Below are 112362 nucleotides of genomic sequence, written 5' to 3' on the forward strand. Positions count from 1 at the left end.
CAACCTGAACGCGCCCTGGGCCAGCTTCTCGGCCAGCGAACAGGCCGACCTGGCGGCCGTGGGGCGCGAGGCGGGTTACCGCTTTGCGCTGGGGCCGGTCAGCGTCACCGCCCTGTCGGCCACCACGGTGCAGCTGCAGCTGCGGGTGGACAACACCGGCAACGCGCCGCTGTATGCGCCCTGGCAGCTGCAGGCCCAGCTGCGCAATGCCTCAGGCCAGGTGATGGACCAGCAGGTGCTGCTGAGCGCGGCCCAGGCGCGCGGCGTGCTGCCGGGCCAGCCCGCCCAGATCAGCACCCCCTGGACCCCGCCCAGTCTTCCCGCGGGCGACTACACCGTGCACCTGGCCTGGGTGCGCCAGCCCACGCTCGCGGCGCTGCCGCAGACGCTGCGCTGGAACATGGCCGGCATTGAAGCCGATGGCAGCGCGCGGCTGGTGACGCTGAGAAGGTAGCGGGAGGACGGCCGTCGAGCTGCCCTGCCTCAGCCGTGCTGCGTCAGCTGCGCTTGAGCAGGTGCGCGTGCACCGCACCAGCCTTGAGGTGCCGGTACAGCACCAGGCCACTCGGGGCCAGTTCTTCGTCGGTCCAGGCGCGGGGGGCTTCGAGGTAGATAAAACCCTCTGCGGCCACGGCCTTGGCGGCGGCCTGCAGGGCGGGGGCAAACAGGTCGCCGTCAAACGGCGGGTCGAGCAGCACCAGATCCACACTGGCGGGCGCGGCCTGCTTCAGCGCGGCCACGCCGTCGCCGCGCTGCACGCGCACGGCGCTGGCCTGCAGCTTGGCCTGCAGCACCTGCAGCTGGGCCACCAGCGCGGCATCACTTTCCACCAGCTGCACCGCCGCAGCGCCGCGCGATGCGGCTTCGAGCCCCAGCGCGCCCGTGCCCGCAAAGGCGTCCAGGCAGCGCCAGCCACTCAGGTCCTGGCCCAGCCAGTTGAACAGGGTTTCGCGCACGCGGTCGGGCGTGGGGCGCAGGCCGGGGCGCTGGGCCACGGGCAGGCGGGTGCGCTTCCACTGCCCGCCGATGATGCGGATTTCGCCCGCGCCCTTGGGGGCAGCAGCGGCGGCAGCGGGTTTGTCTTTGGCGCCTTTTTTGGGGGCCACGGGGGCCGCAGCGGCTGCGGCCTGGGCCTTGCGGATTTCAGCGGTGATGGCGCTGCCGCGCAGGGTCGATCGGCTCATGGCTGCTTACCTCCCACCACCACGGTGACCATGCGCTCGGGCTGCAGCTTTTTGGCCATGGCGGTGCGCACATCGGCCACCGTCAGGGCTTCGACCTTCTTCGTCCACTGGTCCAGGTAGTCGAGCGGCAGGTCGTTCCAGGCGATGTTGGCCACGTTGCCCAGCAGCTTTTTGTTGCTGTCGATGCGCAGCGCAAAGCCGCCGATGAGGTTGTCCTTGGCGGCGCGCAGCTCGGCCTCGGTGGGGCCTTCGGCCACAAAGCGGGCGATCACGTCGCGCGAGACCTGCACGGCCTGCGCCGCCTGGTCAGGCCGCGTCTGCAGGCCCACGGTGAAGGCGCCCGCGTGCAGGCCAGAGGCGAAGTAGCTGTAGACGCTGTACGAGAGCCCGCGTTTTTCGCGCACCTCGTTGGTCAGGCGCGAGACGAAACCGCCGCCACCCAGGATGTGGTTGCCCACCAGCAGCGGCACAAAGTCCGGGTCGCGGCGCTGAAAGCCGGGCTGGCCGATCAGCACATGGGCCTGGGCCGAGGTGAAGGGAATATTCTGTTCAACCGGCGCCGAGAGTGCGGCGATCTCGCCCACCGGTGGCAACGGCGCGCATCCTGTGCTGGCGGGCAGGCGTGACAGCAGCGTCGCCACCAGCGTCTGGGCCTGCGCGCGTGACACGGCGCCCACGATGCTGACCTTGGCGCGGCAGGGGGCGATGTGCTGGGCATGGAAGGCCTGCATGTCGGCCACGTTGATGCGCGCCAGGGTCTCCTCGCTGGTGCGCACGCCATACGGGTGGCTGCCGTACACGGCCGAGCCAAACGCATGGGCGGCCACGGTGGAGGGGCGGGTGAGCGACTCCTTGAGGCTGGCGCTCCAGCGTGCGCGGTCGCGCGGCCACACATCGGCCGGGAAGCTGGGTTCGCCGATCTGGCGCGCGGCCAGGCGGGCGGCCTTGTCGAGCAACGGCGGATCGGTGAGCGAGCGCAGCGTGTAGTGCAATGCGTCGTTGTCCGCAGAGGCCTCGAAGTTGGCGCCCAGGTCGGCCCAGGCTTCACCCAGGCCGTTTTCGTCCAGCGCGGGGGCACTGCCCTGCGCCTTCACGCCCTTGCTGGCCATCATGGCCACGGCGCTGGCCAGGCCCGACTGGCCCGCCGGGTCGCGGCGCGTGCCGGCGTCAAAGTCGATCTGCACGTCCACCATGGGGATGACGGGGCTTTCGACCAGGTACACCTTGGCGCCGTTCCCCTCCGTCCAGTGCTGGATGGGCAGCAGCGCCCAGGCAGAATTTGAGTAAAAAACGGCTCCTGCGCCCGCCAGCAAAGCGTGAGCCGCTATCTTTTTAATAGTAATCATGGGTGAGTGCGCAAATCGGTTTCAGTGGCGGGCAGCACCGGGCGCGGGCGACGCGCGGGGGCGGGGGGCGTCCAGTGGCTGGGGCAGCAGCGTGGCCACGGTGAGCTGGTCGTCACCAAAATATCTGGCGGCCACGGCCTGCACCTGGGCCGGCGTCACGGTGCGCAGCAGGGCCAACAGGCGCTCGTTGGCATCCAGCGGAAAACCCTGCACCCAGTTGCCGCCCAGCTCCTGCGCCTGGCTCATCACCGAGTCGCGCTCGTACACGGTGGAGGCAATCCACTGCGTTTTCACGCGGGTCAGCTCGGCCTCGCTCACACCATCGCGGGCCACACGGGCCACCTCGGCGCGCAGCGCGTCTTCCACCTGCTGGGCGGTCTTGCCTGCGGCGGGCACACCGCTGAGCATGAACAGGCTGGGCCCACGCCCCGTCACCATCGCGCTGCTGCTGGCGCTGTCGGCCACGCGGTTGTCGCCCTGGGTCAAGGCGCGGTCCAGCCGCGCGCCGTCGTAGCCGTTGAACACGGCCGACAGCACCATCAGCGCGAGCGCGTCGCGGTCGGCATCGGTGAGGTTGTCCACCCGGCGCAGGCTGGGCGCACGAAAGGCCAGCGCCACATAGGCCTGCTCGGCGGGAGCCTTGACGGCAATGCGGCGCAGGCCTTTTTGCTCGGGCTCCATGCGTGGCTTGCGCGCGGGCAGCGCGTGGGTGGGCAGGCTGCCGTAATACTTCTCGGCCAGCGCACGCACCTGGGCCACGTCCACATCACCCGCCACCACCACGGCGGCGTTGGTGGGGGTGTACCACTGGCGGTAGAAGGCACGCACGTCCTCGGGGGTCATCGCGTCCAGGTCGCTCATCCAGCCCACGATGGGGCGGCGGTAGGGCGCGGCGATGAAGGTGGTGGCAAACAGCTGCTCGGCCAGCATGGCGCGGGGCTGGTCTTCGGTGCGCAGGCGGCGCTCTTCCTTGACGACCTCGATCTCTTTCTTGAACTCGTCATCCGGCCACTGGTTGTTGGCAAACCGGTCGGATTCAAGCTTCATCACGTCTTCGAGCCGGTTGGACGGGATCTGCTGGTAGTAGCCCGTGTAGTCGCGGCTGGTGAAGGCGTTTTCGCGCCCGCCCAGGGCCGCCACGCGGCGCGAGAACTCGCCCGGCTGCAGCGTCTTGGTGCCCTTGAAGAGCATGTGCTCCAGCACATGGGCCACGCCGGTCACGCCGTCCACCTCGTCCATGGAGCCGACCCGCAGCCAGACCATGTGCACCGCCGTGGGGGCGCGCCGGTCGGGCTGCACGATGAGCTGCATGCCGTTTTTCAGCGTGAACTGCTGCGCACCTGACGCCGTGGCTGGGGCTGTCGCGGGTGCCACGGCAGGCGCTGCAGCGGGGGTTGTAGGCACCGGTGGCGTTGCCGCAAAGGCAGCCCCGCACGAGAGGCAGGCCATGAGGCCCAGGAGGTTGAAAGCGCGTTTCATAGAATGGAGTGATTCTAAGAACCCTCCAATGTTCAGTTTCTTCAAGAAAAAACCCGCCCCCACCGACGCGCCCGCCCCGGCCTCGCCGGTAGACGCCCAGGCGCCCGTTGCACCCGCACCCGTACCTGCCCCCACGCCTGCACCCGCCACACCCCCTGCCGCACAGCCCGCCCCGCCGGTGGCTGCGCCCGCCCCCTCGGGCTTTGGCTGGCTGCGCAACCCCTTTGCGGCCAAAACGCACGAGGCCGAGGCCCCACTGCCCGCAGCACCTGCCGCTGCGCCAGTGGCGGCACCCGTTGCAGAGCCCGTTGTGGTGCCCGTGGCGGTCCCCGCCGCCGCTGTGCCAGCAGTACCCTTTGCAGCGCCCACCGCGACACCAGCCATTGCCCCGGTGGCGCCAGTTGCGCCAACCCCTGCGCCCATCGCGCCCCCTGCCCCCCTGCCCCCTGTGGCTCCACCACCCGCCCCCGTGCCCCCGCCTGCAGCCGCAGTGCCCGCACCAGCCCCCGTGGCGGCCGAGCGCAAGGGCTGGCTCGATCGCCTGAAGGCCGGGCTGCGCAAGACCGGCAGCAGCATTGCCACCGTGTTCACCGGCACGCAGATCGACGATGCGCTGTATGAAGAGCTGGAAGAGGCCCTGCTGATGGCTGACACCGGCGTCAAGGCCACAGCCCACCTGCTGGCGGACCTCAAGCGCCGCGTGAAGGAGGCCAAGGCCACCGACCCCGCCGCCGTCAAGGGCTTGCTGGCCGACGCGCTGGCCGACCTGTTGCGCCCGCTCGAAAAAAGCCTGGTGATTGGCGAGCACACGCCCACCGTGATCATGGTGGCGGGCGTGAACGGCGCGGGCAAGACCACGTCGATCGGCAAACTCACCAAACATCTGGCAGACGAAGGCGCCGCCGTGCTGCTGGCCGCTGCAGACACCTTCCGCGCCGCTGCGCGCGAGCAGCTCGGTGTGTGGGCCGACCGCAACACGGTCGAGATCGTGAGCCAGGAAGGCGGCGACCCGGCTGCCGTGAGCTTTGATGCCGTCACGGCAGGCAAGGCGCGCGGCAAGGATGTGGTGCTGGTGGACACCGCCGGCCGCCTGCCCACGCAGCTGCACCTGATGGAAGAGCTGAAAAAGATCCGCCGCGTGGTGACCAAGGCCGACGCCACGGCACCCCACGAGGTGCTGCTGGTGATCGACGGCAACACGGGCCAGAACGCGCTGGCGCAGGTGCGCGCATTTGACGACGCGCTGCAGCTTACCGGCCTCGTCGTGACCAAGCTCGACGGCACAGCCAAGGGCGGCGTGCTGGCCGCGATTGCGCAGGAGCGCCCCATCCCCGTGTACTTCATCGGCGTGGGCGAAAAACTCGAAGACCTGGAAACCTTCAACGCCCGCGAGTTTGCGCAGGCTTTGTTGGCCTGAAGCCGCCTTCAACTGCCCCCCGGCGGGTCGCCCAACCGGGCCTGGTTCGACATCAAATGGCCCCATCCGGGGCCATTTTCAGTTTACGGATCGCAACAATTCCCCCATGATGGGCCTTCCCCAGGAAAAGCACGGAGGCCCATGTTCATTGAGCTGGTCAAAGGCGTTGCCTTGCTGTTGGCGCTGTGTTTTCTGCACGGCTTCAACATCCGCCTTTGGCGCCACCGCCCCCTGGTGGGCCAGTTTTTTTCGGGGCTGATTTTTGGCGGCATCTGCGTGGTGGGCATGCTCACCCCGGTGGTGCTCATGCCTGGCGTGATCTTTGATGCGCGCTCGGTCGTGCTCAGCATGGCGGGGCTGTTTGGCGGCCCCCTGGTGGCCTGCATTGCAGCGGCCATGGCCGCCACGGGGCGCCTGTGGCTGGGTGGCGCGGGGGCCGAGGTGGGCCTGATGGTGATTGCGCTGTGCACGGTGATGGGCCTGCTCTACCGCGAAGCGCGCGCACGCGCCAAGGTGGGTGTGCGGCCGGTGCCGCTGGCCGTGTTCGGGCTGCTGCTGCACCTGGCGGTGATCGCGGTGTTCCAGCTGCTGCCCGCTGTGGTGCTCCAGCGCGTCAACCAGACCCTGGCCCTGCCCTTCCTGCTCACCTTCACCCCCGCCACCGTGGTCCTGGGGCTGCTGCTGCGCGATGTGGAAGACCGCATGGCTACCGAACACGCACTGGCGGGCACCGCCGCGCGCCTGAAAGCCATCGCCCAGGCCATCCCCGACGTGCTGCTGGTGCTGGACGCACAGGGGCGCTATGTGGAAGTGCTTTCGCCAGACGATTCGGCGCTGTCGGCCAGCGCCCCCCAGCTCCTCGGCAAGCGCCTGCACGAGGTGCTGCCCGCCCCGCAGGCGGATCGTTTCATGGCGCTGATCCGCGACACCCTGCAATCGGGCCAGACCCACACCATCGAGTACGAGATGCAGACGCAGGCGGGACGGCGCGAGTTCGAGGGACGCGCGCAGCCCCTGGGCGTGAAGGTGGGTGGCCAGGCCGCCGTGGTGTTCCTGGCCCGCGACATCACGAAACGCAAGCAAGCCGAAAGCGCGCTGCGCGAGTCCGAGCTTCGCTTTCGTTCGCTGCTGCGCAATATCCCGTCCATCTCGGTGCAGGGCTATCTGGAAGACGGCACCACCAGCTACTGGAACAAGGCTTCCGAACACCTCTACGGCTACACCGCCGAAGAGGCGCTGGGCGCCAACCTGCTCGACCTCATCATCCCGCCGCCCATGCGCGAGGCCGTGCGCGCCCATGTGGCGCACATGTTCAAGACGGGAGAGGTCATCCCGGCGGGCGAGCTGCAGCTGCAGCGCAAGGACGGCTCGCCGGTGGATGTGTTCTCCAGCCACGCCTACATCCAGGTGCCCGGCCACCCACCGGAGATGTTCTGCATCGACATCGACATCTCGGGCCGCAAGGCCGCCGAAGACGAAGCACGCTACCTGGCGTTCTACGACGCGCTCACCCAGCTGCCCAACCGCCGCCTGCTGGTGGACCGGCTGCAGCAGGTGCTGGTCAACGGCGCGCGCTCGGGCCTGACCACGGCCGTGCTGTTTGTGGACCTGGACAACTTCAAGACCCTGAACGACACCCGGGGCCACGAGGTGGGCGACCTGCTGCTCAAGGAGGTGGCCCAGCGCCTGCGCGGTTGCGTGCGCGAGCAGGACACCGTGGCCCGCCTGGGCGGCGACGAGTTTGTGGTGGTGCTGCAGAACCTGAGCAGCGACCCCACCGAAGCCGCCGCCCAGACCCGCACCCTGGGCGAGCTGATCCTGGCCCAGCTGCGCCAGCCGTATGACCTGGCCGGGCACGAGCACCATTTTTCGGCCAGCATCGGCGCCACCTTGCTGCGCCACCACCGCGACTCGGTGGACGAAGTGCTCAAGCAGGCCGACATGGCCATGTACCGCGCCAAGGACGCGGGGCGCAACACCCTGCGCTTTTTTGACCCCGACATGCAGCAGGCCGTGAACCGCCGCGCACTGCTGGAGACCGAGCTGCACAACGGCCTGCGCCAGGCGCAGTTTCTGCTGCTGTACCAGCCGCAGGTGGACAGCCGGGGCCACATCACCGGCGCCGAGGCCCTGGTGCGCTGGCGCCACCCGGTGCACGGCATGGTGTCGCCCGCCGAATTCATACCGCTGGCCGAAGAATCGGGCCTGATCCTGCCGCTGGGCCACTGGGTCATGGAAACCGCCCTGCGCCAGCAGGCCCGCTGGCGGCACGAGCCGCACTTCGCCCACCTCAGCCTCGCCATCAACGTGAGTGCGCGCCAGTTCCTGCAGGAAGACTTTGTGGCCCAGGTGCTGGCACTGCTGCAGAGCACGGGGGCCGACCCTGCTCAGATCAAGCTGGAGCTGACCGAAAGCCTGCTGCTGGACAACGTGGACAACGTCATCGCCACCATGCAAGCCCTCAAGGCCCATGGCCTGGGTTTCTCCCTGGACGACTTTGGCACCGGCTACTCGTCGCTGAGCTACCTCAAGCGCCTGCCGCTGGACCAGATCAAGATCGACCAGGGTTTTGTGCGCGACGTGCTGCTGGACCCGAGCGATGCCGCCATTGCGCGATCCATCATCGGGCTGGCGGGCAGCCTGGGCCTGGACGTGATCGCCGAGGGCGTGGAAACCACCGAGCACCACCAGTTCCTGCTATCGCACGGCTGCCAGGCTTTCCAGGGCTACCTGTTCGGCCGCCCGCTGGCGCTGGAGGACTTCGAGCGCCAGGTGCTGCAGGCTAGATAGCCCCCGAGTCTTCGCGCGCCCCGCGGCCCTGCCCGCACCAGGGTCAATCAAGTTCTTGCCCCCGCTGGCCGATATCTCCTTGTGGCAACCGCGGAGGTGTCCCATGAAGATCGAATCATCCGCCCTGCAGATGCAGGCCCAGCACGCCGCGACACGCGTGCACACCCAAAGCAGCCGCTTTGAAGCATGGGTGGGCGACCGCCGCCCCGCCAACGCATCCAACACCGCCCGAGCGGCCCCGGCGGTCCAGATCTCCAGCGCCGCCCGCCTGGCCCAGGCTGCGCAGGCCCGCCAGGCCACCCAGATGGCCACCACCACGGCCACCGAGGCCACCACCGCCCCCAGTGAAACCGACGCCGATGAAGGCCTCACACCCCAGCTCGCCCTGATGCGCGACCTCATCGCACTCATGACCGGCGTGCGGGTGCGCGTCTATACCGGACAGGGCTCCTCGGCCGAAGCGCCCACCCCGCCCCAGCGCCCCGCGCAAGCCCAGGCAGACTCCGCCCCCGGGCGCCAACGCGCCGGATTTGGCCTGGTCTATGAACAGCGCGAGGTCATCGAAGAAACCGAACGCACCCAGTTCAGCGCCCAGGGCGTGGTGCGCACCGCCGACGGGCGCGAGATCCGATTCACCCTGCAGCTCGATATGCAGCGCAGCTACCGCCAGGAATCCTCGTTCAGCCTGCGCCTGGGCGACGCCACCGCCATCGATCCCCTGGTGATCAACTTCGACGGCACCGCCGCCCAGCTGCAAGACCAACGTTTTTCTTTCGACCTGAACGGCGACGGCGAAGCCGAAAACGTGCCCCTGCTGGCAGGCAACCGGGGCTATCTGGCGCTGGACACCAACCAGAACGCGCTCATCGACAACGGCCTGGAACTCTTCGGCCCCGGCACCGGCAATGGCTTTGCCGAGCTGGCCCGGCACGACACCGACGGCAACGGCTGGATCGACGAAGCCGACCCTGTCTACCAACAACTGCGCGTGTGGACCCCGAGTGCCGACGGCACCGGCCGCCTGCAAACCCTGGCCGAACTCGGCGTGGGCGCCGTGCAGACCGCCGCATCGGCCACCACCCCGTTTGCCCTGCGCACCGCTGACAACACCTCCCTGGGCGCCGTGCGCTCCACGAGCGTGTACCTGCGCGAGGACGGAGGGGTGGGGACGGTGCAGCAGATTGACTTGAGTGTGTAAATCAGCCAAGGGGTTGGCGGGCGCACGCCCCCAACCCCGGGCCCGAACAACTGGGCGATGCCCAACCCGCCGTCAGGCCGACACCACGGGGTGGGCCACTTGCGCGTCCACCCAGTCGGCATACTCCGCCGAACCCTGCAGCGTCTGCACCACCAGCTGCGGAAGCACGTAAGGATGGTGCGCTCGCACGAGAGCCAGCAAGGGATGAAGGGCCCGGGGTGCGGTTTTGCACACCAACCGAAACTCGCGGTCCTCCTGCTGCGCGCCCTGCCAGCGGAAATAGGCTGTGATCGGCTCCACCTGCACACAGGCAGCCAGCCGGGCCTGCAGAACCTGCTGCACCAACTGCCGCGCCTCGGCCTCGCTGGCCACGGTGGTGGTGAGAACTGTGATATCGCAAAGTGCAGTCGGCTCGGTCATGCGCGTCTCCCAAAGGCGTTGGGCGGTGCAGTCTGCCATGGCGGCAGGGGCAATGCCAGCGCCGAAACCAACCACACCGAAAGCATGAAAAGACAGCTCCGTTTGTCGCAACAATCGACAGAATTTGGCGCGACGGTGCGCGGAACCATGAGTTTTCTGCCTGCTCAGATACCGGGCAGATGTCTGAAGTTGGATGACCTCACTGATAAAAACCTTTTTGAATCAACAATTTACATAACAACCCGGTGTTTGCGCGCCTGTCACCCAAAACAAACGCTCCGGCTGTCGGTATGCGCTGAGTGTTGTACTGCCGAATTCGAGAAATCAACGACTTGGAACAACACGGGGGGCCTACCTTTGTACTTTTTATTCCTTCAGTGCTGTACTTTCCCGGGCGTTTCTCACTGAGTCTTGTATTTTTTTCCAGCCGGGCTGCTTGGCGCGCCATCAGCTCAGGATCTTTCTACTCAGGGCCGCACTTAAACGCTTGACGCAAAGAACAGCGTTTTGGCCAAGCGGCGCCCACAGGCTTGTTCCAGTCAGTCGCAGCCGACGTTATGAACGGTCAGCATGATCGCTACCGGCCTTCACAGGGTAGTTGCAGTTTGACGGCTGGCCATCAACCCGTCGTGCTCACAGTTGAAACACAGGGGCCGGTATGTGACCCGTGATTGCGCAAGGGGCTATCGACTCTGTGCATACGCGTGGAGCGCGTTCTTCACTTCATCTCAACGGTTTGCTGGTTGCCCGGACCGCGCGTACTGCCTGGGCGACTGCCCCACATGCCGACTGAAGGCCGTACTGAACGTACTGGTGGACGCATAACCGACCCGCTCGGCAACCTGGGCGATGCCCAGACCCTTGCGACGCAAGAGGTCCCGTGCAATCTCCATGCGCCAGGCAAGCAAGTACTCCATGGGAGCCACGCCGACTATTCGGGTGAACCGATCAAAGAACGCTGAGCGAGACAGCGCAGCCAAGGGTGCAAGCTGCGCCACGGTCCAGGTGTGATCGATCCGGGCATGCATCTGCTTCAGGGCCGGCGCCAACCGCTCGTCACCCAGGCCCCGCAGCATGCCCGAGGGCGCATTGCGCGAGGTTGTCGAACGCATGGCTTCGATCAGCATCATCTCGACCAGCCGCGACAGCATGAACTCATGCCCGGGACTCTGCTCGGTGTACTCTTCGCCAACCATCTGAACCAGTTGAGCCAGACGCATGGAACCCTGGACATGGACAAGCTCCGGCAGCAGAGACACCAAGAGTTTGGGGTCAGCAGCGTCGAACAGGAATGCCCCACCCAGTGAACGCATGTCCGCTTCCCCGGTCCTGTCGCCATACCGAACCTCGCCCTGTTTCCCGACTGCATTCGGGTCGAGGTGAACAGGGGCCGCTGGGCTTAGGCTGGAGATCGTGAATGCGGGGGTCGTCGGCAGAAGGACGAAGTCCCCAGCGCAAAGGGTGACCGCCTCGTGCCCATCCACGGCAAGCATGCAGCTGCCCGCCAGCATGATGCAGAAGCTGGACTGACCGTAAGCAGCAAATCGGACGGCCCAGTCCCCCTTGCCACTGATGGGGTTGGCAAATACGGCGCGCGGCTGCAACAGCTTCACGACTTCAGTCAGCGGATCACTCATCGGCGAAATGGATGTTTGCCAAACACCTGGCAATTCTGATGCATAGGGAGTCCGGCAAGCCAATTCACGATTCGTTGTCCTGGCTGGAACTCGATGCCAGGCAAAGCAGCCCGCACCGGCGCATGGCCGGCCAGGGCACGCAATTGGCGAAGGACTCGCGGGTCAATGCCGTTTTGCGTTGGCGAGCGCCACGGCATCCGCACCAGCGGCGAAATGCAGGCGGTCCGTCGTATCGTTGGCGGCTTGCCAGACTACTTCGGCAACGTCGGTCTCGGAGGTCACCGGCCCGGGATTGGCAAATGCCGCAAAGATGGGTTCAGCGAACGGCTTGTAGGCATCAGGAATCAGGCCCTGCATGCGCTGCCCTCCGTTCTCGGTGAAGCGGGTGCCGGGACCGTAGCCGGGCTCGACCAGCTTGATGCGGATGTCGAAGGCCCCCAACTCATGAGCCACTGAACCGGAGAGGCCTTCGATGGCTGTTTTGCTGGCGGTGTAGATGCCCGCCAGTGGGAAGGATGCGAGCGTGGTGCTTGAAGTCACGTTGACGATCACGCCCGCCTTACGTTCGCGAAACTGCGGTATGACGGCCTGCATCATGGACATGACACCAAAGGTATTCGTGTCGAACACTTCACGGGCAATCGCCAGCGAAGTGGCCTCGAACGCGCCGACGACGCCGATCCCGGCGTTGTTGACGAGTACGTCGATGGGGCCGGCAGCGTGGAGGGCCGAGACGATGCTGTCTTGGCTGGTCACATCCAGCGGGATCACGCGCATGCGCTCCGATTGGGGCAGCAGATTCACGTTCGGTCTGCGCATGGTGGCGATGACGTTCCAGCCCATGGCATGGAAGTGACGAGCGGTGGCCAGGCCATAGCCAGAGGAACAGCCTGTGATGAGTACGGTCTTCATGATGAGTCCAGGTGGTGAGTTGCGGTGACGTAACGATAGACCGCAAGCGCAGGACCATCTACACAAGATAGTCCGACTTTGTTTTGCCATCGTCCATTTCTCCCTGATTCGGTTTTTGTGCACGCGCCCCAAGGAGGTGGTTCGCGCAGTCGTAGGCCCGCGGCGGTAACGGCCCTGCTTGCGCTGTTCAGCCAATGCGTTGCCTTGACCAACTAACTTTGACGCCGTCTGCGCCCGAATGCCTGGCTCCGGACCCAGCCCTTGAAAAGAAAAAAGGCCCACGAGTGCCGTAACTTGTGGGCCTATCTGTCACACCTCTTCAGGGCTTTACACGGTGGGAACCGTCCCACCATCGATCACATGCTCTGAGCCCGACACCGATGCTGCGCGAGGAGACACCAAGAAGGTGATGAGGTCGGCAACTTCCTGTGGCGTAGCGGGCCGCCCGACCGGGATTCCACCGAGCCAGTCCATGACCATCTTCTTCCCGCCCTCGTAGTCCGTGCCCGCTTCTGCGCCCATCCGCTCGGCAAATACCACCGAAGCCTCGGTTTCAATCCAGCCTGGCGAGACGCGCAGAACGCGCACTCCTTTCGGTGTGACCTCTTTTGACAAGGACTTGCTGTAGGTCGAGAGGGCACCCTTGGCGGCGGCGTACGCGGTGGTTGACTCCGGAAGTGGAAGCACACGCTGTATCGACGTCACATGCAGGACAACCCCTGCACGTTTGGCCAACATGGCGGGCAACAGCGCACGGTCAAGACGCACTGCTGACATCAGGTTCAGGTTCAGCTCACTGAGCCACACAGCGTCATCCAGTGCCGCAAAACCGCCTGCCGGCGCGGTCGAGCCTCCGACGGAGTTGATCAGGATATCGACACCGCCCCACTGCTCCCTCACCACGCGCGCCAGTTCGCTCACGCCCTCCGCGGTCGTCAGGTCAGTCTGGACGTAAGTCACACCTTCGAGCGGCCTGTCTGGTGCCGAGCGCGCAGTTGTCATGACCTGCACTCCGACTTCCTGGAGGCTCTTGACGACCGCAGCACCCAACCCCTTGGTGCCGCCGGTAACCAGGGCACGCTGTCCTTGCAATTGAAGGTCGAAGTTCATGCTGTGACCTCCAGCAATGAAATCAGGCCGCGTTCCAAGCGAAAGCGATAGAACAGATTGATCGGGCTGCCAGGGAAGTTGCCTGTGACCTTGGCGCGGACGATCTGGAGGCCATCCTCACGTTCCAGTGCAAACGGTACGGTCGTAGCGCTGTACTTGGCGGATGCCTCGGCCATAAAGGCCGTGATGGCTTCGACGCCGGTGTAGGTGTGGCCATCGTCCTTCATGACCGCTTGCGGTGTGAAACAACGCGCCAAGGCCTCAGGGTTGTGCTCTGCCGCGAAGTACGCGGCAATGGGTTCAGGAAGGGTCGAGGGGTGCATGCTGGTGGCTCCATGTGTTGAATGAAGCCTCAGGATGCGCGTCGCAGCAAGATAAGTGAATCACCTAGAATTCAAATTGGCTATGTAGACAGGAATACATAATGCGCGGGTTCGAATTTGCTGAGCTAAAAGCTTTTGCTGCCGTGGTTGAACGCAAGAGCTTTGCCCGCGCGGCAGAACATCTGGGCCTTTCGCCGTCTGCGCTCAGCCAGACCATTCGACAGCTCGAAGGCAGGATCGGCACACGCCTTCTGAACAGGACGACACGAAGCGTCGCGCCCTCTGCAAGTGGCGAACTGCTCTATGGGCGAATAGCCCCACTGTTTCGGGAAATGGATGCTGCAGTCGCTGAAGCCACCGAGGCTGCAGGGCACACCACAGGCACGCTTCGCATCAACACGCTGGGGATCGCAGCGAGAACCATCATTGCGCCCAGGCTTTCGCGCTTCCACCAGGCCTATCCTGAAGTGCTGCTCGACATCGTGGTCGACGACGCTCTGGCCGATATCGTTGCGGGCCGCTTCGATGCGGGCATCCGCGTGGGTGGGCGGCTTGAGAAGGACATGATTGCCGTGCGTCTCAGCCCAGACCTGAATATGGTTGCAGTGGCCTCTCCAGGCTATCTGGCTGCGCGAGGGGTCCCTAAGACGCCCGCCGATTTGCACAATCATGCGTGCATCAACTGGCGGCTACAGATGGACGGCAGACAGTACCGCTGGGAGTTCGAAAAGAAGGGCCAAAAACTGGAAGTCGCGGTGGATGGTCCGGTTGTCACCAATCATGCTGACATTGGCATTGCTGCTGCGCTGAACGGGCTCGGCATTGCGTATCACTTCGAACGAGATGGTGTGGCCGAGCACTTGGCCCAGGGCAGGTTGGTCCAGGTCTTGGCGGAATGGTCGATTTCGCGCCCCGGGCTGTTCCTCTACTACCCGAACAGGCAGCATCGACCGGCGCTCCTGGGTGCATTTATCGACTGTCTTTTGGATAGAGATTTGGAGATGGAACGCAAAGCCGGATAGTCCAAGTTGTAGCCCTTCGGTCAACCGTTGTACGAGTAGATGAGCAAACCCAAGGCAGGAACTACCACCAAATCCTGCTCGTGACCGGTAGTGAAGAACGCTCCTTCTTTGCCAACTGCGCGCTGAGCCTGCTCCAGCAATTCAGACGGCTCACCCGCGCAGCTTTGCCCGCGAAACAGTTGCTCATGCTCGCCGGTCGGCGTGGTTTGCCACGGCTGGTATTGGTGGTAGGGCTTGCCATCCCGTCCAAGCTGAGCCGCGTCGAAGTAAGCCAGGCCCTGGCGGCGAATGCGCGCCAGGTTGTCTTCTGAAAGCCGGAAGATTGCGTATCCACACCCCTCTCGGAAACCAACGATCTCATCGTGGTGCAGAGCCTCCACCAACTCGAATTGAGGAGGAACCGCCTGGCGGTACAGCTCCACCTGCATATGGCTGCATCCTTTCACGGGCAGGAGTATCAGCACGAGCAGGGCGGAGGCCCAGGAGGTCAACCGCAGCGCGACGGTGGGCGGTTGATATCCGAGTAGCTGGTGGAAGACATAGCCGAAACTTCTAGCCATGCCCCTTGCCAGAAAGAAGGTCGCCAACCCAAAGATGGCCAGGCACAGCAGGGCCATGCCCAGCGCGATTGCAATAAACATGGAGCCCTTTCCAACCAAGAAGCATTGAGCGCTGGGAGACAGTATTGGGTGGCTGCGTGAGGCCAACATGAAGTCTGTGAGGCGTGTGTGATCTTCTGGCTGCCTCCCCCACCTGAGCCTTGATGACCGGAGCCGTCACGCAGCAAACATCTCGCAAAGCAAAAAAAAGAGGTGCAGACTCCCGTCCACACCCCTCTCTCGGGCTGTACCGGGCACCCGGCCCGGCGCGCAACTCAGCCCATCAGCTCTGCCACCTGGGCCGCAGGCACCACCCCATAGTGGTCCAGCTGCATCGAGTACTGCGCACGCCCTGACGACAGGGCCCGCAGGCTACCGATGTAGCCGAACATCTCTTTCAGCGGTACCTCGGCCTCGACCGTGGCTGCGATGCCGCGTTGGCCCTGGCCTCGCACCAGCCCTCGGCGGCGGTTCAGGTCGCCGATGGCATCGCCCAGGTAGTCGACCGGGGTGATGACCTCCACGGCCATCACGGGCTCCAGCACCTGGGGCGCTGCCTTGGCAAACCCTTCCCGGAAGGCGGCCATGGCCGCCAGCTCGAAGGCCAGCGTGGACGAGTCGCGCTCGTGGAAGCTGCCGTCCAGCAGGATGGCCGCGAAGTCCGTGGCGGGGAAGCCTGCCACTGCGCCCGCAAGGGCGGCGCGGCGGATGCCGGCCTCCACGGAGGGAATGAACTCGCGCGGCACGGCTCCGCCAACAATGCGGCTTTCAAAGCGGATGCCTTCGCCCCTGGGCAGGGGTTCGAGCAGCAGCCTTACCTCAGCGAACTGGCCGGGCCCGCCCGATTGCTTCTTGTGCACATGGTGTACCTCCACACTCCGTGAGATGGTTTCGCGGTAGGCCACTTGGGGGCGGCCTACCGACACGTTGACGCCGTGGCGTGCGCGCAGCTTCTCGATCGACACCTCCAGCTGCAGCTCGCCCATGCCGGACAGAATGGTCTGGCCGGACTCGGCGTCGAGCTGCAGTCTCAGGCTCGGGTCCTCGCGCAGCAGGGACTGCAGGGCCTTTGACAGGCCTTGCTGGTCCGCGCTCGCCTTGGGCTCGATGGCCACATGGATCACCGGCTCGGGCACGCTGATCTGCTCCAGCACCACGGGGTGGGCCGGGTCGCTCAGCGTGTGCCCCGTCAACGTGTCCTTGAGGCCTACGACGGCGGCGATGTCACCCGCCACCAGCTCGTCGCGTTCGATGTGCTTGTCGGCATGCACTTCGTACAGGCGCGACACGCGCTCGGTCTTGCCCGTGCTGGTGTTGAGCACCACGTCGCCCCGGCCCAGCCGGCCGCTGTAGACGCGCACGAACACTTTGGCACCATGGTCATCGGTGACGACCTTGAATGCCAACGCCTTGAACGGGTCCGCGGCGGTCTCGCCTTCACCTTCGCGCACGATGTCTTCGGGCGCGGGCAGGTAGTCCACCACGGCATCGAGCAAAGGCTCCACACCCCGGTTCTTGAAAGCCGATCCCGCCAGCGCAGGCACGAAGGCGCCGGCCAGGACACCCTTGCGGACGGCCGCACGCAGCACGTCCACCGCGATCTCTTCGCCGTTGACGTAGGCCTGCAGGGCGGCTTCGTCTTGCTCGACAGCCGCTTCGACCAGGCGAGCGCGGCTGCGCACCGCATGCTCAAGCAGGTCAGCGGGCACATCGGCTTCGCGGTACGGGGCGCTTGCGTCGTCACGGTCCCAGATGCGAGCACGCATGCTCAAAAGGTCCACCACACCATGGAAGTCGCCTTCCGCGCCGATGGGGATCTGCAGCGGCACCACGCGCACGCCCAGACGATCCTCCATCATGGCCACCACGCGGTGGAAGTCGGCACCCACGCGGTCGAGCTTGTTGATGAAGGCGATGCGGGGTACGCGGTACTTGTCGGCCAGGCGCCAGTTGGTCTCGGTCTGCGGCTCCACGCCGGCCACGCCGTCGAACACGACGACCGCGCCATCGAGCACGCGCAGCGAACGGTTCACCTCGATGTTGAAGTCGATGTGGCCGGGCGTGTCGATCAGGTTGAGCTGTGTGCCCTTCCAATGCACAGTGACAGCCGCACTGTTGATGGTGATGCCGCGCTTTTGCTCCTGCGGGTCGAAGTCCATCTGAGCAGTGCCGTCGTTCACGTCACCGATGCGGTGGCTTTCGCCCGTGTAGAACAGGATGCGTTCGGTGGTTGTGGTCTTGCCCGCATCAACGTGGGCGATGACACCGAGGTTGCGCAGTTGCCGATGGGCGTTGTTGCGAGAGGAGGAAGAAGTCTTGGACATGGTGAATCTTTCATTTTTGCGGCTGCACTCGGCTCTGCGAGCAGTTGCCGCCTAGTTGGCTTTGCGCCAGCCCAGGCGTGAAGGATTCGCCTGGTCGCTAGCGTCTGAGAGGTGTGCTGTCGCCGGAGCCCGGGCGCACGGAACTCAAGCTCCGGCGGTCGGGAATCGTGGCAATCAACTTGTCGTAGGTACGCATGGGTTGGTCCGTGGTGCGAAAAACAAAAAACCCCGGAAGGGAAGCCTGCCGGGGTTTTGTTGACCGGAAGGCGCGCAGCCCTCCGATACGCGATCGAGGGGCGCAACTAGGTGGCGGACGATGCCTTGATCACGTTGGTGAGGATTTTCATAAGATCGAATTATCCTCCTCGCGGAAAAAGCTTGCAAACGACCGAGCTGTAGCTGTCGCCTGCATATGGGGCCTGGGCCTGCGGTGTTGACGGTGTCGCCTGCGCCGTTCTGAGTGGCTACAGGGTGAGAGTGTGCGTCGATTCTGCTGTGATCGGGTGGGCCGCTTTGCAGCGAAACCTGCCCGGTCGCGACTCGTCCACTTGCATGCACTGGCACTCCTTTTCCACACGGACCGGCAACCCTTAGGAAAGAGGGAGGGGCGCCGCTGCTCCCAGTTCTTGGGCTCACATCGATAAGGGCGAATGTCTCACCAACTTCTTCCCACGACCCAGAAAAAAGTAAGCAAACACTCACAAACAATGTGCTTTCAACTGCTGCTAAGCCGCATTGCGGCGCAACCAACGCACGAACCGATGCTCAAAGGGGTGGGGACAGATTCCTGAAATCCGCTTAAAAAGCAGGCACAGAAGATTGAAAAAACCGCATCAGAAACAAATTTCCCATTACAAATCAAATAGTTACGCTTCTCCCTCACGCCTCAAAAGTACAAAACTCAATGAGAAAAGTACAAAACCCGAGTGGAATCGACACTGGCGATGGTGGACAGGCCACTTTGTTCACCCGCAGGGGAACTATGGATTTAGCACTCAATCACATGGAGTGCTAATATCTTGGCTTAGAGGAAAGGATTCCTGGAATGAACATTCAGTCTGGAACCGCGACGATGACCCTGGCTCCCGCCAACCCCTGGGCGTTGGTGCCTGCGCTGGGCAACCTCGACGCCTACATTTCGGCCGTCAATCGCCTGCCCCTGCTCACACACGAAGAAGAGCAGACCTATGCGCGGCAGCTCAAGGACAACAACGATGTGGATGCCGCTGGCCGGCTGGTGATGTCGCACCTGCGCCTGGTGGTCTCGATTTCGCGCCAGTACCTGGGCTACGGCCTGCCCCATGGCGACCTGATCCAGGAAGGCAATGTGGGCCTGATGAAGGCCGTCAAGCGCTTTGACCCGGACCAGGGCGTGCGCCTGGTGAGCTACGCCATGCACTGGATCAAGGCCGAGATCCACGAATACATCCTGAAGAACTGGCGCATGGTGAAGGTGGCCACCACCAAGGCCCAGCGCAAGCTGTTCTTCAACCTGCGCTCGATGAAACAGGGCTTCAAGGCCGATGCCGCCGCAGAAGACGCCGCCACGCACCGCGACACGCTGTCGGACCGCGAGATCGACTCGGTGGCCGCGCAACTCAATGTGAAGCGCGAGGAAGTGATCGAGATGGAAACCCGCATGTCGGGGGGTGATGTGCTGCTGGACCCGGCCCCATCGGACGATGGCGAGCAGGCGTTTGGCCCCATTGCCTACCTGGCCGACGGTTCGCACGAGCCCACGGCCATGATCGAGTCGCGCCAGCGTGATGCGCTGGCCACGGATGGCATTGCCACGGCGCTGGCCAGCCTGGATGATCGCAGCCGCCGCATCGTGGAAGAGCGCTGGCTCAAGGTCAACGACGACGGCACGGGCGGCATGACGCTGCACGAGCTGGCGGCGGTGTACGGCGTGAGCGCCGAACGCATCCGCCAGATCGAGGTGGCCGCGATGAAGAAGATGAAAAAGGCACTGGCCGAGTACACCTGAGCCTGCGGGCGGCGGGGTTAATATCCCCGGCTGCAGAAGTTGCCTCACGGGGCCCCAGTTCTGGGGCCCCGTGTCGTTTTGGCCCCTGAATATTCTTGTTGAGGAGACCCCGTCCCATGTTGTCGTCACGCCCTGTTGTGTCCCGCCGTGCTTCTACGCTGCTGATTGCGCTGGCAGCCGCCTCCCCCTGGGTCTTGGCCCAGAACGCTGCCAAGCCCGGCGCCGCCGCAGCAGCCGCCCCCCTGGCCTGGCCCACCAAGCCGCTCAAGATCATCGTGGGCTTCCCGGCCGGGTCTTCGCCCGACCTCACGGCGCGCACATTCACTGAGCCGCTGTCCAAGGCCCTGGGCCAGCCGGTGATTGTGGAAAACAAGGTGGGCGCAGGCGGCAACATTGCCGCCGATGCCGTGGCCAAGGCACGCGACGACCACACCATCGGCCTGATGATCAACGGCAACATGACCATTGCCAAGCTGTTGAATCCGGCCGTGCCCTATGACCCGATCAAGGACCTGGCGCCACTGAGCCTGATCGGCACTTCGCCCCTGATCCTGACGGCTCCCGTGAGCCAGCCCGGGGTGCCCGCCAACAGCAATGCCCGCGACTTCTTCGTGGCGGCCCGCAATGGCGGCGACAAGTGGAGCTATGGCACGCCGGGTGTGGGCACGGTGGGCCACATTGGCACCGAGCTGCTCAAGTCGCGCAGCAACATCAACCCGGTGCATGTGCCCTACCCGGGCTACCCGCAGGTGGCCACCGCCATGCTGGGCGGGCAGTTGCAGATGGCCCTGCTGCCTCCGGCCCTGGCGCAGGCGCAGGTGCGTGCGGGCAAGCTGCGCGCGATTGGTGTGACGTCTTCCGGACGCAGCCCGCTGGCGCCTGATGTGCCCAGCCTGGCCGAAGCAGGCATCAGCAACTTCAACCTGGAAATCTGGAATGCCTTCGCGGCGCCTTCGACCCTGCCCAAGCCCATCCAGGCCAAGCTGGCGGCGCTGATCAGCGAGATTGCCCGCAGCGAAGAGGTGCGCGGCAAGCTGTTCCAGCAAGGCTGGCAGACGGTGGGCTCGTCGCCCGAGGGGCTGGCCAACCGCGTGAAGGCCGACACCAACCTGCTGGGCGGTGTGATCGCGATGCGCGGCATCAAGGCGGAGTGAATCTGCGCGGCGGAGATGTCGCACGCCTTTGCCACCAGCAAACTTCAACCCGGGTCTGGCCAACGTGCCTGCCCGGGTTTTTTACTGCCAGTACTGTCAAACCAGCATGCATGCGGGCTGGCGCACCCGCAGAAATCTCAGCCCCCTTCGGCAAGCAGGGTCTTGACGTCGGCGGCCAGGGCCTGGGCACCGCTGCCGTAGCGGTTGTACACGCGCAGGCGCCCGGCAGGGTCGTACACGTAGCTGCCCGCCGAGTGGTCCATGGTGTAGCTGGTGGGCGTCTTGCCATCGACCTTCTTGTAGTAGATCTTGAAGTCCTTGGCGACGGCCGCAAGCTGCTCGGGCGAGCCACGCAGGGCCAGAAAACTCGGGTCGAAGTTGGCCATGTAGGCCTTGAGCACTTCGGGCGTGTCGCGCTCCGGGTCCACCGTCACAAAGATGCCTTGCAGGCGGTCGCCGTCCTTGCCCAGGATCTGCTTGACCTCGGCCAACTCCTGCATCGATGTCGGGCACACGTCGGGGCACTGCGTGAAGCCGAAGAACACCACCACCACCTTGCCCGCAAAGTCCTGGATGTGGCGTGCCTGACCGTTGTGGTCGGTCAGCGGGAGGTCCCGGGCGTAGTCGGCGCCGGTGATGTCCACGCCACGAAATTCGGCCTTTTTCTTCTCAGAACAAGCGCCAAAAAGGCCCGCTGCGCCTATGGATAGAGCACTGACAGCTATCGTTTTGAGAGCATTTCGTTTCAGCATGGGGTTCACAGCACGTAGTGGTCCACGAGCAGGGCGGCAAACAGCACGCTCAGGTGGATCAGGGAAAAACGGAAGGTCTTGCGCGCCAGCGCGTCGGAGTAGTTGCGCCACAGCGCAAAGCCGTAGCCACAAAAACCCGCAGACAGCAGCACAGCCGCTGCGAGGTAGATCCACGAACTCATGCCGTACACAAACGGCATCAGGCAGCCCGCAAACAGGATCAGGGTGTAGAGGAACACCTGCAGCCGGGTGAACTCGTTGCCATGGGTAACCGGCAGCATGGGCAGGCCGGACTTGCGGTAGTCCTCCACGCGGTACAGCGCCAGCGCCCAGAAGTGCGGCGGCGTCCACAGGAAGATGATGAGGAACAGGATCAGCGCCTCGGGGCCCACGTCCCCCGTCATGGCGGCCCAGCCTAGCACCGGTGGCATGGCGCCCGATGCTCCGCCGATGACGATGTTCTGCGGCGTCAGGGGCTTGAGGATCACGGTGTAGACCACCGCGTAGCCCACGAACGTGGCAAAGGTGAGCCACATGGTCAGCGGGTTGATCCAGAAGTACAGCAGTGCCGACCCTGCGGCGCACAGCACGGCGGAGAACAGCAGCGTCTGCGCATTGGACAGTTCGCCCTTGGCCGTGGGACGCCAGGCGGTGCGCTTCATCTTGGCGTCAATGCCCTGCTCCACGATGCAGTTGAAAGCAGCCGCAGCGCCCGCCACCAGCCACACCCCGGCACTGGCCAGCGCCATGTGGCCCAGTTGCGCGGCAGACGGCAAGCCGGGCACGGCCAGCACCATGCCGATCAGGGCACAGAAAACGATGAGCTGCACCACGCGGGGCTTGGTCAGCGCATAGAACTGCTGCATGCGCGAGGGCAAGGCAACAACGTGGGGTGGGGCGACACTCATGCGGACACTCTCGATGCGCCAGGCGACGCGGAAAACTCTCGGGAAACAGGCACGGCTGCACGGCTGGCCACCAGGGCCCAGGTCAGCACCACAACCAGTGCCGCAGCGCCGCCGGTGTGCAGCACGGCGGCCACCAGCGGCCAGTCCAGGATCACGTTGGACAGGCCGGTGGCCAGTTGCAGCACCGACAGGCCCGCCAGCCAGCGCGTTTGCGCGCGCAGCGCGCCACTGCGGTGCAGGCGCCAGGCCAGCCATGCAAGCGCCGCCAGCACCACATAGGCCATGAGCCGGTGCACGTAGTGGATCGCGGTAAGCCCCGCAAAGCTGATGTGGCTGCCATCCTGCAGCATGCCCAGCTTGCGCCAGACCTGGAAGCCCTGGGCAAAGTCCATCGCGGGCCACCAGCTGCCCTGGCAGGTGGGGAAGGTGGTGCAGGCCAGCACGGCATAGTTGGTGCTGACCCAGCCGCCCAGCACCACCTGCAGCGCCAGCAACAACCCCGTCCAGGCCAGGCCCCGACGCAGTGCGGGCGAGATCACGGTGGGCAGGCGGCCTTGTGCCGCGTGGGTGTGGCGCACCGCCTGCACACACAGCAGCGCCAGCAACACCAGTCCACCGATGAGGTGCAGCGTGACGATGGCGGGGAAGAGCTTCATCGTCACCGTGAGCGCGCCAAAGGCCCCTTGCAGGCACACCCACACCAGCGTGACCGTGGGCCACCAGGGGCTGAGCGGAGGCGCCTCGGCCACGCCGCGCTGGGCCCGGCGGTGCTGCACCCAGGACGACACCGTGAGCACAATGATGAGCACGCCCACGCCGGTGGCCAGGTAGCGGTGGATCATCTCCACCCAGGCCTTGCCATGCGTGACGGGGCCCGTGGGCATAGCCTCTTGCGCGGCCGAAATTTCTGCACGCGCGCCCATGGGGCTGGCATTGCCGTAGCAGCCGGGCCAGTCGGGGCAGCCCAGGCCCGAATCGGTGAGCCGTGTAAAGGCGCCGAACAGCACCAGGTCAAAGGTCAGAAACAAGGTCAGCACTGTGAGCGCCTGCAGGCGCCGCATGGGCGAGCTGCGGCGGTTGCGCACCCACACCCAGGCCAGCGGCCCCAATGCAATCAGCAGGCCCAAGAGCATCAGCTCCAGCACCGGCGCCAGGTCGTACAGCGGCTGGGTATCGCTCATGGCTGGCCCGGCCGCCCGGCGTCGTCCCAGGACGAGGAGGCGCGCAGCAGGCGCTCCAGGTCCCGCTTGGCCTTGGCGGCGCCGCTGGCATCCATGGCAGCAGGGAAGCGCATCATCCAGTTGCCCATGGGGTCCACCACATACAGGTGGTCGGCCTGCTGCTGGCCCGCCGCCGGTGCGAGCCAGGCGTTCAGTGCAGCAGCATCCACGCGCAGCACCGTGGCTTTTTGCAGGGCGGGTGCCAGCGCGTCGGGGATGGCGGCGTTGTCGTTGACGAGCCAGACCCAGTCCAGGCGGTCTTTTTCCTTGCCCAGGCTTTCGCGCAGTTGCCGCTGCAGATACAGGTGGTTCTGGCAGACCGCATCACAGGCGCCACCGGCCACGCTCACCAGCAGCCACTGTCCCTTGAGCGAGGCCAGGGTCACCGGGGCACCATCCGGCGTAGCAACGGTGAGCGCAGGCAGCGTGCGCTGGGGATCGATCAGCTCCCCATAGTTGCGGCGGCCTTCGGGGCGGATCACGTAGTAGGTGAAATACGAGGCGATCACCGGTGCCGCGCAGATCGCCAACACGCCCAGCATCTTCCAGCGGCCATGGCGGGTGCGCTGCGCGCTGGCCACGGCATCTCCGGCCTCGGGCAAGGTGTGCACGGTCAGTCCGAGCGGGTGCTCGGCGTGGACTTCAGGGGGCAGGCTGGCTGCGCGGGCGAATGAACCGTCGGACGATTTGGAACCAGACATAAAGAAGTGCCATCAGGCCGCAGAGCCCGAACCATTGAAATGCGTAACCGTAGTGTTTATCGACGCCTGCGCCCACCACGGGCCAGTCGCGTTGCAGGCCGTCGCCCGCACCCACCGCCTCGCCCGTCTGCACCACGGTGAGCGGGGCGAGCGCCAGGCCGGTTTCGGTGCGAAACGCGGCCAGGTCGAGATTTTGCCGGATGCGGGAAGACCCCTCGGCGCCATGGCCGCCAGCACTGCTGTCCCCACCGCCAAACTCGTACAGCCGCGAGGGCGCGGCGGCCACGCGCCCCACCACGCGCACCACCACATCCTGCGGGGTTTGCACCTGGGGCAGCTGGGTGCGATCCTGAAAATTGCGCGGCACCCAGCCCCGCTGCACCAGCACCACCCCCGAAGGTGTGCCCACCAACTGCAGCGGCGTCAGCACAAAAAACCCGGGGCGGCCATTCATCTGGCGGTTGTCGAGGTACACGGTGTGCTCGGGCAACCAGCGCCCCTCCAGCACCACCGCGCGGTGCACAAGGGTTTCGGCCTTTGCAGCTGCCATGGTGGGTTGCGACAGCAGCACACGGCCATCCATCGCCGGCATGCGACCACGCGCGTCCAGCATGGCCTGCAGGGCCTCTTTCTGCGCCGCACGCGACAGCTGCCAGCGCCCCAGCGACGCGGTAACCAGCATGCCCGCCACCGTGGCCAGCGTAATGAGCCAGAAACGCAGACCCAGGGGGCGGCGAACAGTGGTCACGGGATAATGTGCTCCATGAAATACCTCGTAGTGCTGGCGTTCATCGCCATTTTGGCCAGCCTCGCGTCGGCCTTGTTCTTCATGATGCGCAAAGGCCAGGGCAGCCAGGACGACAAGCGCAGAGGCAACCACATGGCCAAGGCACTGGCAGTGCGGGTGGGGCTGTCCATTGTGCTGTTTGTGTGCATTCTGATGGCCTGGCAGTTGGGCTACATCCAGCCCACCGGCCTGCCAGCAACCCGCTGACCTAGCCTGTCCCAGCGAGCGCCATCGCCCGCCACAGGGGCAAAGATCCAGCCTTTTTGCTGCCCTCCCCTCCAACAAAAAAAGCGCCGCGAGGCGCTTTTTTTGCGGGTGCCGCGGGGTGCTTACATCCAGTACACCAGCACGTACAGGCCGAGCCACACCACGTCCACAAAGTGCCAGTACCAGGCTGCACCTTCAAAGCCGAAGTGCTTGTCGGCGGTGAAGTGGCCCTTTTGCAGGCGCAGCGTGATCACCAGCAACATCAGCATGCCCAGGAACACGTGGAAGCCGTGGAAACCGGTCAGCATGAAGAAGGTGGAGCCGAACACACCCGAATTGAGCTTGAGGTTCAAGTCGGTGTACAGGTGGTAGTACTCGTAGCCTTGCACCAGCAAGAAGACAAAACCCAGCAGCACCGTGGCCCACATGAAAGCAATCGTCTTGCCGCGATGGTTTTCACGCAGTGCGTGGTGGGCAATGGTCAGCGTCACGCCCGAGGTCAGCAGCAGCGCGGTGTTGATGGTGGGCAGCCAGAAGGGGCCGACCGTCTGGAAGGGCTCGACGATGCCAGCTGGCGAGGCCGTCATACCGGCCGCCACGCTGGGCCACACCGCCTTGAAATCAGGCCAGAGCAGTGCGTTGTCGAGGCTGCCCAGTGCAGGCACCGAGTGTGCGCGCGCCCACCACAGAGCCGTGAAGAACGCGCCGAAGAACATCACTTCCGAGAAGATGAACCAGCTCATGCTCCAGCGGTACGAGAGGTCGATCTTGTGGCCGTACAGGCCCCCTTCGCTTTCGCGCACCGCGTCACCGAACCACTGGTACAGCGTGAACAGCCACCACACCAGGCCCAGGGCCAGGGAATACTTGCCCCAGTCATGGCCGTTGATCCACTGGCCTGCGCCGAGGATGACAAAGAACAGGCCTGCAGCCGCCATCACCGGGTGGCGCGACTCGGCAGGCACATAGTAGTACGGGGTTCCGCCGTGGGTTGATGCACTCATTTCAGCTCCTGAATCTCAGATCTTTGTTTTCAGTCTTGTTGTCGATACGGGTCCAACAACCCGCTCACACTACCCAATTCACCAAGGCCATCAGCCCCATCACCAGCAAAAAAACCGCGACCAGTCCCACCACAATGATGTGCAACGGGTTGAGTTTTTCGACATCCTGCTGGTACTCGCTGCCCTTGCGCAGGCCAACGAGCGACCAGGCCACCGCGCGCACCGTGCGCAGCAGCGAGCCCTTGCGCTCGAGCGGCTTCACGGCGGATGGATCGAGGGGCGCATTCATGAGCCCACCCCCGTCACCAACACGCTGGGGGTGGACAGGGCGCCACCCATCGCCGCAGTAGACTCTGGTGCGGCTGGCGTCTTGCCACCCACTTCGAAGAACGTGTAGGACAGCGTGATGGTGGTCACATCCTTGGACAGGCGCGGATCGATCACGAAGGCCACGGGCCATTCCTTCTTTTCACCGGGCTCCAGCACATACTGGTTGAAGCAGAAACACTCCAGCTTGTTGAAGTGGGCTGCCGCCTGGCGCGGGGCATAGCTCGGAATGGCCTGTGCGGCCATGCGGCGGTTCTGCACGTTCTGGAATTCGTACATCACTGTGGTCAGCTCGCCAGGGTGCACCTGCACCGAGCGCTGGGCGGGCTTGAAGTCCCAGGGGCCGCGCGCGTTGGCGTCGAACTCCACGGTGATGGTGCGGCTCTTGTCTACCTGCGTATTCGCTGGCAGCTTCGCGTCCTTGCCTGCCACGCCGTTGCCTGGCACCTGGCGCTCGGACAGCGACAGGATGTTGATGCCCGTCATCTCGCAGATGTGCTTGTAGATCGGGATCAGCACGTAGCCGAAGGCGAACATGCCAGCCGCAATCACGACCAGCTTGCCGACCATCTTGGCGTTTTCGCGGCGCAGGCTCATGGCAGGTGGGGCCTCAGCTCAACGGGAGAGGAAGAACACCTTGGCCATGAACCCGACGAAGAACACCACCGCAATGGACGCCAGGATCAGCGCCATCCGCAGGTTGCTCTTTTTCTGCTCGGGTGTCATGGGCATGGTCCTCAACCGATCACACGGGTGGCCGTAGCGTCCAGCTTGGGTGGGTTCTCAAAGGTGTGGAAAGGCGCAGGGGATGGGACTTCCCATTCCAGGCCCTCGGCACCATCCCAAGGCTTGGCAGCGGCCTTTTCACCCTTGCCACGCATGGCGGGCACGATGACGGCCAGGAAGAAGTACACCTGCATCAGACCGAAGCCGAATGCGCCCACGGAAGCAATCGCATTGAAATCAGCGAACTGCATGGGGTAGTCGGCATAGCGGCGGGGCATGCCAGCCAGGCCCAGGAAGTGCATGGGGAAGAACGTGATGTTGAAGGTGATTAGCGAACCCCAGAAGTGGATCTGGCCACGGGCTTCGGAGTACATCACGCCCGTCCACTTGGGCAGCCAGTAGTACACGCCAGCGAACATGGAGAACAGCGAACCAGCCACCAGCACGTAGTGGAAGTGGGCCACCACGTAGTACGTGTCTTGCAGTTGGATGTCGATAGGGGCCATGGCCAGAATCAGGCCGGTGAAACCACCCATGGTGAACACGAAGATGAAGCCCACGGCAAACAGCATGGGTGTCTCAAACGTCATGGAGCCACGCCACATGGTGGCGATCCAGTTGAAGATCTTCACGGCCGTGGGCACCGAGATCAGCATGGTGGCGTACATGAAGAACAGCTGGCCGGTCACGGGCATGCCGGTCGTGAACATGTGGTGGGCCCACACGATGAACGACAGGATGGCGATGGACGAGGTGGCGTACACCATGGAGGCGTAGCCGAACAGCTTCTTGCGGGCGAACGCAGGCACGATCTGGCTGATGATGCCGAAGGCCGGCAAGATCATGATGTACACCTCGGGGTGGCCGAAGAACCAGAAGATGTGCTGGTACATCACCGGGTCGCCGCCACCAGCGGGGTTGAAGAAGCTGGTGCCGAAGTGGCGATCCGTCAGCGTCATGGTGATCGCGCCAGCCAGCACGGGCATCACGGCAATCAGCAGGTAGGCAGTGATGAGCCAGGTCCAGGCGAACATGGGCATCTTCATCAGCGTCATGCCGGGGGCGCGCATGTTGAGGATGGTCACGATGATGTTGATCGAGCCCATGATGGACGAGGCACCCAGGATGTGCATCGCAAAGATGCCAGCGTCCATGGAGGGGCCCATCTGCAGCGTCAACGGCGCATACAGCGTCCAGCCGGCGGCGGGGGCGCCACCGGGCATGAAGAATGATGCCACGAGCATGATGGCCGCAGGAATCATCAGCCAGAAGCTGAAGTTGTTCATGCGGGCAAAGGCCATGTCGGATGCGCCGATCTGCAGCGGGATCATCCAGTTCGCAAAACCCACGAAGGCCGGCATGATGGCGCCGAACACCATGATCAGACCGTGCATGGTGGTGAGCTGGTTGAACAGCTCGGGGTTCACGATCTGCAGGCCGGGCTGGAACAGCTCGGCACGGATCATCAGCGCCAGAAAGCCGCCGATCATCAACATGCTGAACGAGAACAGCAGGTACAGAGTACCGATGTCCTTGTGGTTGGTGGCGAAAAACCAGCGGCGCCAGCCGGTGGGGCCATGGTGGCCATGGTGGCCATGGTCGTCGTGTGCGTGGTCGCCCGCGTGACCGTGGTTGTCGAGAACTGCGCTCATGTTGGATTCCTCAATACGTTGGGCGATGATTACTTGCCGCGCTGGGCCACGATTTCAGCAGGCTGCACCAGCTGCCCGGTCTTGTTGGACCAGGAGTTTTTCGTGTAGGTCACCACAGAGGCAATATCGGTATCGCTGAGCTGTGCCCAGGCAGGCATGGCCCCATTGGCAGCACCCTTGAGCAGGATCTGGATCTGCTTGGCGTGGTCGGTGTCCAGCACCACGGCTGAGGCGTCCAGGGCCTTGATGGGGCCAGCGCCCTTGCCGTTGGCCTGGTGGCAGGCGGCGCAATTCGCGGCATACACCTTCTCGCCACGCTTCATGATGTCGTCCATCGTCCAGACCTTGGTCGGGTCGTCCAGCTTGGCGGCGGCCTTCTTCTTCTGGTCGGCCACCCAGGCGGTGTAGTCTTCGGCAGACACGACCTTCACGTGGATGGGCATGTAGGCGTGTTCCTTGCCGCACAACTCGGCGCACTGGCCGTAGTAGTCACCGATCTTCTCGGCGCGGAACCAGGTGTCACGCACAAAGCCGGGGATCGCATCCTGCTTGATACCGAAGGCAGGCACCATGAAGGCGTGGATCACGTCGTTGGCCGTGGTGATGATGCGGATCTTCTTGCCCACAGGCACCACCATCGGGTTGTCCACCTTGAGCAGGTAGTCGGCGGGCGCGTCTGCCACCTTGCCGCTGTCAGACATCACGCGGTGGCTGCTGTCCAACGTGGAGATGAACGCCAGGCCTTCGCCTTCGCCGGTGATGTAGTCATAACCCCACTTCCACTGGTAGCCCGTGGTTTTGATGGTGAGGTCGGCGTTGGTGGTGTCCTTCTGCGCCACCAGCACCTTGGTGGCGGGCAGGGCCATCAGGATCACGATGATGAAGGGGATGATGGTCCAGACCACTTCGACGGTGACGGACTCATGGAAGTTGGCCGACTTGGCGCCCTTGGAGCGGCGGTGCTTCCAGATCGAGTAGAACATCACGGAGAACACTGCAACAAAGATCACCGTACAGATGATCAGCATCATCCAGTGCAGAAAATGCTGCTCTTCAGCAATTTTGGTCACTGGGGGATGCAGGTTCAGCTGGTTGACTGCAGGGCCACCAGGCAGGTCCTGGACGGCATGGGCTGCGGAGCCCACCCATGCACCGGCAATCAGCAGCAGAGAAGCCAGCTTGTTGGAAATGCTCTTCATAGTTCTCACTTACTTCTAAGCCTCAATTTAACCAATCCCTTGCACAAGCCTGCGTGGGGTCAGGCGGCGCGCAAGGCCATGCGGATCTCCGATGCCAGGGCCGGTCGAAGTTCGGGGCGCACGAAGCGCCCCACCTCAACGGATCGACCCTGTGCAGACAGCATGATGAGCGAGTGATCTCCGGTCTTGGGCTCTACACGAACCCGGCTCCGGTCAAACTCTGCGCGCTCCAGCCGGCCTGCCGTCTCCCGTTCCACCACAAGACGCGAGCCTTGCAGCGAAATCCTCTCGCCATCCGCCGCATGGCGACCGTACATGGCGAATGCAATTCCTACAGCCAAGATTTCGAGCCACGCAAAGGGCATCACCAGGTAGGCGCCGAGCATCCAGAAGCACGTTGCGATCCCCAGGGACACCAGGCACAAGGACAGATACATCCACCCCAACTGTGCCGGCGTGACCGAGCAATTCCGGGCCAAGCGCCAGTCAATGCGCTGACCCGACACCGTGGCAAAACGTAAAACCAAGCCCGTCACAGGTCGTGCCCACAAGGCTGCTGGCGCACCGTTTGTGGAGCCTCAGGCACCACAGGCGCAGCCCGCAAATTTGCGCGGGAAGATGCCCGAAATCTCAATAACCCTGAATTGTAGCGTGCCTTGTTCCAAGTCATTGACACGGAGTTACAGGTTAGTTTTCTTTGCCGCCCTTGCGCAACATCAAGCGCATGTCCTGCAGCGAAACCGTGCTGCTGGAGTCCATGCGCACCCTTGGTGCGGGCTTGAAAGCGTGGCCATAAATGATTTCAAAAGTCAGTGCCAACTGACCTCCCTGCTGCGGATCAGCAAGCCGCTCGGCCAGCACGGCATAGAGCTTGTCGCGCCAGCGCCGCCCGCGCAATGAGGGAAAGCGATCAGGGTGCAGATTGCAGCCCAGCTCACGCAGCTCCTGCACCAGCCGCTCGGGCGTGGCAAACGTGAGCGTGATGCGCTCCATGTCCATCACCGGCTCGGCAAACCCGGCGTGCACCAGCATGTCGCCCCAATCGTGCATGTCGGTAAACGCATGGCCCGCCGGAGGCCAGCCCAGGGCCGCATACACCCCGTGCAGCTCCCGCAAGGTGTCGGGCCCCAGGCACGAGAACATCAGGTAGCCATCCACCGCCAGCGCGCGGTGCCACTGCGCGATCAGGGCCTGTGGGTCTGCGGCCGTGTGCAGTGCCATGTTGGCCCAGAGCATCTGCACACTGGCATCGGCGGGCCGGCCCCACTGCGGGCTGGCGGCGCTCCAGCGCGAAAGGCTCCACCAGGGCTTGGCCAACGCCTGCCGCACCACCGGCTCGCAATGCGCGGCAGACTCAAACACCTGACAACGGGCCTCGGGATAGCGGGCACTCACCAGCGCATGGGCCTGCAGGCCGCCGCGCAAGGCATCCCAATGGCACCAGGACGCAGGCGCCTGGCGAATCCATTGCAGGCGGTCCTCCATGCGGCGGGCCACCTCTTCATGGAGCCACGGGGACAAGGCAGGTGCAGCGGCCTGCCAGCGGGCAGCAGCAATGGGATCGATGGTGGGGGGGCGCTCGGAGGACATGGCAGCTCACAGGGACGCGCGAGTATATTGATTCATGCTTTTTCAAGGACTGTCAGGGCTTTCACGCCACCTGCGGGGCTTGCGGGGTCTGGCCGACCGCGTTCCCAGTCAGTGTGCCGCTTGCCATGCCTGGCCGTCGCAGCGCATCTGCAACGCCTGCGTGGCCCGGTTCGCCCAACCCGCCAGCCGCTGCCAGCGCTGCGCATTGCGGGTGCCCACAGGGGTGGCCGTGTGCGGCACCTGCCTGCAGCACCCGCCAGCCTTTGATGCCTGCCTGGCCGCCGTGGACTATGCCTACCCCTGGTCTGCCGCGCTGGCGGACTTCAAGTTCCGGGCGGACCCCGGCTGGGCCCGCACGCTGGCCACCCTGCTGCGCAGCACACCCTGGGTGGAGCCCGCAGTCGATGCAGCAGATTGGGTGCTGCCCGTACCGCTGTCTACCGAACGCCTGCGCGAACGCGGTTTCAACCAGTCGGCCCTGCTGGCGCAGCACCTGGCGGGCGCCAAGGCCGATGTGCACAGCCTGCTGCGCCTGCATGCCACCGAGGCCCAAAGTGGCCTGCCACGCGCCCAGCGGCTGCGCAACCTGAAAGGTGCATTTGCCGTGGAACCCGCCCGCGCCGCCGCCCTACGGGGGCAGCGCGTGGTGCTGCTGGACGACGTGATGACCACGGGCGCCACCGTGTATGCCGCCACGCTGGCCCTGCGCGAGGCCGGGGTGGCGCATGTGGCGGTGGTGGTATTGGCACGCACCGCACTGGAATAGACAGGCTGCCGCACGCGCTGCGCATTGCCCCGGCGCCTGCCAGGCGGGATACTTTTGATTACGAGCGGTTGCTCAACTCACATCCGGGACGAAGACAATAGCGGGCATGTTCCACATCGTCCTCGTCGAGCCCGAAATCCCGCCCAACACCGGCAACATCATTCGCCTGGCGGCCAACACGGGTTGCACGCTGCACCTGATCGAGCCCCTGGGGTTCTCGATGGAGGACCGGCTGATGCGCCGCGCGGGGCTTGATTACCACGAATACACCCGGGTGCTGCGCCACAGCGGCTGGACGGCCTTTTTGCGCGACGCGCAACCCGACCCCACGCGCATGTTCGCCATGACCACACACGCCTCGCAGCCGGTGTTTTCCACCTGCTTCCTGCCGGGCGACTGGTTGGTGTTTGGTGCCGAAACCCGGGGGCTGCCCGCCGAATTGCGTGAGAGCTTCCCACCCGCCCAGCGCCTGCGCCTGCCCATGGTGGCAGGCCAGCGCAGCCTCAACCTGTCGAACGCCGTGGCGGTGACGGTGTTCGAGGCCTGGCGCCAGAACAGTTTCGCCATGCCCGACGGCCAGATCACCGTCGAGCCCGAGGGCACGATCATCAGTGGGTTCGCGCAGCTCAGCTGAGCGGGCCGCACTACCCAAGCTACCCGCGTTTCTCCGCCATCGCCAGCGGCACCTGTTCAGTCAAGAAGTCCAGAAACACCCGCGTGCGCGCTGGCAGCATGCGGCCCGAAGGCAGCGCTGCATAAATGGTGTAGCGTGAAAAAATCCAGTCTGGCAGGATATGCACCAGCTCACCCCGGGCCAGGTGCTCCTCGGCCAGCAAGCGCGAGGTGACAGCCACACCCGCCCCGTCCACGGCGGCGCGCATCAGCAGCTCGGTGCTCACCGACTGCAGCACGGCAGGCGCTTCCACCTCCTCGTCGGGCACATCGGCCCGCAGCGACTGCAGGCGCAGCTTGCGGCCCGGGCCCATCTGCGCACGCACGGGCGCGCTGGAGTCCCGCAGATAGTCGTGGTTCACCAGGTCCTGCGGCTCACGCGGAATGCCCCGGCGCTTCAGGTAGTCGGGCGACGCCACCACGATGGCCTCGCCCTGCACCAGCGAGCGCGCGACGATGTTGGCGTCAAAGTCCTCGCCCGCCACCATGATGGTCACATCGAACTCGTCCACGCGGCTGGAGGCATAGGCGTCCATGCTGATGTCCAGCATGAGCTTGGGGTGGCGGGCATGCCACAGCGCCACCATGGGCGCGAGGAAGTTGGTGGCCAGCACAGGCGCCGCCACGATGCGGATGGTGCCGCGCAGGTCGCGCGTGCTCGCGGCAGCCGCCGCCTCGGCGTCGTCGATCTCGTGCAGGATGGCGCGCACCCGCTGCAGGTACGACTCCCCCGCATCGGTGAGCGCCAGCTTGCGGGTGGTGCGCTGCAGCAGGCGCGTGCCCAGGTGCTGCTCCAGCTCGGCCACCATGCGGGTGACCACGGGAGGCGACATGTCCATGGCGCGGGCGGCGGCGGCAAAGCCGCCCTCTTCCACCACGCGCTCGAAAATTTTCATGGCTTGCAGGCGGTCCATGGTTCAAGCCTCCTGCCCAACAACACCAACACACAACGCTGGCATCCAGCCACTCCCCTCTCCCCTCGCGGGAGAGGGGCCGGGGGAGAGGGGGCCGCAGCCCGGGCACTGTGCCTGTGCGCCCCCTCTCCCCCACCCTCCCCCACAAGGGGAGAGGGAGTATGCGGAGCCTGCTACGCCGGAGCGCCAAAATTGCGCGCCAAAGACTCGGCCACGCACACCGGCTTGTCGCTGCCCTCGCGCTCCACGGTCACCAGCCAGGTCATCTGCATGCCATCGGGTGCCACGGGCTCTGCAGCCTGCAAGGTGAGGCGTGCGCGCAGGCGGCTGCCCACCGGCACCGGTGCCGTGAAGCGCACCTTGTTCAGCCCGTAGTTCACGCCCATGCGCGCCCCCTCGATGGTCAGGCCCGCCTCGAAGAATTGCGGAATCAGCGACAGCGTGAGAAACCCGTGCGCAATCGGCGCGCCAAACGGCCCGGCCTTGGCCCGCTCGGGGTCCACATGGATCCACTGGTGGTCGCCCGTGGCCTGGGCAAACAGGTTGACCTGTTCCTGCGTAATGGTGATCCAGTCGGTCACGGCGACCTCCTGGCCCACGCAGGCGCTGACTTCGGAATAAGAGCGGAAGATTTTCATCGTCGCAATGTAGCCCCGCGCCTAGGCGCGCCTTGTCTGCCGGGTGACAGGTGTTTTCCCGGGGGGCTGGTCGTACGTTCTGCTTCACGCTGTCCTTCAAGAATTGAGCCATGCACAGATGCCCTGCCATTGCTCCAGATCACGCGCCACGCGGCCCGGAGCCACATCAAACAGCGTGAGGCCGTGCGCCGCCAGGTGCACATAGTTCTGCGTGTCGCGCAGGTAGCCCAGCACGGGAAATCCGAGGCTGTCCACAAAGTGGTGCAACTGCTCGGCCGCCTTGGTGCGGGCATCCACGCGCATGCCCACGATGCCGATCTGCACGCCCTCGGCGCGGCGGTGCTCGGCCAGCTGGTCCAGAAAACTGCGCGTGGCAAAGATGTCGAACACGCTGGGCTGCAGCGGCACGATGATCTTGTCGGCCAGCTTGAGCACATCGTTCAGGCGCCAGCCGTGCAGCCCGGCGGGCGTGTCGAGCACCGCATGCGTCGTGCCCTTGGGCGGGCGGCTGATCACGTCCGAGCTGGTGTCCCAGCTGCCAATCGCGCGCGCGGCCGGAGGGCGCAGACCCAGCCAGAGCCGGGCGGATTCCTGCCGGTCGGTGTCGCCCAGGATCACGGGATGCCCCTGGCTGGCAAAGTAGCCCGCGATGTTGGTGGACAGCGTGGACTTGCCCACGCCGCCCTTCGGGTTGGCGACAACAACTACTGGCATGACAAGCTCCTTGGAATCTGCAGGTCCATGAAAAATACAAGCCAAATCAGCCCTCTGCGCCTGATGGGAAAGCGCTTCAAGCTATTAAATCAAGAGCATAAAGACATCGCCGCACGCTAGCAACACGCCCTCAGGCGTGCTGGCCACCGCGCTTGACGAAGAACAACCCCGCCCCCACCGCCATCAGCAAGCCGCCAAACACGCGGTTCTGCGCCCGCACGGCGCGGGCGCTGCGCATCAGGCGGCGCAGCGCGCTCGCCCCAAAAGCGTAGCCGTGCATCACCACCACGTCCACCGTCACCGTGGTGGCGGCCATCACCAGCAGCTGCGTCCACAACGGGCGCGTGTCGGTCATGAACTGGGGCAGCACAGCCACCATGAAGATGATGCCCTTGGGGTTGGTGGCGTTGGTCAGGAAGCCGGTGAGGCAGCGCTTTTGCCAGGTGCCAGCGGCCTCGTGCGCATCGCCCTGCGCGATGGGCGCATCGCCCGCGCGCCATTGGTTGAAACCCACGTAGATCAGATAGCAGGCACCCAGCACCTTGACCACGCTGAACGCCACCTCGGACGCCAGCAGCAGCGAGCCCACGCCCGCCCCGGCAATCAGCAGGATCAGCAACAGGCCCAGTTGCAGGCCCAGGATGGTGGCGCCCGTCTTGCGCACGCCAAACGACAGGCCATGGCTCATCGACAACACCGCGCCCGAACCCGGCGACACCGCTATCAGGCACGATGCCGCAAAAAAAGCCAGCCAAGTCTGCAAGTCCATGAGTCAACAAGCCCGTGTGCGAAGAAGGGCCCGCATCTTAACAACGCCACCACAGGTCAACCATGGTTTTTTGCATAAAAATGGCCTCTTCTGCGCGACCCTATTGCCTTACAAGCTATCAAAAGTGAAGCACAAGAATTCCATGCCTTGCGCACCCGCCCCAAGGGATCCTCTGCACGAATCGAGCGGCAAGTGGGCGCTGCGGATCGGGATGGGCTGCAAGGCGCAAAACGCAGCAATAGCCGTAGCTATTGCGAGTATTTGCAACGCCGCAGACCGCCCGAGACCGCAGATGCACACGGCGCGGTGATTTGTGCAGAGGATCCCAACCGCTGCGGCAATGCCAGAATCCTGACAACCCCACGCCCGCCCGCACCCTGCGGCGCCTGCCCCACGCCACCGCCTGCATTGCCCTCTGCCTATCTATGGAACACGCCCCCACCTGGCTCACCTACGGTTTCCTGTACCTCACCGCTGCCGTGCTGGCCGTGCCCATCGCCAAGGCGCTGGGCCTCGGCGCCATCATTGGCTACCTGGCGGCGGGCATCGCCATCGGGCCCTGGGGCCTGGGGCTGGTCAGCAACGTGCAGGACATCCTGCACTTTGCCGAGTTCGGCGTGGTGCTCATGCTGTTCCTGGTCGGGCTGGAGCTGCAACCCAGCCGCCTGTGGGCGCTGCGCCGCCCCATCTTCGGCACCGGCACGGCCCAGGTGCTGGGCTGCGCGGCCGTGCTGTTTGCGCTGGGCGCGCTGGCCGGCCTGCCCTGGCGCGTGAGCCTGGTGGGGGCCCTGGGCCTGGCGCTGTCGTCCACGGCGATTGCGCTGCAGGTGCTGGCCGAGCGCAACCTCATGCGCACCAGCAGCGGCCAGGCAGGTTTTTCGATCCTGCTGTTCCAGGACGTGGCCGCCATCCCCATCCTGGCCCTGCTGCCGGTGCTGGGCGCTGCCGCAGGCGACGGGGCGGGCCACGCGCCAGGTGAGATGGTGCTGGAGGTGCTCAAGATCGTCGGCGTGATCGCCGCCATCATCCTCGGCGGGCGCCTGCTGCTGCGCCCCGTGCTGCGCTGGATCGCCAAAAGCAACACCCCCGAAATCTTCACCGCCGCCGCGCTGCTGCTGGTGGTGGGCATTGCCTACCTGATGGTGCTGGTGGGCCTGTCGATGGCGCTGGGCGCCTTCCTCGCCGGCGTGCTGCTGGCCGACAGCGAATACCGCCGCGAGCTGGAGGCCGACATCGAGCCCTTCAAGGGCCTGCTGCTGGGGCTGTTCTTCATCGCCGTGGGCATGAGCATCGACTTCGGTGTGATCCTGCGCTCGCCCGGCCTCATGGCCGCCATCCTGGTCGGCTTCCTCGCGGCCAAGGCCGTGGTCATCTACGCCCTGGCCAAGGTGGTTGAAATCCCTTACCAGGAGCGCCCCGTCTTCACCCTGCTGCTGGCCCAGGGCGGCGAGTTTGCGTTTGTGGTGTTCCAGGCCGCTGCGGGCGCCAGCGTGTTCCCTGCCGAAACCGCCTCGCTGCTCATCGGCGCTGTGGCGCTGTCGATGCTCATCAGCCCGCTGCTGCTGGTGGTGCTGGACCGCGTGCTGCTGCGCCGCTACGCCCAGCTCAAAAACACAACGCCCCAGGCCGAAGAAATTTCCGAACCCCAAGAGGCGCCCATCATCATCGCGGGCTTCGGCCGCTACGGCCAGATCGTCTCGCGCGTGCTGCTGGCCCAGGGCATCCCCACCACCGTGCTGGACCACAGTGTGGACATGCTGGAGGTGGCCCGCACCTTCGGCTACCGCGTGTTCTACGGCGACGCCACACGGCTCGACCTGCTGCGCATCGCCGGGGCCGAACACGCGCGCATCCTGGTGGTGGCCGTGGACGATGCCGAGCAGTCCCTGCAAATCACCAAGCTGGCGCGCGAGCACTTCCCGCACCTGCAGATCGTGGCCCGCGCACGCGATGTGACGCACTGGAACAAGCTGCGCGACCTGGGCGTGACGCTGGTGCAGCGCGAACTGTTCGAGTCCAGCCTGCAAAGCGCCCACACGGTGCTGGAGCTGATGGGCCTGCCCCCCGCGCAAGCCACCGCCATCACCCAGCGCTTTCGCACCCACAACATCGCACTGGCCGACCGCATGTACCCGCACCACAAGGACCGCGCCAAATTCATCGCCGTCGCGCGAGAAGGCCGCAACCAGTTTGCGGAGCAGATGGCGCGGGAGCGGCAGGAGAGTGCGGCGCTGGGCGGGGAAAGTGGCGCGTATCCGGGGTATGGCGGCGTAGCAGACGGGGATGACGGCGATACGACCGCCAGCTCCCGGGAGCTTGAAAAGAAAGGCCTCTAACGGTTGCTTGCCAACCGCTGGTAGGTAGCTACGTAGTCAATAGCAAATCCGAGACCGGAGGGGTAACGCTCCAGGCTTCATGAGACGCCATGAACCGCGCGATGGAGCTGCGCGCAAACAGTTATCGCGTCACTTTGTTGGCACGACCAGTCACGCGCAAGTATCTAGGCAACGGCTCATGGCATCGCCCTGTGGCGATCCCGAAAAAAAACCACGCTGCCGTGCCACGCTTCAGTGCAGCTCCCACCATTGCTGAGCCTTGGCTCGGTCAAATGCCGGAAGAATCGCCTTTTTGATCGGAACACCTGCCAAAGCAGGAAACTTCGCGCGGAAGGCCGGCTCGTCGACATCTAACCTGTCGGTGATAGTGATATCGAATGTGCCGCCGGAAGCTCCGGCAACAGCTTGGTCGATCAAAGGAATCGACGGCCCGGCCTTGAATTCGTTGCCCTGGCGTTCTCGAACCGTCGCCGCAATGTGCCCCAGATAGAACACTCCGTTGCCGCTGACTTCCAGAGGGGAATGCATGGGCGCGAAGAACATGGCATTGATGGGGAAAGAACTCGCCAAACTCGTGAGTCCCCGAATTTCATATTGCCCGGGATCCAGTGCCAGCCTCAACAGGTAACTGTTTCCAGACTCGGCTGAGCCGGCTTCTTGCCTGGCTTTTTCGTCCATCGTGAAGTTCAGGCGGTCAGCCGCTTCTTTCGCCCCTGGTTTCTCGACATGAACCACCAGTAGCTTTGGCTGATGGGAGGTTCGGTAGGAATTTTTGATCGTGGCGGTGAGGAGAAAGATGGGTTTGCTTTTTTCGGTCAGTCGCTCTGTATCGTCCTGAAACGCCATATTTGTCCGGGTGGCGCATCCGCTGAGAACAAAAGCGAGCGTAAAAACTAAGAGCAACAGAAATCGATTTTTCATGGTTGGAGGTAGCGTCATGGAAAGATTCCCGCCACGGCCGCGCGCAGGGCTGGCAATGTAGCGGAGCGGCGAGCTTACGGTTTACGAACGCTGGAAATGCCCGGAAGACAGCATTTTTTTCTGAGCGGCGAACCAATGCCCCTCTCTTGGGTCATTTCCCAGCGACTACTCAACGCCCCGACGGATGGCCACCCGGGTGTCAATCCGTACAAAACGATCAAGGTATTCACGCGCGCCGTTGGCGTTGGTGCACGAGCAGCAATCCTCTGGATCCAGCAGGCGGTTATCCCAAACCCTTGTGGAAAGAGCAGCGCAAAACCCCGTTGCCAAACGCTGGACACCAGTCCAATGCATTCGGAAAAGACTGACATATCGCAGTCCGCACGTCGCGACTCAAAAGAACGATAATAATTCTCAATACAATTCAGCACTGCCAGCCAGCGTCCCGAAAAGCCACGCGAGCCAGCGCCTTCAGCGTTTGTCCGCCTTTCTCTCCATCGGGACCTCCATGTCTTCTCTGCCTTCGCGCGCGGCGCTTTCACCGCGTTCTTCGCACATCTGCCTTTGTTCCATCCCGTCCTGTTTCGCCACCTTTAGCCCCAGGGCCGGGTTGTTTGCCCTGACCCCGCTGGCCCTGTGCCTCGCCCAGGCCGCCATGGCACAGCAGCCCAGCACACCGGCAGCAGACGCGGGAACGGCCGCACCCCAGCTCCAAGAAGTCCGCATCAACGCCAGCACCGAAAAAGACATGGGCTTTGCGCCCGTGGAGGCGCAGACGGCCAGCAAGGCGCCCATGCGGCGGCTGGAAACCCCGCAGTCCGTCAGCGTGGTCACGCGCGAGCAGATGGAGTCGCGGCAGATCACCAATGTGCAGCAGGCGCTGCAGACCGTGGCGGGCGTGAGCCCGGTCAACTTTGGGCGCCGGGGGTTTGACGATCTGAACATCCGAGGCTTTCGCTCCACCGAGTCCATCCTGGTCGATGGCCTGGTGCAGAGCCCGGGCATGTGGGCCAAGCTGCAGCCCTATGGCTACGAGCGGTTTGAGGTGCTCAAGGGCTCGGCCTCGGTGCTCTATGGCCAGGTGCAGCCAGGCGGCATCGTCAATGCGGTGAGCAAGCGGCCCAAGAAGGAGGCGATCAACGAGGTGGGCGTGGAGGTGGGCAGTTTCGACCAGCGCACGCTGCAGGCCGACATCAACCGGCCGCTGTCCGAATCGGGCAAGACGGCGCTGCGCATCAATGCGCATGTTTCCAACGTGGACGACCCCACGCAGTTCGTTTACCGCAAGGACCGCTGGTTTGCGCCGTCGCTCTCCATCGACCTGGGCCCGCAGACCGACCTGGTGCTGTTTGCCACCTACAGCCAGAGCCAATGGATGCGCCAGCAGGGCATCACGCCCTACGGCACGCTGCTGCCCAACCGCAACGGCACGCTGCCCGTCACGATGTTCACGGGCGACCCAAGTTTTGGCGGGTATGACGTACAGAGCAAAACCGTGGGCTACACACTGGAGCACAAGATGTCGGAGGCCATGACCTTCCGCCAGAACGTGCGCTACGAGACCGAGAAGGGCACGGGCAACTTTGTCTCCAACCAGGCGCTGCAGGCCAACCAGCGCCTGCAGAACCGCCAGGCCTCGCGCCAGTACATGGACTACGACCTGCTGGCCACCGACACCTCGCTGCTGTCGCGCTTTGAAGCGCTGGGCGTGAAGCATCAGCTGGTGACGGGCCTCGATGCGCGCAGCGGCACCAGCCTGCTGGCCAGCCGCACCTGCCGCATTGGCGCGCTGGACCTGTTTGCACCCGTGTATGGCATGCAGGCCACCTGCCCCGAGGCGCTGACGCAGGATGCGCCCGCCAAGCTCACCGTGGCGGGCTTGTATGTGCAGGACCAGATCAAGTTTGGCCAGGGCTGGACGGCGTTGGTAGGCCTGCGCCGCGACTGGTCCACCACCGATACGAACAACCGCGTGGCCAACACGCAGACGCGCCAGAAGGACAACGCCACCACGCTGTCGGCCGGGCTGGTGTACGAGTTCAAGCCCGGCTGGGCCGCGTATGGCAGCTATGGCGAGTCGTTTCTGCCCCAGTCGGGCCTGACGTTTGGCGGATCGAACTTTGTGCCCGAAACCGGCAAGCAGTGGGAGGCGGGCGTGAAGTACGAAGCCCCCGGCGGCCAGGTCACCGGCGCGCTCGCCGTGTTTGACCTGGTGCGCGAGAACGTGACCACGGCCGACCCAGTGAACACGGGCTTCAGCGTGCAGACCGGCGAGCAGCGCGCACGCGGGCTGGAGCTGGAGCTTGGCGCGGACCTGAAGAACGGCTGGAAGCTGACCAGTGCCTACACCTACACGCAGACCAAGGTCACGCGTGACACCAACGCCGCCATCGTGGGCAAGCCACTCAACCTCACGCCGCGCCACACGCTCACGGCCTGGGCCACGTACAAGCTGCCGCAGTACCAGCGCGTGACGCTGGGCCTGGGCGGGCGGTATGTGAGCGAGCAGATTGGCTCCTACCCGTTCACCTTGCCTTCGTACTTTGTGGCCGATGCGTCCATCAGCTACGTGGGTGAGAACTACCGCGTGACCGCGGGCGTGAAGAACGTGTTCAACAAGGCGTATTACGACGGCGCGATCAACGCCAACGTGGTCTCGCCTTCTCTACCGCGCAACTTCAGCCTGGGCGTGACCTACTTCTTCTGACACAGCACGCCACCCCTGCCGCCTGCACGCCATGACCAGCCAGCGCACGCTCAACCGCCTGTTCACCCTGCACTCCTGGGCAGGCATCGTCACAGGGCTGCTGATGTTCATCGTGTGCTTTTCGGGTGCGGTGGTGGTGTTCAAGCACGAGATCGACCTGTGGGCCAATCCGTCGCTGGCGCAGCTGCCGCGCTCTGACAAACCTGCGTCGCTCGATGCGGTGCTGACCCAGCTGCACACCCGCTACCCCGGCGCCACGGTGGAGACCATTGCGCTGCCGGATGCCGTCAACCCCAGCTACTTCGCGTTTGTGCGCGAGCGCGGCGCGCCTGCCAACACGCGCACCAAGGTGGCCTTGCGCTCCGACACGGGCACGGTGGTCGGCCCGGTGGACAGCCAGCTGGGCCAGTACCTGCGCATGCTGCATGTGTTTTTGTTCTTCGGGCCGCGCTGGATTGTGGGGTTCCTCGGCGCGGCCATGCTGGTGCTGATTGCCACGGGCATCGTCATCCACCGCAAGATCCTGGCCGAGCTGTTCACCCAGCGCTGGGGGCGCAGCTTTCGGGTGGTGATGTCAGACCTGCACAAGTCTGCGGGCATCTGGGGGCTGGGCTTTCACATCCTGATCGCGGCCACAGGCGCATGGATGGGGCTGGCGCCGCTGTTTGAGCAAGGCTACCAATACATCACCACCCCTGCAGCAATGGCCGCCGCCAAGCCCGCGCGCAAGGCAGAGGCCAGCGAGCCCGTGCCCATGCAGTCGCTGGACGCGCTGTATGCCACCGCGCAGCAGGCCGTGCCGGGGCTGGAGGCGCGTTATGTGTCGCTGCGCCGCTGGGGCAGCAGCACGGCCGAGGTGGGTTTCACCGGCAACCTGCGCGATCACCTGGCCAGCACCGCGCGGGTGGACATCCATGCCGCCACGGGCGTGCCGAAGAAGGTGCACGACCCGCGCACGGCGGGCTTCTGGTCGCTGGTCAATGGGCTGATGGAGCCCCTGCACTTTGGCGACTTTGGCGGGCTGGCGCTGAAATGGCTGTATTTCTTTCTGGGCATGACACCCGCGTTCCTGTCCATCTCGGGCACGCTGATCTGGCTGGATGCGCGCCAGCAGCGCAGGCGCGAGGCGGAGGCTGCGCAGGCCACAGCGGGCGGCATCGCGGCTGCGGGCTGACACCAACGCCAAGCGTCCCCCTTCATAGCTTCGCAGCTTCGCTCCCCATGCAACGTTTATTTCTGGCCCTGCATGCCACCACGCCCGCCGCGCTGATCGTGGCGGTGTTTGTGCACTTGTGGGGGCCTTCGGGCCTGCCCTCGCTGGCGCAGCGGCCCGTGTGGGCGGTGTGGGCCCTCATCGGCGTGTGGCTGCTGCTGTCGGCCCTGGCTGCATGGGCGCTGCGCACGCTGGCGCTGTGGCGCGTGGCGCTGGGCGGCGCGGGCGGGTTGCTGGCCCTGGCGGGCATCACGGGCCTCGCGCTGGGCAGCGCGCTGGCGCCTGCCATGTTCGCCAGCCTGGTTGCCGTGGGCCTGGCCTGCGCAGGCATCGCGGCCTTTATCGGGCCCCAGCGGGTGCAGGCGCCCCGGCGCAAGGTGGTGCGCCATGCAGCGGCCACCGCAGGCACCAAAACACATCCCGCCACGAACCGCCGCCGCTGGCATCCGCGCGGCTGGGGCGTTGGTGTGGTGCTGGCCCACGGGCCGTTCTGGCTGAGCGGTGTGCTGGCGGTGGAATCCTTCCGTCTGGCGCACATCGTCGCGACCGAGCCCGCGCGCTCGTCGGGCATGCTGGGCCTGCTGCTCGCGATGCTGGTGGCCCTGCCTGCCGCCACCCTGCGCCACTGGGCGCCCCGCACCTCGGCCGCGCTGTGGCTGCTGGCCGCGCTGGCCTTTGGCGGCCTGGCGGCCAAGGCGGGTCTGTGGCAGTGGGCCGCAGCTGCGGTGCTGTGCATGGCCGCTGCAGGCGCGCCGCTGCTACGGCGGCAGCACCTGCTGCGTGCCCTGCGGCGGCAACCGGCGCAGCCCCGCAGCCACCACCCTTCGGAGGCCGCATGACCGAGGAACTCATCGGCGCCAGTGCCGCACTGGCATCGCTGATCGGCCTGAGCCATTGGGCGCGGTCCGTGCCCACCCGCGCCTGGGGCGACGGCACCCCAGACCGCACCCGGGCCTGGGCCATCGCGCTGGGCACGATGGTGCTGCAGGGCATGGCGGCGGTCACTGCCGCCGGGCCCACTGCGGGGGTGGCCCTGGTCATCGCCGCCTGGATGGCCCTGGGCTGGCTGCTGGTGTTGGCCATGAACCTGTGGCCGCAGGCCGCGCTGCGCTGGGCGTGGCGCCTGGGGGCACTGGGGGGCGCGGGTTGTGTGGTGGCGCTGGGGTGGCTGCTGGTGCGGGGGTAAGCCGGGGGCGCCTCTCTGCGGGTGTACCCAACCTGAGATATGAGAAAAAACAGGCCTTTGCGCCTGATCAGTATGCCTTTGTAGCTATATTTTTTATAGCAATCGCACGCACAACGACTCGCCCGGCGCCGCGTGCGCTCCACGGCACAATCGCGCCCATGGACCAGTTGCTCGACGCCCCCTGGGTGCACACCCTGCGCTTTCTTCTGGAAGTGGCCGCCACTGTGGCCTTTGCGCTGTCCGGCGTGATCGCCGCCGCGCGCAAGCGGCTCGACGTGGTGGGCGTGTGTGTGGTGGCCTTTGTGGCCGCCTTTGGCGGCGGCACGCTGCGCGACCTGCTGCTGGACCAGCGTCCCTTCTTCTGGGTGCGCCACACGGGTTTTGTCTGGGGCATCCTGGCCCTGTGTGTGGGCGCCATGCTGTTCATGCGCCAGCGCCACTTCAAGCCCACCGAACGCGCCATGCTGCTGCCCGACGCCATCGGCCTGGGCCTCTTCGCCGCCGTGGGCGTGGACATTGCCACCGCCATCGGCATGCCTCCCATCATCAGCGTGATGATGGGCGTGACCACCGGCGTGTTTGGCGGCGTGCTGCGCGACGTGCTGTGCAACGAGGTGCCCCAGGCCTTCAGCGACCACCGGCCCTATGCCCTGTGCGCATTTGCGGGTGGCTGGGCCGACGTGGCCCTGCGCCAGGTGCAAGCGCCCGACTGGGCACCGCTGGCGGTCTGCGTGCTGCTCACGGCCGGGCTGCGTGGGCTTGCGCTATGGCGCAACTGGGAGCTGCCTGCGTGGCGGGTGTGATGGGGGCATCGAGCCCCTGCCGCGCCGGGCTGGCGCGCCTGTGACAGCATCGGGGGCACAGAGGCCACACACTGAACTTCGACAGACTGCAGGAGACAACCGCCCATGACCAGCACCCCCACGCCCGCCCACCTGCGTGCCACGGCACTTATCGACAGCGACGCCCCTTCCATCCAGGCCTTTGCTGCCCAACATGCGCACGGCGCCACCGACCGCGAACGCGCCATGGCCCTGTACCTGGCCGTGCGCGACGGCTTTCGGTATGACCCGTACCGCATCGACCTGTCGCCGCAGGGCATGGCAGCCAGCACGGTGCTGGCCAACGGCCACGGCTGGTGCGTGCCCAAGGCCGCGCTGCTCACCGCCGTGTGCCGCGCGGCAGGCATCCCGGCGCGCATGGGGTTTGCCGATGTGCGCAACCACCTCAGCACCGAGCGCATGCGCGAGACGATGAAGACCGATCTCTTCATCTGGCATGGCTACACCGACATCTGGCTGGATGGCACCTGGCGCAAGGCCACGCCCGCTTTCAACATCGAGCTGTGCGAGCGCTTTGGGCTGCTGCCGCTGGAGTTCGATGGCGAGAAAGATTCGATCTATCACCCGTTCGACAAATCCGGCGCCCGCCACATGGAATATGTGCACCAGCGCGGCGCGTTTGACGACATGCCGCTGGCGCAGATCGTGGCGGACTTCCGCACGGTGTACAGCGGCTGGCTACCCGAGGACGGCGCCACCCACAGCAGCTTGCAGGGCGCCAGCTTTGCGCAGGATGTGGAGAAAGAGGCACGCGCATGAGCAGCCATGCCGAGATCCCGCCGGGCTTTGCGCCGCTGCAGTCCGGCGGCCCGTTCATCCAGCACAACGGCCCGCTCTACTTGCGCCACGAAGGCAGCGTGGTGCAGTTCGGCTTTCGCGTGGAGCGCCGCCATGTGAACCCCATGAACAACCTGCACGGCGGCATGATGGCCAGCTTTTGCGACATGCTGCTGCCGCTGTCGGTGCACCGCAAAAGCGACCAGGTGGCCGACCGTTTTCTGCCCACCATCAGCCTGCAGATCGACTACCTGGCCCCCGCCCCGCTGGGCGCCTGGGTGCAGGGCGAGGCCGAGCCGCTGCGCGTCACGCGCTCGCTGGTGTTTGCGCAAGGGCTGGTCACCGCAGATGGCGTGCCCTGTGCGCGGGTGAGCGGGGTGTTCAAGATCGGGCCTGCGGTGCCAAGCAACGCGGTGGAGTGAGCCCCTGGGCAACAAACCCAAGGCCCCAAGCCGCACACCCCGGCGCGCAAGCCTGACCTGCACCGCTCAGGCAACGCCCAGCGCCCCCACCACATGCTCCACAAACCGCGCCAGCTTGGGCAGCTGCCGCAGGTCGGGCGCATACACCAGGTGCATCGGGCGCGGCACGGGCAGGCAGTGCTGCATCACCGGCACCAGCGTGCCGCTGGCCAGATCGTCGGCCAATAGCACCTCGGGCTGCATGATGAGGCCCAGGCCGCGCAGCGCCGCCTGCCGCAGGCCGTCGCCCTGGTTGCACACAAAGCGCGCGTTCTCGGGCCAGAAGAACTCCTCCTTGCCGTCGCGCAGCGTCCACTCCACCCGGCGCTGCCACACCGAGTGGCTCAGGCATTGGTGCCGCGCCAGGTCGGCCGCGCGTTCGGGCGTGCCGTAACGCTGCAGATATGCGGGTGCTGCGGCAATCACCATGCGGTAGGGACGCAGCGGGCGGGCCACCAGGCCCTCGTTCACCACCTGGCCGATGCGCACGGCCACGTCAAAGCCTTCGCCCGCCAGGTCCACCACGCTGTCGGTGAGCTGCAGGTCCACACGCACCTGGTCGTGGCGCTGCAGAAAGTCGGCCACCAGCGGCGCGATGACGTGGTTGCCCAGCGTGAACGGCGCACTCACCCGCAGCAGGCCCTGGGGCACGGCGCGGCTGCGCTCTACAGCGGACTCGGCCCAGCGCACCTGCTCCAGCACGCGTTTGCTGTCGTCGTAGAACGCGGCGCCCACCTCGGTCAGGCTGTTCTGGCGCGTGCTGCGCTGGAACAGGCGGGCGCCCAGGTGGGCTTCGAGCTGCTGGATGTGCTTGCCCACCATCACCGCCGATATCTGCAACTGACGCGCTGCGGCGGCAAAGCTGCCCGCCTCGACCACGGCCACCATGACTTCCATATTGCGCAGCTTGTCCATGGTTCCTGGATATTCCTAATCAATAGTTAGTTCAAGCATAACTTGTAGGCACTTTATGCATTGATTGATTAGCAAAAGAATCGGGTTGTCAGTTCCTCATAACCCTTTTTGACACCCAAGGAAAACACCATGTCCAAGATTCTTCTCATCGGCGCCAGCGGCACCATCGGCCAGGCCGTGCTGGCCAACCTGGGCGCACGCCACAACGTGATCACCGTGGGCCGCAGCAGCGGCACGCACCGTGCGGACTTCTCGCAACCAGGCGCGGTTGCCCAACTGTTCGAGGCGGTGGGCAAGGTGGATGCGATTGTGAGCACCGCAGGCAACCTGCACTTTGGCCCGCTGGCGGAAATGACGGCCGAGCAGTTCAACCTGGGCCTGCAGGACAAATTGCTGGGCCAGGTGCAGCTGGCGCTGGTGGGCCAGAAATACTTGAACGATGGCGGTTCCATCACGCTGACGGCGGGCATCCTGTCGATCGAGCCCATCCGCAACGGCGCCAATGCCACGGCGGTGAACGCGGCCATCGAGGGCTTTGTGACCGCTGCCGCCATTGAGCTGCCGCGCGGCCTGCGCATCAACGCCGTGAGCCCCACCATCCTCACCGAATCTGTGGGCGTGTACGGGCCGTTCTTCCCAGGGTTTGACACAGTGTCTGCCGAGCGTGCCGCGCGCGGCTACCAGCGCAGCGTGGAAGGGGCGCAGACGGGGCGGGTGTACCGGGTACAGTGAGCCACACCACCTGGATTTGAAAGAAAAAAATAGCTGCTGCCGCCCGTCTAACAAGCGGCAGCAGCTATCAATTTGGTAGCTGCGGTGATCAAAGGCGCAGATCAGTCGAGACTTGCGCCCGACTCCTTCACCACTTTGCCCCACTTCACCGACTCGGCCTGGATGAAGGCAGCAAACTGCTCAGGCGTCTCGCTGTAGGCCTCGGCGCCTTGTTCGTTGATCTTCTTCTTCACGTCGGCCTGGTTCAGCACCTTGACCAGTGCGCTGTTGAGCTTGGCCAGCACCGGCGCAGGCGTGCCCGCAGGTGCAAACATGCCGAACCACGACGTGGCCTCGTAGCCCGGCACACCGGCTTCGGCGATGGTGGGCACGTTGGGCAGCTCGGGCGAGCGCTTGGCGGTGGTCACGGCAATGGGCACCAGCTTGCCCGAGCGCACGTGCTGGATGGCCGAGGGCATGTTGTCGAACATGATGCCGATCTGGTTGCCCAGCAGGTCGGTGACGGCCGGTGCGCTGCCCTTGTACGGCACGTGCACCATGTCCACCTTGGCCAGGCTCTTGAACAGCTCGCCCGACAGGTGGATGGAGCTGCCGTTGCCCGACGAGCCGAAGTTGACCTTGCCCGGGTTGGCCTTGGCATAGGCGATCAGCTCCTTCACGCTCTTGTAGGGCTGGGCAGGGTTGGCCACCAGCAGGTTGGGCACGTTGGCCACGCGCGTGAGCGGCGCAAAGTCCTTGATGGGATCGAACGGCATCTTCTTGTACAGCGCGGCATTGATGGCGTGCGTGCCCACCGTGCCCATGAAGAGCGTGTAGCCGTCGGCCGGCGACTTGGCGGCCAGCGCGCCGCCGATGTTGCCGCCCGCGCCCGCGCGGTTGTCCACGATGACCGACTGGCCCAGTTCCGTGGTCAGCGCCTGGCCAATGATGCGCGCGAGGATGTCGGTGGTGCCGCCGGCCGCGAACGGCACGACGATGGTGACGGGCTTGTTCGGATAGGCCTGGGCCAGCGCAGCGCTGCTGCCCAGCACGCCAACACCGGCGATGGCGGCACATGCGGCGGCCGACAGCGCGAAGCGGCGGGTGGTGGTGATGGAACGGTTCATGGTTTGTCTCCTTCAGGAAGGTGGATGAAATGGGTCTCGCGAACGCGGCATCCGGCCGCGCCGTGGCCTCAACCGGGCGCCAAGGCCTGCGGGCGAGAACGGGGGTGCGCCCCTTGCGAGGCGGCAGGGAAGATCAGTTCAGGTTGCTAGACAGGCGCCACTCCCAGGGTGGCGCCTCCGCACACGTACAGAACCTGGCCCGTCACGAAACCGTTGTCGGGCGAGAGGAAAAACAGCGCCGCGCGCGCCACGTCGTCGGGCGTGCCCATGCGGCCCACCGCAATGCTTTTGAGGATGCGCTCGGTCTGCGGCGCACCCTCGGGGTTGCTCTGGCGAAAGAGTTCAGTCGCAATCGGCCCCGGGCCGATGGCGTTGACGGTGATGCCGTCACGCCCCAGTTCCATGGCCAGCGTGCGCGTCATGCCGATCATTCCGGCCTTCGTGGCCGAGTAGACGATGCGCTCGCCCTTGCCCAGTGCGGCGCGTGAGGACATGTTCACGATGCGGCCCTGGCCGCTCGCGCGCAGGCTGGGCAAAAAGGCTTGCACCAGCAGCATGGGTGCACGCAGGTGCAGGCCCACCACGTCGTCGAGCTGCGCCGTCGTGGCGGTGTCGATGGTGCCGGGGCGCGTGGCGCCGGCGTTGTTCACCAGCGCGGTCACGTGGTGCTTTTCAGCGATCTCGGCCGCGCGTTCGCGGGTCGATGCCTCGTCGGTCAGGTCGCCCTGGTAGGACGTGAGCAGCGGGTGGCTCCAGGTGGGCAGCACGTAGTCCAGGTTGACCACGGCGCGGCCCTGGGCCAGCACGGCCTCGGCGATGGCGCGGCCGATGCCGTTGCTCGCACCGGTGATGACGGTGACGGGAATACTCTTGGAATCTGCCACGGTCACACGCGCTCCAGGATGATGGCGATGCCCTGCCCCACGCCGATGCACATGGTGCACAGCGCGTACTGGCCGGCGTGTTCGTGCAGGCGGTTCACAGCGGTGGTGACCAGGCGGGCGCCGCTCGCGCCCAGCGGGTGGCCCAGCGCGATCGCGCCGCCCCAGGCGTTCACACGGGCGTCGTCATCCTGGATGCCCAGCGCGCGCAGCACGGCCAGGCCCTGTGCGGCAAAGGCTTCGTTCAGTTCGATCACGTCCAGGTGGTCGATGGTCAGGCCCGTCTGCGCCAGCACCTTCTGCGTGGCGGGCGTGGGGCCAAAGCCCATGATGCGCGGGGCCACGCCGGCCACGGCCATGCCCACCACGCGGGCGCGGGGCTTGAGGCCGTATTGGGCGGCGCTGGCTTCGTCGGCCAGCAGCAGCGCGCAGGCGCCGTCGTTCACGCCCGATGCGTTGCCGGCCGTCACCGTGCCATCGGGCCGCACCACGCCCTTGAGCTTGGCCAGCGCTTCCAGGCTGGTCTCGCGCGGGTGTTCGTCCTGGCTGATGATGATGGCGTCGCCCTTCTTCTGCGGGATGTGCACGGGCACGATCTCGCGCGCCAGGTGGCCGGCCTTCTGCGCAGCCACGGCATTGAGCTGGCTGCGCAGGGCCATCTGGTCCTGGGCTTCGCGTTCGATCTTGAAGTCGGTGGCCACGTTCTCGGCGGTTTCGGGCATGGAGTCGACGCCGTACTTTTCCTTCATCAGCTTGTTGATGAAGCGCCAGCCGATGGTGGTGTCGTACACCGCGTTGTTGCGGCTGAAGGCCGACTCTGCTTTGGGCATGACGAAGGGCGCGCGGCTCATGCTCTCCACGCCGCCTGCAATCATCAGGCCCGCCTCGCCCGCCTTGATGGCGCGCGCTGCGGTGCCCACGGCGTCGAGCCCCGAGCCGCACAGGCGGTTGATGGTGGCGCCGGGCACGTCGATGGGCAGGCCCGCCAGCAGGCTAGCCATGTGGGCCACGTTGCGGTTGTCTTCGCCGGCCTGGTTGGCGCAGCCATAGAGCACGTCGGTCACCGCGGCCCAGTCCACGCCAGGGTTGCGCTCCATCAGCGCCTTGATGGGGATGGCACCCAGATCGTCGGTGCGCACGCTGGAGAGCGCGCCGCCGTAGCGGCCGAAGGGGGTGCGGATGGCGTCGCAGATGAAGGCTTGGCGTTGTGGGCTCATGGTTTTGTCTCCTCGTTACTTAGGGGTGGATTCGGTCAGGCGGCTGCACGGATGGGCAGGCCCACCAGTTGCTCCAGCTCGGCCACCGTCAGGCCGGGCACGGTGTCGATGAGCTGCAGCCCGGTGGGTGTGCAGGCCAGTGTGCACAGATCGGTGTAGATGCGCTTCACGCACGCGACACCGGTGAGCGGGTAGGTGCATTGCGTCACGATCTTGCTGGCGCCCTGCTTGGTCAGCAGGTCCATCATCACCCAGGTCTGCTTGGCGCCGATGGCCAGGTCCATGGCCCCGCCCACGGCGGGGATGGCGCCGGGCTCGCCGGTGCTCCAGTTGGCGAGGTCGCCCGTGGCCGACACCTGGAACGCGCCCAGCACGCAGATGTCGAGGTGGCCGCCGCGCATCATCGCGAAGCTGTCGGCGTGGTGGAAGTACGCACCGCCAGGCAGCAACGTCACGGGCTGCTTGCCCGCGTTGATCAGATCGTAGTCCTCCAGCCCCGCAGCGGGCGCAGGGCCCATGCCCAGAATGCCGTTTTCGCTTTGCAGGATGACCTCGCGGCCCGCGGGAATGTGGTTGGCCACCAGGGTCGGCTGGCCGATGCCCAGGTTGACGTACGCGCCGTCGTGGATGTCTTGCGCCACGCGTTTCGCCAGTTCGTCTTTACTACGTTTTTGATAGCTACTCACGCTTACTCCTCAGGCGGTAGGTGCCAATTTCATGCTGATTTTTTGAATCCACCCGCCTGCGTGGCCGTGCGCGCGATCTTCACGACATGGCTCACGTAGATGCCGGGCGTGACAATGGCTTCGGGGTCCAGCGCGCCCAACTCCACCACCTCGTGCACGGTGGCAATCGTGGTCTTGGCAGCGGTGGCCATCACGGGGCCAAAGTTGCGCGCCGACATGCGGTAAGTGAGGTTGCCCCAGCGGTCGCCCTTCTCGGCCTTGATCAGGGCCACATCGCCGTGGATGGGGTATTCGAGCACGTAGTGCGTGCCGTTGATCTCGCGCGTTTCCTTGCCCGCAGCCAGTTCGGTGCCATAGGCCGTGGGGCAGAAGAAGGCGCCAATGCCCGCGCCCGCAGCGCGCAGGCGCTCGGCCAGGTTGCCCTGGGGCACCAGTTCCAGCTCCAGCTTGCCACTGCAATACAGGCCGTCGAACACATAGCTATCGACCTGGCGCGGAAAACTGCAGATGATCTTGCGCACCTGCCCGGCCTTGAGCAGCGCGGCCAGGCCCTGGTCGGCGTTGCCTGCGTTGTTGTTGACCACCGTGAGGTCACGCGCCCCTTGGGCGATGAGGCCATCGATCAGCTCGCCCGGAATGCCGGCCGTGCCGAACCCGCCTATCAACACCGTGGCACCATCCTTCACCCCCGCAAGGGCTTGGGCCACCGAGTCCGCCAGTTTGTTGATCATTGCAACGCTTTCTTGGTTTCTCTGTTGTCTCTTTGAAATTTGTTCGCATATAGAACAAATGTTCGCTTAAAGAATTATAGTTGGCATACGTATGAATTCCCAAACCCCTGAAGCCAAAGACCCCAAACCGAGCGACAGCTATGTGCAGTCGTTCGCGCGCGGGCTGGAGGTGATCCGCTCGTTCAGCGCGGCCACGCCGCAGCAAACCCTGAGTGAAGTCGCCGCGCAGACGGGCCTCACGCGCGCCGGTGCGCGCCGCATCCTGCTCACGCTGCAGACGCTGGGTTATGTGGAGACGGACGGCAAGCTGTTTCGCCTGAGCCCGCGCATCCTGGACCTGGGGTTTGCGTACCTCTCGTCGCTGCCCATCTGGAACCTGGCCGAGCCGGTGATGGAGGACCTGGTGGAAGAGGTGCGCGAGTCGTCATCGGCCGCCGTGCTCGACGGCCTGGACATCGTCTATGTGCTGCGCGTGCCCACGCACAAGATCATGCGCACCACGCTGGGCGTGGGCTCGCGCCTGCCCGCGTGCTGGACGTCCATGGGCCGCATGCTGCTGGCCGGGTTGCCGGACGCCGAACTGCAGGCCCGGCTGCAGGGCCACCCCATGCAGCGTTTTACTGAACACACCACCACCGATGTCGATGCACTGCTGGCCCACATCCGCCAGGCGCGGCAGCAGGGCTGGTGCCTGGTGAACCAGGAACTGGAAGAGGGTTTGATATCGATTGCTGCGCCGCTGACCAACCGTACAGGGCAGACGGTGGCGGCGCTCAACATCAGCGGTCAGGCCAACCGCACGAGTGCCGCCATGATGCAGGAGACGCTGTTGCCCGCACTGCTGAGCGCGGCTCGGACCATCTCACGCATGATGGGTGCGCCACGCGGCTGAGATCCGGCGACGGGTGTATCGCGCACTCAGCGCAACGAGCAGCCGGGGCTGAAACCCCGGTGGCCCTTGCCGTGCGTGGGTGCAAGGCGCGGGGCATCAACACCAACCGCTCGCTGCGCTGAATGGACTGAGGCACAACGGGCCCGCGCCCCAAGACACAGGCCCAGCGAAACGCCTCAGCGCTTGCGAAAGCCCAGCACCAGCACCACGCCGCCGATCACCATGGCGCCCAGGCTCATCCACTGCGGGATGTTGACGGACTCCTTCTCCTTGACGGTCAGCTCCAGCGGGCCCAGCTTGGCCTGGGTGCTCTCCTTGGTGAAACTGAAGCCCCCGGTCAGAAAACCGGCCAGGCCCAGCACCAGCAGCAGCACACCCACAATTCGCATTGCCTTCATGACAGTTCTCCCAACATGCCGGGCTTTGAGGACGCAACAAAGGGGACCCGGCTCCCTGCCTTTGCGCCAGCCCAATGTAGGTGCGCGAACCCGCCGCCCGCGTAGGACGCCGCCCCGGCGCCCTGTAGCGCGCGGGCGCGACCCGCACCGCCCTGCCCTCGTCCTCACCCGCCCCTGCGCGTGCCAGGCCCTTGCCCTGCGTGCTACCCTCACGCTCCATGTTCAGCCCCTCCCAAGCCGATGTGCGCCGCTTTCTGTGCGGCGTGCACGCCAAGACCCAGAGCGGCGCCCCCATGGAAGCCATCGAAACTTTGGCCAGCCTGTGGATCGCCGAGCACCCCGAATACCACGCCGACCTGTCGGATGCCGATGCCGCCGTGGCGCGCAACTACGACGAAACGCCCGGCCAGACCAATCCGTTTTTGCACCTGTCGATGCACCTGTCAATCAGCGAGCAGTGCAGCATCGACCAGCCGCGCGGCATCCGCCAAGCAGTGGAACTGCTGACGGCACGCCTCGATTCGCTGCACGATGCACACCACGCCGCCATGGACTGCCTGGGCGAGATGCTGTGGGAGAGCCAGCGCGCAGGCCGCCCGCCCGATGGCGAGGCCTACATCGCCTGCGTGCAGCGGCGCGCCACGCGGGACTGAGCCCCGCACGGGTCATGGCGGTCACAACAACCTGAACGCCAGCACCGCCACCAGCGTGGGTGGCAACGCGCCCAGCAGCAGACCCAGCGGGTTGATGACGCCGTCCGAAAACTTTTCCTTCAGGATGGATGCCCCGGCCGGGTTGGGCGCGTTGGCAATCACCGTCAGGCCGCCCCCCGTCACAGCGCCCGCCACCAGGGCCACCTTGAACTCGTCACTCAGGCCTTCGACCAGCGAGCCCAGGTAGGTCAGCGCAGCGTTGTCGGTGAACGCGGTGAGCGCTGCGGCGCCGAAGAACACGGCGTTGGCGTCCATCTTCATGAGCACCGGCTGCAGCCACCATTGCTGCAAGCCGCCCAGCACCACCAGCCCGGCCAGGAAGAACGCCACCAGCAGCGCCTCGCGCAGGATCAGCGGACTTTGGTAGCGTTGGTACGCCGTGGTGAACCCCATGAAGAACAGGAACAGGCCCAGGAACACGGCGGGATGGTGGGCAAACACCACCACCAGCACCAGGAAAAAAAGGTGCACCAACGTCACGCTCCATGGCACCGGGGACTCGGAGGCAGGCATCTTGCGGCCCATGTGCCCGACTTGGTTGCGGAAAATCAGCATCGCGATGCCCGCGTTGATCAGCACGGCCACTGCCGCCTTCCAGCCAAAGTGGGACACCATGAACCAGATGTCCCAGTTCCACTTGGCAGCCACCATGAGTACCGGCGGCGCCGCAAAAGGCGTGAGGGTTCCACCGATCGAGATGTTCACAAACAGCACGCCCAGTGTCGAATACTTCAGACGACTGGAGAGAGGCTGCGAGAACAGCGTATCGCGCAGCATCAGCGCCGCCAGCGTCATCGCTGCGGGTTCGGTGATGAACGAGCCAAGCAGGGGCACCACCGCCAGCACTACAAAGTACATGGCCATGCCGCGCTGCACCGGCAGCAGGGCCGCCAGCGCGCGCACCACAGCCCCGGCCAGCTCCAGGATGGGGCGGGTGGCAGCGATCACCATGATCGCAAACACGAACAAGGGCTCCGTGAAATTGCGCGAGTCCAGGTAGGCCGTGGCCTCCTGTTTTCCGCTGATGGAAAACATGAACAGCATGAGCACCATGGCCCAGAAGCCGAAGACAACCTCCACCTCACCCAGCAAATGCCAGATGCCCGCATGCCGCGGCTGCGTGTGCGCCAGATGCTCGAAGAACTTGGTGGAGAAGGTGTGGAGGATGGCCAGTCCGAACAGGACGGCGCCGATCACTTGGATCAGGGTCGGAGAGGAGTTCATGGGTCGCAGAAAAGCCGCGCGGCGGCCCGACCAGCGCATGAACCTGCCGAACCCCATGATTGCGACACCCGCGCCTATTCTACAAAGGCCCACCAAAACCCCTTGTAGGCGCTGGGCGCGTTCAGGCTCGCCCGCGACTTTGGCAAGGGCCCGCTCACCGGTGAGGGGCGCCTGCGCCCGCACCCCCATGAAAAAAGCCCGCCAAGGCGGGCTTTGGGGTGCGTGGACCAATTGGCCGTATCAGCGGAAACGCGACTGGGGCACCACGTGCAGGTCGCCATCGACGCTGCTGATGTAGTTGGCCAGGGCCTTCAGCTCGGCATTGGTGAACTGCTTGGCCACGCCACCCATGATGGCGTTGTTGCGGCCCACATTGGCGTTCTTCTCGACCTTGTAGGACTTGAGGGCTACAAAGAGGTAGTCGGCGTGCTGGCCCGCGATCTTGGGGTAGGAAGGATCGATGGGCTTGGCGAAGTTGTCGCCGTGGCAGGAGACACAAGCGCCCTTCTTGAGCAGCTCGGCCACTTGCACGCTGGGCTCGCGGCCGGGCTTGGCGGGCAGCTCGGCACCGGTCTTGCCATGTTGTTCGTAGTAGGCCGACACATCGGCGATGTCCTTCTCGGACAGCGATTCAGCGATGCCGCGCATGGTGGGGTGCTTGCGCTCGCCCTTCTGATAGGCCACCAGGGCTGCGGTGATGAACTTGGCGCTTTGGCCCGAGATCATGGGCACCTTGTGGATCTCGGGAAAGCTGGCCTGGTAGCCAACGATGCCGTGGCAGCCAATGCACATGGCAATCTTTTGCTTGCCAGCTTCCACGTCGCCTTTGGCTTCCTGGGCATGGGAGACGGCGGTCACGGAAGCGACAGCCAGGGCAAATAGCGTGGTCAGCGTTTTGTTCATTTTGCGCGCACAATCTCGTGGAAGTTCAGCTCTGGGCTCTGATCAGCCGTTGATTATAGCCAGCGCCCTGTCAAGCCCATTCATCAACGATCCGGTGTTTTCCCCCATGAAATTCCAAGGCTCCCAGAACTACGTCGCCACCCAAGACCTGATGCTCGCCGTGAACGCTGCCATCACGCTGCAACGGCCGCTGCTGATCAAGGGCGAGCCCGGCACGGGCAAGACGATGCTGGCCGAGGAAGTGGCCCAGGCGCTCGATATGCCACTGCTGCAGTGGCACATCAAGTCCACCACCAAGGCCCAGCAGGGCCTGTATGAATACGACGCCGTGAGCCGCCTGCGCGACAGCCAGCTCAACGATGGCGACAGCGCCGAGCGCGTGAAGAACATCCGCAACTACATCGTGCAGGGCGTGCTGTGGCAGGCCTTCACGGCCGACCGCCCCGTGGCGCTGCTGATCGACGAGATCGACAAGGCCGACATCGAGTTCCCGAACGACCTGCTGCGCGAGATCGACCGCATGGAGTTCTACTGCTACGAGACGCGTGAACTCATCAAGGCCAAGCACCGCCCGCTGGTGTTCATCACCTCCAACAACGAAAAAGAACTGCCCGACGCCTTCCTGCGCCGCTGCTTCTTCCACTTCATCAAGTTCCCCGAAGCCGACACCATGCGGCAGATCATCAACGTGCATTTCCCCACACTCAAGAGCGAGCTGCTCAGCGTGGCGATGAAGACGTTCTATGACGTGCGCAATCTGCCCGGCCTGAAAAAGAAGCCTTCGACCAGCGAACTGATCGACTGGCTCAAGCTGCTGGTGGCCGAAGACATCCCGCTCACGGCCCTGCAAAGCGCGGACAACAAGGTGGCCGTGCCCCCGCTGGTGGGTGCGCTGCTCAAGAACGAGCAGGACGTGAGCCTGTTTGAAAAGCTGGTGTTCATGAACCAGCGGAACCGCTGATTTTTCGGACAAGCCGCACCATGAGCGCCCCCAATACCCCGTCTCTCGCAGACGGCATCTCTGACGCCGTCGGTTTTGTCGGCGGCGCACTGGCTGGCTTCTGGCTGGGCCAGTGGCTTGGCATGGACATCTTTGCCCCAGGCTATGGCACCCCGGCTCTGCTGGGCATTGCCCTGGTCGGGTTGGGCGGTGGCCTGGGCCTGCATGCCGCCAAACGCTGGCAGGCCAGCCGCCGCAGCAAGCCCGCCAAGGACTGAGGCAGCGTCCGGAGCAACAGCCATGGCTTTTGTAGAACCCATCACCCTGCGCGACCGGGGTGTGCGCCTGGAGCCCCTGGCCCTTTCGCACGAGGAAGGCCTGCGACTGGCCGCCGCCGACGGCGAGCTATGGAAGCTGCGCGTGACCTCGGTGCCCGAGCCCCAGGACACCCGCGCCTACATCGAAACCGCCCTGGCCACACGTGACCGCTTTGCATTTGCCGTGGTCGATGAGGCCACCAACGCCGTGCTGGGCAGCACCAGCTACCACGACATCCTGCCCGCCGCGCGCCGGGTGGAGATTGGCTACACCTGGTACCGCCAGAGCGTGCAACGCAGCCATGTCAACACCACCTGCAAGCTATTGATGATGGGCCACGCCTTCGACACCCTGGGCTGCAATGTGGTGGGCTGGCGCACCGACAACTACAACTTCGCATCCCAAAAGGCCATCGAGCGCCTGGGCGCCAAAAAAGACGGTGTGATCCGTGGCCACGCGCTGCGCCGCGACGGCACCATCCGTGACACGGTGATGTACAGCATGCGCGCGGGCGAGTGGCCTGAGGCGCGCGCCCAGTTGCTATACCTTTTGGAGCGCAACACGCCCGCCTGACGCGCGCAAGGAGCCAAAAACATGCTGATCGACTTCTTCTACACCCTGCGCTCGGCCAAGCTGCCCGTGTCGGTCAAGGAATACCTCACCCTGCTCGAAGCCCTGCAGGCGGGTGTGGTGGGCCCCAAGTCGGACGACGCGTGGAGCCTGGACGATTTCTACAACCTCTCGCGCCTCACGCTGGTCAAGGACGAGAAGCACTACGACAAGTTCGACCGGGCCTTCGGCGCCTACTTCAAGGGCGTGGAGATGGTGGCCGATTTCACCAAGGAAATCCCGGCCGATTGGCTGCGCAAGATCCTGGAGAACGAGCTCACGCCCGAGCAAAAGGCCGCCATCGAGAAGATGGGCTGGGACGAGCTCATGGAGACGCTGAAGAAGCGCCTCGAAGAACAAAAGGAGCGCCACGAGGGCGGCAGCAAATGGATCGGCACGGGCGGCACCAGCCCGTTTGGCCACGGCGGCTACAACCCGCAAGGCGTGCGCATTGGCGGCGCGGGCAAGAACAAGAGCGCGGTGAAGGTGTGGGAACAGCGCGCCTACAAGGACTACGACGACCAGCAGGAGCTGGGCACGCGCAACATCAAGGTGGCGCTGCGCCGCCTGCGCAAGTTTGCGCGCGAGGGGCATGAGCTGGAGCTGGACCTGCCCGACACCATCCGCAGCACGGCCGCCAACGCGGGCTACCTAGACATCAAGATGGTGCCCGAGCGCCACAACAACGTGAAGGTGCTGCTGCTGATGGACGTGGGCGGCACCATGGACGAACACATCCAGCGCGTGGAAGAACTCTTCAGCGCGGTGAAGTCGGAGTTCAAGCACCTGGAGTTCTACTACTTCCACAACTGCGTGTACGACTTCATGTGGAAGAACAACCGCCGCCGCTTCGCCGAGAAGTTCCCCACCTGGGACATCATCCGCAAGTACAACCGCGACTACAAGCTGATCTTCGTGGGCGACGCGACCATGAGCCCGTACGAGATCCTGCAGCCCGGCGGCAGTGTGGAATACAACAACGAGGAAGCGGGCGCCGAGTGGATCCAGCGCCTGACCCACGCGTTTCCCAAACACGCATGGATCAACCCCGAGCCCCAGGGCGTGTGGCAATACCGCCAGAGCATCAGCATCATCCAGCAGCTGCTGGGCAATCGCATGTACCCGCTGTCACTCAAGGGGCTGGAAGAAACCATGCGGCTGCTGTCGAAGTAAGCACAGCGGTTGACGGCACAAAGAGCACATTGCGCGCCGCTGTCTGACACGGGCGGGGCGCTTTTCAGTGCATAGTGGCGGCGGGCTGGTTTTTAAACCGCGAGCCCCCACCGTCCAACGCCATCCTTTGTAGCCGTGCCGTTTCGCATCCTGCGCTCCTTTGCCAATCCCCCAACGCCGGCCCCATGGTCGGCGTTGCTGCTTATCGGCGCGCTGTGCCTGAGCGGGTGCAGCCTGCTGCCACTCAGTGAGAAAAGCGACGACCACCAGGAGGCCGCCACCGCAGCCATTGCCGAATCCGCCACACCTGCGTTCGACCTGCGGGTGCGCGCACCGGCCACTGTGCAAGACACCCTGGAACGCCACCTGGAGCTGCAGCGCTTTCGCCACCTGCCCGACCTGCATGCCAACGAGCTGCAGCGACTGCTGGGCGCCGCCGACGCCAATGCCCGCGAGCTGCTGGGCACGATGGGTTACTTTGCGCCCACCATCACCGTGGAGCTGACCGAAACCCCCGACAGCCCCACCGCACCACGCGCCGTGGTCGTCACCGTGGAACCCGGCCCGCAGACCCAGGTGGCCCGCGCAGAAGTGCTCTTCAGCCCCGGCCGCACGGCAGCCGCCGAAGTCACAGGCAATCAGCCCCCGGACGCCAGCACCCGCCAGCAGCAGCGCGTGCAGCGCAATTGGTCACTGACACCCGGCCAGCCCTTCACCCAGTCTGCCTGGGACGCGGCCAAGAACGATGGCCTGCGCCAGCTGCAGGCGCGCCGCCACCCCACCGCCCGCATTGACAAAAGCCGGGCCGAGATCGACGCCGACAAACACGAAGCCCATCTCAGCGTGACCTACGAACCCGGCCCTGCCTACCGCTTCGGGCCGCTGCGCGTGCAGGGCAGCCAGCGCTACGACCCCGATGGCGCACGGCGCCTGGCCCGCCTGCCCACTGGCGCCGTGTACGACGAGGCCGAAATGCTGGACGCCCAGCTGCGGCTGGCCAGCAGCGGTTATTACGACGCCGTGTTCCTCACACTCGACACCGAGGGCACCGACCCGCAGGCTGCGCCCGTGGTGGCCCAGGTGCGCGAGGCCAAGGTGCAAAAGCTGGTGTTCGGCCCGGGCTTCTCCACTGACAGCGGCGCGCGCCTGTCGCTGGAACATATCCACAACCAGATGCCGGGCCTGGGCTGGCGCGCCGTGAGCAAGCTCGCAGTGGACCGCGAGACCCAGCAGGCCAGCAGCGAATGGACCGACCTGCCGGACGACCGGGGCTGGCGCTGGTTTGCGGGCGGCGAGCTGCAGCGCGAATCCACCGGCGACTACGACGTGAACAGCAGCCGCCTGCGCGCAGGCCGCAGCAAAAGCACCCGGCACATCGACCGCAACTACTTTGTGCAATACGACTACGCCAACAGCCAGGGGCTGGCCGCCAACGTGCAGTCGCCGTCTGACACCAGCACGGCCCTCAGCGTGAACTACGGCTGGACAGGCCGCTACTTCAACAGCCTCACCGCCCCCACGCGCGGCCATGGAATCGCCGTGGAGCTGGGCCTGGGCACCACGCTGCGGCCTGAGCGCGACCCGTTTGTGCGTACCCTGGTGCGCTGGCAATCCTTCGTGCCCGCCGGGCGGGTGACCGACGATGCAGGCACAGGCCGCAACGCCCGGCTGGCCCTGCGGGCCGAGGCCGGGGCCGTGCTCGCCCGCGATGGCGCGCAGATCCCTGTGACGCAGCTGTTCATCACCGGCGGTGACACCACGGTGCGCGGCTACGGCTACCGCAGCATCGGTGCGCGCACCGACAACGGCCAGCTCTATGGTGGCCGCTACCTGGCCGTGGGCAGCGTGGAATGGCAACGCCCCATCGTCTACAAGGGCCAGATGACCGACTGGGAGAGCACGCTGTTTGTTGATGTCGGCGCCGTGGCCGACAAGGTGGGCGACCTGAGCCCCCGCGTGGGCGTGGGGGCTGGCGTGCGTTGGCGCAGCCCCGTGGGGCCCCTGCAGGCCGACCTGGCCTATGGCATCAAGACCCAGGAACTGCGGCTGCACCTGCGGCTGGGGTTCAGCTTCTGATGGCGATGAGCAGCACCCCGCCCAATCCCGCACCGCGCGCCCGTGCGTCCGACTTCAGCGCCGGGTCCTCATCGGCCCAGCGCCCTCGCCCACCGCGCCGACCCGGTGCTTACCGCGTGCTGCGGACCCTGGGTTGGCTGCTGGTGGCGCTGGTGGCCCTGCTGCTCACGGCCTGCGCGCTGCTGTGGTGGTGGGCGGGCAGCGGCACGTCGCTGGCTACCACGCTGGCCCGCGCGGCGCAGCACCTGCCCGCCGGGCAGCAGCTGGAAAGCCGCGAAGCCACCGGCTCGCTGCGCGGCGGCGGGCGCATCGGCTGGCTGCGCTGGAGCAGCCCCAGCCTGTCCGTCGAAGTGACCGACCTGCGCCTGGGCTGGCAGCTGGCGCCCTTGCTGCAGCGCAGGCTGGAGCTGGGCGACGTACTGGCCACACGCGTGCAGATCACGCCACTGGGCGGCCCGCAAAGTGCCGAGCCCCCCACGCCCCCCACCGAGCTGGTGCTGCCCTTGCACATCGGCGTGGCGTTTCGCGTGGACCAGTTGCAGTGGGCAGGCGCCCCAGCGGTGGAAGCCCGGGGCCTGGCGGGCGACTACCACTTTGATGGGCGCGAGCACCGCCTGAATATCGGCGGCGTGGAGCTGGCCCAGGGCCAGTACAACGCGCGGCTGACGCTGCAGGCCCAGGCGCCCCTGGCGCTGAACGCCACCGTGGACGGCACGGTGCGCACCACCGTGCCTGGTGGCACTTCCGCCATCCAGCTGGGCGCACACGCCACGCTGCAGGGCACGCTGGCCACGGCGGCGGCGCAGCTGCAACTGCAGGCGCGCATCCAACCCACTCCCTCGCAAGAGACCCAGGCCACACCGCCACCGCCCGCCACCGCCGCCCCCATGCAGGCCGAGGTGCAGGCCACGCTGGCCCCATGGGCCACACAGCCCCTGCAATCGGCCCAGGCCACGCTGCGCGCAGTCAACCTCGCAGCCCTCTGGCCCCAGGCCCCGGCCACGCAGCTGCATGGCACCGTGCAGGCGGGCCCCACCCCAGGCGCGGCCACCGGCAGCACCGGCTGGGCCCTGCAGGCGCAACTGCGCAACGAGCTGGCAGGCCCGTGGGACCACACCCGCCTGCCCATCACCACCCTGCAGGCCGACGCGAAGTACGACGGCACCCGCTGGACGGTGCCCGGCGCCACGGTGAATGCAGGCACCGGCGCAGTCACCCTGCAAGGCAGCTACACACCGGCCACCGGCGCAGTGGAAGGCCAGGCCGAACTGCGCAACCTGCGCCCCGACGCCCTGCACACCGCCTGGGCGGCCGCCCCGCTGGCAGGCCGCGTGGCAGCGCAGATGCAGGGCGAGGTGGTGCGTTTTACGGCAGACATCCGGGCCACCGGCTCTGGCGTTGTGGCATCGGGCAAATCAGTCACCCAGCGCGCCCCGCTGTTGCGCATCAACACGCTCGCCGCCCAGGGCAGCTGGCACCCGCCTTCGCCCGCCCAGCCCGGTGGCAGCTTGCAGTTGGAGCGCCTGCTGCTGGACGCGTTGCAAGCCCGCGTCGAAGCCACCCAGCTGCGCGTGTCCCCCGGCGATCTGTCGGGCCAGGGCCAGGTCACGTTGGCCGTGCCGGGCGCCACAGCACGCGCACAAGGCAGCATCGCCCCACAGACCGGTGCGGGCGACCTGCACATGCAATGGACCGATGTGGGCCAGACCCAGCGCTGGCTGGCCAGCCTGCCGCTGGTGGGCAATCCACTGCAACAGGCCCTGCAAGGCGCCATCGCCCAGGGTGCCGCACAACTGACCGCCCGCTGGAAAGGCGGCTGGCAAACGCTGGCCCGGCAGCTGGAATCCGCCAGCGGCACGCGCACCACGGGCAGCCCACTGCCTTCGGACAAGACACCCTTCGAGCTGCAAGCCGCGCTCTCCACCCCGCAGCTGGACCTGTCCCTGCCTCCGGGCCAGGGCGCAGTCGGCGCCACCGCCGTGCAGCTGCGCGCTGTCAAGGCCGACCTCACTGGCACCCTGGCGCAGGCCACGCTGGTGCTGGACGGCGAAGCGCGCCTGAACGCATCCCAGCCCCGGCAGATGCAGCGGCTGGTCCTGCACACCCGCGCCACCGGTGGGCTGGGCACACCCGCGCAAGGCGCACCAAGCGCTCAGGTGCAGATCAGCGCACTGCGGCTGGTGGCGCAAGATGCCGCCCGCCCCGGCCCCTGGACGCTGCAACTGGCCGAGCCCCTGTCCCTCACCACGCGCGCCCCTTCTAGCCCCAGTGCGTCGTCGCCAGCGGCGGGCTACACCGTGCAGGCCTCGGCAGGCCAGGCCCGCCTGACCGGCCCCCTGCCCGGCACCGCCACGCTGCGTTGGCAACCCCTGCGCATGGCCACCGGTGCCAACCCGCTGCAACTGCAAACCCAGGGCACGCTGCAGGGTCTGCCCATGGCCTGGGTCGATGCCCTGGGCCTCGGCGACACACCCGCCGCCGTAGGCCGCCCGACACAGCCACTGCTGGCCCGCATGGGCCTGGCCACCAGCATCGTGCTGGACGGGCAATGGAATGTGGACACCACCCAGGGCACCTTGCGCGCCAGCGCCAGCCTGCGCCGGGCCAGTGGCGACCTTCGCATTCTGGCGGGCGATGCCACCGCCATCACCGCTGTGCAAAGCAGCGGCCAGGGCACGGGCGCAGGTGCCACCACCGTGATCGCCACCGAGGCGTCGGCCCGCCCTGCAGGATCAGCCAATGCACCAGGCACCGCCGCCGGGGTGCGCCAGGCCGAGGTCACCATGGAAATCGACGGCGAAGCCCTGCGCGCCCAGCTGGCCTGGGCCAGCGAGCGGGCTGGCGAGGTGCAGGCCAGTGTCAGCACCCGCCTCACGCCCAGTGCTCCACCAGGGTCCGCCCCTGCCTGGGCGCCCGATGCGCCCCTGGCTGGCACGCTGCGCGCGCGCCTGCCCGACGTGGGGGTGTGGTCGGCCCTGGCGCCACCCGGCTGGCGCGTGCGCGGCACGCTGGACGCCAGCGCCACCCTGTCAGGCACGCGCAATGCGCCGCGCTGGGCCGGCACGCTGGGCGCCGACGACATGGCCGTGCGCTCGGTGGTCGATGGCGTGGACCTGCAAGCTGGCCGCCTGCGCGCCACGCTGCAAGGCAACCAGTTGCAGATCACCGAGTTCCGCCTGCAGGGCGGGCGCGGCAGCGGCGCGCGCATTGCAGGCTTCAGCGGCAACCGCACCGCTGCGCCACAAGACGGCGGCACGCTCACGGCCACCGGCAGCGTGGGCTGGGGCGACAGCGCTGCGGCAACCACCGGCCTGTCGGGCATCACCATGGCCCTGCAGGCCGAGGCCAAGGCCTTGCAGGTACTGGTGCGCGCCGACCGGCAGATCAGCGTGTCGGGCCAGCTGCAAGCACAGCTTCAGCAAGGCCAGATCAGCCTGCGCGGCAAGCTCACCACCGACCGCGCCACCATCATCCTGCCCGACGAAACCGCGCCCACGCTGGGCTCGGACGTGGTCGTGCGCTCTGCGGCCAAGGACCGCGAAGACCAGGCCCGGGCCCAGGCCGCCGCCAAGGCCAGCCAGGCGGCGCAGGCGGAAACCGCCAAACCACCCGACATCGCCATCACTCTCAACCTGGGGCGCGACTTTGCGCTCAGCGGCCATGGCATCACCACCCGGCTGACGGGCGAGGTGGACATCCGCAGCAGCGCCGTGCCCGGCGCCCCGCCGCGCGTGACCGGCGAAGTGCGCACCGACGAAGGCCGCTACCGCGCCTGGGGCCAGATGCTGGACGTGGAGACGGGCCTGATCCGCTTCAACGGCCCCTACAACAACCCCTCGCTCGACATCCTGGCGCTGCGCCCCAACATCAGCGTGCGCGCGGGCGTACAGGTCACGGGCAGCGCGCAGGCGCCCCGCGTCAAGCTCTATTCCGACCCCGACCTGCCCGACGCCGAAAAACTCTCGTGGGTAGTGCTGGGCCGCAACGCCACCGCAGGCGGCGCCGAAGCCGCCGTGCTGCAACAAGCCGCCCTGGCCCTGCTTGGCCGCAAGGGTGGCAACACCGGCACCGCCAACATCGCCAGCCGCGTGGGCCTGGACGAAATCGGCTTTCGCGGCGCCACCCCGGGCGACGACGCCAGCACCGCCGCCCTCACCTTCGGCAAGCGCCTGTCCAAGGATTTGTACGTGACCTACGAGCGCAGCCTGTCGGGCACACTGGGCACGCTCTACATCTTCTACGACCTCTCCCGCCGCCTCACACTGCGCGGGCAGACAGGCGAGAAAAGCGCGGTGGACATCATCTACACGGTGAAGTACGACTGAGGCTGCGCACGCCAAAGGGCGTGCGTGCGCCCACTACAATGCGCGGCGGCTAGTCTCCTCGTAGTTCAATGGATAGAACGAGTGCCTCCTAAGCGCTAGATACAGGTTCGATTCCTGTCGAGGGGACCAATTACCAGTCCGGAAGCGTCCACACGCTTCCGGACTTTTTTATTTCTCCTTTGAAAACAGCATCTTAGCTGTCCATGGCAGTCCAAAGCAATCCACAGGCATCTGCGCAACTTGGGGGCACATCTGGGGGCATCATTCGCCAGAATGGGGGCACATTTATAGATGCCGGTGCCCCCAGGAAGATGCCCCCACCAGCAGCGCATCAAGAAAAAACACTTGTTCGCGTTTGGACGGTTGGCAAACCCCTCAAAGCCTACAAACCCCACCAGCCCGCCCTGGCGTGCTGGCCGAAAATCGGGCCTCTGTCCTTTTCACTTGCTCGCGCTTCGACGGTCGGCAAACCCTCCAAAGCCTACAAACCCCACCAGCCCGCCCGGCCTGCGGGTCTGCGAGTTGCCCAGCTGCTTTTTCACAGGCTCGCGTTTCGTCGGAAAAAAACCCTTCAAAACCCACCAAACCCTACCAAGCGCCTCCAGTCGGATGGCACACTGATGCTGTGTTTAATCACAGCCTTCTGGCGATGACCAGCGGGCTGCACGGTATCCATGCCCAAACGAATTCTCGAAAAAACCTCTCTGGAAGTCTCCCGCCTGCGCAGCGATGGCTCTTACGCCGTGGGCGGTGTGTCGGGCCTGTATCTCAAGATCGAAGGCGGCTCGCGCGCCTGGGTGCTGCGCTATGTGCACGATGGCCACCGCCGCCGCATGGGCCTGGGCAGCTATCCGCTGGTCGGCCTGGCTGAAGCGCGCGAAGCCGCCCGCAATGCCCTCAAACTGCGCCTGGGCGGTGTTGACCCGCTACAGGCCCGGCAGGCCCAGCGCCAAGCGGCGCGGCTGGCCATGGCGCGGCAAGTGCGCTTTGATGACGCAGCCGAAGCGTTTATCAGCGAGCATGAAAGCACATGGCGCAGCACCCTGGCCACCTATGCATTCCCCCATATCGGCCACCTGCAGGTGGCAGACATCGGGCAGGCCCACGTGCTGCAGGTGCTGGCCCCAATCTGGAAGACAAAGACAGAAACCGCCTCGCGGCTGCGTGGCCGCATCGAGCAGGTATTGGACTGGGCCACGGCCCATGGCCACCGCACTGGCCCCAACCCTGCCCGCTGGCGCAGCCAGCTCGAACACATCCTGGCGGACCCGAACAATCTGGCGCCGCTCAAACACCATGCGGCCGTGCCCGTGGCCATGCTGCCGGGCACCTACCAGCGGCTGCTGACCATGGACGGGCAAAGCGCCCGCGCGCTGTGCTTTCTCATCCTCACGGCCGCGCGCTCGGGCGAGGTGCGCGGCATGGTCTGGAGCGAGGTCGATCTGGAGGCAGGTCTGTGGACGGTGCCAGCCGAACGGATGAAGTCCCACAGAGAACACCGCGTGCCCCTGTCGCGCGAGGTGCTGGAACTGCTCAGGGCGCAGCCGCGCATTCCATCGGTCGAGCATGTGTTCCCGTCCAACCGCAAAGGCCCGCTGTCCGATACGGCCCTCACGGCCTTGATGCGGCGGCACGGACTGGCAGCGGTGCCCCATGGCTTTCGGTCAACGTTCAGGGACTGGGCCGGGGAGATGACGCACCATGCGCGCGATGCGGTGGAGCTGTGTCTAGCTCATGCGATCGACACCCGGACCGAAGCCGCCTATCGGCGCGGGGACATGCTGGAGAAGCGTGTGGCGATCATGCAGGACTGGGCGGAGTATGTTGCCTCGGCATGCCGCCTGCAGGCAGAGGTGGCACCATGAAAATGCCCTGTCCAATGTGCCAGTCGAAGACCAAGCTTCACTCGGGAGCGCAGGTTGATCGCTATGTGTGGGAGCACATCTTTTGCTGCACCAACCCCTATTGCGGCTGCACGTTCGTGGTGAGTGGCGAGATTCGCCGCATCCTACGGCCTCCAAAGGTTCCAAACCCTGAAGTGAATCTCCCTGTATCTGCCCGCGCCGCGAAGCGACGGGAGAACAAGGAAAAGCGTGAAGCAGCGGCAGCCGCCTTGCCCATGTGCAGCCCTTTTCGCACGCTATAGTTTATGCGGAGCAAACAAAAAACGCCTAGCCGTCAAAACTACTGCTCCGCGTTCGCAAACTTCAAGAAAGTGAAAGCCAATGCCGTTCTCAGCAACCGTCTTTAACGTTCTCATAGCATCGCCGTCTGATGTTCCCAAGGAACGAGAAGCTATCGCGGCTAGTCTCCATGAATGGAATGCTTTGCACTCTCAGTCAACTGGCAAGGTACTCCTTCCGGTCATGTGGGAGTCCCATAGTGCACCGAGCATGGCGGATCGCCCCCAAGGAATCATTAACGAGCAAGTCGTTAAGTCATGCGACCTACTCATCGGAGCGTTTTGGACAAGACTTGGAACTCCGACAGGCTTAGAAGACAGCGGAACGGTGGAAGAAATCAAGTGGTTTTTGAAGCAAGCCCGACCAGTCATGCTTTATTACTCTGATGCCCCTGTTCCGCGAAGCAAAATCGACACAAAACAATTAGATAAGCTCGAAGAGTTCAAAAAGAGCATTAGAGATAAAGGCATTCAGGAACAGTACGAGTCCGTAGAAGACCTCAAGTCGAAACTGTCTCGGCATCTAACGATCGTCATGCGTGGAATGTCTGTTGGAACAGCTGTCAATGCAGCCGTTGTCAAAGCCGCCAAAGACTCCACCCGCACGCCTGCGTCGCCAGCACCTGCGGTCGTCTCCAGCGACGAGGGCGAAATAACGTTCAAGGAGTACACCGAAAAATCCTTCATCATTTTAGGCAATACGAAGCCGTTTAAAGATGCCATTAAAGAGCTGGGAGGAAAATGGATGAAGTGCTCTGACGGAAGCTATGCCTGGATGTTTTCTAAGAAAAAACTGGAAACCGTTGCCGAGACCTTAGGTGTCTCGCCTACTCTCGAGCGCTGATAGCGAACCATTTATGTGCATTCCGAGCGGCTGCTACTGGGAGATAGCAGTCATGGATTGCACAGGTGACCGCCCAAGTTCAAAAACAGCGATCAAGCAAATTCCAGCGCGAAGCAGCCTCTACCGTTCCGCGCTTTTTCTCTCGCCTGACCAAGCGCCCTACAGCACAGCCTCCCCACCCCGCTGCACCTTGTGAATCTGCGCAGGCGTCAGCACATCCTGCGCCGTCAGCGCCCCCAGGTCGAACACGCCCAGCATCTCCACCTGCGGCCGCGCGCTGTACTCGGGCAGCCCTTCGGCCATTGCTTTCAGCCCATCGAGAATGAACGCCCACCGCGCCGCCACCATTTCCTCGCGCAAGGCCGCAGAGCTGGGCTGGCGCCCCAGTGAATCCTCGTGCGTGCTGGTGCTGCAAGGTGCATGCGCTGCCAGCGCCATGGCCCTGGCCACAGCTTCCCCGGCCTCCTGCAGCACCTTGTAGCCCTCGGCCTTCGCGTACGCCGTGTAGGCCCGCTCATACGCTGCCGCATAGGTGTGCGCCTGCCTGCTGGCCTCGGCCGCTAGCGCCTGCAGTTCCTTCGCTCCCTTGGCATGCGCCACCCGCATCACCTCCGCCATGGCCTGCGCATCGTTCTTGCGGTTGAGCGCACTGCGCGTGGCTGCATCGCTGCTTTCAAACCCACCGCTGGCAAACGCAGCATGGAACGCATCTGCCGCCGCATCGGCTTCCGCTTCTGCCGCCTTGATCTTGCGGCCCAGCAGCTCCTGCGCAGCCTTGGCCTGGGCGAACCTGGGGCCTGCATCGTTGTCGTAGGCCGTGCGTGCGCGTGCCAGCTCGGCCAGGGCTTCGTGCAGCGCAGCCTGGGCGCTGCGGGCGTGGTGTTGAACATCGAACGTCATAAGTCACTCCTTGTGGACTGGGGTTAAAAAAACACGCGGGAAGAAAGGGTTGAAGGCGGCGCGGCCGCAGGCTGTGGCGGTTCCTCGGGCGCGAGCCACTGCCCCGCCCCGCAGCCCTCCAGATGCCTGCGCGCCACCTGCTGTGCGGCCGGGGTCAGCTTCGGAATCAGGGACCGCACGGACTCGCGCAGGGCCTGCAGCTCGCCCTCCCCTGCGTGCATCGCATCGATGCGCGCCTGCAGCGCAGCGGCCGTGCGCATGGCCTTGTCGAGCTGTGCGGCAAGGCGCTGCACCTGGGCCACGCTCTCGCGCTCCTGCGGCGTGGCGGGCACCACGGCGCGCAACGCCTGCAGCTCGCGCTGGCGCTTTAGCCGATGCTTGCGCTGCCGCTCGGCATCGGTCATGGGGGTTGGCTTGTTGCTGCGCATGGTCAATACGGCAGGGCGCAGAACCGATGGCAGCGCTGCAGCACATCCTTGTGCGGCGTGTACCACTCGGGCACGCCCGGCAAACGCCCCTGCGCGGCCATCGCGCAGTTGCCTTTGCGCTGCAGGTGGTAGCAGTCGCGGCAGCGGTGGCGGTCGTCTTCGAGCACATCCACGGCCGCAGCAGACAGCAGCGCCAGCAGGCCGGGTTTGTGCTGCCGGATCAATTCGCTGGTGGCTTCATCCAGCCACACGGCGGGCCACACCTGCAGGTTTCCCTCGGCCGTGGCGGACAGGTGCAAGCCCTTGTGGCGCAGGCGTTCCAGCAACCGGGCAGCGGTTTGGTTGTCGCTCATGCCGCCCCCTCAGAACGTGGCCACATCGTCGGCCGCAGGCATCGGCCGCAGCGCCGCCGATTGGTGCACCGCCCAATGCAGCAGCCCTGCCCGGTGCCCGATGCGCACAAACCGTTTGCCGTCCACAATGCGCCCCTGCATGCGCTCTATCCAGCGACCCAGCATGCGCGAATTGATCTTTCCGGCCTGCCCCGCAATGTCATCCATGGCCATGGCCAGCAGCGCATCGGTATCGCTGCGCCGGATCGCGCCGCCCACCGTGGTCTGGTCCGGGCCGAACGCTGCAAACCACGCCTCCACCAGCGCGCGCAGCTTGGTCGTTTCCGGGTCTTGCTCGAAGGCGCGTGCGGCCGCTTCCATGGGGTCGGCCAGCGTGGGCAGCCCTGACCCTTCGACCGTACCCGCGATCGCGGCCACCTGCTGCGCAAGCCAGCAGATGGGCTGCCGCACAAGATCATCCCAATGCTCGAAGCTGGCCGTGCGGCCCTTGGCCATCTTGGGGCGCCCGGCCGTGATGTACGCCCGCACGATGGTCAGCGCCGCCACCACGTAGGCCAGCCGGTCGGTCTGCACCATCTGCGCCGGATCGAAGGAGAAGTCCCGCGTGTACGGTGTCTCGCTCTGCGCATCGATGCGCGCCGTCAGCACCCTTCGGCAGGTGTCCGAAGTCATGCGCAGGTTGTTGCCCGTGGCGATGAACAAGGCCCGGTTGGGCAGCGTGATGGTTTCGCTGCTGCCCAGCACCCGGTCGGCAAACGTGGGGGCGGTCAGGAAGGCATCCAGCGATGCAGAGCCCAGCGGCTCGCGCACGTTGTCCCAAAGCACCACGCGCTGGCCTTCGCGCAGCACCGCAAACAGGCGCTTGCGCGTTTCTTCGTCGGTGTCGGCCGGGGGAAGAATCGAAGGCTCAGATCCCATGGCCAGGATGCCGATGCAGCGGGCCAGCAAGGTCTTGCCGCTGCCTGCGGCCGGGGCGTCAAAGCCCACACCCGGCGCCGTTGGCAAGCTGGCGCGCAGCGCGGCCGACAGCAGGCCATGCAGGGCCACGCCGTTGGCCACGGCATCCACCAGGGGGAACAGGGCCAGCGGCGCCCACAGGAATTTGAGCGCGGCCAGGGCATCTTGCACGGTCGGTTTGACCGGCACGCGGGGCGGATTCGGGTGTTCGCAATAGAACAGCAGGCCGGAGTTTTCATCATGGCCGGGGCGATCGAGGATGCTGCCGTCAATGCGCAAAGTGGGCGCAGTCACCACCGCCACCAGCTTCTTGAACCCGCGCTCGCCATGCTTGGCCAGGATGGCGCGGGCCACCGACAGCGGGGCATCTTCCGGGCCTTCCTCCGGCGCTTCCTCGCCATCGGCCTTGCGGCGGTGGCGCATGGAGTAGAACTCGCACACCCGGCCCATGTGGTCGGTGAGCCAGTCGGGTGTCACCGGCCGCGCCTTGCCGTCGCTCACATAGGCCACAGCGCCCTCGCCGTAGTCGAACAGCTCGCCCCTTTCCTGCAGCACCGCCAGGACAGCATCGGTCGTGGCCACGCGCATGCCGCGCCCCACCTGAATGCGGGCGCTCTGGCGCAGCAGCTCAAAGCGCATGCCGCCATGGCGGTGGGTGAACAGGTACGGGCGCTGCCCGCTCTTGAGGTTGACCACCGCCACGCGGGTGTCGCTATCGGGGTCCAGCGGGTCCGCAAACTGGGCGTTGTGCCAGCGCTCGGGGCGGTCGAGGATTTCTCCCACGGAGACAGGCTTGCCCTGCTCTGCCATCAGCACGAAGTCGCCCATCAATACCCTCTGGGCGCTGGCCCGCTGCAGCACGTCGCGGGCCTTGTCCACGGGGATGCCGCGGCGCTTGGCCAGGGCCGGGGCGTTCGTGGCCACCCAGCGTTCGCGCTGGGCTGCGCACTGGCCTGCGAGCTGCTGCCGGGCAGCCTTTTTGAGCGCCTGGGCCTGCTTGTGGGTGTCGGCATCGTGCGGGATCAGCGCGAGGTCGAACAGGGCCAGCGGGTCGCCAAAGATGCGCGGGGCAGCGTGCGGCCGCTGCAGGCTCTTGCCCAGCAACGGCGGCGCGCAGAAGTCCAGGCGCTCGGGCTGCCACACGCTGGCATCGATCAGGGTGCGTTCCAGCGCCTGCCCTGCCCGGCCTACGTCGAACCAGCCATGGCCTGCAGCCCAAAGAAGCTGCACCAGGGCGCGACCGGCCTCGGGGATGCGCGATGCATCGCGCACAGGGATATACAAACGATGCCGGGTCAATGCCGACAGTTCGCGGCCGTCTGCAGTGCACACACCAGCCGAACAGCTCGGGCGCCAGAGCATCGGCGCGTCGGCCAGCGCCGGGCAGGCTTCTATCAGGCGCTGGCGGAACACATCGGCCGACAGCTCGCCATCAGGTGCGCCGTCATGGTCGAGCATCAGCACGCCGGGGCCGACTGGGTAGGCGAAGTGCCTGCGGGTACGCGATATGGCGCCGGGTGTTTCTGCCACTTCACGCTCGGGCACGATGGGTACAGCAGCACCTGCAGCAGCGTCGCACACGCCCCAGCTTGTGGCCTGCGCGGGGTCGAGAGCTTCCAGAATGTCGGCCAGCTCTGCAAGCCCGTGGGCAACCGTTCGCACCGCGCTGCCGCGCATCGTGTTGGCGGCGCTTTCCTTGTGCAGCGTGCCATCGGGTGCCAGGGTCAGAACCTTGGTGAGGCGGTCGGGGACGGTGGCCGTGAAGACGGTGAATTGCAGGGCGCCAGCGGGTGGCGCAGATGGGGTATTTTTTGCAGCGTCCGATCTGGGTGCGCTGGCCTTCTTTGTTGCCATGGTGTGGTCGTTTTCTAAAGCCGGGTGGCGGTGAATTGGGGGACGGTGTGGACGCCTTCGGCGTGGGCCATGTCGGCCACCATCGGGAAGACCTGCAGGCCGCAGGCGCTGGCCTTGCGCGCCAGCTCGGCAGCGGGTTGCCATTGCGCAGGCTCGCGGACGTCGATGAACACATGCAGGCTGCGCAGGCCACGGGGCCAGCGCGCATGCGCCAGCAGCGATGCCTCGGGCACGGCCCACACGGGCATGCGTGCGGCCTGGGCGATGCGCAGCGCGGTGGCGATGCCCACAGCCATACCCATCACGCGGCTGGCGCTGACCGCATGGGCCAGCCGGGCGCAGGCGCCCAGCGCGGGGCCAGCCTTGCCGGTGAGCTTGATGGGCGCAGGCACGGGTGCCAACGATCCATCGGCCGCAAGGTAGATGCGTTGCAGCGCCACCGCGTGGGGCACGGGCGCGCCCTGCAAGCCGCGCGGGTAGGTGTCCACCTCGAACAGCGCCAGCAGCGCGGGGAAGCGGCCCAGGCACACCGGCTTGCGGTCGGCCTGCATGTGCCAGTAGTCGAGCGCGGGGTGCAGGCGCAAGGCTTGTGGCCACGCTCCCAGCGCAACACCACTGCGGGCGAGGTAGCGGCCGGCCGCATCGTCGGCCGACACCGGCCGCGCTTCGGCCCACAGGCTGGCGATGCGGGCGCGGTTCACTTCGTAGGCGTGCCTTGCGCCTGCTGCGCTCATGCTGGCTGGCCTTCCTGCACCAGCACCGCATGCAGCGCATCGAGCATGTCGTCCATAGCGGCGGTGCGCTCGGCCATGGCATCGGCCAGCAGGCGCAGGGCAGCGGCGAGGTTCTCGCCCGTGAGGGTGTCGGCCGCGCAGGGCGCCATGTCGGCCACGGCTTCGAACGCGAGCTGGGCTTGGCGCATGTGGGTGTGCTGGTCGGTGGCGTCCATGGCCAGATGCCTTGCGCGGTCGTCCATGTGGCGCACGCCGGTGGCGGTGCGCAGTGCGTCGATCCGCACGCCGATGGCGTCCAGGCGCTGCTCCATGGCGTCGCTGTGCAGGTGCAGCAGCTCGCCCAGGCCTTCCATGTTGACGGTGGCGTGTGGGTTGGTGACGCCTGCGGCCAGCGCTGCGATGGCATGGCAGGCGCGCAGCACGGTGCGCAGAGATTCGGTGAAGTCCTGGGCTTCGAGCACCAGTTGCGGCAGGCAAAGCTCCGCCTTCGCTGCCTCGCGGGCAGCGTTGTGGGTGGTCGTGTGCATGGTTACCCCTCCAGGCTAAGGGCCACGTCCAGGCCGCGCAGTGCGGCCAGGGCTTGGGACACCTTGCGGCGTGCGCTAGGCACGTCTAGTTGGGACTGGCAGAGGTGGTGCAGCGCCGTGCTCAGCGCGTTGTGCGCGTCGGCATGCAGTCGGATGGGGTCGGGTGTGCCCGTGGTGGGCGATGGGGTGTGCGCGGTCGATGCGCGTGCGGGGATACGGTCAGCCATGAATGGCCTCCTAGTGGTTCGGTTTGATAAACCACCGCCTTCGTCGCCAAACGAAGGGCGGCAGCTCGAACGGGTTGGCGAACCGGGAACCACTTGCGTGAACCGGCAGGCCCTTGCGGGCCTCCCATTCGAGCCGCCATAAACAGGAAGCGCGAACAAATAAGCCGCAGGTACTCTGCGGGAGTGACTGCGGCTTACGTCGCAGTGGTTCGTCGGGTCGCCAAACCCGATCACGCCTTTTTTTGACGTGACGCGGCAGTGTAGCGTGCGGGGGGCCTGTGGGGCAAGGGTTGTCATCGTGGAATTCCTCACGCTGCGGCGCTGGTTATCTCTGCGCTGGTGCTCTGCGCCCGCGCCAGAGCGATGGGAGACTGCGGCAGGTTGATGCTCGGGTCGGGCTTGCCCGATGGCGACAGGGTGCGCACCGCTTCGGCCTGCACGACGAAGCTGTAGCTGCATTCCGGGTCTTCGCATTGGTAGATCAGCTCTCGCAGCGTGGGCGACAGGCCCCGGCTGGTGCGTGTCTTGGCGCGGCCTTTGCAGTGGGGGCAGAAGAAGGCAGCCATTCAGAGCACCCCCACCGATGCGCCGCGTGCAGGACGGTGCGCGCGGGCCGTGCGGCCTGGCTTGGAGGCAGCGATGGGTGCGGGCTTTGCAGCGGGCTGCGCGTCGGGCGTGGCACCCACTGCAGGGCGCGCCGCGATCCATGCATCCACCTGGGTTTCGCGCCACGCCACGCTGGTGCCGTGCAACTGGACGGCGCTGGGGAAGTCTCCGGCCTTGACCTTGGCGTAGATGGTGCTGCGGCCCAGGCCGGTCATAAAGCACACATCGTCAATACGTAGCAAGCGCTCGCGGTACGGGCGCACATCGGACGGGCCGGGACCGGCTTGGATGGGTGTGGTTTGCGTGGCTGTTCTTTGCATGTCCCTATAGTCTTGTGTGGACTGCTGAAAGCCAAGAAACCTATGCTGTGGCTGCGCTAGCCACAGTTAGTGGTGGGGAAAGTGGGCGCAAAAGAGACGCGCGTGCCGTGGCTCCGCGTGGCGCGGGGCAGTTCAGAGAGTCGGGGGATGTGAGAGTGCGCGCAGCGGTGCGCTATGGATGACGCATCAGCGCCCGGCTGGCCAGGCATCGGCCCGGCGCCGAGCATCGCGGGCCATCTGCTTTGAGCTGGCCACGAGGGCATCCATCTCTGCGAGGTGTTCGGGGGACAGTAGTGCGTCCACCTCGCTTGCCGCTTGGTCGGATTCCACCTGAAACACCCAGGCCAGTGCTCGGCCGGTAACCACGGCACAGAGGAAGGTGAACATAACTAGTCCGCACAGTAGGGCCAACAGGCCGAGTGCAGCCCCGGTGAGGACAAAGGCGGTCATGGCAATGCTGCAGCGCTGAGCAGGCTTGGAGATTTTTAATTGATGAAACAGGCATGCGAAACCGCGAGTCTTGCATACCGGTTACCTTAGTTCTTGGAGCTTCTGGGCGCGTCTCAGCCGGGACTTCACGTACCGGCCGCAATTTCTTGGCTAATGATCTGCAGATAGTCATCAGCATTTGGCACAGATACAGCTCTAATAGACGACTCACCGAATCCCATCGGGAAAATTTGATTACTCGAATCGAGTCGAATGAAATAATGCAAAAGCTTCAAACAGGAACCAACATAGGTCTCGCATTCATCCGAGAAAATTGCCGACAACGTATTGGAGCTACTACTTGACTTACTATGAATTATTTCATTCCTTAAAGATTCTAGCTTTTTAAAATCAGACCAAAATTCTTCTTTGATAGGAGATACGCAATGCAGAATTTCCGGCAATATTGCAGACACCTTTTCAGAAGTGCTTATCCACCTTTCAATCTGTTCCTTTTTATACTCTTCGACGATCCCTTTTGAACCAGTCTTCCTATATATGTAGTTATCGGGGATGCTCGCATTACAAAAAGATTCCACAGCGCGGTAGGCAAAAACAATTGCTTTCTGCATCTCCTCTAGCATATCGTACACATCGCCAACTTCTTCTTTATAGAGAGTGTTTTTCTCAACTGCACGCTCAGAAATTTTACGGCGCAATAACCTAGCCGAATTGACTGACTTTCTTGAGGAACTTAGCGACAGCGAAATTTCATTTGGAGCAGCCACCGAAATTGCGCGCCCGGCAATTACCCCTTCAATCAGCACTTGAAAAAAAGCCGTCTTACCATCTTGCTGGTCGTGTATTCCGTAAGGTTTGTTTGATCGAATATCCGGAGTAGATATGGATAAAAATTCTCTTTTATCCTCAGAATCCTCACGGACGTCCACACAAACAAGTAATGTATCAATCTTAGGCAACATATCCCCTCACTTTCAGATCTATTTCAAGCAAACTACATATCTAATATAGGTAAACTTCTTTTCTACACGTACAAAGGTAAGCAGCACAAGGGACCAGCCTTTTCATTTTTATTGGAAAGCGATGTTCATATGACCCTTAGAGCACGGCTTGTATCACTTTACATCTGATTAAATAAGGTTTGCGCGGTAGCAGCGCCTAAACACGATTGCGAACTGCGTACACCGGCATTTATCCACGACGTCCTCTAGCCTTGTCGGGCTTTGAAGGGTTTGCCCAACCTTCGATGTGCGTGCCAGCTTCGTACCCATGACATCGGTCTGCAACCTCGTGAAGTTCGAAAGTATTGTCGAAGCAACTTCCCACCCGGCCTGCTTTGGTGGGTTTGTAGGCTTTGAAGGGTTTACCGACCGTCGAAGCGCGAGCAAGTGTTTTGCGCAAGGAACCGGCCTGCACCCCGCCGGCCCCTGCACCAAATCAATTCGAGACACCCGGAGACGCCATCTCCCTGCCTTCCGGGTGGCTGCCGCTTGGTGGGGTTTGTAGGCTTTGGAGGGTTTACCGACCGTCGAAGCGCGAGCAAGTGTTTTGCCCCAGGCACCGGCCTGCACCCTGCGGGAACCCATACTCAATTCAAATTTGAGATACCCGAAAAGAACTACCTACAAAGCCTACAAACTGGTCTTCATTGGTGGGTTTGTAGGTAGTTGATTCCAAGCATCTCTAGTTTGAAAAAGGTTCTTCCCGTTACGTCACAGGCTCCGGCGCCACCCTAGCCTGCGGCCTCAAAAGTCCGTCGATTCCCGACAGTAAAAGCGGCCCTGCAGCGCCCCGCAAGCCCGCGTCAGGCTTGGCGATGCTCCCAGGCGGCACTCCCGACGAAATCAACGCATGAAGCCAACAGGCGCGGCGGGGTCTCGACAGCGCGCCAGGGCATTGGGTCGTCTTGCATGGCGGCTGGGCGGGCCACCTCATGCCACCGACCTCAGCGCGTGGCGTTGGCCGCAGGGCTACGGGTGGCAGGTGAATGCGCAGCGTCGGCGCGCGCACGCTTAGAACGGAGCGGTGTGGCTCAGCCCTTGCGGGCGCCTGCGGCGTGCAGGTAGTCGGCCCACCACTGCATCAGCTTCGTGCGGTCGGCCATGTACGTGGTGCGGTGGTACGCGGCCCGTATCTCGTTGCGCTCCTTGTGCGCGAGCTGCCGCTCTATCACGTCGGGGTTCCATCCGTGTTCGTTGGCCACGGTCGAGAACAGGGCGCGGAAGCCATGGGCCGTGGCCATGGTCTTGTAGCCCATGCGGGCCAGGGCTGAATTGAATGTGTTCTCGCTCAGTGGCTTGCTGGGGTAGTAGGGACTTGGGAACACCAGCTCACGGCCGCCGCTGATGGCGTCGATCTTGTCCAGCACTTCGAGGGCCTCCTGGGACAGGGGCACGCGGTGTTCCTCGCGCATCTTCATGCGCTCGGCCGGGATGGTCCACAGCGCGGCCTTGCGGTCGAACTCAGCCCAGCGCGCGCCCCGCACTTCGCCCGGCCTGCAGGCCGTGAGCATCAGCAGCCGCAGGCCAAGCACGATGGCGGGCGCGCCCTCATAGGCGGCGAGCCTTCGCATGAACTCGGGCAGCTCTTTCTCGGACAACGCGGCGCGGTGCTGCACTGTGCGCGGCTTGAGGATTTCTGAGGGCACCAGATCGAGCATGGGGTTGTTGTCGATGCGCTGATGTGTGACAGCCCAGCGATAGATGGCCTTCACCCGCTGCAGCACGCGGCCAGCCTGGTCTGCCGCACCGCGCGCCTCAATGGCCTTTACTGCCTCCATTACGTCGCGCGCCTTCAACGTGGCCATGGGCCTTGAACCCAGCGCGGGAAAAATGTCGTTCTCCAGTGATGCCTGAATGCGGCCCATCGTCACGGGCTCCCAGCGGCCGCGCTGGTGCTCCAGCCAGTCGCGGGCCACCACCTCCAGCGTGTTGCGGCTTTCGTGGATGACCCGCGCCTTTTCCTCCTTGCGGGCTTCGCCTGGGTCTTGGTTGTCTTGCAGCAGGCGGCGGGCCTTGGTGGCCGCTTCACGTGCTGCCTTCAAGGTCACATCCGGGTAGACGCCGAAGGCGAGGCGCTTTTCCTTCCCGGCGAAGCGGTACTTCATGCGCCAGTAGCGCCCGCCCGCCTTGGTGACTTCAAGATAGAGGCCCAGGCCGTCTGAATGTTTGCCGGGCTCGGTGAGGGTGCGTAGCTTCGTGTCGGTGAGTTTCAAGGGGCACCAGAAATGGCAGGGGGCACAAGTGGGGGCACATTCTGGCACCGCACAGCATGAATCTAGAGCCCATGCGGCCTAGCGGCCAGAATTTGATAGCTGTCGAGGGACCACGGCTTAAAGAAATAGGCCTTACCGCGCGATCCATATGGATTTGCAGCTACAAATTTCATATCGAACGCGCGCTCAACGCCTTCTTGCCCCAGGGGGAGCGCCTCAGACCAGCCCAACCAACACCGCGTCATTCACCGTTTTCGCTCGTGCGCGCTGTGGAAATCCGTTCAGGTGCCGACGCCAAGATGCACCAGGAGGTGGAGCGGCTGGAGGGCATGATCGACAACCTGCGCGGCGCGCCGCCTGCCAAGTAGCCTGGAACAGCGCACAGGGCGCTGCGTCTGCAGCCAGTGCTCAGGCCGGTTGCGGCGCCGCCCCCGGCGCTGCGGGCGCACGCGCCGTGAGCGCGCTGCCCATCGAGGCGGCCATGATGCAGCCAATGGCCAGCCACTGCACCGCGCTCAGATGCTCGCCCAGCAGCACCATGGCGACCAGCGCGGCCACGGCGGGTTCCATGCTGATCATGATGCCGAAGGCCTCCTTGGGCAGGCGCTTCAGGGCCATCATCTCCAGCGAAATCGGCACTGCGCTGGACACCGCTGCCACCGCCACGCCAATCAGCAACAGGCTGGGCGAGAGCAGCGCCGCGCCCGCGTGCGCCACACCCACCGGCACCACCACCAGTGCCGCCACCAACAGGCCCAGCGACACCGAATGCCCCGCGTGCAAATGCCCCGCGCGTTTGCCAAACACGATGTACAGCGCCCAGAACACCGCCGCGCCCAATGCATAGGCCACGCCCACCGGGTCCAGCATGCTGCCGTTGAGTCCCAGCGGCAGCAGCAGCCCCAGCCCCGCGATGGCCAGCAGCACCCAGACAAAATCCACTGCGCGGCGCGACGACCAGATGGCCACGGCCAGCGGCCCCGCAAACTCGATGGCCACGGCCAGGCCAAAGGGCAACGTGCGCAGCGACATGTAGAACATCAGGTTCATGCCGCCCAGGGCCGCGCCGTACAGCACCACCGACTTCGCATCGGCCCGGCTCAGGTGCCAGCGCCAGGGCCGCCACAGCAACAGCACCAGCAGCGCCGAGAACCCCACCCGCAGCGCCGTGGTGCCCTGCGCCCCTACGGCCGGAAACAGCCAGTGCTTGGCCCAGGATGTGCCAATGCCCAGCGCGGTGACGGAGCCGAGCACGGCAAGAAAAGGGAGAAATCGGTGGAAAACCGCAGAGGTAGAGAAAGAAACTGGCATGCGCAAAAATATAGTTCGCTCACGCCGTGTTTTTGACTCTGATTTGAGGGGTCAAACGCAACTTTCACTCGCCCCGTTCTCGCCCCCGCACGAGGTTCCGCATGACCGCACCCGCCGCACTCGACCGCTTCGACCTCGCCATCCTGGATATCCTGCAGACCGACAACACCACGCCCCAGCGCGTGATCGCCCAGGCCGTAAACCTCTCGGCCCCGGCCGTGCAGCGGCGCATCCAGCGGCTGCAGAACACCAGCGTGATCCGCGCCAACGTGGCCGTGCTCGACCCGGAAAAGGTCGGCAAGCCGCTGACCATCATCGTGGAGGTGCACCTGGAGAACGAACGCCCTGACCGCACCGCCCCGCTGCGCGCCCGCATCGCCGCCGAAGCGGCCGTGCAGCAGTGCTACAGCGTGACGGGCGAGGCGGACTACCTGCTGGTGGTGACGGTGGCCTCGATGACCGACTACCAGGCGCTGACGCGGCGCCTGTTTGAAGGCGACGACAACGTGCGCTGGTTTCGGACCTCGGTGGCGCTGGAATGCATGAAGACGGGGCTGCGGGTGCCGCTGGACACCGGCCCCGGCATCTGACTACACCCCCAGCATCCGCCGCATCTCTGCCCCGCCAAGCCGCAGCCTCGGCCCACCCAGCAGCTCGCACATGCGCGCATTCAGCGGCGCCGCCATGCCCTGCTGCGCCGCCAGCCGCACCACCGCGCCGCACAGGGCATCAATCTCCGTCACCCGCCCGGCTTCCAGGTCGTCCCACATGGATGAGCGGGCGGTGGCATCGATCTGCAGCATGCGTTTGGCCAGGCGGGTGAACAGCCAGTTGGGCAGGCGCAGCACAGCGGGCAGCAGCGTGGGCGACACGGCCGTGACCTTTGCGGGGGTGATGCCTGCACGGGCCATCACGCCCAGGGCCTCGGACTGCAGGGCGGCGAACACGCGTCGGCAGTTGCGATCAAGCAGTTCTTGCCGCAGGGGCAGGTTAGACAGTGCGTTGACCGGGTTGTTGAGGTTGAGCAGCAGCTTGCCCCACTGCACGGCGCGGATGTCGGGCGGCAGCACGGTGGCCAGGCCTGCGGCGGCAAAGACCGGTGCGATGCGCTCGGTGGCCGCATCGCGCTGCAGCTGCAGGTGGCCCGCTGTGGCGCGGTGCACATGCGCGCCGCGCAGCACCACGTTGTAGGGCACCATGCCTGCCAGCACGTTCAGGCCCGGCGCCAATGCCTGGATGCGGGCCACGTTGTCCACGCCGTTCTGCAGTGAGATGACGGGGGTGCCGGGCGCACACGCGGCCGCCAGCTCGCGTGCGGCGGATTCGGTGGCGCCACTCTTGACGCACAGCAGGACGATGCTGTCCGCGCCCGGCGCCGCCTCGGCCAGGGTGGCCGCCAACCGCAGCGCCGGGGCGCCAGCGGGCACGGTGTGGTCAAAGCCATCCAGGTCGGTCACGCGCAGGCCGTGCGCGGCAATGGGCTGCAGGGCGTGGGCGCGGCCCACCAACGTGACGGCCTGGCCATGTGCCGCCAGGCGGCCGCCCACATAACAGCCGATGGCGCCTGCGCCGAGAACGATGAAGTGCATGGCAACAAAATCCTTGGAGAGTGGGCCCGGTGCCCGCTGGCATTGTGCAGACCGGGCGGCACGCAGTCTGGCGCCCAGGCGACGCTGAGCCCATTCAAGCCTTCTGTACGTTGAAATTCATGGACTTTTTGGCCTTCTCCGCGCGACCATCATGCATCTTAAGCTATAAAATATATAGCAACCCAATCTGATGCCATCAGCCAAACCGCAGCGCCACCTGCAGCCCGCCCAGGCGCGGGGAGCGGTCCAGCGCCACGGCCGCCCCGTGACGCTGCGCAATGGCTTGCACGATAGCCAGACCCAGACCGCTGCCGGGGGCGCCGTCGGCGGTGTCGCGCACAAAACGCTGCATCACGCGCTCCCGGTGCTCGGGGGCGATGCCGGGGCCGCTGTCTTCCACCGTGAGGAGGGCCCGGCCATGGTCGGTGCCCACCTGCACGTCCACCTGGCCGCCAGGCGGGGTGTATTTGATGGCGTTGTCGAGCAGGTTGCGCACCAGCATGCGCAGGGCCTCGGCACTACCCCGCACGATCACGGGCACGGTGGCGGCTTCGGAGTCGAGCAGGCCCACGTCCATGCTGCGCGCCTGGGCGGCGGGCGCCACATCGGCCAGGGCCAGCTGGGCAATGGCGCGCAGGTCCACAGGCTCGGTTGCCGTGGAGCTCGCTTCCTGCCGCGCCAGCGTCAGCAACTGTTCGACCAGGCGCGTGGCGCGGTCGATGCCGGCCGACAGGCGTTCGATGGCGGCGGCGCGCGCGGCATCATCGCCCGCGCGCTGCAGGCCCTGCAGCTGCAGGCGCAGCGCGGCCAGGGGCGAGCGCAGTTCGTGCGCGGCATCGGCCACAAAATGTTCCTGCGCTTCGAAAGCCCGTTGCACGCGCTCGAACAGCAGGTTGAGTTCGCTCACCAGGGGCTGCACCTCGTCGGGCAGCTGGGCATCGCTCACGGGCGAGAGGTCGTCGGCCTGCCGCTGGGCGAGCTGGCGGCGCACGCGCTCCACCGGGGCCAGCGAGCGGCTCACGCCCCACCACACGGCCAGCACCAAGAGCGGCGCCATGAAGGCCAGCGGTGCCAGCGTGCGCAGCGCCAGGCTGCGGGCCATGCCCTGCCGCACGGCCATGTTCTGCGCCACCTGGATGACCTGCGAGCGCGTCTGCATCGAGAACACGCGGTAAGTGCCGCCGCGTGCCTGCACGTTGGTGAAGCCCAGCACCGCAATCTGCGGCAGGGCCGCGCCCACAGCGGATTCAAAAATGCGCAGGCCCTCATTGGTCCACACCTGCACGATGAATTCGTGGTTCTCGTCCTCGGGGTCCAGCCCCGGGCCCAGGCCCTGCGCGTCCACGGGCAGGCCCGAGCGCAGGGCCAGCGCGGTCTGCTGCATGTGGTAGTCGAACAGCGCATCGGCTTCATCCAGCGCGCTGCGGTAGGCCAATGCGCCCTGCACCGCCCCGGCGAGCACGATGGCGGCCAGCAGGAACACCAGCAACCGCATGCGCAAGGAGCGCGGGAGCAGGCCCCGCAAGGCGTGGGAAAGCTTGTCCATCACATCTTGGGTACGAGATAGCCGACGCCTCGCACATTCAGCACCAGCTCAGGCCCCAGCTTCTTGCGCAGGCCGTGGACGTACACCTCCACCGCATTGCTGCTCACCTCGTCGCCCCAGCCGTAGAGCTTGTCTTCGAGCTGCTGGCGTGACAGCACCATGCCAGGGCGGGCGATGAGCGGCTCCAGCACGGCCCACTCCCGGCCCGACAACACCACCGGCGTGCCGCGCACCGTCACCTCGCGCGTGGCGGGGTTGATGCTCACGCCCCGGTGCTCGTACACGGGCTCGGCCCGCCCCGCAGCGCGGCGCAGCAGAGCGCGGATGCGGGCCAGCAGCTCGTCCAGGTCATAGGGTTTGAGCACGTAGTCGTCGGCACCGGCATCGAGCCCCTCGATGCGCTGGGCCACGGCGTCGCGGGCCGTGGCCACCAGCACGGGGGTGCGGTCCTTGCGGGTGCGCAGGTCGCGCAGCACGGCCAGGCCATCGCGTTTGGGCAGGCCCAGGTCGAGCAGCACGAGGTCGTAGGGCTGGGTGCGCAAGGCCGTGTCGGCGGCGTCGCCGTCGCGCGCCCAGTCCACCGCGTAGTGTTCGGCGCGCAGCAGGTCTTGCACGGCTTCGCCGATCATGGGGTCGTCTTCAACCAGCAACAGGCGCATGGCGGCGGTCTACGAGGAAAGAAGAGAGCATGGCGCGAGGATAGCGGCTGCCCGGCTCTGGGTTTCAACTTCATCTGTAATAATAATTATTTTCATTTGCATTTGAAAATGACATACCGCCGAACCGCCTTGCGCAGCCCCGCCTCCCCCTCTTGCACCTTTGCGCCCACCGCGCTGGGCCTGGCGTGCCTGCTGGCCTGTGCGGCGGCGCAGGCCCAGGGCACAGGTGATGCAACCGCCACCTCGGCCCAGCTGGCCGACGTGACGGTGCGTGCCACCGCGCTGGAGGACGCGGCCGACCTGCAACTGCGCCGCCCGGTCAACGCAGGTGCACTGGGCGAGCGCAGTGCGCTGGAGACGCCCTACTCCAGCCGCGTGGTCACCGCCGAAACGATTGAACAGACAGCGCCCAACAAGCTGGGAGATCTGTTCTTTACCGATGCATCGGTGTCGGACAACAGCGCCAGCGTCGGGGCCTGGGCCAGCTACCTCACGGTGCGCGGGCTGGATCTGGACTGGCAGAACGCCTACCGCATCGATGGGCGCCCCTTCATCAGCTACGTGACCACGCTGCCCTACGAGCACATGGAACAGGTGGAGTTGCTCAAGGGCGCCACGGGCTTCATGTATGGCTTTGGCAGCCCCGGCGGCCTGGTGAACTATGTGACCAAGAAGCCGCCCGCCAGCGCCGCGGCGGCCGAGCGCAGCGTGGGCCTGGGCATCAACTCGAAGAGTCTGTGGCGCGCGCACGCAGACCTGGGCGGACGTGCAGGTGAGGAGGGCCGCTGGGGCTACCGCCTGAACGCCACACATGAGCAGGGCAGCACCTTCAACGACGGGCATCTGCGGCGCAACGCGGTATCCCTGGCGCTGGATGCACGGCTCACACGCGACCTGAGCTGGGAGTTCCAGTCGCTCTACCAGGATCGCCTCTCGCGCGATGCCGAGCCCACCATCACCACCGCATCCCTGGCGGGCACGCGGCTGCCTTCGCCCATCGCCAATGACAACGGCCGTCTGGTGGGGCCGGGCAACTTTGCAGACAACACGTTCCAATACGTCTCCACCGGCCTGAAGTACCAGATCGCACCCGACTGGCAACTGCGCAGCAGCTACAGCTACAGCGGCACGCGCACGCGGCGCAATGAAACGGTGCTGGACCTGCTGGACGCCGCAGGCAACTACCGCAACGACCGCTCGGATTATGGGGAGTCCTACCAGTTCCGGCACCTCGACGCGGTGCTGCAGGGGCGCCTTGTCACTGGCGGGTTGCAGCACCAGATCGTTGCCGGCGCCGCATGGCAGGAGCAGGCCAACGACTACTCTGCCAACGGGTTCTACGGCACCGTGGGCACCGGCAACCTGGGCAGCCAGAACACCCTGGGCTACATCAGCCAAGGCGATTTGGCGAGCCTGGGGCTGTTCCGCGCGGTAGAGGTCACGCAAAAGGCCGTGTTTGTGAGCGACACCATTGCGCTGTCTCCCCAGTGGTCTGTGCTGGCAGGCCTGCGCTACACCCACTACACGCAACGGGGGTTTGGCACCAACGGTGCAGAGACGTCGCGCTACAGCCAGTCGGGGGTGATCACGCCATCGCTGGCGCTGATGCACCACCTCACGCCGCAGACCATGGCCTATGCCAGCTTTGTCGAAGCCCTGCAGCCCGGCACCTCGGTGAGCAACCCGGCCTACACCAACTATGGAGCCTTGCTGGACCCGCTCAAGAGCCGCCAGTATGAGGTGGGCATCAAGACCGAACAGGCCAGCTGGGCGGCCACAGCGGCGCTGTTCCGCATCGAGAAGAAGGCAGAGTACGTAGCGGTGAACGGCGGCGCCAGCACCGTGGTGCAGGACGGTCAGTCCACCTTTCAGGGTCTGGAGCTGGGCGCTACGGCGCGCCTGGGTGCCCAATGGCGCCTGGGTGGCAGCCTGATGCTGCTGGACAGCGAGTACGGACGGGGCAACGCCCACACCGGCAATCGCGTGGTGGGCGCCCCCAAGACCGTGGCCACGGCCCAGCTGGCTTACCGGGTGGCGCAAGTGCCTGGGCTGCAACTGACTGCGGGCATCAAGCACACGGGCAACACACCGCTGCGCCCCTCGGGTGAACTGAGCACGCCCGCCTTCACGCTGCTGAACCTGGGCGCCACCTACGACACGCTGATGGGCGGCTATGCCACCACCTGGCGCGCGTCCATCAACAACGCAGCGGACAAAAAATACTGGCTTTACCAGTACGCCAACTACGTGAAGGCGGGCGATCCGCGCACCTTCAACCTGAGCGCCACCGTGCGGTTCTGACAGCGCGCGCAAGGCTTACCCCAGGCGCACCGGCACAAAGATCTTGTTGCCGTCGCGCGTGATCAGCAGCGCCACCGACTTGCCTGCCTTGGCCATAGCCGCGCGCACCTGCTCGATGTTCTTGGCGGGTGCGCCGTTGATGGCCAGCAGCACATCGCCCGGCTGCACCCCGGCGGCCGCAGCGGGGCCGCGCGCCTGCTCGATCACCAGGCCCTCGCTCACGCCCACCTCCTGGCGCTCCTCGCGCTCCAGCGGGCGCAGCGACAGGCCCAGTTGGCCCTTGCCCACGGCACCGTCATTGCGCGCCTGTTTGATGGCCTTGTCGCTGGCGTCACCCAGCGTGGCGGTCAGCTCCACGGGCTTGCCCTGGCGCCACACCGACAGTTTGGCCTGCTGCCCGGGCTGCGCCTGGCCCACCCAGGCGGGCAGATCGCCCGAGGCCACAATGGGCTGGCCGTCCACCTGGCGGATCACGTCACCAGCCTGGAGGCCGGCCTTCTCGGCCGGGCTGCCCTTGCTGACGCTGGCCACCAGCGCGCCTTCGGGCTTGTCGAGGTTGAACGACTCGGCAAATGCCTGGTTCACCTCCTGCACCGCCACGCCCAGTTGCGCATGGCGCACCTTGCCCGTGGCAACGATCTGGTCCTTGATCTTGGCGGCCAGCTCGATGGGGATGGAGAAGGACAACCCCTGGTAGCCGCCCGAGCGGCTGTAGATCTGCGAGTTGATGCCCACCACCTCGCCGCGCGCATTGAACAGCGGCCCACCCGAGTTGCCGGGGTTCACCGCCACGTCGGTCTGGATGAAGGGCACCAGGCTGTCGTCGGGCAGCGAGCGGCCCTTGGCGCTGACCACACCGGCCGTCACGCTGTTTTCAAAGCCGAAGGGCGAGCCGATGGCCAGCACCCATTCGCCCACCTGCAGGTCGCGCGTGCTGCCCAAGCGCACCGTGGGCAGATCCTTGGCGTCGATCTTGAGCACGGCCACGTCGGTCTTGGGATCAGCGCCCAGCACCTTGGCGCGGAACTCGCGGCGATCGGTGAGCTTGACGGTGACATCGCTCGCGCCCTTGACCACATGGGCGTTGGTCAGCACCAGGCCGTCAGGGCTGACGATGAAGCCGGAGCCCTGGCCGTGCGTGGGCACGTTGGGCTGGGCCTGGGGGCCCGCACCGCCCGGAAAGCCGAACTGGCGGAAAAATTGGTAGAACGGATCGTTCGGGTCCATCTGCGGGCCCCGGCCCTGGTGCGCGGCGGGCTGGCCTTCGTCTTCGCCGTCGTCATCGGCCATCGCGGTCTTGGTGCTGCCCGTCACGCTGATGTTGACCACCGCCGGGCCGTTCTGCGCGGTGATCTGTGCAAAGCTGGGCAGCGCGCCGCCGGGGGCGGCCGGGGCCTGCGCCACGATGGCAGGAGGCGGGGTCAAGGCGCGGGCCTGGTGCCCGGTGATGAGGCCCGCGCCCATGGCGCCCACTGCACCGGCGGCCACCAGGGCCAGGATGAGGCGGCGGGGGGCGGAAATCAGCGTGGTCGTGTTCATGGTGGTATGCCTTTTCCATCGGAGTTGCGATGGAAGGCAGTGTGGGCACGCACGCTTAGACGAAACTTAGGCGCGACGAAGGCGGCGTCGCACCGGACCGGCTGGCTGCAGGCTAAGCAGCCCCGCGCCCTTTCTGGCTCTCGAAGTAGACCACCTTGCGCGCGCGCATCACGTCGCCCAGCGGGCGGTGCGCAGCCAGGGCCTGCCAGGGGTCGAACACGGCAGCTTCGACCTGCGCGGCCAGTGTGGGGTCGGCTGCTGGATCTTGGCGGGGCAAGGTCAGCCGGGCCACAGTGGTGTAGGGCGTGGGCCAGTCCACGCTGGCGTCTTCAATGGGGGTGGTGGCTTCGTCCACAAAGGGCTGCAGTTGCAGGTCCCACACCAGATCCTGCTGGCGCAGGCGGGCCGAAAACTCGGCGTTCCAGTCGTCCTGCACCTGGGTGACCGGCGCGCCGTTGGAGGCATGGGGCACCAGGCGGACACGCACCGCATACGGCCCGCACGCAATGGGCGCCGCACTGTGCACGGCATGTGCAGCAAAGCCGCCGAAGGGTCGGCCGAAAGTCTTGACCGTCTTGGCGATCTGCCTGGCGGCCCCCAGCAGCCCGTGGCGCCGCACCAGGAACTTGATCAGCGCGCCGCCCCCATGCGATGCCGCCACCACAAAGTCCACAAACTCGCCACTCTGGGGAAAGGCAAACTTCTCCTGGTTGATGAGCAGAAAGTCCTGGCTTTTGGCGGGCCCGTTGCCCAGGGCGGAATCGCCCTGCACGCCCAGCACACTGAAGGCAAAGCCCCGGATGTCCGGCTTGCGGTCGGAGGTGGTGTCCATGCCACCGTTGCTCAGCCGCACCCGCACTTCGTACGACCCGGGCTGGGCAAACAGCCCCTGGGCCGCAAACGCGGGCAGATCGCCCAGCACCTCCAGCTGGCCCCGGGCGGCCGTAAGCTGCTTGCGGTGCAGGCCCCGCCCCTTGCCGTATTTTTGCGACTTGCGTGCCTGCAACTCGGCAAACTGGCGCGCATACCCGGCAAAGCGCTGCGCTTCATCGGGAGCCACCACTTCTTTCCAGCCGGTGCTGGGGGTGTAGCGTGTGTCCATGGGCCACCTCTCGTTTGAAAGCCAGCGCGCATGGTAGCGCGCCGCACCCCAAACCGGCACCCCTTCAGCCAATCCGCTACGGGCTCAAAAATCGGTACACGATGGCCCCCTGCACCTCCTCGCCGGGTGCGAGCCACCGCACCGGAAAGGCGCGGTGGTTGGGCGCATCGGGGTACTCCATGGGCTCCAGGCAGATGCCGTCGCCCGGCTGCCAGAGCCAGCCACCCGGTCCTTCCCCACGCCCCAGGTCCCGCGCGGGGTCTGCCTTGAGGCCATGGCCTGCGTACACCTGCACGCCGGGCGCGGTGCTCCAGACCTCCATGGCGCGGCCACTCACCGGCTCGCTGAGCAGCGCGGCCAGGCGCAGGCCGGGTGGGGTGGTGGATGCAGCCGGGGCGGCGCGGGATGTGCCCGGTTCATCCAGCACGAGGTAATGGTCCAGCCCACCGGCCAAGGCCAGTTGCTCATGGGGCGTTGCGATGGCATCCGCCACACGGCGGGCCTGGCGGAAGTCGAACGGCGTGCCCGGCACACCTGCCAGCGCGCCGGTTGGGCACACATCGGCGGCCAGTGGCACATAGCGGCTGGCTGGCACCTGCAGGCTGTGGCCGTGGGTGCTGCCCCTGCCGGCCAGATTGAAGAACGCATGTCCCGTCAGGTTGAGCACCGTGGGCGCACGCAAGGCCTGGGCCGTCCAGGCCATGTGCAGCGCGTTGTCGGCCGTGACTTGCAGGTGCAGCTGCACATGCACATCACCCGGTACACCGTCGTCTTCGGTGCGAAAAGTGTGGCTCAGGGTGAGCGCATCGGCCTGCACGCCATCCACCGCAAACACCTGAAAGCGGCTGCCGCGCGGCCCACCGTGGTGGTGGTGTGGGCCGCTGTTGGTGGGCAGCTGCAGGTGTGAGCCATCGGACAGGGTGAGCGTGCCTGCACGCAACCGCCCGGCCCAGCGCCCGATCAATGCGCCCATGGAGAGTTGACCATCCAGATAGCCTTGCAGGCTGTCATAGCCCAGGGCCACATCGACCAGACCGCCCTGCCCATCAGGCACCGCCACCTGCACCAGGCGGGCTCCGTAGTTGCTCACAGCCACCTGCAAGCCGCCCGTGCCGTGCAGGGTAAACAAATCGGTGCGCTGGCCATGCAGGTCGCGCTGGAATGCCTCGCGGGAGAGTGTGTAAGCCATGCGCCGAGTCTATTTCGTGGGGCTGGCTGCGTCGCGCGTGACCAGCCAGATGCCCCCGCACACCAGCACCAGGGCCAGCAGGTTCTTCCACTCCAGCAGCGCTTCGCCCAGGAACAGTGCTGACAGCGCCGCGCCAAAGATCGGCACCGTGAAGTTGAACACCGTGACCTGGCTCACGCGGTTGTGCTTGAGCAAGATGCTCCACAGCGAGAAAGCGGCCGACGACAGCAGCGCCAGGTACACCAGCAGCAAGGCCGAGCCCCAGGTGAAGCCCGTGAGCGCGCCGCCCAGGCCCCAACCGATGGCCAACAGCGCCGCGCCGCCGATGCTCAGCTGCCACCCCGTCATCACCACCGAGTCCATGCGCTGCGACACCTGCTTGCCGTAGATGCTGGCCGCAGCCAGCACCAACGCAGCGATCACCACAAAGCCTTCGCCCAGCAGCGTGAAGTCCAGGTCCAGCGTGCCGCGCCCCAGGTTCACCACCATCACGCCCGCAAAGCCCACCAGGCAGCCCCACAGCTTGGCGTGGCTCAGGCGGTCGTTGTGGTAGACCCAGTGCGCAAGCAGCACGCTGAAAAACGTACCGGTGGCATTCATGATGGAGCCCTTGACGCCCGTGGTGTACGCGAGGCCCACGTAGAAAAAAACGTACTGCAGCGTGGTCTGCGCCAGGCCCAACACCACCAGCTGCCGCCCGGCCATAAAGCCCAGCCCCCCGATGGCCTTGCGCGTAGCTGCTGCCCAGGCCAGCAGGATCAGCCCCGCGCCCAGAAAGCGCCAGCCTGCAAACACCAGCTGCGTGGGAATGTCATTGCGGGCGATGCCGAACCAGGCGTAGCCGGTCTTGATAGCAGGGTAGGAGCTGCCCCAGAGCAGGCAACACAGCAGCGCCAGCGCGATGACGACCCTGGGGTCGGAAAAACGGGGATGTCCCATGTGAGTTCTTGGTTTCTCTAGTGAAACAGCCCGTGCAAAGACGGGCTGTGAGGGGGAGGTTTGCAGCCCCAGGACGCAGCCTGCAAGGCCACCGTTTCAGTGATCCGTTGCGCTACGCGCCACCACCAACGCATGCGAAGGGCGCGGCCCAGGCGAGGGCAGCCGCGCAAGGGCCGCCCCACCGCGGATGCGGCGCTTTGCTTGTGTGCGCTGGCTGCGTCCCCCTACCGTGGCGCGCAGCGCGTAGATAGAGGGGGAAGGCGCGAAGCGACTCAGGGGGTGTCACTTCAGGTCACCGGTGCGGGGTTGAACAGCACCAGCGCGTTGTGCAGCTTCCACTGCTCCGCCCAGGTCTTCTTGCGGCCGCTGGCCACGTCGAGCAGCAGGTGGAACATCTCCCAGCCCAGCTCTTCGATGGTGGCCTCGCCGTCGGCGATCTTGCCCGCGTTGATGTCCATCAGGTCATGCCAGCGGCGGGCCAGGTCGGTGCGCGTGGCCACCTTGACCACCGGGCATTCGGCCAGGCCATAGGGCGTGCCCCGGCCGGTGGTGAACACATGCAGGTTCATGCCCGCAGCCAGCTGCAGCGTGCCGCAGATGAAGTCGCTGGCGGGCGTGGCGGCGTACACCAGGCCGCGCTGGTCGCGGCGCAGTTTCTCGCCCGGGGCCAGCACGTGCGCGATGGGCGCGGTGCCGCTCTTGATGATGGAGCCCATGGCCTTCTCGGCGATGTTGGACAGGCCGCCCGCCTTGTTGCCCGGCGTGGTGTTGGCCGCGCGGTCCACGCGGCCGCGGTCCAGGTAGCGGTCGTACCAGCCCAGTTCGCGAACGATGGCATCGGCCACCTCGGGCTTGGCGGCGCGGCTGGTGAGCTGCTCCACGGCGTCGCGCACCTCGGTGTTCTCGCTGAACATCACCGTGGCGCCCGCGCGCACCAGCAGGTCGGCGCAGAAGCCCACGGCCGGGTTGGCGGTGACGCCCGAGAACGCGTCGCTGCCACCGCACTGCACACCCAGCACCAGCTCGCTGGCAGGGATGGTCTCGCGGCGGCGCGCATTCAGGCGCTCCAGGTGGGGCCGCGCGCTTTGCACAATGTGGTCGAGCATGGACATGAAGCCCACATGCTCGTCGGCCTGCAGGCACACCGTCTCGGGGCCCAGCGCCGCGTCGCGCTCGTCGGTGATGGGAAAGCTGCCCGGGGGCAGCAGGCGGTCGGGCTGCAGCTTTTCGCAACCCAGGCTCACCACCATGACCTCGCCGCCAAAGTTGGGGTTGAGGCTGATGTTGCGCAGTGTGCGGATGGGGATGATGGCATCGGGTGCATCAATGGCCACGCCGCAGCCGTAGGTGTGCTCCAGGCCGATCACATCGTCCACATGGGGAAACAAAGGCAACAGCTCGGCCTTGATGCGGCGCACGGCCTGCGCCACCACACCGGCCACACACTGCACGGTGGTGGTGATGGCCAGGATGTTGCGCGTGCCCACCGAGCCATCGGCGTTGCGATAGCCCTCGAAGGTGTAGCCCGTCAGGGGTTCAAGCACCGGCGGTTGCACCGTGGCCATGGGCAGCCCCTCCAGCGCGCGGGCCGATGGCATCTGCAGCAGGCGCTCGTGCACCCAGCTTCCCGCCGGGATGTCTTTCAGCGCATAGCCAATGGGCACGTTGTAGCGGCGCACCACGCCGCCTTCGGGAATGTCCACGAGTGCCACCTTGTGGCCCTGGGGCACCTTGTCGCGAAGGGCCATGCCTGCGCCGGGCACACTGGCAGGCAGCACGGTGCCAACGGGCAGGCCGCCGTCGTTGGCCACAATGGCCACGTTGTCCTCCGCATGCATGCGGATGGTGAGAGGTAGAGACATCAGGGGGTCCGTTGGGTGGGGGCGCTGTTCGGCATCCGGTTCAACCGCCAGCCTTGAGCACCAGATCGGGCAGCCACATCGAGAACGATGGTACGTAGGTCACCAGCATCAAGGCGACGATGAGCGCGCCATAGAACGGCCAGATCGTGCGCATGACCGACCCCACGGAAATGCCCGCAATCGTGCACCCCAGGAACTGGGTGGTCCCCACCGGCGGTGTGTTGAGGCCCAGCGCGCAGTTGATCAGGATCACGATGCCAAACTGTTCTGTGGTCATGCCGAACTGCTGGCAAATCGGCAGAAAAATGGGGGTGCAGATCAGGATGGTTGCGGCCATGTCCAGGAACGTCCCGAGGATGAACAGGATCAGGTTCACGCACAGGAAAATGACCCACGGGGTGGTGCTCATGGAACGCAGCGCCTCCGCAGTCAGCTCGGCCACGCCATACAGGCCGATCAGGTAGCCGAACATGGACGAGATGCCGATCAGGAGCAGAACGGTGCCTGTGGTTTTGACCGCCTTGGCCGCAGCCTTGAGGAACTGGTCCTTTGTCAGGCGGCGGTACACCAGCGCGGACAGAAACAGCGCCCACAACACGGCAACCGCCGCAGACTCCGTTGCCGTGAAAGCACCAGAGAGGATGCCCGCAATGATGATGAAGACCACGGCCAGCCCCGGCACAGAGGCCTTGAAGGAGATCCACACGATCTCCCAGCCAGGGAATTTTCCTGCGGGGTATCCGCGCTTGACGGCCACCAGGTAGGCCGCGAGCAGGTTGCAAATGGTGAGCAAAAGGGCAGGCACGATGCCCGCAAGAATCAGCGCGGCGATGCTCACCTTGCCACCAGCAGCGAGCGCAAAGATGATGAGGTTGTGCGAGGTGGGCATGAGTGCCCCCACCAGCGATGCGTGGGTCGTCACGTTGACCGCGTAGTCCGCGTGGTAGCCCTCCTTCTTCATCTGGGGAATCAGTACAGCCCCCATGGCCGAAACGTCTGCCACTGGCGAACCCGACACTCCACCAAACAGGGTGCAGGCCACCACGTTGCTCATGCCCAGCCCGCCGCGCACATGCCCCACCAGGCTCTTGGCGAACGTGACGATGCGGTCGGCGATGCCGCCGTACATCATGATTTCGCCCGCAAAAATAAAGAAGGGGATCGCCAGAAACGAGAACGGGTTCATGCCCGAAATCATTTGCTGGAAGCCCACGGCCAGCGGCAACCCCTCGTAAAGAATGGTGGCCAGAGAAGACAGGCCGATAGAAAACGCCACGGGCACGCCCAGCAGCAGCAACAGCGTGAACGTCACGCACAGAATGGTCAATGCCATGATGAAAGTCTCACTAGGTCTCTGGGATCGGAACAGTCAGCTCAGTGCCAGGCGGGCTCGACTTCGGTGCCGCGCATCAGGGCAATGACGTGTTCCAGCGAAAACAGTGAGACCAGCACGCCAGCGATCGCTGGCGGCACGTACTTGAAGGCCTCGGAGATACCGAGGGTTGGAATTTTGTAACCCATGACCGACTCGGCCAACACACCGCAGTTCCAGGCCATCACCAGGCCAAAAACGAGCACCAGAAAGTGGATGAGAATTTCCATTTTCAGGCGGAGCCATTCGGGTGCCAGCACCAGGAACGACTCCAGGCCAATGTGCCCGGCATCCCGCACGCCCACCGCCATGCCGAGCATGGTCACATAGAGCACCAGCAGCACCGCACCGCTTTCTGCCCAGGTCGGTGTGTCATTGAAGATGTAGCGGCCAATGACCTGGTAAAGCACGGCCAGCACCAGCAGCACCATGCCGGCAACGCCGATTTGCAGGCACGTACGTGCAATCAATGCGCACATGCGCGAATACAGCTTGAACATTCAATTCACTCACATGCAGCCCGGCGGCGGCAGCGCCTGCCCGGGTTTTCACCGGGTTTGCGCTGACCACTCAGGGCCTGGGGGACTTCTTGGAACCGGTTCACGGTCTCGCCGGGGATCGCCGCGCGCCTCGGGAGACTGTGAACAGGTACTTACTTGACAGCATCAATGCGCTTGACCATGTCCTGCAGCTTGGGGTCCTTCAGGAACTTGTCGTACACAGGTTTCATCGCTGTCTTGAAAGGGGCTTTGTCCACTTCAATGATCTCGGCACCACCGGCCTTCACGATGGCCAGGGATTTCTCCTCGCGCTCATCCCACAGCTTGCGCATGTAGACAACCGACTCTTTGGCCGCCGTGCGAATCGCCTTTTGCTCATCGGCGCTGAGCTTGTCCCACACACGCTTGGAGAACAACAGAATCTCTGGTGCCATGGAGTGCTCGGTCTTGTTGAAGTACTTGGCCACTTCGAAGTGGCGCGAGCTTTCGTAGCTGGGGTAGTTGTTTTCGGCAGCGTCCACGAGACTGGTCTTCAGTGCGGTGTAGACCTCGCCAAACGGCATGGGTGTGGCATTGGCCCCCATGGCTTCGAGCAAGGACACCCACAGATCGCTTTGCTGCACACGCACCTTCAAGCCCTTGACATCGGCCAGCGTCTTGATCGGCCGCTTGGCTGTGTAGATGGAGCGGGCGCCGCTGTCATAGAACGCCAGGCCCACGAAGCCCTGGGTCTCACAGTCCTTCAGGATCTCGTCGCCGATGGCACCGTCGAGCACCTTGCGCATGTGTTCCTTGTCGCGGAACAGGAACGGCATGGTGGGCACCATGGTGGCAGGGCAGATGTTGTTCATGGGCGCAACGTTCACGCGCGTCATGGCAATCGCACCCAGCTTGGTCTGCTCGATGGTGTCCTTCTCGATGCCCAGGGAGCCCTTGGCATACACCTTGATGCTGTGCTTGCCCCCCGTGGCCTTGGACAGCGCTTCGCCCATGTGGCGCACGGCCAGCACGGTGGGGTAGTCCTCGGGGTGGATGTCCGACGAGCGGAATTCGGTGGCCTGCGCGGCCAGGCCGCCGAGCAGCAGGCCCGCAGCCAGAGCGACGCGGCCGAACAAATGGGGGATCTTCATGGTTGTCTCCTGGGTTGAACGTGTTGTGAATGGGGAGAGTTCCGAAGGCCTGTTGTCTTCAGGTGCTCCGGTAGGGTGTCTCTGGCAACCCCGCCACGCCGGGCCGGGTGGCAAAGATGGCGCCGCCGAGCGCCACGTCGTCGCCCTGGGGCTGCCCCGGGCGGATGGAAGTGATGAACAGCACATCCAGCCCCGGGCCGCCGAAGCTGCACATCGATGGCTTGCTGGTGGGCACGGCGATGGAGCGGTCCAGGCGGCCGTCGGGCGTGAAACGGTGCACCACACCGGCGTCGTTGCCACAGATCCAATAGCCGCCGTCGGCATCCACCGCACCGCCGTCGGGCCGACCGGGGAGCTCGCGCATGTCCACGAACAGCGAGCGCTCGCCCAACGTGCCATCGTCGTGCAGCGGAAGCTTCCAGATCTGCTGCACGCTCGGGTGGCTGTCGCTCAGGTACAGGGTCTTGCCATCGGGGCTGAAGCCCAGGCCGTTCTGCGTGACCAGGCCCTGCACCTGCGGTGCAGACAGGCCGCGCTGCGCATCCATGCGGTACAGGCTGCCAGCAGCCTGCGCGAGCGACATGTCGCGCACCATGGTGCCCGCCCAGAAACGACCCTGACGGTCGCAGCGCCCGTCGTTGAAGCGCATGCCGGGCTGGGGGTGGTCCACGCTGGCCAGCAGCGTGGCGGACAGCGTGCCGCCCACCTGGGGCTGCAGGTGGAACACGCCGGTGTCCATGCCCGCGATGAGGCCGCCCGCCGCATGCAGGGCGATGCAGGCAGGGCGCTCTGCGGTGTCCCAGCTTTGTACGCGCTGGTCCGCAAAGCTGAAGCGGTGCAGCTTGCGGCCTTCGATGTCCACCCAGTAGAGCGCCTGCTCAGCAGGACTCCACACCGGGCTTTCGCCCACCTGGTCGCGGTGGTCGGGCAGCAGCAGGTCCATCTGAAGCTTCATCGGCGCGCTCATTCGAAAGGACCGGTGCGAACAAAAGGACCGCCCTGGTAGATCACGGCAGGATCGGTCATGTCGGGGTGTGGGTCGGCGGCTTCGACCTTGGCGCGGAAGGGCTCGGAGCTGTCCTCGGGCCGATAGCCTATGTGGCGCGCCAGGGTGTTATCCCACCAGGTGGTGGTGTTGTCGCCCATGCCATAAATGATGCTGTGCCCCACCACGGGGGCGGTGAGGCTGGCAACGACGAGGCGCTCCAGGTCGTCGTAGCTCATCCAGGTGGCCAGCATGCGGCGATTGCGCGGCTCGGGAAAGGATGAGCCTATGCGCAGGCACACGGTTTCGATGCCGTAACGGTCGAAGTAGAAGCGCGAGAGATCTTCGCCAAACGCCTTGGACACGCCATAGAGCCCATCAGGGCGCGCCGGGTCGCGCAGGCCGACCACCTCGTCCTGGCGATAAAAACCCGTGACATGGTTGGAGCTGGCAAACACCACCCGCTTGACGCCCTGCTTGCGTGCTGCTTCATACAGGTTGTAGACGCCGACGATGTTGGCCTGCAGGATGGGTTCCCAGGCCTGCTCGGTGGACACGCCACCGAGGTGCACCACGGCATCGACGCCCTCCAGTAGGCCGAGCACAGCGCCCGCATCTTCAAGGCGTGCGGGGCGCAGCTCCTCTCCAGCGCCTTCATCGCCCAGGTTCGCGATGTCCGACAGGCGCAAGGTGGTGCAGTAGGCCTTCAGCCGGGTGCGCAGCTCCTGGCCCAGGCCTCCGGCTGCTCCGGTCAGCAGCAGGCGTTGAAAGCGGAGGGGCGTCGGATGGCAAGGCATGGCGGTTACAAAAGCAGAGGTTCTTGGTACAGTGGCAGCACATTTGTTGAACGTCATCAGTTGTCGTACAACGAAGTGCAATGTACTGCTTCTGCCCCCGGCGCCCCATAGGGATAACACCAAGAATGACCATTGACACCACCCTTCGCCGCAAGCCCCGCACCCTGGCCCTGGAGCTGGTGGAGTCCCTCGGAGACCGCATCCGGGACGGCCGCCTGGCACTGGGCGACAAGCTGCCCACGGAGGCGGCCATCATGGCCGAGTTCAGCGTCAGCCGCACCGTGGTGCGCGAGGCGATTTCCAAGCTGCAGGCCTCGGGCCTGGTGGAAACGCGGCACGGCATCGGCACCTTTGTGCTGGGGCTGGGCCAGGCGCCCGGCTTCAAGATCACGCCCGACCAGTTCAGCACCCTGCGCGATGTGATTGCCGTACTGGAGCTGCGCATTGGAGTGGAAACTGAAGCCGCCGCGCTGGCCGCGCAACGCCGCACCGAGGCCAACCTGAAAGCCATGCGCGAAGCGCTGGACGCCGTGGCCGCTGCCGTGGACGCGGGGCGCGACGCCGTGGCCTCGGACTTCCAGTTCCACCTGGAGATTGCCCGCGCCACGCAGAACAGCCACTTCGCCGAGCTGATGGGCACACTGGGCAGCATGATCATCCCGCGCGCCCGGCTGGCGGCCATGGACTCGGCCAATGACGAACGCCGGCAGTACTTGCGGCGCGTCAATGGCGAACACGAAAGCATCTACGACGCCATCGTGGGCCAGGACCCGGACGCCGCCCGCGCCGCCATGCGCACCCACCTGGCCAACAGCCGCGAGCGTCGGCGCCGTGCACAAGCAGAAGCCAGCTGAGCATGAACGGCCCGCACCGGCAGCTCCCCCCCGGATGCCACCAACACCCGCCCTGTACTGCTCGACGGGTGTTGGTGGCAGTGGTCCCATGAGTAGTTACCCGCAAGCGCCCTCTATCGTTTATGTTGTACGATGACATACAACAAAATTGCTCGTGAGCCGCGTGCGCAGCCCCCAGGTGCTGACGGGGATTGCGAGCACCGTGACACCCCACCCTGCGCGCCGGGTGCGCCTTGGCGCGCTACGGGCTTTGTTCTGATTCCATCAACCCACCACACACCACCACAGCCATGCATGCAAACCTGATTGGCGGCGCCTGGACCGACGGCGTCCGCACCTACCAGAACACCAACCCCTCCGACACGCGCGACGTGATCGGCGACTACGCCGTGGCCAGCCGCGAGCAGGCACTCGATGCCGTGGCCGCCGCACACGCGGCTTTCCCAGCATGGAGCCTGTCCACCCCACAGCAGCGTTTTGACATCCTCGATGCTGTGGGCAACGAGATCATCGCCCGCAAGGCCGAGCTGGGCGACCTGCTGGCCCGCGAAGAGGGCAAGACCCTGCCCGAAGCGATTGGCGAAGTGGGCCGCGCCGCCGCCATCTTCAAGTTCTTTGCTGGCGAGGCGCTGCGCCCCGGTGGCGAGATGATCCCGTCCGTGCGCCCTGGCGTGGGCATCGAGATCACACGCGAGCCGCTGGGCGTGATCGGCATCATCACGCCGTGGAACTTCCCCATCGCCATCCCGGCCTGGAAGATCGCGCCCGCATTGGCCTACGGCAACACCGTGGTGTTCAAGCCCGCCGAGGTGGTGCCGGGCTCTGCCTGGGCGCTGGCCGACATCCTGCACCGTGCGGGCCTGCCCGCTGGTGTGTTCAACTTGGTGATGGGCCGGGGTTCGGACGTGGGCGCCGTGCTGCTCGAAGACGAGCGCATTGCGGGCGTGAGCTTTACCGGCTCCGTCGGCACCGGTCAGCGCGTGGCAGCGGCCTGCGTGCCACGTGGCGCCAAGGTGCAGCTGGAGATGGGCGGCAAGAACCCGTTTGTGGTGCTGGACGACGCGGACCTGAACGTGGCCGTGGGCGCGGCCATCAACAGCGGCTTTTTCTCCACCGGCCAGCGCTGCACCGCCAGCAGTCGCGTGATCGTGACCGAGGGCATCCACGACCGCTTCGTGGCCGCCATGGTCGAGAAGATGAAGACCCTGAAGGTGGACGACGCCCGCAAGGCCGGCACCGACATCGGCCCCGTGGTGGACGACCGCCAACTCGCACAAGACCTGGAATACATAGCCATCGGCCAGCAGGAAGGCGCCAAGCTCACCTATGGCGGCGAAGCCCTGGAGAAGAACGCCGACGGCGCGCCCGGCTACTACCTGCGCCCCGCCCTGTTCACCGAAACCACGCCTGGCATGCGCATCAACCGCGAAGAAATCTTCGGCCCCGTGGTGAGCGTGTTGCGCGCCAAGAACTACGAAGAGGCGCTGGCCCTGGCCAACGACACGCCGTTTGGCCTGGCCAGCGGCATCGCCACCACCAGCCTCAAGCACGCCACGCACTTCAAGCGCCACGCGCAAGCCGGCATGGTGATGGTGAACCTGCCCACGGCGGGCGTGGACTACCACGTGCCCTTTGGCGGCCGCAGGGGCAGCAGCTACGGCCCGCGCGAGCAGGGGCGTTACGCGGCGGAGTTCTACACCACGGTGAAGACCGCGTACACGCAAGCGTGAAGCTGCCAGCCCGCAACCCACGGACAGGCGGCACAGTGGGTTGCTGAAAATATGAGGGAAAACAGGCCCTACCGCGCTAGCACATCGCGTCATTAGCTATATATTTGATAGCAAACAAAGCGCACTGGAACTATCTCCTGCTGGAGGGATAGTCCCTCCCCCATGCCCGCCTCAGTGCGGGACTGGATCCCCTCCGCTATCATCGCGCCCCATGTCCGCCTCCCGACGAACCTTTGCTGCGCTGCGCCTGTGGGTGCTGGCATGGTTTATGGCGTCGATGGGGGTGGCGATTGCGTCGCCGCTGGTGCACCCGCAATCTTTTGAAGTGATCTGCTCGGGCACGGGAGCCATCAAGCTGCTGGTGCAGACCGACGATGGCACGGTGGAGATGGGCGCCATGGGCATGGACTGCCCCTTGTGCTCCACCCCCAGCGCCCCGCCGCCCACACCGGTGGCCGCAGTGCTGCCACCCCATCCCCTGGCCCACGCGCTGCAGCCCGTCGAGGCCGCCCGCATCGCGGCCGCCACGGCCGCTCCACTGCCCGCACGCGGGCCGCCATCCCGCTCTTGATCTGAAGCCTGTTCGCAGCCCCGAAACCTGGTGGGCGGGCGCTGCGTGTTCCCTTTTTCCGTGGTTTTCCAGACGGCGTTGCCCTGCGTGTTCTCCACGCGGGCCTGGCGGCGCTGTCGCTTCAAGACAAGAGCGTTTTCATGTCCCGTTTCTCCTCTGCCTCGCGCAGCGCTGCGGCTTTCCCGCGCCTGCCTCTTTCTCCTCTCTGCATCGGTGTACTCGCCACCTGCGCGCTGGCCTCGGTGCCAGCCCATGCACAGACCCCCACCGCGCCCACGCTCAAGCCCGTGGATGTGGTGGACTCCGCCGCATCGCCCAATGGCAAGCTCAGCCTGGACACGCCCGTGGACACCGGCAGCCGCCTGGGCCTGACAGCACGCGAGAACCCCGCCTCTGTCTCCGTGGTGGACCGCGCCACCATCGACGCACGCGGCGCACAGGACACGCAGGAGATCCTGCGCGCCGTACCGGGCGTGGTGGCGCACAACGCGCCGGGCTCGATGGCCGCCCACTACCGGGGCTTCACCAGCAACTCGGTGGCGCAGCTCTACAACGGCATCAATCCGCAGTACGGCAGCGCCACGCGCGCGGTCGATAGCTGGATCTACGACCGCGTCGAGGCCATCGGCGGTGCGTCGAGTTTTCTGTACGGCTCGGGCGGCGTGGGCGGCTCCATCAACTACATCACCAAGACTGCCGAGCGCAGCGACTTTGCCGAAGCGCAGCTGCGCCTGGGCTCCTACGACATGAAGGAAGTGTCCGTGGGCCTGAACCGCCGCATCGCAGGCGGCGACGGCACTGCAGGCCCGGCCCACTACGCGCGCATCGACCTCAACCACCGCAACGCTGGCAGTTGGACCGAGGGCACGAAAACACAGTCCACGCAGCTCGCCACGTCGCTGCTGTCGGACCTGGGCGGTGGCATCAGCCACACGCTGGCCTACGAATACCAGAAGGACCATGTGGACCGGCCCTACTGGGGCACGCCGGTGCTGAACCCCGCCGTGGGCGCGCTGCATATCGACCCGGCCACGCGCTTCAAGAACTACAACAGCGCCGACGGCATGTACGAGCACCGCGTGCAGTGGCTGCGCTCGGTGGCGCAATGGCGCGTGTCCGATGCGCTGCAGCTCAAGAACACGTTCTACGTGTACGACGCGCTGCGCGACTACCGCAATGTCGAGATCTACACCTTCAACGCGAGCAACACCGCTATCACCCGCACGGCGCCCTATCTGCAACGCCACGACCAGACGCTGGTGGGCAACCGGCTGGAGGGCACCTACCAAGGCCAGCTCGCAGGCAGAAAGAGCGACTGGGCTTTTGGCCTCGATGTGAGCGTGAACAAGCAGACGCGTTTCCCGTTCGGCCCCTCGGTCACGGTGAGCACGGTCAACCCCTACCACTTTTCCACCGAGAACTTCTTCGACATTCCCGGCATGTCGCCAGCGCTCAACCCCGATAAGGACAACAAGATCACCAACACCGCGCTGTACCTGGAAAACCGCACCCTGGTGGCCTCCGGCGTAAACCTCATCGCCGCGCTGCGGCACGAGCGCATCGAGCTGGACCTGGTGAACCGCCGCGCCGTCACAGCCACCGCGCCCGCCACGTTCAGCCGCAGCTACAGCCCCACCACGGGCCGCCTGGGCGTGGTGTGGGACATTGCGCCCGGCGCCAACCTGTATGCGCAGGCGTCCAATGCGGCCGACCCGCCATCGGGCTCGCTGGCTTCAGCCTCGTTTGCCGACGTGCGCAACAACAGCGAGCTGACCACGGGCCGCCAGGTCGAGGTAGGCAGCAAGTTTGACTTCTGGGACGGCAAGGGCAGCGCCACGGTGGCGGCCTTTGACATCCGCCGCAAGAACATCGCATCGCAAGATACGTCCAACCCCAACCTCACGGTGCTGGTGGGCGAACAGTCGTCCAAGGGCATCGAGCTGTCGGCCGGCATCCGCCCCACGGCGCAGTGGCAGCTGCAGGGCAACCTGTCGCTGATCCGTGCGCGGTATGAAAACTTTGTGCAGGGCGGCGTTTCGCGCGCAGGCAATGTGCCGCAGCTGGTGCCGCAGCAAGTGGCCAACCTGTGGGCGTCGTATGCGATCACGCCGACCGTCACTGCCAGCGCGGGTGTGCGCCATGTGGGCAAGGTGTATGGCAATGCGGCCAACACCAAGTTCTGGCCGTCGTACACGCTGCTCGACCTGGGGCTTGCGTGGAAGGTCAACAAGACCACCACCCTGACGGGCCGCGTGCGCAACGCCACCGACCGCATCTACGCGGCCGAGACGCGCGACCAGGTCTACCTGGGCGCACCACGCACGCTGGACGTGACGCTGCACACCGCGTTCTGATCGACCACCGGCCGGAGCTTGTTGCCAATGACACACGCCAAACGCTGGCTGTACCTCGTCCACCGCTGGCTGGGCGTGCTGCTGTGCGCCTTCTTCGCCATGTGGTTCCTCTCAGGCGTGGTGATGATGTACGTGGGCTACCCCAAGCTCACGCAGGCCGAGCGGCTGATGAACCTGCCGCCGCTGCTGAGCGCCACGCGGGGCCCCGAACGTCTGCTGGAACCCGCCGAGGCTCTGCAGCGCGCGGGCCTGGCAGGCCCGCTGCAGGACCTGCGGCTGGCCGTGGCCAGCGGCGGGCGTGCGGTGTACTTGGTGGTTCCCGCGGCCCCGACGGGAGACGCCGCACCCCGCCCGCGCCGGGCACCCGCACCTGCGGTCGTCGACGCCCTCACGGGCGAGCGGTTGCAGCATGTGGACGCCGCACACGCCATCGCCTCGGCCCAAGCCTTCGCGCAGCAACCCGATGCCACCATCGACTACCAGGGCACGATCGACGAAGACGCCTTCACCCACTCGCGCGCACTGGATGTGCACCGCCCGCTGCACCGCCTGCACCTGGGCGACAGCGCGGGCACCGTGGTCTATGTCTCCGGCACCACGGGCGAGGTGGTGCGCGATGCGCCGCTGCACGAGCGCGCCTGGAACTACGCGGGCGCCTGGATCCACTGGCTCTACCCCTTCCGGGGCAATGTCTTCAACGACTACTGGACGGACATCGTGAACTGGCTGTCCATCGCAGGCATCGTGCTCACCGTGACGGGCACGGTGGTAGGCGTGCTGCGCTGGCGCTTCAAGGGCCGGTACAAGACGGGCGCGCGCACGCCCTACCGGGGCTTCATGATGCGCTGGCACCACATGTTCGGGCTCGTGTTTGCGGTCATCACGTTCACGTGGATCTTCAGCGGCCTCATGTCCATGAACCCCTGGAAGATTTTCGACAGCGGTGCCGCCCCCCTGCGCCAGCAGGCCATGCACGGCGGCCCACTGGTGCTGCCTGCGGAAGCCGCCACCGTGCATGCGCTGCTCTCGGCCGGATCCCCCAACACCCGCGAACTGCGCTGGGTGCGCAACGCAGGCCACACGCTGGTGCTTGCACACAGCCCCACGGGCACACCTGCGGTGCTGGACGCCACCACGGCCATGCCCCACACCTGGGCCCCAGGCGCTGTGGCCCAAGCCGCCACGCAGCTGCTGCCCCACGCCGTGGTGCGCACCGACACCCTCACCACCTACGACCTGCACTACTACGACCGCGCCGCCCACACCATGACCGGCGGCGCCGAGAAGCCTTTGCCGGTGCTGCGCCTGGTATTTGACGACCCCCACGCCACCTGGGTCCATATCGAACCCCGCACCGGCACCGTGCTCGGCCGCACCGACAGCCACCGCCGCACCAGCCGCTGGCTGTTTGCCATGCTGCACAGCTGGGACTGGCTGCCCCTGCTGGAGCGTCGCCCGCTGTGGGACATCGTTCTCATCGTGCTGAGCCTGGGCGGGGCGGTGATGAGCGTGACGGGGGTCGTGATGGGGTGGCGCAGGCTGGGGGTGAAGCTGCGAGCCATAGCGTAGTAAACGCAAGCAAGTGCAAGCATTCGCCTCAGTTGCGAAAACGTAAAAAAGTGTGCCCCAAAAAAATCGCACAACGCACACCCAAAGTCGATGTCGCTGCTGCACCACTAGTCGATTTATGACCCAGCAGCCCCACAAATATCCCCTGAACGTTGTTGCAGTTCGAGACGAATTCAGGCATCAAACGACTCGCCGCTCCCTCCATCAGAGGAAGAATCTGCGGGCCCTCAAAGCAGCAGACTGGCTGTGTAGCAGCATCTGCCGAAAACATGGCGACGAAAGCCGAGACCCATGCACAAGGGGAATCGGCAGGTATCGCCTGGATCGCACTTTTTGGCTCTGCAACCACCTGCTTGCACGGCACCTTTCAAACCTTAACTCGTTGCCCAACCCAATACTCCGAATGCCAGATTCAATTGACTACTCTTTTTTGAGCGACCTGGAGGGCGGCAGAGCCACCAAGGGTTATGTCCCAGCATCCGGCGTCAGCAAAAGCGGCGTCACGATAGCGACCGGTTTCGATCTGGGTCAACGATCAGAAAACGATCTGAAAAAACTGGGGCTCAGCATCACCTTGATTGAAAAGCTGAAACCCTATCTCGAAGTCAAAAAAGAGGACGCTAAAAAACTCCTCGAAAAAACGCCTTTGACGATTACAGCGGCCGAGGCAGAGTCCATCGACAAGGCTGTGAAATCCGCGCACTTGGCGACGGTGACGCTGAAGTACGACACGGCCTCTAGTACTAAAAAATTTCTGGATCTGCCAGCGGAAGCACAAACAGTGATTGCGTCGGTTTCTTTCCAGTACGGGAAAAACCTGGATGCAGCCACACCCAAATTCTGGACCGCCGTCACCAAACAGGATTGGGAAGAAGCAGCCAAGCTGCTCAGAAACTTCGGCGACGTGTATCCCACCCGCAGAAAGAAAGAAGCCACCTTACTGGAGAAAATAAAGTGATCAAGACAATCCTGTTCACTGTAGTCGCTGTACTGATGTTCAGTGGCAGCGCGCTACATGCATCGGAAGGCACTGGAGAAAGCGCCCTCACTCAGGTTCGCACCACCAGCCCCGAACTGGCAACGGCACTGCAAGACCTCAAGACTGCGCTGCACACCCCCAAAACTCCGCTGATGTTTGACAACGGCGCCGCAGCGAGCAATTGCGCGGAGTATTCGAATCTGCTGACAGCCCATCCGCCGGAAGAATCCGTGCGGAATGCAGAAATCAGAGCCGAGTACCTGGTCTGCGATGCAATCCGTCTGATTTCCAACGAGCCGTTCCTAGCAAAGAGGCACACCTTGCCTGCCAACGCAGCCAAAGCGCTTCTGGAGCGCCTGGACCTGCGCTCTTTCCCGTCATCCCTGCGCAACCGCACTACTGACCGAAGCCATACGTTGAAGACGCTTCTGGTATCAGGCACGGTGAAAACGACCCAGAACAGCGTCGAAGTTGAAACTGACGAGCAGTTCTTCAGCTTGCAAATCGCTGCAGTGATCAGTCACCCGGCTTTGGCCGGGAACCTGAAAACCCGCCGAAGCGAATGGATCGTCTGGGTGGGGGACGAGATGAAGGACGGCAACTACAAGTCCTACCGCACGTTGATTGTTCGCCCGCCGACACCATCCTCTCGCGGTCAGTACACGGGATCCATGTATCCAACTGAGTAAAGCCAAGGGCCAGTTCGAGTCCTTATACGATTGGGACTCACCCCCGGCTGCGCAGCGTCCGGCTCAGCAAAATCACCGGCACCAGCCCCACCGCCACCAACGCCAGTGACGGCAGTGCGGCCTCACCCAGGCGTTCGTCGCGCGCCAGCTGGTAGGCCACCACGGCCAGGGTGTCGCTGTTGAAGGGGCGCAGCACCATGGTGGCGGGCAGCTCTTTCATCACGTCCACAAACACCAGCAGCGCGGCGGCGGCGGTGGAGCGCCTCAGCAGGGGCCAGTGCACGCGCGCCAGCAGGCCCGCGCTGCCAGTGCCCAGCATGCGGGCGGAGTCGTCCAGGCTGAGCGGAATGCGCGCGTAGCCGCTTTGCATGGACTGCAGGGCCACAGCACAAAAGCGCACCAGGTAGGCCCAGACAATGCCCAGCGCCGTGGCCGTGATCAGCGCACCCACGCCCCATTGCGGCATGGCCGCCTGCAGCCAGCCCACGGGCAGGAGCAGGCCCACCACGATGACGGCGCCGGGCACTGCGTAGCCCACACTGGCCAGTTGCACCACGCTGCGTGTCACGGCATCAGGCTGGCGGCGCACTGCGAAGGCCAGCGCCAGCGCAATGGCCACGGCCAGCACGGCGGTGATGCCGGAGAGGCGCACGCTGTGCCAGGCCCATTCCATGAAACGCTCCCAGGGCAGCACCGACCAGTCGGCCGCCAGCGGGCGCAGCATGAACAGCACCGGAGCCACAAAGCCCATGAGCACGGGCAGCACACACACCGCCCAGGCTGCCCATCGGCGCGCCCCGCGCAGGGCCAGTGGCTGCGCCTCGGCCGAGCCCGCGCGTCCACCACCGGTGGCAAAACGCATGCGCTTTTGTGCGCGGTGCTCCAGGTGCAGCAGCGCCATCACCACCACCAGCAGCATGGTGGCCAGTTGCGCAGCGGCCAGGCGGTTGTCCATGGACAGCCAGGCCTTGTAGATGCCCGTGGTGAAGGTCTGGATGCCAAAGTAGCTGGCCACGCCAAAGTCGGCCAGGGTTTCCATCAGCACCAGCGCCACCCCGGCGGCCACGGCCGGGCGTGCCAGCGGCAGGGCCACGGCGCGGATGCGACGGGGCAGCGGGGCGCCCAGCAGGCGCGCGGCCTCCATGAGGTGGGCAGCGCGCTCGCCCAAAGCCGTGCGCGCCAGCAGGTACACGTAGGGGTAGAGCGAGAAGATGAACACCCACACCGCGCCGCCCAGGCTGCGCACCTCGGGCAGCAGGCGGCCTTCCAGGCCGAAGGTGTTGCGCAGGCCCACCTGCAGCGGGCCGCTGAACTGCAGGAAGTCGGTGTACGCATAGGCGGTGACGTAGGCGGGCATGGCCAGCGGCAGCAGCAGCAGCCATTCAAAGGTGCGTCGGCCCGGAAACTCGAACAGCGTGACGGCCGCCGCCGCCAGCGTGCCCACCACGGCCGCGCCCAGGGCCACGAGCACGCTGAGCCACAGCGTGGTCCACACATAACCAGGCAACACGGTGGCCGCCATTTCGCGCAGGATGGCGCCCGCCTGGGCCTCGCCCTGCCCTGGGGCCGACAACGGCAGCCACGACGCCAGCACCGCCAGCACCGGCAAGGCCAGAAAGCCCGCAAACAGGATCAGCGGGACGCTGCGAAGGACAGAAGACGGGGTGCGGCGCAAGGCAAAGGGCTCGGCAGAAGGAGGAAAGCGCACACCTGCCGAAAGGCGTGGGCACCCTGGTGCAGTGTTGCACGCTATCTGGCACTTAAAAACCGCGTCTTTTCGGCCAGGGCTGCGTTGCAAATCCTCGCGATACCTACAGGTATCGCTGTGGTTTGCGCCTTGCCCTGACCAAAAATCCATCGGTTTTCAATGTGCCATCCAGCGCGCCCCACTACACCAGCGCCCAGGAATGCAAATGCGAATTTTAAGCATTCGTCCCTGCCCACCTAGAATCGGGGCATGTTTCTTGAGGTCTCCCAACTCGAAGTGCGCTATGCAGGCCGCGCACAGGCCGCCGTGCACGGCGTCACGCTCAGCCTGAAAGCCGGCGACATCGGGGTGCTGATCGGCCCCTCCGGCTGCGGCAAAACCACCCTGCTGCGCGCTGTGGCCGGGCTGGAACCCGTGACAGGGGGCGAGATCCGCCTGACCAAAAGCGTGGTCAGCAGCGCCACCCTGAGTGTGCCGCCCGAGCTGCGGCGCATTGGCATGGTGTTCCAGGACTACGCCCTGTTCCCGCACCTCTCGGTGGGCCGCAATGTGGCCTTTGGCATCCACCAGCTGCCCCGGGCCGAGCAGGCTGCCCGCGTGGCTGAGGTGCTGAAGCTCGTGGGCCTGGAAGGCAGCGAGCACCGCTACCCGCACGAGCTCTCGGGTGGGCAGCAGCAGCGTGTGGCCCTGGCGCGGGCGCTGGCGCCGCGCCCGCAGCTCATGCTGCTGGACGAGCCTTTCTCCAACCTGGATGTGGACCTGCGCGAGCGCCTGGCGCACGAGGTGCGCGGCATCCTGAAAGCCGCAGGCGCCACGGCCCTGTTCGTGACGCACGACCAGTTCGAGGCGTTTGCGATTGGCGATGTGATCGGCGTGATGCACGAAGGCCACCTGCACCAGTGGGATGACGCCTACACCCTGTACCACCGCCCTGCCACGCGGTTTGTGGCCGACTTCATCGGCCACGGCGTGTTCGCCCCCGCCACACTGGAGCAGCGCGGCGACAACGTGGTGGCACAAACCCCGTTGGGCGAGCTGACCGACCTGGACGAATGCCCGCTGCCCGGCAGCTACCCCGGCGGCGCCTGCGACGTGCTGCTGCGCGCCGACGACATCGTGCACGACGACCATGCGCCGGTGCAGGCGCAGATCGTGCGCAAGTCGTTCCGGGGTTCTGAGTTTCTGTACACCCTGCGCCTGGCCAGCGGCCACACCCTGCTGGCCCATGTCCCCAGCCACCACGACCACGCGCTGGGCGAGTGGATCGGCATCCGCGCGCAGGTGGATCATGTGGTCACCTTTCCCCGCGAATCCGCACCAAGATTTGAATAAAAACAGGGCTTACCGCGCGTCCATCAAGCGCTGACAGCTATTATTTATATAGCAATCAAAGGTTTGCATCCTGCTCCAGAAACCGCGCCCGGTGCTCGGGCGCTGGCAGCATGCAGGTGGCAGAACGGCCCCAGAAGCGGTAGCGGTTGCGCGCCACCCAGCGGTACAGCGCGTCGCGCAGCGGGGCGGGCACCAGCCAGCCCACCCAGGCCAGCCGCCACGGCCAGCCCAGGGCATGCAGCACGCGCAGGATGGCGGCCGTGTGTTGCCAGCTGCGCTCGCCGTCGATGACCAGCAAGGTCTGCAGCCCCGCGACCTGGAGCCCCGCCCGCTCCAGCAACTGCCGACCAACGGCACTCTGGATGGAGGCAAACCGGATGCGCTGAGACCGGTCATGCCGCAGCAGAAACTGCACCCAGCCATTGCAGAGCAGGCACTGCCCATCAAACACCACGATCATGCGGGCGCCCCTAGCTCTACCCCGACGGCGCCCGGCGGCACGAGCAAGTGCCCTTGGTAGCTGACCACGCGCCCCACGCCGGGCACGGTGGCCGACACGCGAAAGTGCAACGCATCGCCCACCCCGGATTCTTCGGCCACCACCTCTGGGCACAACCATGCGGGGCACGGGATGCCGCAGAAATGCAGCTGCTGCAACTGCATCACCAGCCGCCCATCGGCCTCATGCAGCACAAAGCTCAGCCGCGCGGCCCCCAGGTGTTCCACCACCCGGCCTGCGGACTCGCGCAAGGTGGACTGCATGGTCTGGGCAGGAAAGCGGCGGGTCCACACCTCGGCATCGGGGCGCGCCTGCAGTTCGAAGGTGATCGCCCCCTGCACCGCACGCTGGGGCGCGCCCAGAGCCCAGGCCAGCACACGGCCCGGCCAGGTGGCGGGCGCCTCGATCTGCACCTGGCCCACCAACCGGTGCGGGCCCGAAAGGCCATGGAACCGCGCCAGCGCGGGCGCCAGCCGCTGGTAGGCGGGGCCCAGGGCACGTTGGTACAAAGACAGGGGGAGCATGGAGCGAAGCGGGAGAAATGAATGACCCAGGCCAGTCTATCGCCAGCCACCCAGCCAACGTCCGCAGGCAGCAAAGAAAAAAGCCGACAGCCGTCGGCCCTCGTGCACGAATACACGAGCCGTGCGAATTTAGAAGGTGTGAATGAATCCGGCGGGCCCGAGCAGGCCGCCAAAACGCGCTCGATCTAGGCGCAAAGCGCAGCCATAGCTCGGGCTATGGCGAGCATTTGCAACGACGAGCGGGTGTGTTTTGGCGGGATGAGCGGGCATGGCGGGTTCGTTCGCACCTTCTCAGGACTTGCCCTTGCGCTGCAGACCCTCCAGCCCGTTCAGGTCCAGCTGCGACATCAGGCCCTGCAGCTCCTTTACGCCGATCTTGTCGCCTTCGATGCTGACCACCAGGCCG

General features: G+C 65.5%; 107 protein-coding genes and 1 tRNA gene (2 of these 108 cut by a window edge). 41 read left to right on the top strand and 67 right to left on the bottom strand.

What is annotated here, in order from left to right:
* Positions 1 to 454: the end of a DUF4832 domain-containing protein gene (locus CBY09_RS20025; protein WP_094291330.1), read on the top strand. Its footprint begins 1250 nt before the window's first position; only the last 454 of its 1704 coding nucleotides appear in the window; its start codon lies off the left edge, out of view; its stop codon occupies positions 452 to 454.
* Between the two features lie 43 nt (positions 455 to 497).
* On the opposite strand, the gene rsmD is transcribed toward CBY09_RS20025, so the two are convergent.
* The 3 genes from rsmD to CBY09_RS20040 are packed head-to-tail and all read right to left on the bottom strand — an operon-like array spanning position 498 to position 4009.
* A complete protein-coding gene (rsmD, locus tag CBY09_RS20030; RefSeq protein ID WP_094291331.1) occupies positions 498 to 1184 on the bottom strand; it encodes a 16S rRNA (guanine(966)-N(2))-methyltransferase RsmD in 687 nt (228 codons plus the stop codon).
* Complete coding sequence (locus CBY09_RS20035; RefSeq protein WP_094291332.1) at positions 1181 to 2530, bottom strand: M16 family metallopeptidase; 1350 nt, start codon at positions 2528 to 2530, stop codon at positions 1181 to 1183. Before CBY09_RS20035 ends, rsmD begins: the two co-directional genes overlap by 4 nt.
* A 21-nt stretch (positions 2531 to 2551) precedes the next feature.
* Complete coding sequence (locus CBY09_RS20040) at positions 2552 to 4009, bottom strand: M16 family metallopeptidase (protein WP_094291333.1); 1458 nt, start codon at positions 4007 to 4009, stop codon at positions 2552 to 2554.
* Positions 4010 to 4037: 28 nt separating this feature from the next.
* Here CBY09_RS20040 and ftsY point away from each other — a divergent pair, with 28 nt between their 5' ends.
* The 3 genes from ftsY to CBY09_RS20055 all read left to right on the top strand — a co-directional run bounded on the left by ftsY (position 4038) and on the right by CBY09_RS20055 (position 9414).
* Complete coding sequence (gene ftsY, locus CBY09_RS20045; RefSeq protein ID WP_094291334.1) at positions 4038 to 5426, top strand: signal recognition particle-docking protein FtsY; 1389 nt, start codon at positions 4038 to 4040, stop codon at positions 5424 to 5426.
* Between the two features lie 141 nt (positions 5427 to 5567).
* Positions 5568 to 8216, top strand: coding sequence for an EAL domain-containing protein (locus CBY09_RS20050; RefSeq protein ID WP_094291335.1), 2649 nt, complete (start codon positions 5568 to 5570; stop codon positions 8214 to 8216).
* 103 nt (positions 8217 to 8319) lie between these two features.
* On the top strand, positions 8320 to 9414 hold the full coding sequence (locus tag CBY09_RS20055) for a hypothetical protein (RefSeq protein ID WP_094291336.1): 1095 nt from the start codon (positions 8320 to 8322) through the stop codon (positions 9412 to 9414).
* Positions 9415 to 9486: 72 nt separating this feature from the next.
* On the opposite strand, the gene cutA is transcribed toward CBY09_RS20055, so the two are convergent.
* The 5 genes from cutA to CBY09_RS20080 form a co-directional block, all read right to left on the bottom strand.
* On the bottom strand, positions 9487 to 9834 hold the full coding sequence (cutA, locus tag CBY09_RS20060; RefSeq protein WP_094291494.1) for a divalent-cation tolerance protein CutA: 348 nt from the start codon (positions 9832 to 9834) through the stop codon (positions 9487 to 9489).
* Positions 9835 to 10562: 728 nt separating this feature from the next.
* Positions 10563 to 11471, bottom strand: a complete 909-nt coding sequence (locus CBY09_RS20065; protein ID WP_094291337.1) for an AraC family transcriptional regulator — start codon at positions 11469 to 11471, stop codon at positions 10563 to 10565.
* A 162-nt stretch (positions 11472 to 11633) separates the two neighbouring features.
* Positions 11634 to 12383 (bottom strand): SDR family oxidoreductase, encoded by a 750-nt coding sequence (locus CBY09_RS20070; RefSeq protein WP_094291338.1) that lies wholly within the window; start codon positions 12381 to 12383, stop codon positions 11634 to 11636.
* 327 nt (positions 12384 to 12710) lie between these two features.
* The gene (locus CBY09_RS20075) at positions 12711 to 13493 is read right to left on the bottom strand and encodes an SDR family oxidoreductase (protein ID WP_094291339.1); all 783 of its coding nucleotides are present in this window, start codon (positions 13491 to 13493) and stop codon (positions 12711 to 12713) included.
* Positions 13490 to 13816, bottom strand: coding sequence for a nuclear transport factor 2 family protein (locus CBY09_RS20080; protein WP_094291340.1), 327 nt, complete (start codon positions 13814 to 13816; stop codon positions 13490 to 13492). Before CBY09_RS20080 ends, CBY09_RS20075 begins: the two co-directional genes overlap by 4 nt.
* A 101-nt stretch (positions 13817 to 13917) precedes the next feature.
* On the opposite strand from CBY09_RS20080, the gene CBY09_RS20085 reads away from it, so the two are divergent.
* Entirely contained in the window at positions 13918 to 14838 is a 921-nt protein-coding gene (locus CBY09_RS20085; RefSeq protein ID WP_094291341.1) for a LysR family transcriptional regulator, read from the top strand.
* A gap of 20 nt (positions 14839 to 14858) precedes the next feature.
* On the opposite strand, the gene CBY09_RS20090 is transcribed toward CBY09_RS20085, so the two are convergent.
* Positions 14859 to 15479 (bottom strand): hypothetical protein, encoded by a 621-nt coding sequence (locus tag CBY09_RS20090; protein WP_094291342.1) that lies wholly within the window; start codon positions 15477 to 15479, stop codon positions 14859 to 14861.
* 233 nt (positions 15480 to 15712) lie between these two features.
* Positions 15713 to 17761, bottom strand: coding sequence for an elongation factor G (gene fusA / locus CBY09_RS20095; RefSeq protein ID WP_094291343.1), 2049 nt, complete (start codon positions 17759 to 17761; stop codon positions 15713 to 15715).
* Positions 17762 to 18806: 1045 nt separating this feature from the next.
* Between fusA and rpoH the strand changes: the two genes are divergently transcribed.
* Entirely contained in the window at positions 18807 to 19748 is a 942-nt protein-coding gene (rpoH, locus tag CBY09_RS20100) for an RNA polymerase sigma factor RpoH (RefSeq protein WP_094291344.1), read from the top strand.
* 116 nt (positions 19749 to 19864) lie between these two features.
* Positions 19865 to 20902 (top strand): Bug family tripartite tricarboxylate transporter substrate binding protein, encoded by a 1038-nt coding sequence (locus tag CBY09_RS20105; protein ID WP_094291345.1) that lies wholly within the window; start codon positions 19865 to 19867, stop codon positions 20900 to 20902.
* Positions 20903 to 21039: 137 nt separating this feature from the next.
* On the opposite strand, the gene CBY09_RS20110 is transcribed toward CBY09_RS20105, so the two are convergent.
* Genes CBY09_RS20110 through CBY09_RS20130 form a run of 5 tightly spaced genes read right to left on the bottom strand, consistent with a single transcriptional unit; the run spans position 21040 to position 25231 of the window.
* On the bottom strand, positions 21040 to 21654 hold the full coding sequence (locus CBY09_RS20110) for an SCO family protein (protein ID WP_165773952.1): 615 nt from the start codon (positions 21652 to 21654) through the stop codon (positions 21040 to 21042).
* A 5-nt stretch (positions 21655 to 21659) separates the two neighbouring features.
* Positions 21660 to 22562, bottom strand: coding sequence for a heme o synthase (cyoE, locus tag CBY09_RS20115; RefSeq protein ID WP_094291346.1), 903 nt, complete (start codon positions 22560 to 22562; stop codon positions 21660 to 21662).
* A complete protein-coding gene (locus CBY09_RS20120) occupies positions 22559 to 23743 on the bottom strand; it encodes a COX15/CtaA family protein (protein ID WP_094291347.1) in 1185 nt (394 codons plus the stop codon). The genes cyoE and CBY09_RS20120 overlap by 4 nt, the downstream gene beginning before the upstream one ends.
* Complete coding sequence (locus CBY09_RS20125; protein ID WP_094291348.1) at positions 23740 to 24483, bottom strand: SCO family protein; 744 nt, start codon at positions 24481 to 24483, stop codon at positions 23740 to 23742. Before CBY09_RS20125 ends, CBY09_RS20120 begins: the two co-directional genes overlap by 4 nt.
* A complete protein-coding gene (locus CBY09_RS20130) occupies positions 24425 to 25231 on the bottom strand; it encodes an SURF1 family protein (RefSeq protein ID WP_094291349.1) in 807 nt (268 codons plus the stop codon). Before CBY09_RS20130 ends, CBY09_RS20125 begins: the two co-directional genes overlap by 59 nt.
* A gap of 15 nt (positions 25232 to 25246) precedes the next feature.
* Here CBY09_RS20130 and CBY09_RS20135 point away from each other — a divergent pair, with 15 nt between their 5' ends.
* Positions 25247 to 25477 (top strand): twin transmembrane helix small protein, encoded by a 231-nt coding sequence (locus CBY09_RS20135; RefSeq protein WP_094291350.1) that lies wholly within the window; start codon positions 25247 to 25249, stop codon positions 25475 to 25477.
* A gap of 122 nt (positions 25478 to 25599) precedes the next feature.
* Here CBY09_RS20135 and CBY09_RS20140 read toward each other — a convergent pair whose 3' ends face one another.
* The 8 genes from CBY09_RS20140 to CBY09_RS20170 all read right to left on the bottom strand — a co-directional run bounded on the left by CBY09_RS20140 (position 25600) and on the right by CBY09_RS20170 (position 31975).
* Positions 25600 to 26481 carry a cytochrome c oxidase subunit 3 gene (locus tag CBY09_RS20140; RefSeq protein WP_094291351.1) on the bottom strand — a complete coding sequence of 294 codons (882 nt, stop codon included), beginning with the start codon at positions 26479 to 26481 and terminating at the stop codon, positions 25600 to 25602.
* A 64-nt stretch (positions 26482 to 26545) separates the two neighbouring features.
* Positions 26546 to 26770, bottom strand: coding sequence for a DUF2970 domain-containing protein (locus CBY09_RS20145; RefSeq protein ID WP_094291352.1), 225 nt, complete (start codon positions 26768 to 26770; stop codon positions 26546 to 26548).
* Positions 26767 to 27405 (bottom strand): cytochrome c oxidase assembly protein, encoded by a 639-nt coding sequence (locus tag CBY09_RS20150; RefSeq protein WP_094291353.1) that lies wholly within the window; start codon positions 27403 to 27405, stop codon positions 26767 to 26769. Before CBY09_RS20150 ends, CBY09_RS20145 begins: the two co-directional genes overlap by 4 nt.
* Before the next feature lie 18 nt (positions 27406 to 27423).
* The gene (locus CBY09_RS24185) at positions 27424 to 27534 is read right to left on the bottom strand and encodes a cytochrome oxidase small assembly protein (protein ID WP_212742253.1); all 111 of its coding nucleotides are present in this window, start codon (positions 27532 to 27534) and stop codon (positions 27424 to 27426) included.
* 11 nt (positions 27535 to 27545) lie between these two features.
* Positions 27546 to 29186: a cytochrome c oxidase subunit I gene (ctaD, locus tag CBY09_RS20155; RefSeq protein WP_094291354.1), complete on the bottom strand. Its 1641-nt coding sequence runs from the start codon at positions 29184 to 29186 to the stop codon at positions 27546 to 27548.
* A gap of 29 nt (positions 29187 to 29215) precedes the next feature.
* Positions 29216 to 30385, bottom strand: a complete 1170-nt coding sequence (gene coxB / locus CBY09_RS20160) for a cytochrome c oxidase subunit II (RefSeq protein WP_094291355.1) — start codon at positions 30383 to 30385, stop codon at positions 29216 to 29218.
* A gap of 59 nt (positions 30386 to 30444) precedes the next feature.
* A complete protein-coding gene (locus CBY09_RS20165; RefSeq protein ID WP_063458872.1) occupies positions 30445 to 30921 on the bottom strand; it encodes a DUF2244 domain-containing protein in 477 nt (158 codons plus the stop codon).
* Between the two features lie 151 nt (positions 30922 to 31072).
* Positions 31073 to 31975, bottom strand: coding sequence for a malonyl-ACP O-methyltransferase BioC (locus tag CBY09_RS20170; RefSeq protein ID WP_094291356.1), 903 nt, complete (start codon positions 31973 to 31975; stop codon positions 31073 to 31075).
* 34 nt (positions 31976 to 32009) lie between these two features.
* Between CBY09_RS20170 and CBY09_RS20175 the strand changes: the two genes are divergently transcribed.
* Together CBY09_RS20175 and CBY09_RS20180 are read left to right on the top strand one after the other, a co-directional pair.
* The gene (locus CBY09_RS20175) at positions 32010 to 32741 is read left to right on the top strand and encodes a ComF family protein (RefSeq protein ID WP_094291357.1); all 732 of its coding nucleotides are present in this window, start codon (positions 32010 to 32012) and stop codon (positions 32739 to 32741) included.
* 106 nt (positions 32742 to 32847) lie between these two features.
* Complete coding sequence (locus CBY09_RS20180; protein WP_094291358.1) at positions 32848 to 33375, top strand: tRNA (cytidine(34)-2'-O)-methyltransferase; 528 nt, start codon at positions 32848 to 32850, stop codon at positions 33373 to 33375.
* Positions 33376 to 33394: 19 nt separating this feature from the next.
* Here CBY09_RS20180 and CBY09_RS20185 read toward each other — a convergent pair whose 3' ends face one another.
* The 4 genes from CBY09_RS20185 to CBY09_RS20200 all read right to left on the bottom strand — a co-directional run bounded on the left by CBY09_RS20185 (position 33395) and on the right by CBY09_RS20200 (position 36448).
* Positions 33395 to 34327, bottom strand: a complete 933-nt coding sequence (locus CBY09_RS20185; protein ID WP_094291359.1) for a LysR family transcriptional regulator — start codon at positions 34325 to 34327, stop codon at positions 33395 to 33397.
* A 173-nt stretch (positions 34328 to 34500) separates the two neighbouring features.
* On the bottom strand, positions 34501 to 34965 hold the full coding sequence (locus tag CBY09_RS20190) for a MaoC family dehydratase (RefSeq protein WP_094291360.1): 465 nt from the start codon (positions 34963 to 34965) through the stop codon (positions 34501 to 34503).
* Between the two features lie 96 nt (positions 34966 to 35061).
* A complete protein-coding gene (locus CBY09_RS20195; RefSeq protein WP_094291361.1) occupies positions 35062 to 35679 on the bottom strand; it encodes a ParA family protein in 618 nt (205 codons plus the stop codon).
* A 130-nt stretch (positions 35680 to 35809) separates the two neighbouring features.
* Positions 35810 to 36448, bottom strand: coding sequence for a LysE family translocator (locus CBY09_RS20200; protein WP_094291362.1), 639 nt, complete (start codon positions 36446 to 36448; stop codon positions 35810 to 35812).
* A gap of 425 nt (positions 36449 to 36873) precedes the next feature.
* Here CBY09_RS20200 and kefC point away from each other — a divergent pair, with 425 nt between their 5' ends.
* On the top strand, positions 36874 to 38784 hold the full coding sequence (gene kefC / locus CBY09_RS20210) for a glutathione-regulated potassium-efflux system protein KefC (protein ID WP_094291363.1): 1911 nt from the start codon (positions 36874 to 36876) through the stop codon (positions 38782 to 38784).
* 231 nt (positions 38785 to 39015) lie between these two features.
* Here the strand turns inward: kefC and CBY09_RS20215 are convergent, their stop codons facing one another.
* Positions 39016 to 39723 carry a YgdI/YgdR family lipoprotein gene (locus CBY09_RS20215; RefSeq protein ID WP_133066315.1) on the bottom strand — a complete coding sequence of 236 codons (708 nt, stop codon included), beginning with the start codon at positions 39721 to 39723 and terminating at the stop codon, positions 39016 to 39018.
* A gap of 637 nt (positions 39724 to 40360) precedes the next feature.
* On the opposite strand from CBY09_RS20215, the gene CBY09_RS20220 reads away from it, so the two are divergent.
* The 7 genes from CBY09_RS20220 to CBY09_RS20250 all read left to right on the top strand — a co-directional run bounded on the left by CBY09_RS20220 (position 40361) and on the right by CBY09_RS20250 (position 46852).
* The gene (locus tag CBY09_RS20220) at positions 40361 to 42412 is read left to right on the top strand and encodes a TonB-dependent siderophore receptor (RefSeq protein ID WP_240515803.1); all 2052 of its coding nucleotides are present in this window, start codon (positions 40361 to 40363) and stop codon (positions 42410 to 42412) included.
* A gap of 31 nt (positions 42413 to 42443) precedes the next feature.
* Positions 42444 to 43586 carry a PepSY-associated TM helix domain-containing protein gene (locus tag CBY09_RS20225; protein WP_094291366.1) on the top strand — a complete coding sequence of 381 codons (1143 nt, stop codon included), beginning with the start codon at positions 42444 to 42446 and terminating at the stop codon, positions 43584 to 43586.
* Between the two features lie 47 nt (positions 43587 to 43633).
* A complete protein-coding gene (locus tag CBY09_RS20230; protein ID WP_094291367.1) occupies positions 43634 to 44464 on the top strand; it encodes a hypothetical protein in 831 nt (276 codons plus the stop codon).
* Positions 44461 to 44811 (top strand): hypothetical protein, encoded by a 351-nt coding sequence (locus CBY09_RS20235; RefSeq protein WP_094291368.1) that lies wholly within the window; start codon positions 44461 to 44463, stop codon positions 44809 to 44811. Before CBY09_RS20230 ends, CBY09_RS20235 begins: the two co-directional genes overlap by 4 nt.
* 158 nt (positions 44812 to 44969) lie before the next feature.
* On the top strand, positions 44970 to 45614 hold the full coding sequence (locus CBY09_RS20240) for a trimeric intracellular cation channel family protein (RefSeq protein WP_094291369.1): 645 nt from the start codon (positions 44970 to 44972) through the stop codon (positions 45612 to 45614).
* Between the two features lie 105 nt (positions 45615 to 45719).
* Entirely contained in the window at positions 45720 to 46412 is a 693-nt protein-coding gene (locus CBY09_RS20245; RefSeq protein ID WP_094291370.1) for a transglutaminase-like domain-containing protein, read from the top strand.
* Positions 46409 to 46852 (top strand): PaaI family thioesterase, encoded by a 444-nt coding sequence (locus CBY09_RS20250; protein ID WP_094291371.1) that lies wholly within the window; start codon positions 46409 to 46411, stop codon positions 46850 to 46852. Before CBY09_RS20245 ends, CBY09_RS20250 begins: the two co-directional genes overlap by 4 nt.
* A 66-nt stretch (positions 46853 to 46918) precedes the next feature.
* Here CBY09_RS20250 and CBY09_RS20255 read toward each other — a convergent pair whose 3' ends face one another.
* Complete coding sequence (locus CBY09_RS20255; protein WP_094291372.1) at positions 46919 to 47806, bottom strand: LysR family transcriptional regulator; 888 nt, start codon at positions 47804 to 47806, stop codon at positions 46919 to 46921.
* A gap of 129 nt (positions 47807 to 47935) precedes the next feature.
* Here CBY09_RS20255 and CBY09_RS20260 point away from each other — a divergent pair, with 129 nt between their 5' ends.
* Positions 47936 to 48538 (top strand): short chain dehydrogenase, encoded by a 603-nt coding sequence (locus CBY09_RS20260; protein WP_094291496.1) that lies wholly within the window; start codon positions 47936 to 47938, stop codon positions 48536 to 48538.
* 101 nt (positions 48539 to 48639) lie between these two features.
* On the opposite strand, the gene CBY09_RS20265 is transcribed toward CBY09_RS20260, so the two are convergent.
* From CBY09_RS20265 to CBY09_RS20285, 5 genes are all read right to left on the bottom strand, one after another.
* On the bottom strand, positions 48640 to 49644 hold the full coding sequence (locus CBY09_RS20265) for a Bug family tripartite tricarboxylate transporter substrate binding protein (RefSeq protein ID WP_094291373.1): 1005 nt from the start codon (positions 49642 to 49644) through the stop codon (positions 48640 to 48642).
* 146 nt (positions 49645 to 49790) lie between these two features.
* Positions 49791 to 50534: an SDR family NAD(P)-dependent oxidoreductase gene (locus CBY09_RS20270; protein ID WP_094291374.1), complete on the bottom strand. Its 744-nt coding sequence runs from the start codon at positions 50532 to 50534 to the stop codon at positions 49791 to 49793.
* Positions 50531 to 51742, bottom strand: a complete 1212-nt coding sequence (gene pcaF / locus CBY09_RS20275) for a 3-oxoadipyl-CoA thiolase (protein ID WP_094291375.1) — start codon at positions 51740 to 51742, stop codon at positions 50531 to 50533. Before pcaF ends, CBY09_RS20270 begins: the two co-directional genes overlap by 4 nt.
* A 35-nt stretch (positions 51743 to 51777) precedes the next feature.
* Positions 51778 to 52428, bottom strand: a complete 651-nt coding sequence (locus CBY09_RS20280; protein WP_094291376.1) for a 3-oxoacid CoA-transferase subunit B — start codon at positions 52426 to 52428, stop codon at positions 51778 to 51780.
* A gap of 29 nt (positions 52429 to 52457) precedes the next feature.
* Entirely contained in the window at positions 52458 to 53159 is a 702-nt protein-coding gene (locus CBY09_RS20285) for a 3-oxoacid CoA-transferase subunit A (RefSeq protein ID WP_094291377.1), read from the bottom strand.
* A gap of 91 nt (positions 53160 to 53250) precedes the next feature.
* Between CBY09_RS20285 and CBY09_RS20290 the strand changes: the two genes are divergently transcribed.
* Positions 53251 to 54051 carry an IclR family transcriptional regulator domain-containing protein gene (locus tag CBY09_RS20290; protein ID WP_094291378.1) on the top strand — a complete coding sequence of 267 codons (801 nt, stop codon included), beginning with the start codon at positions 53251 to 53253 and terminating at the stop codon, positions 54049 to 54051.
* Between the two features lie 176 nt (positions 54052 to 54227).
* On the opposite strand, the gene CBY09_RS20295 is transcribed toward CBY09_RS20290, so the two are convergent.
* Positions 54228 to 54449 (bottom strand): hypothetical protein, encoded by a 222-nt coding sequence (locus tag CBY09_RS20295; RefSeq protein ID WP_205734180.1) that lies wholly within the window; start codon positions 54447 to 54449, stop codon positions 54228 to 54230.
* 218 nt (positions 54450 to 54667) lie between these two features.
* Between CBY09_RS20295 and CBY09_RS20300 the strand changes: the two genes are divergently transcribed.
* Positions 54668 to 55102 carry a DUF1841 family protein gene (locus CBY09_RS20300; protein ID WP_063458898.1) on the top strand — a complete coding sequence of 145 codons (435 nt, stop codon included), beginning with the start codon at positions 54668 to 54670 and terminating at the stop codon, positions 55100 to 55102.
* A 21-nt stretch (positions 55103 to 55123) separates the two neighbouring features.
* On the opposite strand, the gene CBY09_RS20305 is transcribed toward CBY09_RS20300, so the two are convergent.
* Both CBY09_RS20305 and CBY09_RS20310 read right to left on the bottom strand, forming a co-directional pair.
* Positions 55124 to 56386 (bottom strand): putative Na+/H+ antiporter, encoded by a 1263-nt coding sequence (locus CBY09_RS20305; RefSeq protein ID WP_165773953.1) that lies wholly within the window; start codon positions 56384 to 56386, stop codon positions 55124 to 55126.
* A 240-nt stretch (positions 56387 to 56626) separates the two neighbouring features.
* On the bottom strand, positions 56627 to 57289 hold the full coding sequence (locus CBY09_RS20310; protein WP_094291379.1) for a c-type cytochrome: 663 nt from the start codon (positions 57287 to 57289) through the stop codon (positions 56627 to 56629).
* A 106-nt stretch (positions 57290 to 57395) separates the two neighbouring features.
* Here CBY09_RS20310 and CBY09_RS20315 point away from each other — a divergent pair, with 106 nt between their 5' ends.
* The 10 genes from CBY09_RS20315 (at position 57396) to CBY09_RS20355 (ending at position 69756) form a co-directional block, all read left to right on the top strand.
* The gene (locus CBY09_RS20315) at positions 57396 to 58250 is read left to right on the top strand and encodes an AAA family ATPase (RefSeq protein ID WP_063458900.1); all 855 of its coding nucleotides are present in this window, start codon (positions 57396 to 57398) and stop codon (positions 58248 to 58250) included.
* A gap of 20 nt (positions 58251 to 58270) precedes the next feature.
* Entirely contained in the window at positions 58271 to 58507 is a 237-nt protein-coding gene (locus tag CBY09_RS20320; protein WP_094291380.1) for a hypothetical protein, read from the top strand.
* A 22-nt stretch (positions 58508 to 58529) separates the two neighbouring features.
* A complete protein-coding gene (locus CBY09_RS20325; RefSeq protein WP_094291381.1) occupies positions 58530 to 59120 on the top strand; it encodes a GNAT family N-acetyltransferase in 591 nt (196 codons plus the stop codon).
* 21 nt (positions 59121 to 59141) lie between these two features.
* Positions 59142 to 60329: a vWA domain-containing protein gene (locus CBY09_RS20330; protein WP_094291382.1), complete on the top strand. Its 1188-nt coding sequence runs from the start codon at positions 59142 to 59144 to the stop codon at positions 60327 to 60329.
* Between the two features lie 135 nt (positions 60330 to 60464).
* On the top strand, positions 60465 to 62405 hold the full coding sequence (locus CBY09_RS20335; RefSeq protein WP_094291383.1) for an autotransporter assembly complex protein TamA: 1941 nt from the start codon (positions 60465 to 60467) through the stop codon (positions 62403 to 62405).
* Between the two features lie 5 nt (positions 62406 to 62410).
* On the top strand, positions 62411 to 66730 hold the full coding sequence (locus tag CBY09_RS20340) for a translocation/assembly module TamB domain-containing protein (RefSeq protein WP_420807466.1): 4320 nt from the start codon (positions 62411 to 62413) through the stop codon (positions 66728 to 66730).
* Between the two features lie 54 nt (positions 66731 to 66784).
* Positions 66785 to 66859, top strand: a tRNA-Arg gene (locus CBY09_RS20345).
* A 545-nt stretch (positions 66860 to 67404) separates the two neighbouring features.
* Entirely contained in the window at positions 67405 to 68595 is a 1191-nt protein-coding gene (locus tag CBY09_RS20350; protein WP_094291385.1) for a tyrosine-type recombinase/integrase, read from the top strand.
* 14 nt (positions 68596 to 68609) lie between these two features.
* Positions 68610 to 68876: a hypothetical protein gene (locus tag CBY09_RS24315; protein ID WP_420807469.1), complete on the top strand. Its 267-nt coding sequence runs from the start codon at positions 68610 to 68612 to the stop codon at positions 68874 to 68876.
* A 247-nt stretch (positions 68877 to 69123) separates the two neighbouring features.
* Positions 69124 to 69756 carry a hypothetical protein gene (locus tag CBY09_RS20355; protein WP_133066316.1) on the top strand — a complete coding sequence of 211 codons (633 nt, stop codon included), beginning with the start codon at positions 69124 to 69126 and terminating at the stop codon, positions 69754 to 69756.
* A 159-nt stretch (positions 69757 to 69915) separates the two neighbouring features.
* Here the strand turns inward: CBY09_RS20355 and CBY09_RS20360 are convergent, their stop codons facing one another.
* The 13 genes from CBY09_RS20360 to CBY09_RS20415 form a co-directional block, all read right to left on the bottom strand.
* On the bottom strand, positions 69916 to 70656 hold the full coding sequence (locus tag CBY09_RS20360) for a hypothetical protein (protein WP_094291387.1): 741 nt from the start codon (positions 70654 to 70656) through the stop codon (positions 69916 to 69918).
* A 23-nt stretch (positions 70657 to 70679) separates the two neighbouring features.
* On the bottom strand, positions 70680 to 71084 hold the full coding sequence (locus CBY09_RS20365; protein ID WP_094291388.1) for a hypothetical protein: 405 nt from the start codon (positions 71082 to 71084) through the stop codon (positions 70680 to 70682).
* 2 nt (positions 71085 to 71086) lie between these two features.
* Positions 71087 to 71437: a hypothetical protein gene (locus CBY09_RS20370; RefSeq protein ID WP_094291389.1), complete on the bottom strand. Its 351-nt coding sequence runs from the start codon at positions 71435 to 71437 to the stop codon at positions 71087 to 71089.
* A 9-nt stretch (positions 71438 to 71446) separates the two neighbouring features.
* Positions 71447 to 74248 carry a hypothetical protein gene (locus CBY09_RS20375; protein ID WP_094291390.1) on the bottom strand — a complete coding sequence of 934 codons (2802 nt, stop codon included), beginning with the start codon at positions 74246 to 74248 and terminating at the stop codon, positions 71447 to 71449.
* A gap of 14 nt (positions 74249 to 74262) precedes the next feature.
* The gene (locus CBY09_RS20380; RefSeq protein ID WP_094291391.1) at positions 74263 to 74982 is read right to left on the bottom strand and encodes a DUF7146 domain-containing protein; all 720 of its coding nucleotides are present in this window, start codon (positions 74980 to 74982) and stop codon (positions 74263 to 74265) included.
* A complete protein-coding gene (locus tag CBY09_RS20385) occupies positions 74979 to 75509 on the bottom strand; it encodes a hypothetical protein (protein ID WP_094291392.1) in 531 nt (176 codons plus the stop codon). Before CBY09_RS20385 ends, CBY09_RS20380 begins: the two co-directional genes overlap by 4 nt.
* Positions 75510 to 75511: 2 nt before the next feature.
* Complete coding sequence (locus tag CBY09_RS20390) at positions 75512 to 75736, bottom strand: hypothetical protein (RefSeq protein ID WP_094291393.1); 225 nt, start codon at positions 75734 to 75736, stop codon at positions 75512 to 75514.
* 308 nt (positions 75737 to 76044) lie between these two features.
* Complete coding sequence (locus tag CBY09_RS20395) at positions 76045 to 76302, bottom strand: Ogr/Delta-like zinc finger protein (RefSeq protein WP_094291394.1); 258 nt, start codon at positions 76300 to 76302, stop codon at positions 76045 to 76047.
* Positions 76303 to 76662 carry a helix-turn-helix transcriptional regulator gene (locus CBY09_RS20400; RefSeq protein ID WP_094291395.1) on the bottom strand — a complete coding sequence of 120 codons (360 nt, stop codon included), beginning with the start codon at positions 76660 to 76662 and terminating at the stop codon, positions 76303 to 76305.
* A 186-nt stretch (positions 76663 to 76848) separates the two neighbouring features.
* Positions 76849 to 77112 (bottom strand): hypothetical protein, encoded by a 264-nt coding sequence (locus tag CBY09_RS20405; protein WP_094291396.1) that lies wholly within the window; start codon positions 77110 to 77112, stop codon positions 76849 to 76851.
* Positions 77113 to 77237: 125 nt separating this feature from the next.
* Positions 77238 to 78074 carry a hypothetical protein gene (locus tag CBY09_RS23760; protein WP_133066317.1) on the bottom strand — a complete coding sequence of 279 codons (837 nt, stop codon included), beginning with the start codon at positions 78072 to 78074 and terminating at the stop codon, positions 77238 to 77240.
* A 1070-nt stretch (positions 78075 to 79144) separates the two neighbouring features.
* The gene (locus tag CBY09_RS20410) at positions 79145 to 80326 is read right to left on the bottom strand and encodes a tyrosine-type recombinase/integrase (protein ID WP_094291397.1); all 1182 of its coding nucleotides are present in this window, start codon (positions 80324 to 80326) and stop codon (positions 79145 to 79147) included.
* Between the two features lie 408 nt (positions 80327 to 80734).
* Positions 80735 to 81637 carry an EamA family transporter gene (locus tag CBY09_RS20415; protein ID WP_094291398.1) on the bottom strand — a complete coding sequence of 301 codons (903 nt, stop codon included), beginning with the start codon at positions 81635 to 81637 and terminating at the stop codon, positions 80735 to 80737.
* A gap of 101 nt (positions 81638 to 81738) precedes the next feature.
* Between CBY09_RS20415 and CBY09_RS20420 the strand changes: the two genes are divergently transcribed.
* Entirely contained in the window at positions 81739 to 82227 is a 489-nt protein-coding gene (locus CBY09_RS20420; protein WP_094291399.1) for an Lrp/AsnC family transcriptional regulator, read from the top strand.
* Here the strand turns inward: CBY09_RS20420 and CBY09_RS20425 are convergent, their stop codons facing one another.
* The 3 genes from CBY09_RS20425 to CBY09_RS20435 all read right to left on the bottom strand — a co-directional run bounded on the left by CBY09_RS20425 (position 82228) and on the right by CBY09_RS20435 (position 85431).
* Positions 82228 to 83226, bottom strand: a complete 999-nt coding sequence (locus tag CBY09_RS20425; RefSeq protein WP_094291400.1) for a 2-dehydropantoate 2-reductase — start codon at positions 83224 to 83226, stop codon at positions 82228 to 82230.
* Between the two features lie 196 nt (positions 83227 to 83422).
* Positions 83423 to 84772, bottom strand: coding sequence for an ATP-binding protein (locus CBY09_RS20430; protein ID WP_094291401.1), 1350 nt, complete (start codon positions 84770 to 84772; stop codon positions 83423 to 83425).
* Positions 84772 to 85431 (bottom strand): response regulator transcription factor, encoded by a 660-nt coding sequence (locus tag CBY09_RS20435; RefSeq protein WP_094291402.1) that lies wholly within the window; start codon positions 85429 to 85431, stop codon positions 84772 to 84774. Before CBY09_RS20435 ends, CBY09_RS20430 begins: the two co-directional genes overlap by 1 nt.
* Positions 85432 to 85539: 108 nt before the next feature.
* Between CBY09_RS20435 and CBY09_RS20440 the strand changes: the two genes are divergently transcribed.
* Positions 85540 to 87732 carry a TonB-dependent siderophore receptor gene (locus CBY09_RS20440; protein ID WP_094291403.1) on the top strand — a complete coding sequence of 731 codons (2193 nt, stop codon included), beginning with the start codon at positions 85540 to 85542 and terminating at the stop codon, positions 87730 to 87732.
* A 15-nt stretch (positions 87733 to 87747) separates the two neighbouring features.
* Here CBY09_RS20440 and CBY09_RS20445 read toward each other — a convergent pair whose 3' ends face one another.
* From CBY09_RS20445 to CBY09_RS20490, 10 genes are all read right to left on the bottom strand, one after another.
* Positions 87748 to 89271 (bottom strand): DegQ family serine endoprotease, encoded by a 1524-nt coding sequence (locus tag CBY09_RS20445; RefSeq protein WP_094291404.1) that lies wholly within the window; start codon positions 89269 to 89271, stop codon positions 87748 to 87750.
* A gap of 112 nt (positions 89272 to 89383) precedes the next feature.
* Positions 89384 to 90373, bottom strand: coding sequence for a catalase family protein (locus CBY09_RS20450; protein ID WP_094291405.1), 990 nt, complete (start codon positions 90371 to 90373; stop codon positions 89384 to 89386).
* A gap of 76 nt (positions 90374 to 90449) precedes the next feature.
* On the bottom strand, positions 90450 to 91562 hold the full coding sequence (locus CBY09_RS20455) for an aldose epimerase family protein (protein WP_094291406.1): 1113 nt from the start codon (positions 91560 to 91562) through the stop codon (positions 90450 to 90452).
* Between the two features lie 9 nt (positions 91563 to 91571).
* Positions 91572 to 92501, bottom strand: coding sequence for a DMT family transporter (locus CBY09_RS20460; RefSeq protein ID WP_094291407.1), 930 nt, complete (start codon positions 92499 to 92501; stop codon positions 91572 to 91574).
* Positions 92502 to 92788: 287 nt separating this feature from the next.
* A complete protein-coding gene (gene garD / locus CBY09_RS20465) occupies positions 92789 to 94363 on the bottom strand; it encodes a galactarate dehydratase (RefSeq protein ID WP_094291408.1) in 1575 nt (524 codons plus the stop codon).
* 40 nt (positions 94364 to 94403) lie between these two features.
* The gene (locus CBY09_RS20470) at positions 94404 to 95696 is read right to left on the bottom strand and encodes a TRAP transporter large permease (protein ID WP_094291409.1); all 1293 of its coding nucleotides are present in this window, start codon (positions 95694 to 95696) and stop codon (positions 94404 to 94406) included.
* A 41-nt stretch (positions 95697 to 95737) separates the two neighbouring features.
* Positions 95738 to 96235: a TRAP transporter small permease gene (locus CBY09_RS20475; RefSeq protein ID WP_420807467.1), complete on the bottom strand. Its 498-nt coding sequence runs from the start codon at positions 96233 to 96235 to the stop codon at positions 95738 to 95740.
* Positions 96236 to 96387: 152 nt separating this feature from the next.
* On the bottom strand, positions 96388 to 97365 hold the full coding sequence (locus CBY09_RS20480; RefSeq protein ID WP_094291410.1) for a TRAP transporter substrate-binding protein: 978 nt from the start codon (positions 97363 to 97365) through the stop codon (positions 96388 to 96390).
* 58 nt (positions 97366 to 97423) lie between these two features.
* Positions 97424 to 98320 (bottom strand): SMP-30/gluconolactonase/LRE family protein, encoded by an 897-nt coding sequence (locus CBY09_RS20485; RefSeq protein ID WP_240515798.1) that lies wholly within the window; start codon positions 98318 to 98320, stop codon positions 97424 to 97426.
* 8 nt (positions 98321 to 98328) lie between these two features.
* Positions 98329 to 99147, bottom strand: coding sequence for an NAD-dependent epimerase/dehydratase family protein (locus tag CBY09_RS20490; RefSeq protein WP_094291411.1), 819 nt, complete (start codon positions 99145 to 99147; stop codon positions 98329 to 98331).
* A gap of 125 nt (positions 99148 to 99272) precedes the next feature.
* On the opposite strand from CBY09_RS20490, the gene CBY09_RS20495 reads away from it, so the two are divergent.
* The 7 genes from CBY09_RS20495 (at position 99273) to CBY09_RS20525 (ending at position 107893) form a co-directional block, all read left to right on the top strand.
* Complete coding sequence (locus CBY09_RS20495; RefSeq protein ID WP_094291412.1) at positions 99273 to 100001, top strand: FadR/GntR family transcriptional regulator; 729 nt, start codon at positions 99273 to 99275, stop codon at positions 99999 to 100001.
* A 290-nt stretch (positions 100002 to 100291) separates the two neighbouring features.
* Entirely contained in the window at positions 100292 to 101731 is a 1440-nt protein-coding gene (locus CBY09_RS20500; protein WP_094291413.1) for an aldehyde dehydrogenase family protein, read from the top strand.
* Positions 101732 to 101942: 211 nt separating this feature from the next.
* Entirely contained in the window at positions 101943 to 102302 is a 360-nt protein-coding gene (locus tag CBY09_RS20505; RefSeq protein ID WP_094291414.1) for a DUF2946 family protein, read from the top strand.
* A 140-nt stretch (positions 102303 to 102442) separates the two neighbouring features.
* Positions 102443 to 104656, top strand: a complete 2214-nt coding sequence (locus CBY09_RS20510) for a TonB-dependent receptor (protein WP_094291415.1) — start codon at positions 102443 to 102445, stop codon at positions 104654 to 104656.
* Between the two features lie 27 nt (positions 104657 to 104683).
* Entirely contained in the window at positions 104684 to 106225 is a 1542-nt protein-coding gene (locus tag CBY09_RS20515; RefSeq protein WP_094291416.1) for a PepSY-associated TM helix domain-containing protein, read from the top strand.
* Positions 106226 to 106628: 403 nt separating this feature from the next.
* Positions 106629 to 107183, top strand: coding sequence for a pesticin C-terminus-like muramidase (locus CBY09_RS20520; RefSeq protein WP_094291417.1), 555 nt, complete (start codon positions 106629 to 106631; stop codon positions 107181 to 107183).
* The gene (locus CBY09_RS20525) at positions 107180 to 107893 is read left to right on the top strand and encodes a hypothetical protein (protein WP_133066318.1); all 714 of its coding nucleotides are present in this window, start codon (positions 107180 to 107182) and stop codon (positions 107891 to 107893) included. Before CBY09_RS20520 ends, CBY09_RS20525 begins: the two co-directional genes overlap by 4 nt.
* Before the next feature lie 37 nt (positions 107894 to 107930).
* Here the strand turns inward: CBY09_RS20525 and CBY09_RS20530 are convergent, their stop codons facing one another.
* Entirely contained in the window at positions 107931 to 109568 is a 1638-nt protein-coding gene (locus CBY09_RS20530) for an ABC transporter permease (RefSeq protein ID WP_094291500.1), read from the bottom strand.
* 282 nt (positions 109569 to 109850) lie between these two features.
* On the opposite strand from CBY09_RS20530, the gene CBY09_RS20535 reads away from it, so the two are divergent.
* Entirely contained in the window at positions 109851 to 110933 is a 1083-nt protein-coding gene (locus CBY09_RS20535) for an ABC transporter ATP-binding protein (RefSeq protein WP_094291419.1), read from the top strand.
* A gap of 55 nt (positions 110934 to 110988) precedes the next feature.
* Here CBY09_RS20535 and CBY09_RS20540 read toward each other — a convergent pair whose 3' ends face one another.
* The 3 genes from CBY09_RS20540 to CBY09_RS20550 all read right to left on the bottom strand — a co-directional run.
* Positions 110989 to 111393 carry a thiol-disulfide oxidoreductase DCC family protein gene (locus CBY09_RS20540; RefSeq protein WP_094291420.1) on the bottom strand — a complete coding sequence of 135 codons (405 nt, stop codon included), beginning with the start codon at positions 111391 to 111393 and terminating at the stop codon, positions 110989 to 110991.
* Entirely contained in the window at positions 111390 to 111956 is a 567-nt protein-coding gene (locus tag CBY09_RS20545) for a DUF4166 domain-containing protein (protein ID WP_094291421.1), read from the bottom strand. The genes CBY09_RS20540 and CBY09_RS20545 overlap by 4 nt, the downstream gene beginning before the upstream one ends.
* A gap of 291 nt (positions 111957 to 112247) precedes the next feature.
* Positions 112248 to 112362, bottom strand: the final stretch of a protein-coding gene (locus CBY09_RS20550) for a Yip1 family protein (protein WP_094291422.1). The gene runs 1118 nt beyond the window's last position; 115 of the gene's 1233 nt are visible here — the last part of the coding sequence; its start codon lies off the right edge, out of view; the stop codon is at positions 112248 to 112250.

This window comes from Acidovorax kalamii (assembly GCF_002245625.1).
Taxonomy (GTDB): Bacteria; Pseudomonadota; Gammaproteobacteria; order Burkholderiales; family Burkholderiaceae_C; genus Acidovorax; species Acidovorax kalamii.

Coding starts and splice junctions, on each gene's coding strand:
- rsmD (WP_094291331.1), bottom strand. CDS start 1,184: ATGAGCCGATCGACCCTGCGCGGCAGCGCCATCACCGCTGAAATCCGC.
- CBY09_RS20035 (WP_094291332.1), bottom strand. CDS start 2,530: ATGATTACTATTAAAAAGATAGCGGCTCACGCTTTGCTGGCGGGCGCA.
- CBY09_RS20040 (WP_094291333.1), bottom strand. CDS start 4,009: ATGAAACGCGCTTTCAACCTCCTGGGCCTCATGGCCTGCCTCTCGTGC.
- ftsY (WP_094291334.1), top strand. CDS start 4,038: ATGTTCAGTTTCTTCAAGAAAAAACCCGCCCCCACCGACGCGCCCGCC.
- CBY09_RS20050 (WP_094291335.1), top strand. CDS start 5,568: ATGTTCATTGAGCTGGTCAAAGGCGTTGCCTTGCTGTTGGCGCTGTGT.
- CBY09_RS20055 (WP_094291336.1), top strand. CDS start 8,320: ATGAAGATCGAATCATCCGCCCTGCAGATGCAGGCCCAGCACGCCGCG.
- cutA (WP_094291494.1), bottom strand. CDS start 9,834: ATGACCGAGCCGACTGCACTTTGCGATATCACAGTTCTCACCACCACC.
- CBY09_RS20065 (WP_094291337.1), bottom strand. CDS start 11,471: ATGAGTGATCCGCTGACTGAAGTCGTGAAGCTGTTGCAGCCGCGCGCC.
- CBY09_RS20070 (WP_094291338.1), bottom strand. CDS start 12,383: ATGAAGACCGTACTCATCACAGGCTGTTCCTCTGGCTATGGCCTGGCC.
- CBY09_RS20075 (WP_094291339.1), bottom strand. CDS start 13,493: ATGAACTTCGACCTTCAATTGCAAGGACAGCGTGCCCTGGTTACCGGC.
- CBY09_RS20080 (WP_094291340.1), bottom strand. CDS start 13,816: ATGCACCCCTCGACCCTTCCTGAACCCATTGCCGCGTACTTCGCGGCA.
- CBY09_RS20085 (WP_094291341.1), top strand. CDS start 13,918: ATGCGCGGGTTCGAATTTGCTGAGCTAAAAGCTTTTGCTGCCGTGGTT.
- CBY09_RS20090 (WP_094291342.1), bottom strand. CDS start 15,479: ATGTTTATTGCAATCGCGCTGGGCATGGCCCTGCTGTGCCTGGCCATC.
- fusA (WP_094291343.1), bottom strand. CDS start 17,761: ATGTCCAAGACTTCTTCCTCCTCTCGCAACAACGCCCATCGGCAACTG.
- rpoH (WP_094291344.1), top strand. CDS start 18,807: ATGAACATTCAGTCTGGAACCGCGACGATGACCCTGGCTCCCGCCAAC.
- CBY09_RS20105 (WP_094291345.1), top strand. CDS start 19,865: ATGTTGTCGTCACGCCCTGTTGTGTCCCGCCGTGCTTCTACGCTGCTG.
- CBY09_RS20110 (WP_165773952.1), bottom strand. CDS start 21,654: ATGCTGAAACGAAATGCTCTCAAAACGATAGCTGTCAGTGCTCTATCC.
- cyoE (WP_094291346.1), bottom strand. CDS start 22,562: ATGAGTGTCGCCCCACCCCACGTTGTTGCCTTGCCCTCGCGCATGCAG.
- CBY09_RS20120 (WP_094291347.1), bottom strand. CDS start 23,743: ATGAGCGATACCCAGCCGCTGTACGACCTGGCGCCGGTGCTGGAGCTG.
- CBY09_RS20125 (WP_094291348.1), bottom strand. CDS start 24,483: ATGTCTGGTTCCAAATCGTCCGACGGTTCATTCGCCCGCGCAGCCAGC.
- CBY09_RS20135 (WP_094291350.1), top strand. CDS start 25,247: ATGAAATACCTCGTAGTGCTGGCGTTCATCGCCATTTTGGCCAGCCTC.
- CBY09_RS20140 (WP_094291351.1), bottom strand. CDS start 26,481: ATGAGTGCATCAACCCACGGCGGAACCCCGTACTACTATGTGCCTGCC.
- CBY09_RS20145 (WP_094291352.1), bottom strand. CDS start 26,770: ATGAATGCGCCCCTCGATCCATCCGCCGTGAAGCCGCTCGAGCGCAAG.
- CBY09_RS20150 (WP_094291353.1), bottom strand. CDS start 27,405: ATGAGCCTGCGCCGCGAAAACGCCAAGATGGTCGGCAAGCTGGTCGTG.
- CBY09_RS24185 (WP_212742253.1), bottom strand. CDS start 27,534: ATGACACCCGAGCAGAAAAAGAGCAACCTGCGGATGGCGCTGATCCTG.
- ctaD (WP_094291354.1), bottom strand. CDS start 29,186: ATGAGCGCAGTTCTCGACAACCACGGTCACGCGGGCGACCACGCACAC.
- coxB (WP_094291355.1), bottom strand. CDS start 30,385: ATGAAGAGCATTTCCAACAAGCTGGCTTCTCTGCTGCTGATTGCCGGT.
- CBY09_RS20170 (WP_094291356.1), bottom strand. CDS start 31,975: ATGTCCTCCGAGCGCCCCCCCACCATCGATCCCATTGCTGCTGCCCGC.
- CBY09_RS20175 (WP_094291357.1), top strand. CDS start 32,010: ATGCTTTTTCAAGGACTGTCAGGGCTTTCACGCCACCTGCGGGGCTTG.
- CBY09_RS20180 (WP_094291358.1), top strand. CDS start 32,848: ATGTTCCACATCGTCCTCGTCGAGCCCGAAATCCCGCCCAACACCGGC.
- CBY09_RS20185 (WP_094291359.1), bottom strand. CDS start 34,327: ATGGACCGCCTGCAAGCCATGAAAATTTTCGAGCGCGTGGTGGAAGAG.
- CBY09_RS20190 (WP_094291360.1), bottom strand. CDS start 34,965: ATGAAAATCTTCCGCTCTTATTCCGAAGTCAGCGCCTGCGTGGGCCAG.
- CBY09_RS20195 (WP_094291361.1), bottom strand. CDS start 35,679: ATGCCAGTAGTTGTTGTCGCCAACCCGAAGGGCGGCGTGGGCAAGTCC.
- CBY09_RS20200 (WP_094291362.1), bottom strand. CDS start 36,448: ATGGACTTGCAGACTTGGCTGGCTTTTTTTGCGGCATCGTGCCTGATA.
- kefC (WP_094291363.1), top strand. CDS start 36,874: ATGGAACACGCCCCCACCTGGCTCACCTACGGTTTCCTGTACCTCACC.
- CBY09_RS20215 (WP_133066315.1), bottom strand. CDS start 39,723: ATGACGCTACCTCCAACCATGAAAAATCGATTTCTGTTGCTCTTAGTT.
- CBY09_RS20220 (WP_240515803.1), top strand. CDS start 40,361: ATGGCACAGCAGCCCAGCACACCGGCAGCAGACGCGGGAACGGCCGCA.
- CBY09_RS20225 (WP_094291366.1), top strand. CDS start 42,444: ATGACCAGCCAGCGCACGCTCAACCGCCTGTTCACCCTGCACTCCTGG.
- CBY09_RS20230 (WP_094291367.1), top strand. CDS start 43,634: ATGCAACGTTTATTTCTGGCCCTGCATGCCACCACGCCCGCCGCGCTG.
- CBY09_RS20235 (WP_094291368.1), top strand. CDS start 44,461: ATGACCGAGGAACTCATCGGCGCCAGTGCCGCACTGGCATCGCTGATC.
- CBY09_RS20240 (WP_094291369.1), top strand. CDS start 44,970: ATGGACCAGTTGCTCGACGCCCCCTGGGTGCACACCCTGCGCTTTCTT.
- CBY09_RS20245 (WP_094291370.1), top strand. CDS start 45,720: ATGACCAGCACCCCCACGCCCGCCCACCTGCGTGCCACGGCACTTATC.
- CBY09_RS20250 (WP_094291371.1), top strand. CDS start 46,409: ATGAGCAGCCATGCCGAGATCCCGCCGGGCTTTGCGCCGCTGCAGTCC.
- CBY09_RS20255 (WP_094291372.1), bottom strand. CDS start 47,806: ATGGACAAGCTGCGCAATATGGAAGTCATGGTGGCCGTGGTCGAGGCG.
- CBY09_RS20260 (WP_094291496.1), top strand. CDS start 47,936: ATGTCCAAGATTCTTCTCATCGGCGCCAGCGGCACCATCGGCCAGGCC.
- CBY09_RS20265 (WP_094291373.1), bottom strand. CDS start 49,644: ATGAACCGTTCCATCACCACCACCCGCCGCTTCGCGCTGTCGGCCGCC.
- pcaF (WP_094291375.1), bottom strand. CDS start 51,742: ATGAGCCCACAACGCCAAGCCTTCATCTGCGACGCCATCCGCACCCCC.
- CBY09_RS20285 (WP_094291377.1), bottom strand. CDS start 53,159: ATGATCAACAAACTGGCGGACTCGGTGGCCCAAGCCCTTGCGGGGGTG.
- CBY09_RS20290 (WP_094291378.1), top strand. CDS start 53,251: ATGAATTCCCAAACCCCTGAAGCCAAAGACCCCAAACCGAGCGACAGC.
- CBY09_RS20295 (WP_205734180.1), bottom strand. CDS start 54,449: ATGAAGGCAATGCGAATTGTGGGTGTGCTGCTGCTGGTGCTGGGCCTG.
- CBY09_RS20300 (WP_063458898.1), top strand. CDS start 54,668: ATGTTCAGCCCCTCCCAAGCCGATGTGCGCCGCTTTCTGTGCGGCGTG.
- CBY09_RS20305 (WP_165773953.1), bottom strand. CDS start 56,386: ATGAACTCCTCTCCGACCCTGATCCAAGTGATCGGCGCCGTCCTGTTC.
- CBY09_RS20310 (WP_094291379.1), bottom strand. CDS start 57,289: ATGAACAAAACGCTGACCACGCTATTTGCCCTGGCTGTCGCTTCCGTG.
- CBY09_RS20315 (WP_063458900.1), top strand. CDS start 57,396: ATGAAATTCCAAGGCTCCCAGAACTACGTCGCCACCCAAGACCTGATG.
- CBY09_RS20320 (WP_094291380.1), top strand. CDS start 58,271: ATGAGCGCCCCCAATACCCCGTCTCTCGCAGACGGCATCTCTGACGCC.
- CBY09_RS20325 (WP_094291381.1), top strand. CDS start 58,530: ATGGCTTTTGTAGAACCCATCACCCTGCGCGACCGGGGTGTGCGCCTG.
- CBY09_RS20330 (WP_094291382.1), top strand. CDS start 59,142: ATGCTGATCGACTTCTTCTACACCCTGCGCTCGGCCAAGCTGCCCGTG.
- CBY09_RS20340 (WP_420807466.1), top strand. CDS start 62,411: ATGAGCAGCACCCCGCCCAATCCCGCACCGCGCGCCCGTGCGTCCGAC.
- CBY09_RS20350 (WP_094291385.1), top strand. CDS start 67,405: ATGCCCAAACGAATTCTCGAAAAAACCTCTCTGGAAGTCTCCCGCCTG.
- CBY09_RS24315 (WP_420807469.1), top strand. CDS start 68,610: ATGTGCCAGTCGAAGACCAAGCTTCACTCGGGAGCGCAGGTTGATCGC.
- CBY09_RS20355 (WP_133066316.1), top strand. CDS start 69,124: ATGGCGGATCGCCCCCAAGGAATCATTAACGAGCAAGTCGTTAAGTCA.
- CBY09_RS20360 (WP_094291387.1), bottom strand. CDS start 70,656: ATGACGTTCGATGTTCAACACCACGCCCGCAGCGCCCAGGCTGCGCTG.
- CBY09_RS20365 (WP_094291388.1), bottom strand. CDS start 71,084: ATGCGCAGCAACAAGCCAACCCCCATGACCGATGCCGAGCGGCAGCGC.
- CBY09_RS20370 (WP_094291389.1), bottom strand. CDS start 71,437: ATGAGCGACAACCAAACCGCTGCCCGGTTGCTGGAACGCCTGCGCCAC.
- CBY09_RS20375 (WP_094291390.1), bottom strand. CDS start 74,248: ATGGCAACAAAGAAGGCCAGCGCACCCAGATCGGACGCTGCAAAAAAT.
- CBY09_RS20380 (WP_094291391.1), bottom strand. CDS start 74,982: ATGAGCGCAGCAGGCGCAAGGCACGCCTACGAAGTGAACCGCGCCCGC.
- CBY09_RS20385 (WP_094291392.1), bottom strand. CDS start 75,509: ATGCACACGACCACCCACAACGCTGCCCGCGAGGCAGCGAAGGCGGAG.
- CBY09_RS20390 (WP_094291393.1), bottom strand. CDS start 75,736: ATGGCTGACCGTATCCCCGCACGCGCATCGACCGCGCACACCCCATCG.
- CBY09_RS20395 (WP_094291394.1), bottom strand. CDS start 76,302: ATGGCTGCCTTCTTCTGCCCCCACTGCAAAGGCCGCGCCAAGACACGC.
- CBY09_RS20400 (WP_094291395.1), bottom strand. CDS start 76,662: ATGCAAAGAACAGCCACGCAAACCACACCCATCCAAGCCGGTCCCGGC.
- CBY09_RS20405 (WP_094291396.1), bottom strand. CDS start 77,112: ATGACCGCCTTTGTCCTCACCGGGGCTGCACTCGGCCTGTTGGCCCTA.
- CBY09_RS23760 (WP_133066317.1), bottom strand. CDS start 78,074: ATGTTGCCTAAGATTGATACATTACTTGTTTGTGTGGACGTCCGTGAG.
- CBY09_RS20415 (WP_094291398.1), bottom strand. CDS start 81,637: ATGCCAGTTTCTTTCTCTACCTCTGCGGTTTTCCACCGATTTCTCCCT.
- CBY09_RS20420 (WP_094291399.1), top strand. CDS start 81,739: ATGACCGCACCCGCCGCACTCGACCGCTTCGACCTCGCCATCCTGGAT.
- CBY09_RS20425 (WP_094291400.1), bottom strand. CDS start 83,226: ATGCACTTCATCGTTCTCGGCGCAGGCGCCATCGGCTGTTATGTGGGC.
- CBY09_RS20430 (WP_094291401.1), bottom strand. CDS start 84,772: ATGGACAAGCTTTCCCACGCCTTGCGGGGCCTGCTCCCGCGCTCCTTG.
- CBY09_RS20435 (WP_094291402.1), bottom strand. CDS start 85,431: ATGCGCCTGTTGCTGGTTGAAGACGACCCCATGATCGGCGAAGCCGTG.
- CBY09_RS20440 (WP_094291403.1), top strand. CDS start 85,540: ATGACATACCGCCGAACCGCCTTGCGCAGCCCCGCCTCCCCCTCTTGC.
- CBY09_RS20445 (WP_094291404.1), bottom strand. CDS start 89,271: ATGAACACGACCACGCTGATTTCCGCCCCCCGCCGCCTCATCCTGGCC.
- CBY09_RS20450 (WP_094291405.1), bottom strand. CDS start 90,373: ATGGACACACGCTACACCCCCAGCACCGGCTGGAAAGAAGTGGTGGCT.
- CBY09_RS20455 (WP_094291406.1), bottom strand. CDS start 91,562: ATGGCTTACACACTCTCCCGCGAGGCATTCCAGCGCGACCTGCATGGC.
- CBY09_RS20460 (WP_094291407.1), bottom strand. CDS start 92,501: ATGGGACATCCCCGTTTTTCCGACCCCAGGGTCGTCATCGCGCTGGCG.
- garD (WP_094291408.1), bottom strand. CDS start 94,363: ATGTCTCTACCTCTCACCATCCGCATGCATGCGGAGGACAACGTGGCC.
- CBY09_RS20470 (WP_094291409.1), bottom strand. CDS start 95,696: ATGGCATTGACCATTCTGTGCGTGACGTTCACGCTGTTGCTGCTGCTG.
- CBY09_RS20475 (WP_420807467.1), bottom strand. CDS start 96,235: ATGTTCAAGCTGTATTCGCGCATGTGCGCATTGATTGCACGTACGTGC.
- CBY09_RS20480 (WP_094291410.1), bottom strand. CDS start 97,365: ATGAAGATCCCCCATTTGTTCGGCCGCGTCGCTCTGGCTGCGGGCCTG.
- CBY09_RS20485 (WP_240515798.1), bottom strand. CDS start 98,320: ATGAAGCTTCAGATGGACCTGCTGCTGCCCGACCACCGCGACCAGGTG.
- CBY09_RS20490 (WP_094291411.1), bottom strand. CDS start 99,147: ATGCCTTGCCATCCGACGCCCCTCCGCTTTCAACGCCTGCTGCTGACC.
- CBY09_RS20495 (WP_094291412.1), top strand. CDS start 99,273: ATGACCATTGACACCACCCTTCGCCGCAAGCCCCGCACCCTGGCCCTG.
- CBY09_RS20500 (WP_094291413.1), top strand. CDS start 100,292: ATGCATGCAAACCTGATTGGCGGCGCCTGGACCGACGGCGTCCGCACC.
- CBY09_RS20505 (WP_094291414.1), top strand. CDS start 101,943: ATGTCCGCCTCCCGACGAACCTTTGCTGCGCTGCGCCTGTGGGTGCTG.
- CBY09_RS20510 (WP_094291415.1), top strand. CDS start 102,443: ATGTCCCGTTTCTCCTCTGCCTCGCGCAGCGCTGCGGCTTTCCCGCGC.
- CBY09_RS20515 (WP_094291416.1), top strand. CDS start 104,684: ATGACACACGCCAAACGCTGGCTGTACCTCGTCCACCGCTGGCTGGGC.
- CBY09_RS20520 (WP_094291417.1), top strand. CDS start 106,629: ATGCCAGATTCAATTGACTACTCTTTTTTGAGCGACCTGGAGGGCGGC.
- CBY09_RS20535 (WP_094291419.1), top strand. CDS start 109,851: ATGTTTCTTGAGGTCTCCCAACTCGAAGTGCGCTATGCAGGCCGCGCA.
- CBY09_RS20540 (WP_094291420.1), bottom strand. CDS start 111,393: ATGATCGTGGTGTTTGATGGGCAGTGCCTGCTCTGCAATGGCTGGGTG.
- CBY09_RS20545 (WP_094291421.1), bottom strand. CDS start 111,956: ATGCTCCCCCTGTCTTTGTACCAACGTGCCCTGGGCCCCGCCTACCAG.